Here is a 115,343-nt window from a genome sequence, read left to right as displayed (position 1 = left end):
GGTGTCCGGGTCGAGCTCGGCCACACCGGCTACCGGTTGCGGCCGGGCCACCGGTTGCGGCTGGTGCTCTCCTGCAGCGACTACCCGCTGTTCGCCCCGCACCCCGGTACCGCCGAGGACCCGTGGTCGGCGACCGCGACGCGCCCCTCCGTCCAGACCCTGCGCCCGGCGGGCACCTTTCTCTCTCTCACCGTCACCCCGTGAGCCCCTGACCGACATCCCGTGCCTGTGGCCGGGCGGTGGAGACGACACCGGAGGCGCCGTCGACGACGATCTCCTGGCCGGTGACGATGTGCTCGGTCGCCCCGCTCACGCCCACCACGGCCGGGATGCCGTACTCGCGGGCCACCACGGCGCCGTGCGAGTTGGCGCCGCCCATCTCCATCACCAGGCCGCCCGCCGTCAGGAACAGCGGGGTCCAGCCGGGGTCGGTGGAGGGACAGACCAGGATCTCCCCGGGTTCCAGGCGCGCGCCGACCGGGTCGAGGACGACCCTGGCGACACCGGTGACGGTGCCCGCCGAGGCCGGGGTGCCGGTCAGCGCGCCGTCCACCGGTGACCGTGCCGCGGTGGCCTCCGGCTCGGTGCCGTCGGACAGCAGGACGCGGGGGACGTGCCTGCGGCGCGACTCGCGGGCGGCCTCCTCGCGCCGCCATGTCACGAGCTCTGCCGGCGCGGGTCGTACGGCCACCTCGGACGGGTGCGCGGCGGCCTCCGGCGGGGCGAGGGAGGGCGCCGGTCCGTCACCGCCGGCCGTGGGCGCGACGGCCTCCCGCGCCTCGCGGAAGGTCAGGAAGAAGACGTCGTCGGCGCGGGAGAGCAGGCCCCGGGAGACCAGCTCGGCACCGACGGCCAGCAGCTCGGCCCGCATCGCGGCCAGGGCGGTCACCACGACGTACTTGGGCATCTCCCGCAGGCCCGCCAGCGCGCGGGTCCGGCCGAGCGCGAAGCGGACGAGACGCCCGCGCAGTCCTCCGGCCCGCCCGCCCAAGGTCTCGATCATGACGGTGGCCTCGGCGGCGCCCCTGGCGAACTGCGCGTCGGGGGCCAGGGCCGGGTCCTCCAGCCGCAGGTAGTTGGCGAGGACGCCGAGGATGTGGGCCGGCTCCTCCGACCAGCGCGGCAGCCCGAGGTCGATCTCGGCGACCGCCCTGACGCCGTAGCCGGAGAGGAAGTCCGCCAGGCCGTCTCCCAGCACGCCGGGCAGCGTCCCGGCGTGAAAGCGTTCGGCCAGTTCGGCGGCGGGGGTGCCGAGCAGCAGGGAGACGGCCTCGCCGTCCTCGCGGACGCGGGCGGCCAGCCGCCACAGCGCCAGGTCCATCTCGGTGGTCACGTTGTGCGGAAGCCCGCGCAGCACCGTCTCCAGCTCACCGGGCCGGGCCCGGTCGCCCAGCACCAGGGCGGCCAGGCCGAGCATCGCGAACCCGGCGGCCGCGGCCGGGGCGATGGCCGGCAGCAGCGGGAAGATCTGGCCGCCCAGCATCCGCTCGACATGGTCGAGACGCTCGGCCGGAGTGGCGCCCCGGGGTGCCGGGAGCCGCCCCCGCATCCGCTCGCGGAGCAGCGCCACGTCCCGGTGCGCCGAGGCGGGGTCGCGCAGAGCCCGTACGAAGCGGCGCGGGATGCGGAAGCGGGCCGCGAGCCGCACCGCCCGGCGCAGCGGCGGCCGGAGCGAGGGCTGGGCGACGCCGAACCGGGGGTCGTCGAGCAGGCCGCGCAGCACCTTCGCGGACCTGGCCTCCATCACGTCGAGCACCTTCGGGAAGGCCACCCGGCCCACCCGGCTGCGGATGAGGCCGGTGACGTCGAAGAACAGCCGCCCGCCCGCCTCGGCGACGGGCGGGGCCCCGGCCGCCCTGTCGGCCACCGGCATCCCCAGCGTCTCGAACACCGATGACGAGAGCAGCCTGAAGGCCGAGATGCCCATCGGGGTGATCGGCCGGTGGAGACCCTGGGCCAGACTGAAGCAGAAGTAGATCCGGATGTCGCCGGGCCGGGGACCTCCGGACGCGGGAGCGTCGCCCGCCGGGCTCGCGGCCGGCTCCGCGTGGTGGGGGATCGGGTAGAGGGTGGTGATCGGGCGCGCCTGGGTCAGCCAGAGCACACCGGCGGCGTCGACGGCCCACTCGATGTCCTGGGGTGTCCCGTAGTGCCGCTCGACCCGGTCGCCGAGCTCGGCCAGCGCCCCCAGCTGCGCGTCGGTGACGCAGGCCCTCGCCACGGGGTCCGCGGGGGTCTCGACGTGCTCGACGCCGCCGCCCGCCAGCGACCGTACGGCCACCTGCTTGTCTCCCAGGCGGCGTTCGGTGATCCGGCCGGTGGCGGTGTCGAGCACGAAGTGGTCGGGGTTGACCGCGCCGGAGACCACGGCCTCGCCGAGACCGGGACTGGCGTCGATCACCGCCTCGTGCCGCCGCCCGGTGACCGGGTTGGCGGTGAACATCACCCCGGCCACCTCGGAGGAGACCATCTCCTGGATGACGACCGCCAGGCGCACCGCGCCGTGGTCGATGCCGTTCGCGGCCCGGTAGGCGACGGCCCGGTCGGTCCAGAGCGAGGCCCAGCACCGCCGGACCGCGTCCAGCACGGCGTCGGCGCCGATCACGTTGAGGTAGGTGTCCTGCTGCCCGGCGAAGCTGGCGTGCGGCAGGTCCTCGGCGGTCGCGGAGGAGCGGACCGCGACCGGGCCGTTCGCGCCGCTTCTCGCGGCGTCCGCGATGTCGTCGGGGACCGGGGCGGCGAGCACGGCCTCGCGGGCCTTGGCGGCCAGCGCGCTCAGGGTGGCGACGTCCTCGGCGGGCGTGGTGGCGAGCGCGGTGAGCAGGTCCTTCAGCGCGGTCCGCTCGGTGACCCTGCGGTAGGCCTCGGTGGTGACGCACCGGCCCGGTGGAACGGGGAACCCGGCGGTGGTGAGCACGCCGAGATTGGCGGCCTTGCCGCCGACCAGGGGCAGCATCTCCGCCCCGATGTCCTCGAACCTCAGGACGAGAGGCGGTGGCGCGTCCTGTCGAGCCCCCGCCGGAAGCGTCGTGGCCGGGATGTCGTCGTCCATCGGGCCGCTCCCTGTGTCGCCGCGTCTGATGCGTGCTGCAACGTTAGGCCGGGAGGGGCAATAAATAAACAAGTGATGAATTATCTGTCGTGTCCGGCCAAGGCGCGTCCTGCCGGTCCGGCCGCCGCCCGGGGCCGGGAAACGAAACGGCGGCGACACCGGCCTGGTGAGGCCGGCGCCGCCGCCGTGAGCCGGTGCCTAGTTGCCCCAGCCGAGGAGCCAGACCTGGCCTCCTGCCCCGTAGCGGTTCTTCTGCCACGGGTAGGCCCGGGAGGAGCACACGCCCGTGTAGGGGTTGTAGGAGGTGCAGAAACGCCATCCGTCCGTGACGTCCCAGACGTTCCAGCCGACGCCGTACGCCTGGATGTTCTGGCAGCCCTCGTACATGTAGGTGGGCAGGTTGGTACTTCCCGTGCAGCTCGCCGAGGTGTACGTGATCTGGGAGCCGTTGCCGCACCAGGTGTGGTAACCGACCCCGTTGAGGCCGGGAGCCCCGTACGTGGTCGTCAGATACCAGCAGCCCGACGCGAAGTTACCGGAGGTGTTGGAGAACTGCCTGGCGGGCGACAGGATGCCGCTGGCGAACTTGCCCTGGTTGGTGTCGATGATCCTGGGAGGGGTCTCCTGCTGGCGGGACATGTCGATGTACTTGTCCAGCCCCCTCCGGCGGATCTCGTCGGCGGTCAGGGCGCGCGCCGTGGGCCTGGGGGGCGGATCGACCCGCCGGACCGGGGAAGCCGGGGAGACCGGAGAGGCCGGAGAGCCGCCCGGGTAGCCCGGGGAGGCCGGGGAGGCCGGGGAGACCGGAGAGGCCGGAGAGCCGCCCGGGTAGCCCGGGTAGCCCGGGTAGCCCGGGGAGGCCGGGGAGGCCGGCGGGGCCGGCGGGGCGGGTGAGAAGGCTCCGAGGCTCAGGACGGCGATCGCCGCGAACGCGCAGCTGACCGTGACTCGGGCGAATCGTCGATTCAATGGCATGCGGCATGCTCCTTATCAAAACGGCGCGCCGCGGGCAGGGGTGTAGGAATTCCCGTCCACGGGGCGAGCTTGATGGCGTAGGAAATATATAAGCCCGCCTTTCCTGGAGTGCGGAATCTGGTTTCCGGCCGGGTAAACGAAAATTTCCCAGGGTAATCGGCGGACGGCCTTGCGTGCCCTCGCCGCCTGTGGTTTCGCGGGCCTGAACAGGCCATGGGGAACCCTGCGCGACGTGTAAGAAGGGAATTAAGAAGGACCGCCTTGTTTTTCCGGAAGGCGACCCGGGTGCCTTTCCGGGGAATTCCCGAGAGTAGGCGGATCCTGCCCCGCCCAGACTTCTTTCGCGGATTTACCGCCCGTTCGGGGGACGTGTCCCGACAAGCGTGCTCGGTCCGGTACCGGGGCCGGGCGCGGAAACCGGTCGTTCGCCTCCCGGGAGGCCCGTCACTCTGGCGCCCCGTCCGCCGGCCCGGCGCACCGGATCCGGGCCTCTCGTGATCGTTGGAACCGGCGTGGGAATCGGATAGGAAGGAGAGCATGACTACCGAGCAGACGTTCGTCATCGTCGGAGCGGGCCTGGCCGGAGCCAAGGCGGCGGAGGCCCTGCGCGAGGAGGGCTTCTCGGGCCGGATCACGCTGATCGGCGCCGAGACCGAGCTCCCGTACGAGCGGCCCCCGCTCTCGAAGGGCTACCTGCTCGGCAAGGAGGAGAAGGCCAAGGTCTACGTCCACGACGAGGGCTGGTACGCGGACAACTCCGTGGAACCGCTGCTCGGGCGCCAGGTGACGGACCTCGACCGGGCCGCGCACCAGGTGGAGCTGCACGACGGGCGGCGCATCCGCTACGACAGGCTGCTCCTCACTCCCGGCGCCTCACCGCGCCGCCTCGACGTGCCCGGCGCCGACCTGGACGGCGTGCACTACCTCCGCGCTCTCGACGACTCGGAGCGGTTGCGCGAGGCGATCCGCGGCGGGGGCAGGGTGGTCGTCGTGGGCGCGGGCTGGATCGGGCTGGAGACCGCCGCGGCCGCCAGGGAGTACGGCTGCGAGGTGACGGTCATCGAGCCGAGGGCGGTGCCGCTGCACGCCGCGCTCGGTCCCGAACTGGGCGCCTTCTTCGCCGACCTGCACCGGCGGCACGGCGTCGACCTGCGGCTCGGCCGCGAGGTGACCGGACTGCTGGGCTCCGGACGCGTCCACGCGGTCGCCACCGACGACGGGCGGGAGGTCGCGGCCGACGTGGTGATCGTCGGTGTCGGCGTGAACCCCAACACCGAGCTCGCCGAGCGGGCCGGCCTGGCGGTGGAGAACGGGATCGTCGTCGACGAGTCGCTCCGCACCGAGGACCCCGACGTCTACGCCGCCGGTGACGCGGCGAACGCGTTCAACCCGCTGTACGGCACCCGCATCCGGGTCGAGCACTGGGCCAACGCGCTGAACGGGGGACTGACCGCGGGCAGGGCCATGCTCGGCCGGCCGGTCGTCCATGACCGGCCGCCCTACTTCTTTACCGACCAGTACGACGTCGGCATGGAGTTCTCCGGCTGGTTCGCGCCCGGCGGGTACGACTCCGTGGTCGTCCGCGGAGATCTGCAGTCGGGCGCCTTCCACGCCTTCTGGCTCGCCGGCGGGCGCGTCGTGGCGGGGATGCATGTCAACCAGTGGGACGAGGGCATCGCACCGGCCCAGGACCTGATCCGCAGCGGTGTGACCGTCCGCCCGGAGCGGCTCGCCGACCTCTCCGTACCGCTGAGCGACGTCACGAAGGGCTGACGCACGGCCTCGCCCCCGGCACGGGAACCGGAACGCCCGCCCGCCCGTCCACGGATAAGGAACCGCCCCATGGGAAGAGGATCCGCAGGAGGCGAGTATGACCCCCACCGAAAACGTGACCGTAGAGACACACGGCCGGCAGGAGTCGCTCGCGCTGGCCAGGACGGTCTGCGACCTCTACCAGGCGGTGTTCTCACTGCCTCCCTTCAACGGGAACCGCGCGGAGTTCGCCAACCAGCGCTCCTACTTTCCCAACCTGGCCGACCGGCCTGGATTCCGGTTGACCACCGCGCGCTCCGGCCCCGAGTTCGTCGGATTCGGGTACGGGTACCTGCTGCCCGCCGACGCCCGCTGGTGGACCGGGCTGGCCGAACCGGTCGATGAGGAGTTCGCGACCGAGACCGGGACCAGGACGTTCGCCATCATCGACTACGGGGTGCTGCCCGGCTGGCGTGGCCTCGGGGTCGGGCATCGGATCCATGACGAGCTGATCGCCGGATCCGGTGCCGAGCGGGCGACACTGTCGGTGCAGCCCAGGGCCGCGCGGACCCAGGCGATCTACCGGCGGTGGGGATGGCGGAAGGTGTCCCACAAGCTGGTGGACCCGCCGATCCCCGCCCCGGTCTTCGACATCCTGGTGCTGGAGAAAATGCCCACGGCACGCCGCCGGTGAATCGACTCGTCAGGCGATTCGTCAGGCGATGAGCTGGAGGGCGTGCAGCTTCTCGTCCAGGGCGGCCACCTGGCGGGTCCTCGCCCACGGGTTCAGCGCCTCGCGGACCTCCACCACCGAGCGGGCCAGCCGCGGCGAGGTGTTCCGGCAGGTGAGGCGGGCGGCCTCGCCGATATGCTCGCACGCCTCGTCGATGGCACGCAGCCGTAGATGCCCGCGCGCCAGATCCAGGCGGCTGAACGCCAGGTTGCGGACGAACGTCGGGTCGATCCGGGCCAGGGAGCGGGCGGCCATCTCGACGGCGGCCTGGGCGTCGCCCATGTCCAGCAGACACTTGGTCTTGGTCGACAGATACTGCCCGTCGCCGTAGAAGTAGAGCAGCTTACCGCCCACGTCCTCGGTACCCGCGTGGCCGAGCTCGCGGAGGGCCCGGTCCAGGCTCCTCATGCACCGGGCGTGGTCCTTGTGGCGATCGGTCTTGGCCGAGCGGCGCAACACCGCCGAGTAGGCGCGGGCGCCGACGTCGCAGGCGTACGACACCAGCAGCTTGCTACCGGCCCGCTGCCCCCAGGCCAGCGCCCCCAGCGCGTGCTCGACACCCTGGCGGGGATCACCCTGCCAGGTCGCCAGCTGCGACCAGTTGGCCAGGACGAAGCTGTTCATCGCGTCGTTGTCGGCCCGGTGCGCGGCCGACTTGGCCTGCTCGTAGTAGTAGTTCGCCCCGTTGAAGTCGTTGAGGTTGAACAGCACCCAGGCGGTGAACCTGCAGATGTTGGCCAGCAGGTACAGCAACCTCTCGCGCACCTCGTCCGTCGACGCGGCCGGGATCAGCGACCGCACCAGGTGCTGCTGGGCCAGCACGGTCCCCAGCACCGACTGGGGGCCGAGACTGTCCTCCTGCCGCATGCAGTGGTGCAGCACCGCGTCGATGTGGTCGACCGTCGCCTGGTCCACCCGGGACGGCTCGGCGGCGATCAGCGCGAGCCGGTCGAGCTCGTCGTCGTTCAGCCGGTCCAGCAGCGGAGAGGCCGCCGCCGCGGCCGCCGCGGCCCTGACCAGGGCCAGTACGTCACGCCGGTTCATGGACGCCGCCCACTGGGCGAGAGCCCGTACGAGGGCGTCGTACTCCTCCTCGCGGGTGGCCCCGACCGGCGCGGGTCCGGCGGGCAGGGCCGGCAGGGTCGCCAGCACCCCCTGGATGTCCTCGCGGCAGAGGCTGCCCGCGGCTCCCGCGGCCACCAGTTCCCGTCCTCGGAGCCGGACGGCCGGGGCGTTGTGCTCGTCGGCATCGCGGTGGTCTTCACCGTCGACCAGATCGGCGGTGCGGCACTGATAGATACGGGCCAGCCGGTTCAGACCGGCGATCGGCGGCTCGTTGCCGGTGGGGCCGGGCCAAGCCTCCCATGACCCGAGCTTGCGGGTCGTCAGTGGCTCGTTCGGCCAGTACTCGTTCCATAGATGGCAGACCTTGGCTTGTGTGAGTCGATGCGCCTCCCGGAAGCCCTGACGGGAGTTCAGGTGCCAACGTCGCTGGAACTCCGCTGCGACCTCCGCCCACGTGCAACCACGCTCGCGGAGTTCAGCGCTGAAGATGTCCATCTGCTGCTTGACGCTGCGCGGTGCACGTGGCATCGGCTCGGCCTCTCCCGGCGGTTCCTCCGGTGGTGATTCTTCGGGCCGAACGTTACTGGCCGATCACGTTCGGTGACGGCAGAGTGCAGAAATCAGCGACCAGATCGCCGATCCCTGCCGCGGCACCGTCGTGCGGGGCGAATCGACATCCGACAGCGACGAACAGACGTGGTCTCGTCGCCTGTTTCCGGCACGCTCCGCACAGGAGGGTGGAGACAACGCCGGAGCCGTCGGATTCGCGTGATCTCATGGCTCGGGCGGGGCGTCCCTATCTGCGCCGGGGACGTGTGACCGAATCTCCGTTGAACCTCCCTGGAGCCATCACATGACCGTGCTCCCCGTCGAACGGCCGGGACCGATGCACTCACCGTTTCACCCTGATCTGGGCGCCCCCGACGAGCTGTCCCTGGACGCGGCCGAGCTGCGGCTGGCGGCGCAACCGGCCGCCGCGTCCCAGGCCCGCGACTTCACCCGTACGCAGCTGCGTAGGTGGGGTCTGCCGGAGCTTTCCGATGTCTGCGTGCTGGTCGTCTCGGAGATGACCACCAACGCCATCAAGGCCACCGCCGTCCCGCACACCCCCGACGGCTACGCCTGCCCGCACCCCTCGGCCCCCTGCGCCTGCTCGCAGGCCGCCGGCCCGTACCCGATCGTGCTGCGGCTGCGCCTCACCACCGTGGGCCTGTTCGCGGAGGTCTGGGACAGCAGCGACGGCGAGCCCCAGATCACCGAGGCGGGGGAGGACGACGAGAGCGGCCGGGGCCTGCAGCTCGTCGGCGTCTGCACCGACGAGTGGGGCCACTACCGGTCACCGGCCAGCGGGAAGGTCGTCTTCGGCCGCTGGGCTCTGCCGTTCGCTCGGCACGGCCTGGACGTGGTGCCCCGGCAGCCGTCCGCGTACTCCCGGATCCGTACGGCACGTACGTGATCCCCCGCTCCGCGACGAGCCGGGACTTCGCGGCTCGTCCTGCTTCCCCGGCAGCCGGCTGGACGCCGTTGCTCCCAGCCTGTTCTGCCGGCTCGTCTTACCAAGGTCTGCTCGGTAGGCGGTGAATCAACCGAGCCGGTGTCGACAGGCAAGGGCCGTGACGGGTGCCGGCCCATGCCTGCGAAAGAGAGCCGAACGGCTTTCGCGACACCGCCGGATTCGACCGTCGACGATCCGGCGTCGAGACTGCGGGGAGCACGACGACCGGCCGCTTACCGCCCCCCACCTGAGTGGTGCAGAACCTGGAGGCCGGGCAGCGCTGTGTCCAGGCGACGCGCCCGATGCCGAGCGGGTCCTCCGTGTACTCGGTGCTGGGGCTCATGGTCACCAGGGCACCGGCCGCTTCGGCTGCTGGATCCTGCCGCCCTCCTGGCGCCGCGGCCGTACGCGTACCCCTGCCTCCGCGTGACGCGTGGGTGATCCCGGAGCGGCCGACACGCCATGTTCGGCGACGGGGCCGGCACACCGTTGTGCCGGCCCAGGGGGAGGCCGGACGGATCCCCGCGAGACACCGGGCCGCACGTCCCAGAGAACGCTTGCTCTGGATCTTGTCACGCTTCGGTAGCGATTTCCTTTTCTGTTGGATTATTTCCGGCTATGTCGCCATATTGGCGAAGGAATTTTTGACAAGCGGAGGTATGAGTGAAACGCGTCGTCTTTATCGCTACTGTGGCCGCTCTGGCCGCGGCCACAGTGACGACTCCGGCGCAGGCACGGCAGCCAAGTGCTGAAACCGGCCCGAACACCGAGTACGTGGTCCTCTACCGGCAGGGCGTGAGCGCCGTCGACGCCCGGCGGGCCATCCAGGCCGCGGGGGGAAGCCTTCTCAAGGAGAACGGCGCCGTCGGCGTCGCCACCGTCACCTCGACCAACCCCGGCTTCACGGCCGCGCTCCAGGGCAGCGACCCGATCGAGGGCGTCGCCCGCAACCGGTCCGTCGGCAGCGTCCCCAAAGCCGTCCCCGCGACCGGCGCGGCGCGCGGGGCCGTCGAGGCCAGGGCGGCGGAGAAGGAGGGGCGCGACGCGCCCGGCGGCACCAAGGCCGTCAAGCCGGGCAAGGCGGCCCCCGCCGCCGAGCCGCTGTCGGAGCTGCAGTGGGACATGAAGCAGATCCACGCCACCGTCGACGGCTCCCACAGTCGCGAGCAGGGCGACCCCGGCGTGCTGGTCGCCATCCTCGACACCGGCGTCGACGGGTCCCACCCCGACATCGCGCCGAACTTCAACCACGAGCTGAGCCGCAACTTCACCGTGGACATCCCCTACGACGCCGACGGCAACGAGGTCGACGGGCCGTGCGAGGAGGACCCCGACGGTTCCTGCGAGGACCCCGCGGACGTCGACGAGGACGGCCACGGCACCCACGTGGCCTCGGCGCTGGCCTCCCCGATCAACGGGCTCGGCATCGCGGGCGTGGCGCCCAAGGTCTCGATCGTCAACCTGAGGGTCGGCTCGGACATCGGCTACTTCTTCTTGCAGCCGGCCGTCGACGCGCTGACCTACGCGGGTGACGTCGGCATCGACGTGGCCAACATGAGCTTCTACATCGACCCGTGGCTGTCCAACTGCGCCGACAACCCGGCCGACTCCCCGGCCGAGCGCCTGGAGCAGGCCACGGTCAAGAAGGCCATGCAGCGGGCGCTCGACTACGCCCACGCGAGGGGGGTGACCCTGGTGGCCGGCGCCGGAAACGAGGGCGCCGACATCACCAAGGACTACGTCGACACCTCCAGCCCCAACTACGTCCGGGTGCCCGGCGAGCGGCCCCACCCGCGCACGATCTCGTCGAACTGCTCCATCATGCCTGCCCAGGGCAACCACGTGATCACGGTCTCCGGGACCGGCGTCAGCGGCCGCAAGGCGTACGGCTCCAACTACGGCGACGGCTTCATCGACCTGGCCGCCCCCGGTGGCGACAGCTTCGACACCCCCGACAACAGGAGTGACATCACCAAGGCGACGCTGGCGGCCTACCCCCAGGCGCTCGCCGAGGCGCGGGGCGAGCTCAACCCCGACGGCACGCCCAACGTCAAGTACCTGGTCCGCGACTGCCAGGGCGGCGTCTGCGCCTACTACGAGTACCTTCAGGGCACCTCGATGGCGGCCCCGCGCGCCGCGGGCGTGGCCGCGCTGATCGTAGGCAAGTACGGTGTGCGCGACCGGGTGCACGGTGGCAAGACGCTCAACCCCACCGTCGTGGAGACGATCCTCAAGGCGTCGGCCACCAGGCCGGGCTGCCCCACCCCGCCCGCGTACACCTACACGCGACACCTGTCGAACGGCAACACGGTCGTCACGACCCACCTGTGCGAGGGAAACAAGCTCCGCAACGGCTTCTACGGCTACGGCGTCGTGGACGCCCTCAGGGCCGTCCGCTGACCTGACGGCGCCCCCGGCTCCCTCCGATCGGCCGGACTCGCCACGAGACCCCGCTCTCCGTACAGGGCGGGGTCTCGCGCTTCGCGGAGACCGGACCTCGAGGTCAAGGTCGGCGAGCACGAACGGTTCGTGATCTGCCATAACCCCGAGACGGCCGTCCCTACCGAGGACGAGAAGATCGAGGTCAGTTGCAGAGACTGATGTACCACACCGGCTTGAAATCTATTATTTCGAAATAGCCCGGAGGGGTCGACTGAATCTCAGCGTGTCGCTGGTTAAGGTACTTCACGGTGACGTTCTGATTGTTGTACACCAAACTGTTGCGGTCGCCATTGACGCCCCAATTGGTCAGGGCGTACTCGGTGCACCTGTAGAACTGGAATCCAATGTTCTGATTACCGCTCCCCACCTGAGTGGTGCAGAATCTGGACGCCGGGCAGCGCTGTGTCCAGGCGACGCGCCCGATGCCGAGCGGGTCCTCTGTGTACTCGGCGCTGGGACTCACGGTCACCAAGGCGCCGGCCGCTTCGGCCTCTGTGCTCTCGTTCGATGCCTGCGGCGTAACAGTCGGCGTGCCGTCGGTCCCCGCTGCGACCTGGATGACGTCGGTGCGGAGTGGAGCGTCGTCCAGTACCGCGGCGTTGGTGGTGGTCCCCGTCGACAGCAGTCCCACCGCGACGAGTGCGGCCACGGCGGTTACCCGCCTGATGAGCGTCGCCTTCATGGACCTTCCCTTTCCACGGTCGTACCAGTGGCGGATCTCGCCACGAAACGACCCTCGCAAGGCACGTTTCAGCGAACAAGATCCCGGAGCGGGAAGGTCTGGAATATTGGGAACCTTGTCCTTCCTTGGCTGCCCGGATCCGGTCAGCGAAGGAAGGCATCGGGGAGGGACGGCCATGAACTCGGCGGCGCTTCCGAACGCCCGCCCCGTCACCCCACACCCGGTCACTTATGACGAGCCGGGAAACGGTGGAGTCGGGGCGCCGCTGTATGCAAGGTCCGGCTTCGAGGTTCCGCGAGCCGGGCGGTTCTCGCGACAGGGCTTGGTTCGACGCCGGTTCAGTGGCCGCCGGTGAGTTCTCCGCTGAGGGTGTCGTGCATCCTGGCGCTGTGCGGGTTGAGGCCGATGATCTCGACCGTCTTGCCGCGGGTCTCGTACTTGGTGGTGACGGCGTCCAGGGCCGCGACGGAGGAGGCGTCCCAGATGTGCGCGCCGGTCAGGTCGATGACCACCCTGTCGGGGTCGCCCGAGTAGTCGAACTGATGGATCAAGTCGTTGGTGGAGGCGAAGAACAACTCCCCGGTGACGGAGTAGACGACCTGGTGGCCCGCTGGGTCGGTGACGGCGGTGACATTGACCAGGTGGGCGACGCGCCTGGCGAAGATGACCATAGCGGTGAGGGAGCCGAGGACCACGCCGATGGCCAGGTTGTGGGTGGCGATCACGGCCGCGACGGTGACGACCATGACGGTGATCTCACCGGCGGGCATCCGCCTGAGGGTGGCGGGGGCGATGGAGCGCCAGTCGAAGGTGCCGAAGGCGACCAGGACCATCACCGCGACCAGTGCGGCCATCGGGATCCGGGAGACGAGCGGCCCGAAGGCGATGCACAGCACCATCAGGAAAACCCCGGCCAGGAACGTCGACAGCCGAGTGCGGGCCCCGTTCTTCACATTGATCATGGTCTGGCCGATCATGGCGCAGCCGCCCATGCCGCCGAACAGGCCGGTGACGATGTTGGCGACGCCCTGCCCGATCGATTCGCGGGTCTTGCTTGAGCGGGTGTCGGTGAGGTCGTCGACGAGCTTGGCGGTCATCAACGACTCCATCAGCCCGACCAGCGCCATCGCCAGCGCGTACGGGGCGATCAGCTTCAGGGTGTCCAGGGTGAACGGCACGTCGGGCAGGCCCGGGACCGGCAGCGAGGAGGGCAGCACGCCCCGGTCGCCCACGGTCGGCACCGCGATCCCGGCGGCCACCGTGATGACGGTCAGGATGACGATCGACACCAACGGCGCCGGAACCGCCTTGGTGATTCTCGGGAAGAACACCATCAGGGCCAGGCCACCGGCGACCAGGGGGTAGACGGCCCAGGGGACGTCCCGCATCTCCGGGATCTGCGCGGCGAAGATGAGGATGGCCAGCGCGTTGACGAACCCGACCATCACTGAGCGCGGCACGAACCGCATCAGCTTGGCCACTCCCAGGGAGCCCAGGACCACCTGGATGACGCCGGCGAGGATGACCGCGGCGACCAGGTGACCCAGGCCGTGTTCCCGGTTGAGCGGAGCGATGACCAGGGCGACGGCACCGGTCGCCGCGGAGATCATCGCCGGGCGACCGCCGACGACGGCGATCGTGACGGCCATGGTGAAGCAGGCGAACAGCCCGACCGAGGGGTCGACCCCGGCGATGACGGAGAACGAGATCGCCTCGGGGATCAGCGCCAGGGCCACCACCAGGCCGGCCAGCACCTCGGTGCGCGCGACCTTCGGAGACAGCCAGGACGGCCGGAAACCGCGCAGTCGCGCGACCGGGGACAGCGGGGAAGTCTGCAAGGGGAGATGAACCTGTCGTGCTCGGGCGCGTCCCCGTCGATACGGGAACGCGCGGGGGAAAACGCGCGGGAGACCGGGGCGGCCACCTGCGGATCGCCCACGACAGCGGCGGGCGGAAGTCGTCACGGAGCCGAGGGCCGACTCAGCCTGGGCGAAGGATCACGGGCGAGGTGTCACGGCGGGCAGGCGGCGCGGCCTGGCATCATGGCTGTGCGCACGCTCTCTCCCACTGGGTATCGGTGGTCTTCGCCTGGGACGTCATCTGGAATGTGACCGTCCGCGGGCACGGCCGGGTTCACACCCGCATCGGTGAGCAGACGGCGCTACGGGGCCGTTCTCCACGCACGCTGACTCTACCCGGTGGGGCCGGGCGGAGAACCGGCCGGGCATCCGCAGGTGAGATGGCGTGCAGGCCACCCCCGTCGCTGTCGCACGAGTCCGTACGGCAGCGCGACCCACATCGCGTCCGCCGAACACCTCCAGCGGCGGTTCGGGGAGGTCCAGCCGGGTCCGGCATGCCGTCGACGAGCGTGCGCGGACCGGGCGTAGGACGTGGTCGTGCGGGGTCACCAGCCGGACTGTCGAATGGCGCATGAAGCTTTTCGGCCTGGCGCGGTAAGTACAGGTGACCGCATACGCCAGGAAAGGCCAATATGCATGACAATCACCCGCGAAGTCGTCGAGAGCGATGACGCGACCCTCATCGAGAGGTCGCTGAACGAGCCGGAGAGCTTCGCCGTCCTGTTCGACCGGCATGCGCCGCTGCTGCACCGTTACGTGACCAGGCGACTGGGCCCCGGCGAGGCGGAGGACGTCGTGGCCGACACCTTTCTGGCCGCCTTCCAGCGCCGGGGCGATTATGACCGGGGCCGCCCCGACGCCCGCCCGTGGCTGTACGGCATCGCCTCCAACGTGATCGGCAAACGGCGGCGCACCGAGAGGAGCCTCTACCAGGCGTACATCCGCAGCGGCGTGCATCCGGCGGAGACACCGAGCTCGCAGGTCGAGGACGGGGTCAACACCCTGGCCGTCAACCGGCCGCTGGCGCGGGCCCTGCTGGGGCTCAAACGGGCCGATCGCGACGTGCTGCTGCTCGTCGCCTGGGCCGAACTGAGCTACCAGGAGGTCGCCGACGCGCTGGCCGTCCCCCTGGGCACCGTCGCCTCGCGGCTCAACCGGGCCCGTACCCAGATCCGCCAAGCCCTGGAACAAGGAGAATGACGATGGACGAACTGAAGACCATGTGGGCGACCGTTCCACCGGCCACCCCGGAGGATCTCGCGGGAGCGAGGCGGCGGCTACTGAACGGGACGCACACCCGGCGGCGCGTCGTCACCGCTCCCCGGCTGCTGGTGGCGGCCGGTGTCGCGGCGGTGACCGCCGGCACACCGCTGATCGCCGGAACCGGGACCCCCGCGTACGCGGTGACCAGGAGCCCCGACGGCACGATCACGATGACCGTCAACGAACTGCGCGACCCCACGGGACTACAGGCCAAGCTGGGCGAGGCCGGGATCAAGGCCGACGTGGCGTTTCTGGCCCCGAACACGCGGTGCGCGGACGGCCGGTTCAGCAGCGTGGACGCGGCCTACAACGGGCAGCCCGTCACCGATCCGGACGAGTTGCGTTCGCTCATGAACGAGTGGCGCTCGCCCAAGGTCACCCGGCCGATCTCCGTACGTGAGATCCAGATCTTCCCGGAGTACATCGATCCCGGCGAGACGCTCGTGCTGGAGTTCCGCGAGGAGAACGAGGGCGCGGAGGCGTCCTGGCGACTCGGCGCCTGGCTGGCCCAGGCGGGCACATCCGTGAGGCCGTGCACACCCATCGAGGACGCCGGCTAGTCACGCGACCGGCCGGACAAGTCCGCCGTCCCGCACCCACGGGCGCAGCTTTTCCGGATTGCGGACCGCCCAGATCCGGGTGACGCGGCCGTCGGCGACATCGAACGAGGCCACGGTCATGACGACGCCGGCACGCTGGGCCACCAGGCCCGGCACACCGTTGACCGACCGCTCCAGGAGTTCGAACCCCGGAGCCCTGTCGGCGATGGCGACCATGTACCGGGCGATACGCGCACCGCCTTCGATCGGACGCAGGACGGTATCGACCATGCCGCCGCCGTCGGCGGTCATCACGGCGGCCGGGGCGAGGAGGTCGACAAGGGCCGCGATGTCCCTGGTCTCCCATGCCTTCTTGACATGCCGCACCGCGTCGGCCTGCCCGGCCGCCGTCACCGGAGCTCGCGCGACGCGCACCCGCCGCCGGGCGGAGGCCGCGAGCTGCTTGCAGGCCGCAGGGGTCCGGCCGAGGATGCCGGCGATCTCGGCGAAGGGGTACCGGAAGACGTCGTGCAGGACGAACGCCACCCGCTCGGCGGGTGTCATCGACTCCAGGACGACGAGGAAGGCCATGTTCACCGATTCGTCCAGGACCATTTGGTCGGCGGGATCGGTGCCATGGCCGCGGTCCCACTCGGCGCGGTCGGGCAGCGGATCGGGCAACCACGCGCCGACATAGCGTTCACGCCGGGCCCGCGCCGAGCCGAGCACGTCCAGGCAGATGCGGCCGGTCACCGTCGTCAGCCAGGCGCCGGGGGAGACGATCTCGTCCTGCCGACTTCGTGGCAGCGCGTACCAGCGCGCGTAGGCCTCCTGTACGGCGTCCTCGGACTCGGCCAGTGAACCGAGCAACCGGTAGGCGACATTGATCAGTTGGCGTCGCTCACCGGCCATCTCGTCGGCGCTCGTCCCAGCCGTCCCCATGCTCCCGGCCGCCTCCTCGCCTTACCTTTCGCAGGCCCGCGTCGTCGGACCGGTGAGACCTTATCGACCTACTGCCCCCGGGCGGAAAAGGGGACCGTGGCATGGCGACCCAGGCGACGGCACAGCGCCGCTTCTCGTTTCTGCAGATCGCGATCACCCTGCAGACCCTGACCATCTTCCTGCAGGCGGTCTCCGCCGGACTGCTGCTGACCTCGCCCTACGGAGAGACGCTGCACAGTGTCGGAGCCCGCGTGATGTACGGGGCGTCGATGCTGTACGTGCTCGCGGCGGTGCTGGCGTGGAAGCCGGGCGGCGGCTCCCTCCGGCCCGTCTGGCACGCGTCCGGCTTCCTTGTCCTCGCCTCGGTCCAGGTCGTGCTCGGCATCGCGCACATACCGTTGGTCCATCTCCCCCTGGGCGTCCTGATGTTCGGACTGAGCGTGCTGGCGCTGGCGCGACGCTGAAGTCCGATACGGGGGCATACAGGGATCAGCTGGGGCCTGTCCGGAATCTGCTGGGCACCTCAGTTGCCCCCGCAATGAGACCGGTCCTGGGACCGGAGTAGAGCCCCGGACGGTCGGATCACCATAGCCGTCGCGCACCATAATGGCCGCAATGAGACCGGTCTTGAGACCGGAGTGGAGCGACCACCCGAAGAAGGGTGGGGCGAAGTACCTGGAGCCGCAATGAGACCGGTCTTGAGACCGGAGTGGAGCTCGTCCTGGGCGGCCGCGGCCTTGTCGCGCAGGCCGGTGCCGCAATGAGACCGGTCTTGAGACCGGAGTGGAGCGGTTCGTGAGCGGGTCTTATCGCCCAGAGTGACTGAGTCAAGCTGAAGATATGTCCGTTTTATGGCCTGGAATGTTTGTTTGGACTTCGGAACCCCCGGGGAAAGTGGGCATGCTTGGGGTTCCTAACCGCGGCCGGGAGCGGAAGGACGGAGGTAAGACACCCCGGCGGGGAGAGGGGGGCGCTGTTGTGTTTTTCAAGTGGCGGGTCGTACGGATGGTAGAGGCTAGAGGATCTTCAGGGGGAGAGGGGCCAGGGCGCCGTCGAAGGTGTGGCCGGGGATGCGTTGTCAGACGTTGATGGCCCTAAGGCCGACCAGTAGGTGAAGCTTCATGATGTCTCTCCTACGGGAGTGGGGCCGGGCATCGCGGGTGAGGTGGCGCGCAGACCACCTCCGTCGCTATCGCACGAGTCCGTGCAACAGCGCGATCCACATCGCGTCCGCCTCGGGGGCCTGCCACCGATCACTCTCGTCGATGGCGGGTTCGCCTGGCACGCGTTCGGTACGGCGAATGAGCCTCAGCTCGCCCACCTGGCACAGCTCGTAGAGGGTCGGGCCGCAGTCGCAGGTCCATTTGAGCACCCGTGCCTTTTCATCCCCGTTTGGGAGGTGCCAGGTGAGTGTCTCGTAGTGAGATCGGGTGGGGAGGACGTGCGGGCTCAGGCAGCGGGGCGGGCAGTCCCAGCGGACCATGGGGTCACCGTCCGCCGAGCTGGCACCATACGACCCGTCCGGCCGAGGTCTCGTACCAGCCCCAGTCCGAGGACAGCTGCTGGACCAGCCAGAGGCCGCGTCCACCGCTGCTGTCGGGGTCGGTGTCCGGGCAGACCCGGGGTCGCTGTCCGGTGCTGGATCCGGCGTCGATGACGTCGATATGGAGCGTTCCATTGTGATGAGCTATGGCGACGGTGATCCGGCCGTCGGGGGTACGGCCCGAGTCGGAGTGACGCACCGAGTTGGTGACCAGCTCGGTGAGCAGGAGCAGCGCGTCGTCGGCGCGCGGGTGACCCACACCGTCGAGCAGGTCACGGACGTAGCTGCGAGCCTGAGGGACGGAGGCGACCTGCGCGGGCAGCTCGACCTGCCCGAGCAGCCCGAGCGTGCTCATCGCGCCTCCCGTACGATCCGTCCGAGCCGCTCCCGAGCCTGTGCCCTGCTCCGAACGTTCCGACTCCCGTTCCGCTTCTGGCCTTGACCCCGGCTCCGGCACCTGCTCTGGCCCCGTTTCCGGTCTCGATCCCGACCCCGGCTCCAGGCGAAGACCGGAGCGCGGCCCCTCCGCCCGGCCGTGGACCCGTGCCGCCCCGGCGCCAGAAGGATCTCCATGCTCGGCGGCCGGCCGGTCGGGAACCGGACCACGGAGTCGACCCCCAGCTCACTCAACTCCCAGGCCAGCTCCACGAGCCACCCAGCCCACTCTTGAGGTTCACGCACCCTCATCTGATCGTCCGCCCTTCGTGGATGAGCGCTTGCCGTAGCCGTCGTCGTGTGCGGAGGGTTATGGCTCGCGCACATAGAGCATGCATCGATGACGATGAGCGCGCTGCCAAATGAGCAAATTCGCTTTCTTGGAAGCGCCGGAACTCTGTGTCAGTGAGTCGCTACTGTGGGCTCAACTCAAGGGAGGCTGAACATGCGGCAAACAGGGAGTCCCACCGTGCGCAGGCGTCGCTTGGCCGCAGAACTGCGTCGTCTGCGCGAACGCGCTCAACTGACCATGGAGGAGGTCGGCGAGCAAATTGGCTGGTCTGCCACCAAGATCTCGCGGATCGAGACCTCCCGAGTAGGCGTCGTGCCCAAGGACGTCGTGAGCCTCCTTGATCTCTATCGGGTAGATGGCTCCAGGCGTGAAGAGCTGCTCAAGCTCGCCCGCGACGCGCGTAAGCGGGGGTGGTGGCAGGCATACAGCGATCTATCCAGCGACTACACCTCCTATATCAGCCTCGAAGCCGAGACAACTTCGATGCGCAGCTTTGGCACAGTGTTGCTTCCCGGCCTTGTCCAGACCGAGGACTATGCCCGGGCCGTCATCCGTGCCGGTTTGATCCTCGCGCCCCCTGGCGAAGTCGAACGGCGCATTGAAGTCCGTATGGCCAGGCAATCGCTTCTCACCCAGGCCGAACCTCTTCGACTCTGGGCGATCCTCGACGAAGCCGCCGTCCACCGCAGCATCGGCGGACCTGGGGTGATGCGAGCACAGCTCAAACGGCTTCTTGAACTGGCAGATCTGCCCAACGTCACGATCCAGGTCCTGCCGTTCGCGGCCGGAGCGCACTCAGGTACCAGTGGCGCGTTTCAGATCATGGAGTTTCCCGAAGCCAGCGATCCGGATGTGGTGTTCTTGGAAAATCTAACGGACAGTCTCTATGTAGAACGGGAGGCGGAGGTTTACCGTTATACAGTGGCATTTGATCATCTTCGCGCCAAAGCGATAGATCCGGATGATTCCCGGTGTCTCATCGCGAAGATGGTCGCTGGGTTTGAATGATCGATAGAGGAGGAGGTTCGCAGATGTCCACTCTGGATTCATTCCGCATCACGTGGCGCAAGAGTTCGCTCAGCGGCGCCGGTCAGGATTGTGTCGAGGTCGGTGTCTGGAGTAAGAGCACCCTAAGTGGAGGAAACGGCGGTAGCTGTGTGGAAGTCATGCTCGTCGGCAACCCCCAATCCAAGGTCGAACGTATGGCAGGTACCGAGCGTGTTTTCCTAGTCCGCGACTCCAAGGACCCCAACGGCCCAGTGCTAACTCTTACCCCTTCCGTATGGGACGCTTTCGTCACGAACATCAAGGACGGAGTCTTCACGGATCTGTCCTGACAGCTTGGAGCTGTTCGCACAGAATCGGACCAGTCTGGAAAGCAGCGTGAAGCTTGCCGATCAAGGCGCGGTGTTCCATCCCGGTCTCAGGACCCGCGATGAGACCGGGATGGAACATTAGTCAACTTCAGGGATTGATGTCTTCCGCTGGGATTTTTGTGCGTTTAGCATTAGCGGGAAACTGCCTATTTTTAGGATCCATGAGAAGTGAGCGTATAGATCCTATTTGTCGATCATCTGTGTGCCAGGCCCTCAGATCAGATTAGGGTCGTAGCTTGACCGCGCAGGCTATACGGGAAATGCAAGTGGATGGAGAAGTATGTCCATGATCGATCTATCCCAAGTGGTCTGGCGTAAGTCCGGCCAGAGTAACGCCAACGGCGGCCAATGCGTCGAAGTCGGGGTTTGGCGGAAGAGTTCCCTCGGTGGCAATGGCCAGAACTGCGTCGAAGCCGCGCTTGCTAACAACACCCAGGGCCCTCCCAGTCGTAGAGTCGATGCCGAAAACATCATTCTGGTCCGCGACTCTAAGGACCCAGGCGGCTCGGTGTTGACCTTCACCCTCACCGAGTGGAACGCTTTTCTGGCAAGAATCAAGGGCGACCACGTCACGGACCTGCCTTGACAACTTGAGTGGTCACTTCTCTTGCGCAATGAGGCCAGCCCTGGCGCCGGGGTGGAACTCAGGTTGAACTCGTCGCTCTTGAGTCCGAAGATCCTGTAATGAGACCGGTCCTGAGGCCGGAGTGAAGCGCACCTTCTGCCACAGCTCGGGCGCGTTGGGCTCCCCGCAATGAGACCGGCCTTGGGGCCGGAGTGAAGCGTGGCCGGTGTCTGTGGAGACGACAACATCGCCAGGTTCCCCGCAATGAGACCGGCCCTGAGGCCGGAGTGAAGCGGTTCCCCGCCCGGCTTCCCGTTTGCCTGATGTGGACCCACAATGAGACCGGAGTGGAACGAGCTGGACGCCTCGCTGGACCGCCAGGTCAACCTCGGCCCGCAATGAGACCGGTCCTGAGACCGGAGTGGAACTGCGGCATCAGCCACACCACGCGCGACGTGCAACACCCCGCAATGAGACCAGTCCTGAGACCGGAGTGGAACCGCCCACGTCACCTCACGCATGCCGACCCCGCAAGAGCGCCCGCAATGAGACCGGTCTTGAGACCGGAGTGGAACTTGGCGTCCATGTATGCGTAGCGGGCGACCGTGGACCCGCAATGAGACCGGTCCTGAGACCGGAGTGGAACTGGACACGATGGTGTCGGTCCAGTCGGGCCTCTCCAGCCCGCAATGAGACCGGTCCTGAGACCGGAGTGGAACCCGGTGAGCAGGACCGGGCCGCGTAGATGCAACCACCCGCAATGAGACCGGTCCTGAGACCGGAGTGGAACGAGCAGCGGGTGCTGTCCGCCGAGTCGCCCAAGGCCAACCCGCAATGAGACCGGTCCTGAGACCGGAGTGGAACCCAGAGACTGGCCCCGGGAGTGGGCGAGCGTGCTGTGCCCGCAATGAGACCGGTCCTGAGACCGGAGTGGAACTGGCCTCGACGCCGAAGCACACATACATGATCCTCACCCCGCAATGAGACCGGTCCTGAGACCGGAGTGGAACCCCTTCAGCGCCTGCGCTCCCAGGTGACCCTGTGCCAGCCCGCAATGAGACCGGTCCTGAGACCGGAGTGGAACGGGCCTCGCGGAGGTTGATCTCGTTCCTCATGCCCACCCGCAATGAGACCGGTCCTGAGACCGGAGTGGAACGCCGGGCCCAGGCCGGGGTGCCGCCGCCGCTGCTGGCCCCGCAATGAGACCGGTCCTGAGACCGGAGTGGAACGACCGCCCAGGCCCCGGCCGAAGTCGCGGAGCGTCTCCCGCAATGAGACCGGTCCTGAGACCGGAGTGGAACCGCCGGTTGAGCTTGATCCGCCGCAGGTTGCGGTACCCGCAATGAGACCGGTCCTGAGACCGGAGTGGAACGGTTCGCGAGCTGGTCGTATCACACAGGGTGACTGGGTTGAGTTGGAGAAAAGTCTGTTTTGGGGTCTGGAGTGTTTGTTTGGACTTCGGAACCCCCCGGGAAAAGTGGGCATGCTTGGGGTTCCTAACCGCGTCCCGGGGCGGACGGATGGGGGCAAGGCACCCCGGCGGGGAGAGGGCGGGCGCTGTTGTGTTTTTCAAGTGGCGGGCCGTACGGATGGTAGGGGCTAGGTGACCTTCACGGGGAGAGGGGCCAGGACGCCGTCGAAGGTGCGGCCGGGGATGCGTTGTCTTTCCGCGCCGTAGACATTGATGACCCCGAGGGCCGGCCAGTGGGTGGAGCTTACGGTGGGGACGTGGTCAACCGGGGCGAAGACGGGATGCTCTAGGAGACACCTCACTGCGGGGACGTCGAGGGCGGGGCGCCAGAGGGGCCACAGCATGACGGGGCCGGAGCGTCTCCGGTGCCAGAGGGTGGTGCGGACGCGCTGGCCGTCGCCGGTGATGCGGAGGAGGGGCAGCGCCATGGTGGCCAGCCAGGTGGCCCCGGGGACGCCGCTCTCCCGGCTACGGCCTTCGGTGTCGTCGCTGCTGCTGCGCAGCACCCGGTGATCGAGGTATTCGCCGGTGAACCCTTCGACACGTCGCCAGCCGACCAGAGCCTCCAGGAGCCGCTCCGGCCTGCCCCGGACCATCGCCAATGATTTCTCGAAAAAGGTCCGTAGCTTCTGCTGACCGCTGGGGGCGGTGAACGGCGTGATGGCGCAGCGTCCCTGCTGGTCCAAGGCGAGGTCGGTGACCAGGGAGGGCAACCAGGTCTCCGCTGCCTCGGTGTAGTTCGCCACCAGTTGGTGGAACTCCTCTCGGGATCGGCGTAGCGGGTCCTTCCCCGAGCCCGACGGCGGGGGAAAACCGGCTCCGCCATCGGGGAGGACGGCGGACTCGGGAATCGACTCGATGACATCGCGCAGGGCGTCCGCTATCTCCTCGGCCGTCTCGTACGGGCTGTGCAGGATCGCGCAGGCGGTGGAGTCAGAGAAGGAGAGCGCCGTCGGCACACGGCAGACGTCGGCGCAGACGCGGAGCAGGCCGAGGGCGGCGAGGAACCCGAGGGGGGTCCGGCCGTCGAGGGCAGGTAGCTCGGTGCTGAAGGTGGTCATGGCCGTTCCTCGTTCCAGGCTGACCGCCAGGTGTCGGTGAGCCGGGCCGGTGGCTCGCTGCTGCAGGTGGTCATGCGCGCTCCTCGCTCCGGGCCGAGCACCAGATGTCGGCGAGCCGGACAACGGCCTCCAGGCGGGCGAGTCCCCAGCGGCCGTAGCGTCGGTTGAGTCGTTCGAACCGGGCGGGTGACGTCCAGTCGACCGACTGGGCGGTGTCGACCTCGATCTGCACGCCGTCCCGCTCGATTTTGGTGGTCGGGTCGGGGTCGATGACCGGGGGGAGTAGCGGGCGGCTCCGTCCGTGGTGGCTGGCGATGAGGTGCAGGACCAGGTCGTGGTCGACGTCGGGCACCTCGACGAGGAGGACCGTCGCGATCTGGGTAGAGAGCGCCTCGTGCCGCATTTCCGCCGGGTAGGACGCTCGACGCCGGGCCTGCCGGAAGGCGGCGCGGTCACCGGGGTTCATGCCCGACTTGGCGAGCGGTTCGTCGTTGGCCGCAGCCGCCCAGCGGTCGCCGCCGCACAACATGACCTGGAAGCGCGGGTCGCGTTTGCCCTCGTCGTGCCAGAGGGCGGCCAGTCCGATGGCCCGGACGACATCCGGCTCCATGCCCAGGTTGCGGGCGAACTCCTCGGCCTTCTCCGCCACCTCCCGCTGGTGGACGGCCAGGGAGAGTTTCGCGGTGGAGATGGAGGAGCCCGCGGCGGTGCTGTCCTCGCGGAAGGCGGCGGTGCCGGACGAGAGCAGCAGGGTTCCGGTATCGAGGTGCTCGATCAGCCGGGCCCGGGAGCTGTCGGTGAGCCGTCTGAGCACCGCCAGATGCGGCAGCTCGTCGCGGCCCGGTGCGGGGTCGCCCAGCGCGGAGCGGAGCGACCTGATCTGTCCCGGGGAGGGATCGTCCCGGTAGTCGGTGTTCAGGCGCTCGACCCAGGCCGCGACCTCGGGGGCAAGGCTGGGGGCGTAGGTCTCCACGGCACGGGCCAGGGTCGGGCCGACGCGGATCGTCGCCCCTCTCCGGACGGCGGACTGCGCGAGGTCGGCGATGTCGATGGTGGGCTCGCGGCTGCCGGGATGCCAGCCGTACCGGTCGCAGCCTCCGTGGGAGGCGGGAACGACGATGGTGTCGGAAGGGTGGATCCGGTCGGCCGTGATCACCTCGGAGTTGTCCCGTGAGCGGTAGCGGAGCACGGTCCTGCCGCCGGGTGGTACGGGGATGTCCGGGAGGTGCTCGGCCTCCAGGTCGCTGATGTCGTCGCCGCCCGTCTCGCCGTTGAGCCAGCGTTGGACGGCGCGGAGGGGGAGTTCGATGCTCTCGGCGGAGGTCGGTGGCATCAGGCCGAGGAGGTCGGGCCACAGCGTGTCGTCGTCGGGGAGGTCGCGCCAGAGGACCGTCACCTGTGGCGTTCCCCGGTTGAGGCCGTGCAGGTAGGGCGGGATGGGGATGTCGTTCAGCGGGATCGGTGAGGTGCGCGCCCATACGTCCAGGTGGGCTCGGCCCAGAGAGGGGATGTAGGGGCGGGGTTCGCGGAGCGTGGCCCACTGGCCGGGGGGCAGGGCGCGGACCAGTGCGCGTAGTGCCGAGGGGGAGGCGTCCATGCCTGGCTCCGCCGGGAGCCGAACCTTCGGCGTGTGGGGGAGTGGGGTGATGCGTTCGCACAGCCAGGCCCAGGTCGCCGGGCGTGCCGTGTCGTAGACGCCGTCCGAGTCCGCCGAGCCGTGCAGCACGACCGCCGGGGCCGTGGTCCGCTGGTCGCCGAGGCGGTTCAGCCGGCCGAGGCGCTGGATGAGCGCGGGCAGCGAGGAGGACTCGGTCACCAGCGCGTCCAGGTCGATGTTCGCGCCGACCTCGATTGTCTGGGTCGCCACCACGAACATCGGCTCGGCGGACGTGCGATCCCGGCCCGCCCTGATCCGCTCGTAGTGTTCGGCCAGCAGATAGTCGCGGTCTGTCGGGCGAATCTTGCCGGTCAGCAGCACGCAGCGGCTCGCGGAGTCGGCGCGGAGGAGCTCGAACACGGCCCGTGCCCGCGCCACGGTGTTGACGACGACCCCGACGACCGGATGTTCTCGCTGGAGCTCCCACGCCCAGTGGGCGAGGGCGCCGGACATCGTCTTCGCCGTGTTGGCCTTGGTGGTCGGCACGTCCACCAGATGGAGTTCTTTGGCCGCTTTCAGCCTCCTGGACGCCTCGGGGTGCTTCTCGTCCGCGTTGGTGATGCGGTGCACGTCGGCGGTGCCGGACTCGGGGCTGGCGGACATGCTCACCACGGTCGGCCGGATCGGAGCCGGTGTCTCGTCGCAGGTGGCAGCCCCACGCACACTGGCCAGGAACGCCTCGGAGAGGTGGGCCTCGTCCACCACGATCAGGCTGTCGGTACCCGCCAGGGCCGCGTCGATCGGGCGCAGGTGCTTTCCGACGCCGTAGCCGCGGAAGAAGAACCGGCTGCCCACCTGGTCGACGGTTCCGACGACGATGGCGTGCCGGTCGGGCCGCTCGATCCACCGCCATGACCAGTTGACCCCGCCGCGCATCCGGGTGACCTCCACCGGTCTGCCGGCGGTGTCGCCGTCCACCCGGAGAGCGGCGGCGACCCTGGCCGCGCGGCTGTCGTCTCCGGGGGTGCGCAGGGCTTCGGCGATCTTCTCGGCGTGCCGGTACGCCTCGTCGACGATCAGCCGGCGGTCGACCACGAAGAAGATCCGCCTGGGGACTCCGGCTCGTGCCTCAGCCCTGCCGAGGGCCGCCGCGAAGACGGCGACGTCGATCACGGAGGTCTTCCCCAGGCCGGTGGGAACGTCGATCAGCTCCGGCCACCCCTCCTGGATCACCCGGTCGAGCAGCGCGATCTGCCAGGGGAAGGGCTCGTACCCGTGGATCTCCCGGTAGAAGGCGGGAAAGTCTGTGACGGCGAGGTCACTCATGCTGAGCTCCCTTGGGATGAGGCCGGTCGGTGAGGTCGTTCATCCGGGGACTCCCTCGGGGACGAAGAGGCCGAGGCCGAGGTAGCGCATGGAGCCCGCGATCACCGGTCCCACGACCGGCCGGTCGAAGGTGACCCGGGCGTGCACGATGGGTTTCTTCGGCCGGTTGGGCGGGAGGGAGCCGGGGCGAGGCCGCCAGATCGCGCCGCCGGTCAGCGGGGCCGTCGAGACCTCGACCTCGGTGACGTCCGGGAAACCGGCCCTACGCAGCGACTTGGCGACCATCTGCTCGTACGAGCGGCCGGGACGGGCGAAGCTGTCGGTCATCATCGGGGTGGCGGTGACCCAGGTGCGGGTCCCCGCCCGGTGGCCGGTCCATCGGCCGCGCCGCAGGGTACGCAGGTTCTGGCCCTGGCCGAGCCGCACCGGCTCGCCGGACCAGGGGGTGAGCCTGGTCAGCGGATCGGCCATGACGGCCTTGGCCAGCAAGGTCCAGTCCTCGGCGGGCATGTGGCGAGGCAGCGCCAGTGCCACCCCCAGCAGGTGGCCGTCGGAGTGCGGCTGGTCGACGTCGGGAAGCGCGAGGAAGGCGACGTGCGTCCTGTCGTCTGCCCCGTGCCCGCTCACCTGGGCGGGAACCGGGTCGGTGACCCGGGAGATGACGGCTTTGCGCAGGGCGAGCGTGAGCCGGGCCATCTGGTCGCCGTTGATGCGGGCGCTGGGTCGCTCGAATCCCCAGATGATGAGGTCGTCCCACGGGGACAGGTGGGTTGGGACGGGTTCCGGCGTCGCCACGACCGGTGAGTACGGCAGCGCCCGCGCGGCCTCCCACGCCCTCCCGCCACGGTCGTAGGCGTCCTGGAGCGCGTCCGTGTATCCGGCGTAGGGCACGCGCAACTCGATCGCGCCGGGGGTGCCGAGCGGGACCGGAGCCAGCTCCGACCAGGCCGGTTCGTCCTCGGGCAGGGAGCCGGTCACGCTCACCTCGGCCTGGCTGGTCGAGCGGCCGACGTACGGCACCCGCCGGGCCAGCGCGCCGAGCCTGGCCAGCACTTCGGGGTCGGGGTCGGCGCCCGGCCACACCACGGCGAACCGGTCGCAGGCCGGGGTGACGAAGGCGCGGCTGCGCGCCCCGTTCGTGCGGCCCGGCCAGGACTGGCTGCCGGGTTTCTGCTCCGTCTGGTTCGTCACCACGTAGGAGTCGGTCCGGCCCGGCCGTACGTCGTCCATGGCCGCGCGCACCGTCGGGGTTCCGGCACGTTCCAACCAGCGCAGGGCGTCCCAGTCGTCCGTCTCCACCGCCGAGGCGGCCAGGGCGCAGAACAGCCGGGCGGGGTGAGGAGGCCATTCGGCCTGGCTGGGCCGCATGTCCCCCGCGTCGTAGCGGCCATGGCGCAGCCGCACCGTGAGAGTGAGCGCCACCGCTGCCTACTCCTCGTCGACGGAGTGGGCGAAGGCGAACTCGATCGCCTGCTGGAGCGAGGGGATCGGGGTGACCTCGATGACGTCGTCGGCCATCGGCACACCCAGCCGGGCCGCCTCGTCGCGCAGCTCGTGGTAGGCGTCCAGCGCCTCCCGTACCGACACGTCGATCTCGTCCACGCTCCCGCCGGGAAGCTCCAGGCCGACCGTCTCGGACGCCTTCGCCAGGTCGCAGCCCGAGCGCAGCCAGACGGAGGGGCGCCCGAACGCCAGCCGGTCGCCGACCAGGGCGAGGGCGGCGAGCGTGGCGCGGCCGGCCGTGACGGCTTCGACCGGGGCGTCTCCGAAGCGCAGGCGCTCAAGGCCCGCGAAGGAGATGCTCGCCATCCGGCGGATCTCCCTGACGGTGGCGCCGCCGGGGACGGGGTTGGGGGCGATGTTGCCGTGTCCGATCTCGCTGAGCTTGCCGCCCTTCTTCTTCTCGCCCTCGGCGACGAAGTTCCACTGGGTCTCCGCCTTGGTCTTGTCGTCGACCGAGCCGGTGAGGTTTTGCGGGTCGAGCCGTCCGCCACGTCGCGCGCCGAAGTGGGGGGCCACGCCGTACATGGTCGCGGTGTAAAGCCGGGCGAACTTGGGCCAGCGGCCCTTGCGGTGCGAGTCCCAGGCGCCGAGCACCAGGGAGAGGGGCTCCCGCTCGTACAGCGGCCGGATGTCGGTCACGCTGACGGCGCGGAGCCGCTCGCCGATCGGGCTCTGGTCGAAGCGGACGCCTGCGATCGTGCTGTCGCGTAGGTAGGCGTCGGCGTAGCGGTGCGGGAAGTCGAGCGAGGTCAGCCGTATCTCGCCCCGGGACGTCTTCGTCCGTAGCTCGAACATCGGCAGGGTGAGACGGCCCGCGTCGCGGGCGTCGCGTAGGGCCTCTTCCAGCCGGTTCGACTGGGACTGCTCCTGGTCGATCGTCACGGTCTGCACTCGCTCGCCGTCGACCAGGCGATCGGCGACGATGTACTTCTTGGTCAGGTTCTTCTCGTTCTTGTCGACGGGGAAGGTAGGGGGCATCACGATGTTGCCCTCACCGCCGACCGGCTGATACCTGGCCTGCACCACCAGCGCCGTGTGCTTCCTGTCATCGCCGAGCGCGCCCAAAAGCCGCGCCGAAAGACTCGTGCCCACCGCGAACACCTCCTTGTGTTGCCTAACAGCGAGAAATTGATTGGAGAGAGAGTGGCAGGCGGGACCGACAGAATCAGGCCCGCCTGCGATACCGCCGGCTATGAAAGCCGCGGAAGCATCCTGCGGACGACTACGGACAACGCATACAGAACCGCAATGAGACCGCGAGACTAGAAGAATCTAGTTATCACGGAGATATCGCCCATAAGTGGAGCGATGTTGGTGCAGGAGGCGGAGACGGTCAGCCTCTAGACGTGGACCGAGACCTGTATCGGCTTGCTGGGGCGGCGGTGCCGCCAGATCGCAACTGAAGCAACCAGTACGACGACTGCCGGCAGTGCAAGAATTTTGATCTTGCTCTTCTGGGATTCAATGGCATGTTCGCCCATGGCGACACTCCATCCTCGGAAATGGTTGGGCACCTCTGCGGATGGAGGGTATCGGGCAGATAAGAGTTAAGTGCGAAAATCAAGAGAATCATACGGAGGTCCATGTCGCCTGCGAACCATACAGACAGAGAAGCCATGGCCCGGGAGTTGATTAAGAAGAGAAGTGGTTTCTTTCAAGATCGCTGGGTCGATGAGCGGCTGATCAGGTGCCAGGCGATGTCGGTGTCCCGGTCGGAGGAGGAGAGGTGCGGGTGCCCTGGTCGCGGAGGGGCTAGTCGGTAGTTCGTTGGATCAAGGTGGGAGATAGAGGTGCAGGCCATGACCTGCACCGACCGCGTCGAGCAGTTGCTGTAGTTCAGCGGGCGGGACCGCTCGTGACCAGGACCGCCACCAGCGCGCGAGCGCGATCGCGGGAGTCAGCCAGGACCGGACGGCCCGCAGTGCATGGGGCCACCCCAGGCCGGCTCCCGGGCGGCCTCGACGGGGGTGTGCACCGCCTGGACCGGGGCCCACGAGCCCTGGCTTGGTTTGAGCGCCGGCACGAACGGCAGCCCGGCGGCCCACAGCTCGCCGGTGAAGGCCGCGTGGTCGCCGTAGAAGCAGTCGGCGACCACGGCCCGAAACGACACGCCGGCCGCCCGCGCTTGCTCAATCAGCGGTGTCGCCGGCTGCGGCTTGGTCCGAAACGTCGGGTTGCTGTGCCCGTCGGGCAGGCCGACGACTCGCCGATGTCCTGCCGCTGATGGCGCTTCACTTCCATGATGGGGGTCGTCAGTTGACCATGTCCTTAGGGCACGGATGAGACTCGCTGCCATGAACACTGTGGATGAAGTTCCCATGAACCAGAGCCGCCGCACGCCCGTCCGGCCCGGCTGGCCCGAGCTCGGCGTCGCTGTGCTCGCGGCCGTGATCCTGTACGCAGTCGGGTCGACGATCGCCTACCTGCTGCCGGCCGGCTCCCCGGTCTCGCCTGGCCAGGCGAACTTCCTCGTCTCGGGCCTCGCGCCGCTCGGAGCGTTCGTCGTCGCCGTGCTCATCCGCATCCGCGACGTCCGCCCCTTCGGGATGCGGCGCGTGCATCCCGGTTGGCTGCTCGCGGCCATCGCGATCGCCCTCGCGTGCTTCGCGCTCAGCTGGCCGATCTCGGCGCTCTTCGACCCGTTCTTCCCCGGGTCGGAGAGCGTCCAGCAGGGCTATCGCGACGCTGCGCGCTCGGGCGTGCTCTCCCTCGTGGTGACGATCGTGCTCGGCGGCCTGCTGACGCCCATCGGTGAGGAGGTCCTGTTCCGCGGTGTGTTCGCGAGCTTCCTGTTCCGCTGGGGCACCTGGATCGGCGTGATCGTGAGCGCGGCGGTCTTCGCCGTCGCGCACGGCATCAACAGTGTCATGCCGATCGCGTTCGTTGTCGGGCTCAGCACCGGGCTGCTGCTCCGATTCTCCGGCTCGATCTGGCCGGCCGTGGTCGTCCACGTCGTCTACAACAGTGTGGGCTTGCTGTACCACGGCATCGGCTACTGAGCTACTCGACGAGCTTCCCCGCGATCGAGACTCACGCATGATTGCCGCGAGGGCGGGGGCGATCGCCTCTTACCGCTGCGTGGTTGTACGTGGACCTGGTGCGCGTGGATGCTCTGGGACCAAACAGGAGGCGCTGGCCTTTCCGCTCCGCGAGAGGTACGCCGTGGTTGGCGATCTGCAACATCGGAGGACAAACGTGCCCGCGATCGTGAGAAAGAGCGCGGGCTTGCCAGCCGAGAAGCGCAATGCCTCCGGCCGGCTCGTCGAAGCGCCGTCACCACCAGCTGGATACGAGCCCTCGATCAACTCGCCTCGCCTGCCAGCGCCTGGGCGCGAGCGAGCACCTTCAGTTGGGCGGCGTTGAACAGCTCGGCGAAAGCGGCCGCGATCGCGGCCTCGGCGAACCCCGGGCCGCGCGTCGCTGCGGAGCCGGGATCCGCCATCCAGGGGAACCGGGCCTGGCTCCGCTGGATCGACTCGGCCAGATGGCGCGCGATGGTCTCGATCGTCGCCTCGTCGGCGTCTTCTGGGAGGTAGTAGAACTCTTCGTCGGCCTCGCCCTCGGTGGCCTCTGTCATGAGCTGACGGAGGTCGTCGAGAGCGCTGTCCTTGAGCACCCCCGAGAACACGGTCAGCAAGGCCCGGTCCCGCTCCGACAATCCTTCGGCGACCGGACCGAACGGCAGTGGGGTGTCCAAGGGGGCCCGGTACTTGAGGATGACAGCCAGCTCCACGCGAATCCGTTGCAGGCGCTCGATCGTGCATGCCAGCTCGGCATCGAGCACGCGGATGGCTTCGTCGGGCTCCTCGTCCGCACTCCCCATCGCCCGGATCTGGGCGAGCGACAGGCCGAGCTCGGTCAGCCGCTTGATCTGAAGCAGCCGGACGAGGTGCGTCGTCCGGTATTGCTTGTACCCGTTGGGCGCTCGGCCGGGCAACTCGAGCAGCCCCATTTGGTGGTAGTGCCGCACCGTCTTGATGGTGGTGCCGGCGAGGTCGGCGAGCTGTCGCGTGCTCCAGGCCATGCCCGGGTCCTCCTCTAATGTCGCGCCGGATCGTCCTGGATCGAGCACAGCCCATGCCCAGGGACACGCTCGACCGCCGGGCCCTCGATCCTCGTTGTGAGAGCAGACGACCATCATCATGCTCGTCGAAGACACGGATGCCCACGCTCGGCCGGATCCATTCGGCTGGGGCCGCCTTCCATGCGGGAACTGTGGCGGCGATCCGCTCGGCTTCGGCTGGTGTGTGACCCGCGTCGATTGTGTCGGCGGGCAATTATGTAAGATCTTTCACTTTTAATTATGGGAAGTATGACCGGCGGAGATTCTGAGAACAATATTCGGGTTCGGTAATCTTTATGATCTGATTTGTCCGATAGGTCGGAGAGGGGTCGTCAAAGATCTCGAACGGTTCGTCGATATTCGGGGCCGGATGCTGATTCGACGGTTGCTCTGAATGGCAGCTGCATCAACGGAATCTGCTGTTTATCGGCGCATCCCTGGCTGATATGGCAAAGTGTCCAACCGGTATCGATGAGCAGGGGTGGACCGTCCGAGGGATATCGGCGCTGAGGCTGCCCTTCGCCTGTCCGTACGAAGAGCTAGCGTTTGATGGCCGAGGTCAAGTGAATCCTTCCCCCTCTCGGAGTATGGTCGCGGAGAGCGACAGGTCTCCCGGCCTGGTTTCAGGGGTCGGGCGGAACCGTGTCCCGAATCGCGACCGGCTCTACGAAATCGACGCACTCCGGATCGCCGCGGCCGTCTCCGTGGCGATATACCACTACGTCTTCTCCGGGTACGCGGGCGGTGCGATCCGGATCGGTTTTCCGGCGGGGAGTGAGCTCGCCAGGTTCGGTTACCTGGGCGTTGACATGTTCTTCTTGATCAGTGGTTTCGTCGTGCTGCTCAGTGCCTGGAACCGTCGTCCGGGGGCCTTTCTGGTGTCCCGGATCGTCCGTCTCTATCCGGCCTTCTGGGTCGCGGTGACGATTACCGCGCTGGTCTCCGTCACGCTGAGCATGGGCAGGTACCCCGTCACGCTCGTGCAGTATCTGGCCAATCTGACGATGTTCAATTCGTTGCCCGACATTCCCAACATCGACGTCGTCTACTGGACGCTGTGGGCCGAGATCAGGTTCTACGCGCTCGTCTTCGTGCTCGCCTGGATCGGCATCACCCGAAGCCGGGTCGTCGGGATGCTGTGGGGCTGGTTGGCGCTGACCTTCCTGCTGCAGAGCGGGGTGCTTCCCGCCCCGGCCCATTCGGTGGCCGACCTGGTGGTGCAGTCGCAGTTCTCGCACTACTTCATCGCGGGCATGGCCCTGTGCCTGGTCTACCGGTTCGGCCTGTCGGCGCAGCTCGCCGCGATCGTACTGATCTCTTTCGGCAACGCCGTCTACCGGGGTATCGAGTTCGCCGGCAAGGTGGGCACCCGCTACCGCACCGAGATCGAGAGCTCCGTCGTCGTCGCCGTCATCGTCGCGATCTTCATTGTGCTGTTCCTCGTCTCGCTCCGCGTCACCCGGCGGCTCGGCCGCCCCTGGTTCGCCGTCGCCGGAGCCCTGACCTACCCGCTGTACCTGATCCACGCGCACGTCGGCTTCATCGTCTTCGACCGGCTCGGCGGGATCGTGCAGCGGTACGTGCTGCTGGTCGGCATGGTGGCGCTGATGTGCCTGGCGGCCTACGTCATCCACATCCTGGTCGAACGCCCGCTGGCGCCCCTGCTGAAACGGCTTCTCACCCTGGCGGTTCGGCCGGATCTCAGGGCCGCCGGGTGGAGGCGCGGCTGATCAGGTGCCAGGAGACGTCAGTGCCGGCGGGGTGGCCAAGGGCGGTGCGGGCGCAGTGGGCGCCCTGGTCGCGGAGGGACTGGGCGATCGTGGTGAGCCCGGCGGGGGTGGCCGCGTCGGAGTCGTCCCAGCCGCTGAGGGTGAGGTCGCCGGGGACGCTCAGGCCCAGCCGGGCGGCGGTGCGCAGCGCGCCGAGGGCCAGCTCGTCGCTCATCGCGGCGATCGCGTCGCAGGCGTACGGGCCGGTGAGCAGTTCGGCCGCGAGGGCTTCGGCCTCGTGCGCGCTGTTGGTGGAGCAGACGGCGACCAGGACCTGTGACCAGTCGCCGCCGGTGGAGGCCCAGGCGTCGCGGTAGCCGCGCAGCCGCTGCCGGGTGACCCGGAAGGTCGAGGCGTCGGGGTCGACTCCAGGGGACGCGCCGTCCGGGGCGGCTTCTGGGGAGCCCTGGGTGCCGAAGGCGATCTGGGAGATCCGGCCGCGGTCGAGGGGGAAGCTCAGCACTCCCGGACGTCGTGCCCCCGCGAAGACCTCGCGGCCCACCGCCGTGGCGGCGGCGCGGTCGTCGGCGGCCACGAAGGACAGGCCCTCGCGGAGCGGGCCGCCGTGGATCACGGCGGGCAGGCCGGTGGCGACGATGGCGTCGATGACGGGGTCGTCGTCGGCGGTCGTCCAGACCACGAAGGCGTCGACGGCCGCCTCGGTGACCCGGTCGACGTCGGAGGGGGCTCCGGTGACCGGGACGAGCGTCAGGGCCATGCCGTGGTCGGCGCAGACCTGGGCGACGCCGGACAGGAAGCGGGTCGCCTGCGGGTCGTCGAAGGCGTAGGTGAGGTGCTCGCCGAGGACGACGCCCAGGTTGCCGGTGCGGCCTCGGCGCAGTGACCGCGCGCCGGGGTGCGGGCCCGGATAACCGAGGCGTTCGGCGGCCTCGCGGACCCTGGCCCGCGCCTCGTCGGAGACCCGTCCTGGCCGGCCGTAGGCGTACGAGACGGTCATCACGGACACTCCTGCCGCGCGGGCGACCTCCGCCATGGTCACCCGGCGTCGTGCCGTCCGTCCGCTCATGGGCCGAGGATATCTGTGTATCGATACACAAGAGGTTTGTGTATCGTTACACACGTGTCAGTGGAGAGGGGCGGCGCCCGGCCGCGTACGGCCTATGCGGGCTTTGCCGCTTTCGGTGCTTTCTGGGGAGTGTGGGGTGCCTCGGTGCCCGCTATCCGTGCCCAGGCGGAGCTCGGGGACGGGGAACTCGGTACGGCGCTGCTGTTCATCGGGGCGGGGGCGCTGCCCGCGATGCTCGTCACCGGCAGGGCGGTCGACCGCTGGGGGCTCCGGGTCGCCGCGCTGCTGCTGGTGACGCTCGGCGCGGCGGGGACGCTGGTGGCCGTGGCCGGACGCGACTTCTGGAGCCTGTCGGCGGGGCTGGCCCTGCTCGGCGCCTCCTCGGGCGCGGCGGACGTCGCGATCAACTCCGCGGCGGGCTCGGCGGAACGGGCCTCCGGCAGGCCGGTCATCACCCGCGCGCACGGCACCTTCTCCGCCCTGGTGGTGGTCGGCAGCCTCTCCGCCGGGCTGCTCGGCGCCCTGGGAGCGCCGGTCGTCGTACCGTTCCTGCTGGTCGCGGTCGCCGCGACCGGCGCGGCGCTCGGTGTCGTCGCCGACGCGCGGGTCGCCCCGGTCGCGGCGGGGGCCGTCCGGGGCGGCGAGCGGCCGGAGTACGCGGTGAGCCGGGCAGGTGAGAGAAAGGGCAGTGGCCGGGCGGAGGTGCAGGACGGCGAGCGGCACGGGGACGCGGTGAGCCGATCAGGTGGGAGAGGGGTGCGGCTGTTCCCGCTGCTCGTGGTCGGCGCCCTGGGCGCGCTGGCCTTCGCGGTGGAGAACGCCCACCAGAGCTGGGGCGCGGTCTACCTGGCGGATGTGGCCGACGCCGGTCCCGCGCTCGCCTCGGCCGGTCCGGCGGTCTTCGCCGCCGTCGTCGCCCTCACCCGCTTCGCCGCCGGCGCGCTCGGTTCCCGGCACGCCACGACCGTGCTCGTCTCCGGCGCCGCGACGGCCGCGGCCGGGACCCTGCTGGTGTCCGGCGCGAGGTCAGTCCCGGTGGTCCTGCTCGGGCTGGCCCTGGCCGCCGCCGGTACGGCGGTGCTCTTCCCCATGCTGATGGGCGTCGTCGCCGCCCAGGTCGGCGAGGCCGCCAGAGGGAGGGCGACATCCGTGGTGTCCACCGTGGCCTACCTCGGCTTCCTCGCCGGCCCCGGCTACGTCGGGCGCTGGGCCGAGGCCACCGGCCTGTCAGGTGCGATGGTGGCCGTCGCCGCCCTGGCCGCCGCCCTCGCGGCCCTGTCCTGGCCCGCCCTGCGAGCGGCCGCCCGCACCGGCTCCTGGTGGGACCCCGGAGACCTCTCCCCTGCGAAGCAGGCCTCCGGCCGCACCTCATGACAACCCGGCCATCAGGCCGACCTTCCCGGATGGCTCGCAGTGCCGGTCGTCTCGCCTGGTCGAAGGAGATCGTTCGCTTCCCGGCGTTCACCGGGCGGACTACTGAAGGCGTGCGCGAAAGTACTTAAGCGTGTCAGATTCCCTGTCGTTCCCGTCCTCCTAACTTGGTGGTCACAAGAGAGCACGAGCACTGAGGAGAGAGACATGAGCGACATGAACGAGCTGGTCCAGCGCTACCTCGCCGCGTGGAACGAGACCGACGCCGCCGCGCGGCAGGCCGTTCTGGCGGAGGTCTTCGCCGAGGACGCGGTGTACACCGACCCGCTGGTCTCCGTTCGGGGCAGGGACGGGCTCGACGCCACCATCGCGGCGGTCCAGGGTCAGTTCGGCGGGCTGGTCTTCAGCCTCGGCGGCGCCGTGGACGCCCACCACGACATCGCGCGGTTCACCTGGCACCTGGGACCCGAGGGCGCCGAGCCGATCGTCATCGGCTTCGACGTCGCGGTGATCGGTGACGACGGGCGGATCAGCCAGGTGCTCGGCTTTCTCGACAAGGTGCCGGCCGGAGCCTGAACACCTCGGGGCGGGCCGCCGGGCCGGTCCGCCCCGGCCGTCCACGGAACAGAGGGGAAACCATGACCGCCTATGTGATCGCGCATCTTCGTGACCCGGAGGAGCTCCATCCGGAGGTGCTGGAGTACATGGAAAGGATCCAGCCGACGATGGAACCGTTCTCCGGCCGCTTCGTCGTCCACGGAGGAGCGGTGGACGTCCGTGAGGGCCGGTGGCCCGGAAGCGTCATCATGCTTGAGTTCCCGTCGGGGCAGAACGCCCGGGACTGGTACGAGTCGGCCGCCTACCAGGCGATCCTGCCGCTGCGAGCAGACCATCTGGAGGGCGAGGTGATCATCGTCGAAGGCGTCGGGCCCGGCCATGACGCGTCCGCGAAGGCCGCCGAGCTCAGGCGGTGACGTCGTAGTTGAAGCCGAAGGCCCGCACGCCGGTCTCCGTACGGGGACGGTGGCTCGTCTCCGGGCCGAAGGCGACGTAGGTGCCCGGGCCGTGGATGTGGTCCCCCTCGATGACCTCGCCGCTCACGACGAAGTACACCTCGCCGTAGGTCTCGTGGACATCCGGACTCGGCCATTCCATACCCGGGGCGATGTCGATCACCCATGTCCTGATCCCCGGCAGGCCCGGGAGCGCCCGTACGTGGACACCGGGACCCAGCTCGATCGGCGGGACCTCGTCGACGTCCACGGTGAGCATCTGCCCGGGTAGCACCTGTTCCGGAGTACTCATCGAGGCAGGATCTCACAGCCCCAGCCGATCGGCGAAATCCTTGAGCTCGCTCCGGGATGCGACGCCGAGCTTGGGATAGGTCTTGTAGAGGTGGTAGCCGACCGTCCGGTGGCTGAGGAAGAGCTGCGCCGCGATGTCGCGGTTGGACAGGCCCTGCGCGGCGAGCCGGGCGATCTGCAGTTCCTGTGGGGTGAGGCCGGCCGCCACGCCTTCGGCGGGCCGGGGGCCCTGGGCGCCGGCCGCGGTGAGCTCGCCGCGGGTGCGTTCGGCCCACGGCCGCATGCCGAGCCGGTCGAAGACCTCCAGGGCCTCGTTCAACGGCCCGCGCGCCTCGGCCTTCCGCCGAGCCCTGCGCAGCCACTCGCCGTAGAGCAGCGCGGTCCTGGCGTACTCCAGCGCGCGGCCGTCCTGGTCGTGCAGTTCGAGGGCCGCCGTGTAGAAGGCCTCGGCCTGGTCGTCGGCGGCGAGCAGCCCACGGCAGCGCAGCACGAGCGCGTCGGCCCACGGCTGCCGGACCGACTCGGCCCACCGTTCGAAGCGCGCCAGGGGCTCGGCGGCGCGTTCCGGCGCCCCCACCCGTACGGCCGACTCCACCAGGTCGGGCGTGGAACGGGTGGCGCAGATGTGATGGCGCATCGGCTCGTGGGTCAGGCGCTCGAAGCGGGCGAGCGCGGCCTCGGCGCGGCCGAGGCCGAGGTCCAGCAGCCCGAGTGACCAGTGCGCCCACGGCGCGCCGGGGGAGATGCCCCCGGTGGTGGCCCCCGCCAGCCCCTCCTCGACGTTGCGCCGGCAGGCTGCCTCCTCCCCTCTGGCCGCGTCAAGGTAGGCGAGCACGCTGCTGAACTGGCTGACCCACTGCCGCTGACCGGTGTCGCGGGCGAGCCCCAGCGCCTCGGTCGCCGTGGCGAGCGCGTCCAGGTGCCGTCCGGTGAAGACCTCGCCCTCGACCATGAAGAACAGCGCCGTCGGCAGCCGCCCGGCGCCGCCCCGGGCGCGGTGTTCGGCGGCGAGCGCGACCGCCAGCTCGTAGGCGTCGGCGTCCTGGCCCAACGCGAGCGCCGCTCCGCAGAGGATCATCAACGCCTGGTCGGGGGCCCCGCCCCGCCGCCGCATCGCCGCGAGGGTGTCGCCCAGCGGCGGCGGCCGCTCGGAACGGCCCCGGTCGAGATGGGCGAGGTAGGACCCCGCCGGCGCGAGTGGATCCGCGTCGTCCAACGGCAGCGCGGCCAGCCGGTCCAGCGTCGCCGCGAGCTGCCGCTCCCCCAGGTACCAGGAGGTGTGAACGGCCTGGATCAGCAACCCGGCGGCCTGGCCCGGATCGGTGTCGTGGACGAGCCCGGCGCCGTCGAGCAGCAACCGGTGGGCGGAGGGGTAGGAGCCCTGCCAGAAGTCGGCGAGCGCCCGCACCTGGGCGATCCGCGCGTTCACCGTCGGGGCCTCGTCCAGCCGCCGGGCCGCGCGGCCCCCGAGGGCTCTGGCACGCTCCAGATCCCCCGCCTCCAGCGCCGCCTCCGCCGCCAGGGCCTCGCGGTGGGCCCTGGCGGCGGGCTCGGCGCTCAGGCGGGCCGCCCGTTCGTACGCCGCCGCGGCCGCCTCGTGGCCGCTGCGTTCGCGGGCACGGGCGGCGGTGCGTTCCAGCGCGGCGGCGGCCTCCTCGTCGGCTCCGGTGGCGGCGGACGCCAGATGCCAGGCCCGGCGGTCGGCGTGTTCGGGCGAGCCGAGGGCCGCGGCGAGCGCGCGATGGGCGGCGAGGCGTTGCCCGAGCGGCGCCCGCTGGTAGACGGCGGCGCGGATCAGAGGATGGCGGAAGCGGATCGTGGTGTCGTCGGCGTCACCGCGGAGCACCAGGCCGGCCCGCTCGGCGGGGGACAGGTCCTCGACGGCCGCCCCCAGGGCGGCGGCGGCACGCAGGATCACGGCGAGTTCTCCGGTCTCGTCGGCCGCCGCCACCAGGAGCAGGCTCTGGCAGGCTTCCGGCATCCGGCTGACCTGACCGTGGAAGGCCAGTCGCAGGCGGCCGGTGAGGGGGAGCGCCCCCGGCGAGAACGCGCTGCCGCCCTCGGCGGCCAGGGCGACCGGCAACTCCAGCAGAGCCAGCGGGTTGCCGCCGGCCTCGGCGAGCAGGCGGTAGCGCACGGCGGGTGTGAGCGGATGCCGGTCGAGCAGGGCCGCGGCCGCCTCCGGGGCCAGCCCGGAGAGGCGCGACTCCGGAAGGCCGGGGGCAGGGAAGGATCCCTCGCCGTCCCGGGCGGCGAAGATCATGACCACGCCCTCGGCGCGCAGGCGCCGGGCGGCGAACAGAAGCGCGTTCCGCGACGCCCGGTCGAGCCACTGCGCGTCGTCGACCAGGCACAGCAGTCCCGTCTCGCCCGCGTGCTCCGCCAGCAGGGAGAGCACCGCCAGCCCCACCAGCATCGGCTCGGAGCCGGCCGCGGGCCCGAGCCCGAACGCCGCCTCCAGGGCCTCGCGCTGCGGGCCGGGCAGTGCGGCGAGGGATCCGAGCGCCGGGCGCAGCAACAACTGCAGCCCAGAGAACGGCAGCTCCGCCTCGGACTCGACTCCCGTACCGCGGACCAGCCGCATGTCCCCGGCCGTCGCGGCGGCGTGGTCGAGCAACGCCGTCTTGCCGATGCCCGGCTCGCCGCGCAGCACCAGCGACGAACTGGTGCCGGCCCGGGCTCCCGCCAGCAGTTCGGCGATCGCGTCCTCTTCGGACTTCCTCCCGTGCAGCTTCCCCGCGTCCATCACCTCATCCTGGCATTAGCCCGGTAATGGCCTATATCTGCAGATAAGAATCCGTAGACCGACCTCGGCGGCATACAAGGGAGCCGCTTGACCGCTCTCCCGGTGGGACCACGGGGCTGACGGCCTGCGGCATCCGGCACGACGCTGTCACTGGGCGCCGGCGGCCGGGCGTATCACGATCTCGTTGACGTCGACCTCGGCGGGCCGGCTGATCGCGAAGGCGACGGCGTCCGCGATCGCCTCGGCCGGGATGGTCACCGACCGGTAGGTCTTCATGGCCTCGCGGGCCACCGGGTCCGAGATGGAGTCGGCCAGCTCGGACTCGGTGACGCCGGGGGAGACGACGCTCACCCGGATGTCGCCCGCGGACTCCTGGCGCAGCCCTTCGGAGATCGCGCGGACCGCGAACTTGGTGGCGCAGTACACCGCGGCGGTCGGCGACACCTCGTAGGCGCCGACCGAGGCGATGTTCACGAAGTGCCCGCCGCCCTGCTCTCGCATGACCGGCAGGGCGGCGGCGATGCCGTGGAGTACCCCGCGGACGTTCACGTCGATCATCCGGTCCCACTCGTCGACCTTCAGTTCCGCGAGCGGTGACAGCGGCATCACGCCGGCGTTGTCGACCACCACGTCCAGTCGCCCGTACCGCTCCCGCGCGGTGGCCACGAAGGCCCGCACGTCAGCGGCATCGGTGACGTCCAGCCGCCGGAACGAGGCGCTGCCACCGTCGGCGATGATCCTTGCCGTCAACTGTTCCAGCCGGTCCGTACGCCGCGCGCCGAGGAGGACGTGATGGCCGTCGGCGGCCAGGCGGAGCGCCGTCGCCTCGCCGATCCCGCTGCTCGCCCCGGTGACCGCGACGACCTTGGCCGATGCCCTCATACCTGCTCCTTCTCCCGGTACAGCACGAGGTGCTCGTGGTAGAGCACACCGTCGCGGATGTCGCCCGTGGCGGTGAATCCGGTGTCGTCGACGTAGTCCAGATGACCGCCGGTCACCGTGTACCGGCCCGTGTACGCGCTGCGCCGGTCGCCGCGTGCCTCGTCGTACCGGCCGTCCGCTCGCAGTTCCTGGCGGATGTGGCCGTCCGCGGTCACCCACATGCCGACCACGTCCACCTTCCCGTCATCGGTGCTCCTCGTCATGGTTCTCTCCCTCGCGTCGCGATCTGCCCTTCGCCACCGAGTCTGGGCGGGTCGCGGGCCGCCAACCAGGACGCTCACTGCCTGGGGGTGACACACCCGGGCAGGCCGCCGTCCGCCTGTCTAACCTGGGAGTATGGCTGACAACGAGCTGGGAGACTTTCTGCGGGCACGCCGTTCGGGCCTGCGGCCTGAGGACGTCGGCATGGCGACCTACGGGGTCCGCAGGGTCGCCGGACTGCGGCGCGAGGAGGTCGCCGTTCTGGCCGGTATGAACGCCGACTACTACACCCGCCTGGAACAGGGGCGCGAACGCCATCCCTCACCCCAGGTGCTCGACGCCCTCAGCCGTGCCCTGCATCTGGACGCCGACGCCCGCGCGCACCTGTACCGGCTGGCGGGCGCCGCGCCGAACGAGCGGCCAGACCAGATCCGGGACACGGTCGGTCCCGCACTGCGCCAGCTGATGGACGGCTACCCGAACACTCCCGCGTTCGTCGTCAACCGCACCCTGGACATCCTCGCCGCCAACGCGCTGGCCGAGGCCCTGTTCTCGCCCTTCGAGCCCGCCGACAACCTGGCCCGGATGACCTTCCTCGACCCCGCCGGGCGGCACTTCTACACTCGCTGGAACTGGGCCGCCCAGGCCACCGTGGCCAACCTGCGGCAGGCGGCCGGCTTCGACCCCGGGCATCCCCGGCTCCGCGAGCTCGTACGGATCCTGACCGAGCAGAGCGGCGAGTTCGCGGCCCTGTGGAGCGCCCACGACGTGCGGGGCAAGACCCGGGACGCGAAACACCTCATGCACCCGGACGTCGGCCCCCTGGTCCTTACCTATCAGGCCTTCGACGTACGCGACGCGCCCGGCCAGCAACTGATCATCTACCATGCCGAACCCGGCAGCCCCAGTGCCCAGGCACTCACCCTGCTCGGCAGCATAGGCGCCACCCGACGACAGCCCCTGGACCGTTCGGCCGATTGAGTGCCCGTGACCTCCTCTGAAGCGACGGCCTGGAGGGGGCGGCGAGGGCTCGTGGTGCTCGGCCGAGCGGGAGAAGGGCGGTTCGTGGCATAAGGTAGATGGCTGTTGCGTTCCACAGGGGCGCATGCAATGACCGCTCGGCGGCCGCGACAGCGGTATCACCCCGGTCGAAGCCCACCACCCCCGGTGGGCTCCCGAGCCGGGCGGAGTCTCCGTCTGGATGTTGGACGGAGATCTGTTGAAGTCGTACTTCGCCGTGCTCAGTACGCCCGGAGCCTGGCGGTTCCTCGTCCCCGCGTTCGCCGCGCGCCTGCCGTACGCGATGCTCCAGCTCGGCGTCCTGCTGCTCGTGCAGTGGTCCACCGGCTCGTACGGTGTGGCGGGTGTCGCCGCTGCCGCCGCCGCGGTGGCGGCGGCGCTGGCCGGTCCGCAGTCCGGGCGGCTGGCCGACAGGCACGGTCAGGCGAAGGTGCTGTTCCCGCAGGTCGGTCTGCACGCCGCCGCGCTGGGCACGCTGCTCGTGCTGGCCTCCGCCCATGCCCCGGCCCCGGCGCTGGTGGTCGTCGCGGCACTGGCCGGTGCCACGGTGCCGCAGATCGGCTCGATGGTCCGGGCCCGCTGGGCGCACCTGCTCGGCGGCTCGGGCAGGCTCGATGTGGCCTTCGCCCTGGAGTCCATCACCGACGAGCTGACCTTCACCCTCGCCCCGGTGCTACTGGTGGCCATCTCGACCGGGTTTTCACCGGTCTGGGCACTTCTACTGGCACTGATCATGATCGTGATCGGGACGCTGCTGTTCGCCCTGGTCGGCAAGGGGGCTCCCGAGCCGATGCCGGTCCGGGTCCGTGCCCAGCGCGGGGTGTTCCGGCTGCGGGGGGTGGCCGTGCTCGCGGGTGCCTTCGTCGCCATCGGCACCGTCTTCGGCAGCCTCCAGGTCGGCATCACCTCCTACACCGCCGCACTCGGCCAGGCAGGGACGGCGGGGTCGATCTACGCGACCTTCTCGGGGGCCAGCTTCGTCGGCGGCATCCTCTACGGCGTCGTCCGCTGGCGGGCGGGTGCCCCGATCCGTCTCGTGGCGGGCGTCGGACTGCTCTCCGCCGCCACCGCCGTCCTGATGTTCGCCACGTCCATCCCCATGCTGTACGGCGGGGCGGCCCTGGCCGGGTTCGTCATCGCCCCCGCGGTGATCACCGGCTACACGCTGGTCGAGACCCTGGTGCCCAGCGAGGTCAGGACCGAGGCGTTCACCTGGCTCACCGGCGCGATCGGCCTGGGCATCGCGACCGGCGCCGCCGTGGCCGGTCAGCTCGTGGACCGCTTCGGCGAGGCCCTGGCCTTCCTGGTCCCGCCGATCACAACCGGCCTGGCGGCCGCGCTGGTTCTGATCTTCCTCCGGACCCTGAGGCCCGCCGTCCAACACTCCCAGCCCCGCGAACTGGCCCCGGCCGCCTGAGACACCCCCGGTTCTCCGCCTGCTGCGAGAACTCGGGACGGACGGTGATCCCACCTGTCCTCGCGCCAGGAAGAACACGTCCAGAGGGACACGGATCATGCGGCTGATCGGACACGTGATGATCGTTCGATCAGCCGTGGGCGGCACGTTCGAGCTGTTCACCTCACTCCGAGGCGGAGCGTGGCAAGGAAGAGGGACCGCGTTCCGCGGTCCTTCGGGTGCGGGGGGCTTCAGGCGTTCGCGGCCTGGCGGGCGCGGCGGGCCTCGCGGCGCTCGACGAAGCGGGAGGCGGTGGTCTCCAGACGGTCGAGGAACTCGGCGAGCTCCTCGCGGGCCTTCTCGCCCTCGGGGCCGAGGTCCTTCAGGTTGAACACGTCCCACTGGCGCAGGACCGGCTGCAGCACGTCGTCCATGTGCAGGCGCAGGTCGTAGATCCCGGCGTTGGCGATGGTCATGGCCTTGCGGGTGAAGCCCTCGATGCCGGTACCGGGCATCTGGAAGGTGGTGACGACGTCGGTCACCGCGCGCATGGTCTGGTCGGGGGCGAGCTGGAAGGCCGCGTTGAGCAGGTTCCGGTAGAAGAGCATGTGCAGGTTCTCGTCGGCGGCGATCCTGGCGAGCAGGCGCTCGCAGTTCGGGTCCAGGGAGGCCTTGCCGGTGTTGCGGTGCGAGATGCGGGTGGCCAGCTCCTGGAAGGAGACGTAGGCGACCGAGGCGAGCACGCCCTCGTAGGAGTTGGTGAAGCCCTCGCCCATGTGCACCATCCGGGCACGCTCCAGCGCGACCGGGTCGACCGCGCGGGTGACCGTCAGGTAGTCGCGGATGGCGGTGCCGTGGCGGCCCTCCTCGGCGGTCCAGCGGTGCACCCAGGTGCCCCACGCCGCGTCGCGGCCCAGGGTCGTGGCGATCTCGTGGTGGTAGCTGGGGAGGTTGTCCTCGGTCAGCAGGTTGACGATGAGGGAGATCCGGGCCTCTTCGGGGATCTTGGTGTCGGACTCGTCCCAGGCGTCCCCCTCGAAGAGACCGTCGTAGTTCCGGCCTTCCGACCAGGGCACATACTCGTGCGGGAACCACTCCTTGGCCATCTTGTGGTGCCGGTCCAGCTCTCCCGCGACGACGGGCTCAAGTTCGAGCAGCAGCTCGGTCTCACTGAACTTTCGCATCAGGCCTCTCCCTCAAAGACTACGCAACCGTAACCTACGTTAGCGTAGGTAATACCCTGTCGGGTACGTGCGACACGCCTCATTCACTCGCCGGTAAGCGAGCGGAGGGGGCGGCCTCGTCGTCAGAGGCGACCTATCGGCTGGTGAGGGCGCCGGGCGTCGTTCGGGCCGGGCTGGATGGGGACCGTCACACCCCGGTCGCTCCCGGGCCGCCGGTGGCCGAGGCGGTCGGTCGCGTCGTCGCCGTCCAGGTGGCCTGATCGCAGGGCGGCGAGGAGGACCAGCGTCATCTCGGAGAGCAGCAGCAGACGCTGCGCCAGGCCGTAGTGGTCGGGGCCGCCGATCAGATCCGAGACCAGCGAGCCCGGGTGGGCGGCCAGGAACCAGGCCAGCAGCACCACGGAGGCGACAGCGGCCCCCGCCAGTGCCCGGCTCCCGGACCGGCGGCCGAGCATCCACCCCGCGCAGGGCAGCGCGGTGAAGACGACGGCCGCCGACCAGCGGTGGATCTCCCCGCCGATCGAGGTGACACCGGGCGCCGCGTCGGTGGGGAACGTGGCGGTGAGCAGGAGTCCCAGTGCCGAGGCGACGAACAGCGCGCGCGCCGCGGCGCCGCGCACCGGGTCCACCCTGGCCAGCAGGTACGCGACCCAGAGGCAGCCCATGGCCAGGGCGATCGTGCCGCCGGTCATCGCCCAGGCACTGTCAACGCGCAGCGCGTACTCGCTGACCAGGCCGTTCAACGGGCTCACCGCGTCCGCCGAGGCCAGGTGCGCGTAGCCCATCGCGGCCAGGGCGAGCAGCGGCCCGGCCACACCCGGCAGCCGGGACGGCAGGTCCTTGTTCATCGTGCGGCCTTTCGGTAAAACGCTGTGGAGTCCATCGCCCCGCCTCCCGGTGAATCGTCTCGGGGTTCATTGCATCGCCTCCGGTGTTTCGCCCCGGAGTTCACCGCGCCATGTCCTGGTAGATCACCGCGCCACCTCCCGGTAGATCGCCTCGAACCTGGCCAGGGAGGCCTGGTGGTCGTGGGTCAGCGCGATGGCGCGGCTCGCGGTGCCCATCGAGGCACGCAGTCCCGGTGAGGCGAGCAGGGTACTCAGGTGCCGCGCCAGTTCCCGGACATCGCCCGGTGAGAACAGGCCACCGTTCTCGCCGGGCCGTACCAGGTGCGGCAGGGCCATCGCGTCGGCGGCGACGACCGGCAGGCCGGTGGCCATGGCCTCCAGCGTGGCGATGCTCTGCAGCTCCGCGACGCCCGGCATGGCGAAGACGTCGGCGGCGGCGTATGCCTGGGGCAGCGCCTCGTCCGGCACGAAACCGAGGAAGGTCACCCGGTCGCCGACTCCGATCCGGTCGGCCAGCCGGGCCAGTGCGGCCCGTTGCCCGCCGGTGCCGACCAGCGCGATCTGCGCGTCGGCGTTGTTGAGCACGTGCGGCAGGGCACGGATGAGCTCGTCCAGCCGCTTCTCCTCGTCCAGCCGGCCGACGAACAGGATGGTGTCCCGGTCGGGCAGGCCGAAGGCCCCGCGCGCCCACGCCTTCGGCTCGGCACGCGGCTGGAACCTCGCCAGGTCGATGCCGCAGGAGACGGGCTCCACCGGCGGGCCGAAGCCCTTCGCGGTGAGCAGTCCCGCCGCGATTCTGGTGGGTGTGGTGACCCGGTCCGCCCGGGAGAAGACCCGGTTGAAGTCCTTCCAGGCCAGCGCGCCCGCCCTGGTGCGGAGCCGTTCGGGGATGTGCGCGAACTGGAAGAGGTTGTCCGGCATGAAGTGGTTGGTCGCCACGACGGGGATGCCGGCACGCCGGGAGGCGGAGATCGCCGCGCGGCCGACGACGAAGTGCCCCTGGGTGTGGACCACGTCGGGGGAGATCTCGTCGATGAGCCGGTCCAGCCGGGTCGGCACCGAGACGCGCATGGTCGGGTGGACCAGCACCGGTGCCGAGCGCAGCCGGTGCACGGTCACCCCCTCCACCCGCTCGGTCCCGGCCGGGCCCAAGGCCGAGGCGCACACCACGTGGACCTCGTTGTCCCGCTCGGCCAGGCCCCGGGCCAGCCGGTGCGTGAAGTAGGCGGCGCCGTTCACGTCCGGCGGGTAGGTGTCGGTGGCGATCAGCACCCGGCGAGGCCGGGTGGGAAGGACGGCGGGGACCCGCGCGGGGATCGGCAGGGCGGTGGCGGACGGCATGGCCATCAGGACTCCGTTCATCGTGCTGTTCATCGCGCTGTCACGTCGTGCGATGGGGACATCGGGGTGGTGCGGGCCAGTGAGACGGTTCCGGCGGCGGTGAGCGCCGCCGCCGCCAGTGCGGTGAGCACCGCCGCCACGCCGGTCGGCAGTGGTTCACCGAGCAGGAGGGCGCCGAAGACGACGGCGGTGAGGGGGTCGGACACCTGGAGGGCGGCGAAGGCGACGCCGAAGTGGCCGACGGCGTAGGCGCGCTGGAGCAGGGCCAGTGCGATCAGAGCGGGCATCGGGACGGCGAGCAGGAACCAGAACTCCCCGCCCCCGTCGACCAGGACCCGGGTGAGCGTGGCGGTCGCGCCGTACAGCACGCCCGCGCCCATGGCGAGCAGGCAGGCTCTCGCGGCGGGGGAGGCCTGCCTGGCGGCGGCCCACAGCGCCAGGGAGGCGGCGGCCGCCCCCGCGAGCAGGGCCACCGCCTCCCCGGTGCCGAGGTGCGGGTCGCCGCCCTGGTCGGGCACGACCAGCACCAGGCCGATCAACCCGATCGAGATCACCGCGGCGGCGGCCAGTTCGCCCGGCCGCGGCCTGCGACGTCGCAGCGCGGCGGCGCAGGGCAGGGCGAACAGCAGGCTGGCCACGCCCATCGGCTGTACCACGGTGAGCGGGCCGTACTTCAGCGCGACGACGTGCAGGGCCGTGCCCGCCGCGATGGCCAGGCCACCGAGCAGCCACCTGGGGCGGCGGACAAGGTGTCTCAGGACGGCGTGGGAGGTGCTCGACGCCTCGAACTGCTGCAGCGCGGCGCCGAGTGCGAAGAACAGGGAGCCCAGCAACGCCAGGCCTGCCGCCAGCACGGTCATGCGCACTCCTCCCAACCAGATGAAGCCATGGCGAGATGACCGGATCGCCTCGGGAAGGCGTCCGGTGGGGGTCTCGCGATGAACAGTGGAAGCGTCCCGTGGCCGGAGGTGCCGGAGCCATCGGGATTAACCCTGACTTCTCGGGGAATTCCCCGGGATTCGCATCGGGGCTGTTGACTAGCTGGCTTCTCTTGTCATAGTTTCGCGGGCATGGATCTCGTGGGCGCCTGGCGCCTGGTCGAGTGGCGGATCGTCAGTGCCGGAGGAAGGGTTTCGCACCCCTTCGGCGCCGACGCGGTAGGGCTGCTCTGCTACACCCCCGACGGCCACATGAGTGCGACCATCGCGCGCGCCGGGCGATCCCCGCTACCCGGTGTCAGCCCGCGGAAGGCGCCCCCGGAGGTGCTGGCCGAGGCGTTCACCTCGTTCTTCGCCTACGCGGGCCGCTACGAGATCCGCGACGGGTACGTCGCCCACGACGTCGAGCTGTCGCTCAACCCGGCCTTCGTCGGCACCGTCCAGATCCGCGAGCTGAACGCCGACGGCGACCGTCTGGTGCTGGCGGCGGAGGAGGACGGCCGGTGGCACACTCTGATCTGGAAGCGATCATGAATGCCGACGGCGTCGGTCGCCGGAGGTGACCAGGCTCGCCTGCGGCTCCGCCGGGACCCGAGGCCGGCGCAGGTAGCGGACGACCTCGACCGCGGCGGTGATCGTCACGGCGATCCCGAGACCGAGCAGCAGGCCCTTGACCGGGTCGTTCTCGAAGGCCGCGCCGCCCACGTAGCCGATCAGTCCCGAGTAGAGCGCCCAGGAGAGCGCGGCCACCGCGTCGAAGAGGGCGAACGAGCGCCGGGGGTAGGCGACCGCGCCCATGGTGAGGGTGCAGGCGGTACGGCCGCCCGGGATGTAGCGGGCCACCACGAGGATCAGCCCGCCCCGTTCCGCCAGTGCCCGCTCCGCCCAGGCGAACGTCCTGCGGCTGCGCCTGCCGTTACGCAGCCGGTTGTTGGCGCCGCGCCCGATGGCGTACGAGACGTGGTCACCCGCGAACGCGCCCAGCGCGGCCGCCGCGACGATCAGCGGCAGGTCGGGCGCGCCGATGGCGGCGGCGAACACCCCGGCGGTGATGACGGACGTCTCGGCCGGCACCACGGGGAAGAACCCGTCGAGTAACGCCAGCGCGAACAGCGCCGGATAGATCCAGGGAGACGCCATCACGTCGTGCAGGGTGTCAAGGATTGCCTGTGTCACACCGGGCTCCAGTCAGGGGGCGGGGATGTCTCGTACGGAACGCTGACACCCCCGGTGATCTCCGGACATCCGGGAGAACCCCCGAGGTCTCCGGTCATGCCCCTGAGATCACCATGAGATCCGTCCCGCCGACCCTAGGAACCGGGCACGGCCCGCCACATCCCCCGAACGGCCCCGACCACCTCCGACTTTCGTCGGGGAGCGACACGGAGGCCCGCGCACGGAGCGGGAACGCTCAGTTGAGCTGCCAGATGGCGAGATTCAGCGAGGACGCGTAGGTCACCCAGAGCAGGTAGGGGACCAGGAGCCAGGCGGCGGGGCGGCTGATCCGCCAGAACAGCACGATGTTGAGCACGATGGCCAGCCAGAGGACGACGATCTCCGCGAACGCCAGGCCGTACTGCCCGGCGCCGAAGAACAGCGGTGTCCAGGCCGCGTTGAGGATCAGCTGGACCGCGTAGACACCGAGCGCCGGGGTCAGGCCGCGCGCCGACCAGGCGAGCCAGCCGGACAGGGCGATCATGATGTACAGCACCGTCCAGGCCGGGCCGAACAGCCACTGCGGCGGCGCCCACGGCGGGCGCTCCAGTGACAGGTACTCGCCGCCGGCGTTGACGGCCGCCAGTGACCCCACCACCGCCACCAGCACGAGCGCGACGACGAACACCGGAAGCCCGGCCCAACGTTTTGGTATCCGATCCATGGCCATGCGAACCTCCCTGCCCTCTTTTCGCGCGTTCATCGCGCGGAGGCCGCCCCGTCAGGCGGGCGGGGCGGTGAGGGGGTCGTAGTGCAGGCGGCGTAGCACCCGGCGGAAGGCGTACAGCGAGAAGGCCACGGCCAGGCCGCTGATCACGGCCACGGTCGAGGTACGGACCAGCAGGTAGGTGCCGATCGACTCGTGCAGCAGCAGCCAGATGCTCACCGCGGAGTTGGCCAGCAGCACGAAGGCCCACAGCAGGGTGATGCGGGCGAAGAACCGGCGGACCCGCTCGTGTCTCAGCACCGCCGACGGCAGGTGGATGTAGTCGAGGGTCAGCCGCTGCACCAGCGGGCGGTTGAGCCGGACCGAGGCGAGGAAGACCATGCTGATGCAGATCGTCCCCAGCTCGGGCTGGAGGAAGTAGAGCACCGCGCTCCCGGTCCAGAACCCCAGCAGCGCCCGGACGGTGATCGCGATGACGGCGAGGATCATCGTCCCGGGCACCGGAATCCGCCGGACCAGCCGCCACCCCACCCCCGCGTACACCCAGGTGACCGCGGCGACCAGCGCGCCCCGCAGGCCGAGGACGGCCAGCGCGGCGTAGAAGACGGCGAGGGGGGCGACGACGCCCTCAAGCAGTCTCGGCGCCGCCTGTCTGGCCAGAGCGGCGAGGCGGGGGAGGACGATGGGCTGATGGCTCATGACGCTCCACGGGCTGGTGCGATGGTGGGCGCTTGGACGTTCGCGCCTACCCCGGCACGACGTACACATGCCGACCATGTCGAGGGCGATCGCGGAGATCGCCGTCTCCGGCTGTTCACCGGCCACTCACCGTATCTGACCGAGGTCCACCTTCTCGTGAAAACCGCTCATTACCATCTCAATCGGGTGCGAGGGAAGTGTGAATTATTACGATTAATGAAGACGATCACTTGCCCGGTAACGGTTGAGAAACGGAAGCTTTCCCGATTGGGTCCGGTCCGCGACCATGGGAGACATGGCAGTGCTGAGCACGCGCGCGTCCCGCCGTTCCACCGAGGGCGTCGCGAATGTGGCGGCCCAGCTCATCGGCTGGCCCGACCTGGCGCTGAAACGCACCCGCCGGGGGCTGGGATTTCGCTCCGGCGGCCGGGAGATCGTCAGAATGTCCGGCGATCACACCGCGGAACTGCTCCTCACCACCGACGTGATCGATCGGTGGGCCCGGGTGCTCACCGACTGCCGGCGGGTCACTCCGGGCGCGGACGCCGGGTGGGTGGCCATGACCATCGAGGGACGGGCCGACGCCGAGTTGTTCCTCTCGCTGGTCAGCGTCGCGATCAAGGTCAACCAAGGGTCGCGGTAGCCAGCCGCACGCCGAAGCCGATGAAGAGCGCGCCCACGCCCGTCCGCAGCGCCGTCGACATGCCGCGGCGAGCCCGGAACCGGCCGACCAGGAACGTGCCACCGAAGATCAGCGCCGACAGGTAGAGCACGCTGAACACCTGGCAGATCGCGCCCAGGATCAGGAACGACAGCGCGGGGGTGCCGTAGGCGGGGTCCACGAACTGGATGAAGAACGAGATGAAGAACAGGATCGCCTTCGGGTTCATCAGGCTGATCACCAGGGCCTTGCGGAAGGGGCTCTCCGCGGTCCGCTCCGGTTCGGGGGCCGCCGCCCGCGCGGCCTCGGGGGAGCGCCGTGAGCGCCAGGCCCCCCGCAGCATCTGGAACCCGATCCAGGCCAGGTAGGCCGCCCCGGCGTACTTGACGACGTTGAACAGGATCGGCGTCGACTTCAGCAGTGACGCGACCCCCGCCGCGGCGAGCACCATCAGGACGGTGTCGCCGAGGAAGACCCCCATCACCCCTCGATACCCCTGGCGTACCCCGCGCTGGGCGGCGGTGCTCAGCACGTACAGCGAGTTCGGGCCGGGCAGCAGGATGATGAAGAAGGCGCCGACCACGTAGGTCCAGATGTCGGTGATGCCAAAGAACATGGTGGTGCTCCAGGGGGCGGTATGGGATGCCTCGCTACCGTACCGCCGGAGATGTGCCTGCCGGCCGGTGGGTCCGATGGTCGGCAAGTTAGGTCGCCCGGTTTACCTTTAATTCCTATCGAATTAACATGAAATAGCTCGGGGGGTGTACCGCGAAACAACGAGTGAGGTCGTGAGATGAGCGAGACAGATCCCCCAACCGCGGACGACGGCCGGACGGCGATCAACGAGGACTGGGCGGCGACGGTCGTCGGGCTGGTGCTCCTGGCGCTGGTGCTCCTCGGCGTCATCCCCGTCGGGCTGGTGCCCTGATGAGCGCCGGGAGGCGAGAGAAGGTGGAGATCGGCGCGGCCGTCTCCGGGAGTGGCGGGGGGTGGGCGCTGCTCGGCGTCCTGGTCGTCCTGCTGCTGGCCGCGGCCACCCGCTACCTGGACAAGAACGTGCCGGACCTGCTTGAGGGCACCGCGCTCGGGGACATCGGCGCCGCCGTCGAGTATCCGGTGTACGCGATCATCCTGGGACTGGCGGGAAACGCGGTCCTGACCGCGACCGGGCTGCGCGACCGCCTCGCCGGAGGTTTCCGCACCGAGTTCTTCATCAAGACCGGTCTCGTCCTGTTGGGCGCCTCGATCAACCTCAAGGTGATCGTCACGGCCGCCGGTCCCGCGATCATCCAGGCGATCGTGCTGATCACCGCGGTTTTCCTGTTCACCTGGTGGCTCGGCGGCAGGCTCGGCCTGGACGACAGGCTCCGCGCGCTGCTGTCGGCCGCGGTGTCGATCTGCGGGGTGAGCGCGGCCATCGCGGCGGCGGGCGCCGTCCAGGCCAGGCGCGAACAGCTCGCCTACAGCGCCAGCCTGGTGATCGCCTTCGCCCTGCCGTCCATCTTCGTCCTGCCCTGGCTGGCCGGGGTCTTCGGGCTCAGCCCGGAGGTGGCGGGGGCGTGGATCGGCGGCAACATCGACACCACCGCCGCGGTGACCGCCGCCGGCGCGATCGTCGGAGATGACGCGCTCGCGGTGGCGAGCATCGTGAAGGTCACCCAGAACGCGCTGATCGGTGTGGTGACCATCGCGCTGACCGCCTACTTCGCCTTCCGGATCGAGCGCCGTGCCGACGCGGAGCGCCCGGGGCCGGGAGAGTTCTGGCGGCGTTTCCCGAAGTTCGTGCTCGGCTTCGTCGCGGCCTCGGTGATCGCCACCTGGTGGCTGTCCACGGTGACCGCCGCGGCGGGCAAGGCGACCATCGGGGTGGTCAACGACCTGCGGGTCTGGTTCCTGATCCTGGCCTTCGTCAGCATCGGCCTGGAGTTCCGGGTGGCCTCGCTCAGGGAGGCCGGCTGGCGCCCGGTGGGGCTCTTCGCCGCCGCGACCGCGGTCAACGTGGTCGTCGCCCTAGGGCTGGCCCTGCTGCTCTTCAGCGGTTTCGACGTCACCTGAGGTTCGGGTGAGGCGCGCGTCCGGTGCGGTTCGCCGTGCCGGACGCCGAAGCCGTGCCGGGGAACCGGGCTTTGGAACGTTCCTGTCCGGCGGTGCGGCGATTGACGTTTTTGGGCCTTGTGGCAGGACTCTGTCAAGGCTACGATCACGACAACTCTTAGGAAACTTTCCTAAAAGAAGTGCCGAATGGGGGTGCCCTTGGCTCGTGCGCCCCCTGTGACCAGATCATGAGCTGCGAAAACCCGGCGGCGTGAGCCGCCGCAACCGAAGGTCCGACCGTCCGGACGCCTCACCCCCCAGGTTCCACGTCCATGGGAGCGATCATGCGGCGCACCTTTCCCCTCCTCGTCCTGACAGCGGTTGCAAACCCTCGCCGCGCCCTGTCCGCGCCCGGCGCCCTCGCCCCGGCCATGCCCGGCGCCCCCGTCCCGGCCGCTTCCGGCGCCGCCGTCGCCGCACTCTCACCCGCCGATCGGCGACGCCCGGAGCGTGCGACGGTGGCGGCGCCCGTGACTCGATGAGCCCGGCGGTCCCCGGCGTCCCGCGCTGATCAACGGAACGGTCTCGCCACGGCGGGACCGCGCCCACCTCGCCGTACGGCTCGCGTCCACGTTCGCGCCCGCGCACCTCCCCGCGTGGCGCGGGCCGTACGGTCACACCCCCCACAGAACGCATGAGGTTAACGTGAAATTACGCGCCATCGCTCGTTCTCTCGTCGCCCTGGCGGCCCTCGTCCTGGCGATGACGGTCGCACTACCCGCCCAGGCCGCATCCCCCACCGCCGTCTTCACCAAGGTCTCCGACTGGGGCACCGGCTTCGAGGGCAAGTACACGATCACCAACGGCGGTACCACCACGATCAACGGCTGGTCGGTCGCCTTCGACCTGCCCTCCGGTGCCAACATCGGTGCCTTCTGGGACGCGTCGCTGAGCCGGAGCGGGCAGCGTTTCACCTTCACCAACGTCGGTTGGAACGGCACCCTGGCGCCCGGTGCGACCGCGAGCTTCGGCTTCAACGGCAGCCCCGGCGGCATCACTCCGTCCAACTGCACGCTCAACGGCGCGGCCTGCGGCGGCGACACCGGTACCACCGTCCCCGGTAAGCCGGGTGCGGTGTCGGCGACGGGCGGGGCGAACAGTGTGGCGTTGTCGTGGGGTGCGTCGTCGGGTTCGGTGACCGGTTACCGGGTGTACGAGGGGGCGTCGGTCAGGGCGACGGTGACCGGGACGAGTGCGACGGTGTCGGGGTTGGGGGTGTGCGAGGCGCACACCTACACGGTGGCGGCGTACAACTCGGCGGGTGAGGGGCCGAAGAGCGACCCGGCCAGTGCCACCACCACCGGCTGCACCACGGGTGTCCCCGGTAAGCCGGGTGCGGTGTCGGCGACGGGCGGGGCGAACAGTGTGGCGTTGTCGTGGGGTGCGTCGTCGGGTTCGGTGACCGGTTACCGGGTGTACGAGGGGGCGTCGGTCAGGGCGACGGTGACCGGGACGAGTGCGACGGTGTCGGGGTTGGGGGTGTGCGAGGCGCACACCTACACGGTGGCGGCGTACAACTCGGCGGGTGAGGGGCCGAAGAGCGACCCGGCCAGTGCCACCACCACCGGCTGCACCACGGGTGTCCCCGGTAAGCCGGGTGCGGTGTCGGCGACGGGCGGGGCGAACAGTGTGGCGTTGTCGTGGGGTGCGTCGTCGGGTTCGGTGACCGGTTACCGGGTGTACGAGGGGGCGTCGGTCAGGGCGACGGTGACCGGGACGAGTGCGACGGTGTCGGGGTTGGGGGTGTGCGAGGCGCACACCTACACGGTGGCGGCGTACAACTCGGCGGGTGAGGGGCCGAAGAGCGACCCGGCCAGTGCCACCACCACCGGCTGCACCACGGGCCCGCTGCCCAAGCACTTCCTCACCGGGTACTGGCACAACTTCGACAACGCGGCGGTCGAGCTGCGGCTGTCGGCGGTGCCCAACGAGTACGACCTGGTCGCGGTCTCCTTCGGCGAGGCCACCGCCACCCCGGGCGAGGTCGTCTTCGGTGTGGACCCGGGCCTGTCGGCCTCCCTCGGCGGCTACACCGACGCCCAGTTCAAGACCGACGTGCAGACCCTCCACTCCCGCGGCAAGAAGGTCATCCTCTCGGTCGGCGGCGAGGCCGGTCGGGTACAGGTGGCGAGCGCCGCCGCCGCGACCAAGTTCGCCGACACCGTCTACGCCCTGATGCAGAACTACGGCTTCGACGGCGTCGACATCGACCTGGAGAACGGCCTCAACGCCACCTACATGGGCCAGGCGCTCCGTGCGCTGCGGGCCAAGGCCGGCGCGAACCTGATCATCACGATGGCGCCGCAGACCATCGACATGCAGTCCACCGGCGCCGAGTACTTCAAGCTGGCGCTGGACATCAAGGACATCCTCACCGTCGTCCACACCCAGTACTACAACTCCGGCTCCATGCTCGGCTGCGACCAGATGGCCGCCTACTCGCAGGGCACCGTCAACTTCATGACCGCGCTGGCCTGCATCCAGTTGGAGAACGGCCTCCGCCCCGACCAGGTGGCGCTCGGCCTGCCCGCGGGACCGGGCGCGGCGGGCGGCGGGATCGTCGCCCCCGCACTGGTCAACCAGGCCCTGACCTGCCTGGCCACCAGGACCGGCTGCGGCGGCTTCGTGCCGCCGCGCGCCTACCCCGGGATCCGTGGCGCGATGACCTGGTCCATCAACTGGGACGCCAGTAACGGCTGGAACTTCTCCAGGACCGTCAAGCCGCACCTCGCGACCCTGCCCTAAGCCCCCGAACATCCCCCCAACCGAGGAAGAAGCATGAGAATTCGACGAACGCTGACCGCGGTTCTGGCCGCGCTCGGCATGTCACTCGGCCTGTCAACGGTCGCGACCCCGGCCTTCGCGGCATCCCCCACCGCCGTCTTCACCAAGGTCTCCGACTGGGGCACCGGCTTCGAGGGCAAGTACACGATCACCAACGGCGGTACCACCACGATCAACGGCTGGTCGGTCGCCTTCGACCTGCCCTCCGGTGCCAACATCGGTGCCTTCTGGGACGCGTCGCTGAGCCGGAGCGGGCAGCGTTTCACCTTCACCAACGTCGGCTGGAACGGCACCCTGGCGCCCGGCGCGACCGCGAGCTTCGGCTTCAACGGCAGCCCCGGCGGCATCACTCCGTCCAACTGCACGCTCAACGGCGCGGCCTGCGGCGGCGGCAGCACCCCCGGCACCCCGGGCACGCCCGGCACGCCGTCGGTCACCGGCACCACCAACTCCTCGATCTCGCTGTCCTGGGGCGCCTCCAGCGGCACCGTCACCGGCTACCGCGTCTACGAGGGCGGCACCCAGCGCGCCCAGGTCACCGGGACCAGCGCCACCATCGGCTCGCTCGGCACCTGCACCTCGCACACCTACACCGTCAAGGCCTACAACGCCCAGGGCGAGTCGGCCGCCAGCGGCGCGGTGAGCGCCACCACCACCGGCTGCACCAACCCCGACCCGGTCGGCAAGATGCCCGGAGCCCCGTACCTCTACATGGGCTGGGGCAACCCGCCGAACCCCGCGACGGTCATGAGCGCCACCGGCGTGAAGTCCTTCACCATGGCGTTCATCCTGTCCAGCGGCGGCTGCACCCCCGCCTGGGACGGTAACCGGCCGCTGACCGGCGGCGCCGACCAGACCGCGATCAACCAGATCAAGGCCGCGGGCGGCAGCGTCCAGATCTCCTTCGGCGGCTGGCAGGGCAACAAGCTCGGCCCGAACTGCTCCACCCCGGCCGCCTTCGCCGGAGCGGTGCAGCAGGTCATCAACGCCGTCGGCCCGGCGGTCGTCGACTTCGACATCGAGAACACCGACGAGTTCGAGAACTACACGGTCCAGGACCGCATCCTCAACGGCCTGAAGATCGTCAAGCAGAACAACCCCAACGTCAAGGTCGTCGTCACCTTCGGCACCACCGTCACCGGCCCGAACTCCCACGGCATCCGCCTGATCAACCAGGCCAAGGCGCTGGCCGTGCCGATCGACAACTACACGATCATGCCGTTCGACTTCGGCGCCTCCAACATCTACACCGACACCGTCAACGCCTCCGAGGGCCTGAAGAACGCGCTGAAGGCGGCCAACGGCTGGACCGACGCGCAGGCGTACGCCCGGATGGGCATCTCCGGCATGAACGGCCTGTCCGACCAGCAGGAGCTGACCACGGTGGCGGCCTGGACCCAGATCCGCGACTGGGCCAAGTCCAAGGGTCTGACCCGCTTCGCCTACTGGGCGGTCAACCGCGACCGTCCCTGCCCCGGCGGCGGTGTGGTCTCCAACTGCAGCGGCATCGCCCAGAGCGACTGGGACTTCACCCGCGTCACCGCCGGCTTCTGAACCGAGCGATCCGTACGGCCCGCACCCCGCCCGGGGCGCGGGCCGTACCCCCACGACACCCTCCTAGAAATCCTTGCGGGGTAATCGGATGCACCTCAGGAAACTCGCCGCGGCCGCCGTGCTGGCGCTCGGCGGGACGATGCTCGCCACGACACCGGCCCACGCGGCCAACATCGCCACGAACCCGGGCTTCGAGAACGGGCTGACCGGCTGGACCTGCACGGCCTCCTCGGGCGCGACGGCCGTCTCCTCTCCCGTGCACGGCGGGACCAAGGCCCTGCAGGCCACCCCCCAGGGCTCGGATCAGGCCCGCTGCCAGCAGACCGTCAGCGTCAAACCGTCCTCGTCCTACTCGCTGTCGGCCTGGGTGCGCGGCGGCTACGTCTTCCTGGGGGTGAGCGGCACCGGAACGACCGACACCAGCACCTGGGCCTCCTCCCCGTCGGCATACACCCAGCTCACGCGCACCTTCACCACGGGCGCCTCGACCACCTCGGTGACGATCTACGTCAGCGGCTGGTACGGCCAGGGCGTCTACCAGGCCGACGACATCGTCCTCGACGGCCCGCCGGGAACCGGCACGCCCAACGACACCACCCCGCCGACCGTGCCGGGGAACCTCACCGTGGGCGGCCCGACCGCGAACTCACTGACCCTGGGCTGGTCGGCCTCCACCGACGACTCCGGCACCGTGGCCCGCTACGAGGTCTCCCGCGACGGCGGCGCACCCGCCGACGCGGGTTCCGGCACCGGCTACACCGCGACCGGGCTGAGCCCCGACACCGTCTACGGCTTCCGCGTGCGGGCCTGCGACGGCGCGGGCAACTGCTCGGCCTACACCTCCTCGGTGAGCGGCCAGACCGGCCGCGACACCGGCCCACCGGCCGGCGAGATCCGCTACGCCCCCTACATCGACATCACCATGCCCACGCCCTCCCTGGTGAACGCGGCGGCGGCGACCGGGGTGAAGAACTACACCCTCGCCTTCGCCCTCGGCGACAGCAGCGGATGCAACCCGGCCTGGGGCGGCACCATCCCGATCAACGACTCCCGGATCGTCAACGACGTCAGGGCGCTCCAGGCCCAGGGCGGCCAGGTCATCGTGGCGACCGGCGGCGCGATGGGACCGTACCTGGAGCACGTCTGCGGCACCTCCGCCGCGCTGGTCGCCGCCTACAAGAAGGTGCTCGACACGGTCGGCACCAACCACCTCGACGTCGACGTCGAGGCCTCGATCGACGCGGCCAAGGTCAACACCGCGCTCAAGCAGCTCCAGGCCGAACGCGGCACCGTGATCAGCTACACGCTGCGCATCCAGGGCCAGGACTACGGCGTCGACCCGTTCTCACTGTCGATCCTTCAAGACGCCGCGGCCAAGGGCCTCAACGTGATCGTGAACCCCATGCTGATGAACTTCGGCTACACCGGCAACTGGGGCGACGCGATGGTCACCGCCGCACAGGCGACCCTCGCCCAGATGAGAACCGTCTGGCCCGCCAAGACCGACGCCCAGCTCAAGAAGCTGCTGGGCCTCACCCCGATGATCGGCAAGAACGACACCGGGATGACCACCACCCAGGCCGACGCCCGCAAGCTGCTCACCTGGGCCAACGCCAACCACGTCGGCTTCGTCGGCTTCTGGTCCAGCGCCCGCGACAACGGCGGTTGCCCGAGCGGCCAGGTCTCACCGACCTGCAGCGGCATCTCCCAGTCGGCCTGGGAGTTCACCAACATCTTCAAGGGGTTCACCGGATGAGGTTCAGGAAACTCGCGGCGATCGCCGTACTGGCACTGGGCGGGACGATGCTCGCCGCGTCGCCCGCCCACGCCGCGAACATCGCGGCCAACCCCGGATTCGAGAACGGGCTGACCGGCTGGACCTGCACGGCCTCCTCGGGGGCCGCGGCGGTGTCCTCACCGGTGCACGGTGGCACGAAGGCGCTGCAGGCCACGCCGGCCGGCAACGACACCGCCCGCTGCCAGCAGACGGTCAGCGTCAGGCCGTCCTCGGCCTACACCCTGTCGGCCTGGGTCAGGGGCGGCTACGTCTTCCTCGGCGCGACCGGCACCGGCGGGACCGACCCCAGCACCTGGGTGTCCTCGCCGTCCTCCTACGCCCAGCTGTCCACCTCGTTCACCACCGGCGCCGCCACCACCTCGGTGACGATCTACGTCAACGGCTGGTACGGCCAGGGCACCTACCAGGCCGACGACTTCGTCCTGGACGGTCAGCCGGGCCAGGGGCAGCCCCCCGCCACGCCCACCGGGCTCACCGGCACCGGCAACGTCACCACCGCGTCGCTGAGCTGGAGTGCCTCTTCGGGGGCGACCGGTTACAACGTCTATCGCAACGGCACCAAGGTCGGCACCGCCACCGGGACCGCCTTCTCCGAGGCTCCCGGGGCGGGTACCCACAGCTACCAGGTGAGCGCGACCAACGCCTCGGGGGAGTCGGCGAAGTCCGGCGCGGTCTCCGTGACGGTCGGCAACGACCAGCCGCCGCCCCCGCCCGTACCGTCGGGGCTGGCCGCCACCGTCAGCGGCGCCGGCGTCTCGCTGAGCTGGAGTGCCTCTTCGGGGGCGACCGGTTACAACGTCTATCGCAACGGCACCAAGGTCGGCACCGCCACCGGGACCGCCTTCTCCGAGGCTCCCGGGGCGGGTACCCACAGCTACCAGGTGAGCGCGACCAACGCCTCGGGGGAGTCGGCGAAGTCCGGCGCGGTCTCCGCGACCGTCACCAACACGCCACCCCCCGGCGGCCTGCCCAAGCGGGTGCTGGTCGGCTACCTGCACGCCTCCTTCGCCAACGGCTCCGGCTACATCCGGATGGCCGACGTCCCCAATGAGTGGAACGTCATCAACCTGTCCTTCGGCGAGCCCACCTCGGTGACCTCGGGGGACATCCGCTTCACCCAGTGCCCGGTCGCCGAGTGCCCCAACGTCGAGTCCGAGGCGGAGTTCATCGCCGGAATCCGGGCCAAGCAGGCACTCGGCAAGAAGGTGCTGATCTCGATCGGCGGCCAGAACGGCCAGGTCCAGCTGAGCACCACGGCCGCGCGGGACAAGTTCGTCCAGTCGGTGAGCGCCATCATCGACAAGTACGGCCTGGACGGGCTGGACATCGACTTCGAAGGCCACTCCCTCTACCTCGACAGCGGCGACACCAACCTGTCCGCACCCACCACCCCGGTCATCGTCAACCTGATCTCCGCGCTGAAGACCCTCAAGGCCAGGTACGGAGCCCGGTTCGTACTGACCATGGCCCCCGAGACGTTCTTCGTCCAGCTGGGCTACCAGTTCTACGGCCCGGGACCGAACGGCTCCGCCGACCGGCGGGCCGCCTCCTACCTCCCGGTCATCCACGCGATGCGCGACGACCTGACCCTGCTGCACGTCCAGGACTACAACTCCGGGCCGATCACCGGGCTGGACAACCAGTACCACACCATGGGCACCCACGACTTCCACGTCGCCATGACCGACATGTTGCTCGCGGGCTTCCCGATCGCCGGCAACCCGGCCAACGTCTTCCCCGCGCTACGCCAGGAGCAGGTCGCCATCGGCCTGCCCGCCGCCGCGTACGCGGGCAACGGCTTCACCACGGTGGCGGAGGTCCAGAAGGCCTTCGACTGCCTGGCGAAGGGGACCAACTGCGGTCCGTACCGGCCCAGGGGGGTCTACCCGAACCTCCGCGGCCTGATGACCTGGTCCATCAACTGGGACAAATACAACGCCTTCGAGTTCTCCCGGAGCCACCGGGCCTATCTCGACGCGCTGGGCTGAGAACTCCTCGCCGCCGGGAGAGACGGACTTCCGGCGGCGAGGTTCCCTCGTCGCGGTTCGCCGCCGTCACTCATCGTGACCGCGCGCACTCCACGGGTGGCGAAGACTGGCAGAGTGGTCTCGTTTTAGAGACCGGGTGGCCGGTCGGCGGTGGGGTCCGGCAGGCTAGAGGCCGTCATGGACTACGCAATTCTCACGGGGTTCGTCCTCGTCACAGGTGTCGTGCTCGCCGTGGTCGCACAGTGGAAGGGCTGGCGGCCTTCGCTGGCGGCCGTGCTGGCGGTCGGAATCGTCTTCAGGGTGCTCATCATGACCACCTCGGCGATGGACACCTGGCAGCCGGTCGACTTCGTCAACAGCTTCAAACCCGCGGGCGAGGCGGTCCTGAACCGTGAGGATCCCGTCCTGGGGAGCAACGGCGGCTGGCACTTCCTGCCGACCATCCCCTACGTCTACGGCTTCCTGCTATGGCTGGGCATCCCCTGGGAGATCGGCGGGCGTCTGGTCACCGTGGTCGCCGACATCGCGCTGATCCCGCTGGTCGGCAAGCTCGCCGGGGGCTCCAAGGCGTCGTTGCGCGCCTTCCAGTACGCGTGCAACCCGCTGGCCATCCTGGTCGCCTCCGTACACGGCCAGGTCGAGCCGGTCGCCCTGGTCTTCGGCGTCGCCGCCTTCGTCGTCGCCCGGGGGCCCGGCGACCCCGACCGGCCAGGTATGACGACCGACGTGGTCGCGCTGGTTCGGGACAACGTCGCCTCCCGAGGCCTCTTCGGTGCCGTGCGGCACGCCGCGGGCTCCTCGGGCACGGTCCTGCGCACAGCGCTCACCCCTCGCCCCGGTGACCGGCAGTCCCTGCGCCGCGCCCTGTTCGCGGGGCTGCTGATGGGCCTGGCGCTCTGCGCCAAGAGCTGGCCGATCTGGCTCATCCCCGGCATGCTCCTGCTGCTGCCCACCGTCCGCGCCCGCGTCGTGGCGTTCGTGGCCACCGGCATCGCGCCGGTCTTCTTCCTGGTCACCCTGCCGATCTTCGCCGGCACCTCGCTGAGCCAGATCCCCGAGGTCATCCGAGTGATCCAGGACGTCCGCCCGATCGTCGGCCAGTGGGGTTACAGCGCCATCCTCATGAACGGCGTCAACGATCTGAACCAGGCGATCGCCACCTTCGGCACCCGTCTGGTCTACGTCACCCTGCTGGTGACCGCCTTCCTGTGGCGCCGCGCAGACCCGGTCGATCTCACCACGGCGCTGCTGATCGCCTTCATGGTCGCCACTCCCCGGCTCGGCGCGCAGTACCTCCTGTGGTTCATGCCGTTCCTGGTCGCCCGCCCGGCCCGTTTCGCCTGGCCGGCCATCATCGGCGTGTCCTTCTGGGCCGCGTACGGCTACCTCTACATGACCCAGTTCGACTCCGCCACCTGGCGGAGCCTCCATGTCTTCTGGTCCCAGGGCTCCATCGTGCTCCTGCCGATCCTGGCGCTCGCGATGCCATGGGCGCGCCGCGTCTTCAAAGCGCCTGACGCTCCCGAGGAACCGCCGCCCCTGCGGTCCGTCCCGGCCTCCGCCTGACCTGCCACCGCCGTGACGGGCGTCGCCACCTGCTTTCGGCCCGTCACGGAGGAGGCACTGGTGCTCCCGATCGCCTCGGCCGGCGGCCGGAGCCGGGTGGGCGGCGGAGCGGTGGCGCCGGAGATCGTCCGAGTCCCGGGCGCGACTTGACTTTGACCAAGCACTTGCTCAAGATCCGGGTGTGGTGACATTCGCGGACCTGATCCGGGCGCGGGCCGGTGACGAACATCCCGGCCTGCGCTTCGAGGACGAGAGCTACAGCTGGGCGCGGATCGTCCACGAGGCGGAGCTGCGGGCGGCACTGGCCCTGGACACGCGGGAGCCGGGCCGCCCGTTCCACCTCGGTGTCCTGCTGGAGAACGTCCCCGAGTACGTCTTCTGGATCTTCGCCGCGGCCCTCTCGGGCGCGACCCTGGTCGGCATCAACCCCACCCGGCGCGGCGCGGAACTCGCCGCGGACATCCGGCACACCGATTGCCGCCTCGTCGTCACCGACACCCCGCGCTCCGCCCTGCTCGACGGTCTCGACCTCGGGCTGCCACCCGGCCGGGTCCTGCTCGCCGACACCGACGGCTACCACGCGCTGCTGGCCCGCCGCACCGGCACCGAGGCGCGGGCGGCCCTCGACGCCGAGAAGCCGCCGCGGCCCGAGGAGGCGTTGCTGCTGCTCTTCACCTCGGGATCGACCGGCTCGCCGAAGGCGGTGATCTGCGGCCAGGGGCGGCTGGCGGCCATAGCGGGCAGGGGAGGCCAGTTCGGGATCGACCGGGAGTCGGTGACCTACCTCGCGATGCCGCTCTTCCACGGCAACGCCGTCATGGCCAACCTGGCGATGGCCACCGGCGTGGGCGCGACGGTGGCGATGCGCCGCCGCTTCAGCGCCTCGGAGTTCCTCACCGACATCCGCAGGTACGGTGTCACCTACTTCAACTACGTCGGCCGCGCCCTCGCGTACATCCTGGCCACTCCCGAACGCGACGACGACTCCCGCAACCCGCTGCGGGCCGCCTTCGGGACCGAGGCCTCCTCCCGCGACCTGACCGAGTTCGCCCGGCGGTTCGGCGCCCGGATCATCGAGGGGTACGGCTCCTCCGAGGGGGCGATCGCGATCAGCAAGGTTCCCGGAACCCCGGCCGACGCGCTCGGCCTGCCGCAGCGGGGGATGGACGTCGCCGTCCACGACCCCGCCACCGGCCGTGAGTGCCCGCGGGCCCGCTTCGACGACAGCGGCGGGCTGGTCAACGGACACGAGGCGATCGGCGAGATCGTCCGGCGCGACGCCTCCTTCGAGGGCTACTACAACAACGCCGAGGCGGACGCCCAGCGGCTCCGCGACGGCTGGTACTGGAGCGGCGACCTCGCCTACCGCGACAGCGCCGGATACTTCTACTTCGCGGGCAGGGACGCCGACCGGCTCCGGGTGGACAGCGAGAACTTCGCCGCCGCCCCCGTCGAACGCATCCTCGCCCGCTACCCGGGCACGGTCATGTGCGCCGTCTACGCGGTGCCCGACCCGCGCACCGGCGACCAGGTCATGGCCGCGCTGGAACTCGACGACGACTTCGAACCCGCCGGATTCGCCGCGTTCCTCAACGCCCAGCCCGACCTCGGCACCAAATGGGCTCCCCGCTTCGTACGGCTGACACCGGAGATGCCGCTCACCGCCACCAACAAGGTGGACAAGAGCGCTCTGCGGCGCCAGCTGTGGGAGTGCGCCGACCCGGTGTGGTGGCGGCCGGGACGCGACCTCGCCTACGTCCCGCTGACCGAGGAGGCGTGCTGGGCACTGCGTGCCAGGTTCGTCGACTTCGGCCGCGCCCGGCTGCTTCCCTAGCGCCCGTCAGTACCCGTCGGCGGACCGTCCGATCAGCCGGCCCAGGGGGACTCCCGCCAGCCGCCGTACCTCGTTCGCCATGTGAGCCTGGTCGGCGTATCCGCTGGCCGCGGCGACCTCGGCCGCCGCGATGCCGCGCCTGGCCAGCCGCAGCGCCCGCTGGAACCTGACCACCCGCTGCAACGTCTTCGGGCCGTACCCGAAGGCCCGCAGGCACCGGCGCAGGAGCTGCCGCTCGCCGAGCCCCAGATCCCAGGCCACCTCCCTGACGCTCCGCCCCGCCAGCAGTGCCTCGGCGATCGCCGACGCGGCGGGATCGGGCCCGGGCGTCGTGCGCATTCGTACGGCCAGAACCCGTTGTACGGCGTCGGTGACTCCCGTGAAAGGGGTCAGCTCGGACAGTTCCCTGAGCGATTCCAGCTCGGACAGCGGCACCCGCAGGTCGCGCAGGCTGTCGAGCGGCACGCCGAACACCCCGCCCGCCGTGCCGGGACCGAACCTGATCCCGACGTAGCGGTCGCCCGGCGACATCCACACGGTTTTCGGGCCGGTGTCGGGACCCGCGACCCGCGCTCCTCCCGGACCCCAGATCAGATCCACACAGCCGTCGGGCACGACCAGCTGGGGCGTGCCTGTGCCCATGGTCGTGACGGTGGTCGCCTCGTTGCTCCACACGCAGGCCACCCGCCCGGCGACGAGGGAGTCCGGAGCCCACTCGCGATACATGGTCTCAGGTTACGGGCGGCTTGCCTCCTCCTCCGTTCTTCTCCGAGCCCTCCGCCGCCGGTCGCCCCTCGCCGGGCACATTCCCCGAGACGAGGGCGGCGGCCCACTCGCCGTCCGGATCGCTGTCGATCAGCAACGTGCGGGTCAGCAGGCTGAGCGGGATGGCCAGCAGCGCGCCCAGCGGGCCGAGCAGGAACGTCCACAGGATGAGCGAGATGAAGGTCAGGGTCGTGGACAGCCCGACGGCGTCACCGAGGTACTTGGGCTGGATCAGCGACTGCACCACGAAATTGATCAACAGGTAGGCGACGATCACGAAGACCATGGTTTTGAAACCGCCCGACAGGAGACCGAGCAGGGCGGGCGGTATCAGGCCCAGGACGAAGCCGATGTTGGGGATGTAGTTGGTGATCAGTGCCAGCACGCCCCAGAGGAGGGGGAGCGGCACGCCGAGAAACCAGAGCGCGGCCACGTCCAAAGCGGAGCAGACCAACCCGAACCCCGTCGACACCACAAGATAACGACGGGTCCGGTGGGCGAAGTCGTGGAGCGCGCCGATGAGCAGGGGCCTGCGCGCCGCCCCCAGGGCGAGAATCCGGGAGAAGGCCTGCGCGTCCAGGCACATGGCCAGGAGCAGGACGATGACGAGAACGATGCCGGAGAACGCGCCCACCAGCCCGCCGAGGAATTCCTGCGCGATCGTGAAGACCTTGCCGGGATAGAAGGAGTTGATCGCCTCGTTTATCTGCTGCGTGCCGATGCCGATCCTCGCCGCCAGTTCCTGCGCCTGCAGAACGAGCTGCTGGAACTGCTTGTCATAGGTGGGGATGAGAGCGGCCAGTTGTGCGATGGCGAGCGTCAGGGTCGCCACCATGCCCAGGAGCACCAGCAGCACGATCGCCAGGGGGATGGCCACCAGTACCCACCCGGGAGCGCCGTGCCGGTGGAGCCAGGTTCTGACCGGGGAGACCGCCAGGATCAGGATCAGTGCCAGCAGCGCCGGCCCAACGATCGAGCCGACCGCCCTGATCCCCCCCAGAACGATCACCGCACTCGCGGCGCAGAGGAGCATGACGAGCGTCCTGGGCAACACTCTCTGGTCCGTCATGTCTGATCTCTACCCAGCGAGCGGGAAACACGTCTCCACGGGGCACGCGCTTCGATTTGACGGGACCCGGCGGCGTACATAGAGTTCACAGGCCCGAGGGGGTCGGCGGAGATCGCCAGAGCCTCGGGACCACCCTTCTGATCATCTCCCTCGTCGGGGCGCATGCGTCACGCCGGGATCCGATTGGACATCGACCGGATGTTGGAGTAAGTTAGAGGGGTTGCCCTGGAGACAGGGTGGTCGCAATCCTAGCGGATTCGGCGGGTTCAAGTCGATGGTCGGAAAACCGGCAAGTTGACACAAACCCGGCAAATCTGATAAGATGGCGACACGGAATGGAACGCCCCGAAGTCTGGGACACCGCGAAAGCGGGCCCGCGGACAACGGAGTACGCGCCCGTTTCTTGAGAACTCAACAGTGTGTTAAAAGCCAGTGCATGAAGCACAACCCTGTCCAACCTGCCTCCTTTGCGGGGTGGGGGACGGATTCCTTTGGTTGAACATCCATCATGTGTGATGGGTGCTTTCAGCCGGGAGCAACTGTTCAGACATTGTTTGGAGAGTTTGATCCTGGCTCAGGACGAACGCTGGCGGCGTGCTTAACACATGCAAGTCGAGCGGAAAGGCCCTTCGGGGTACTCGAGCGGCGAACGGGTGAGTAACACGTGAGTAACCTGCCCCTGACTCTGGGATAAGCCCGGGAAACTGGGTCTAATACCGGATACGACACCTCCCGGCATCGGGTGGGTGTGGAAAGTTTTTTCGGTTGGGGATGGACTCGCGGCCTATCAGCTTGTTGGTGGGGTAACGGCCTACCAAGGCGACGACGGGTAGCCGGCCTGAGAGGGCGACCGGCCACACTGGGACTGAGACACGGCCCAGACTCCTACGGGAGGCAGCAGTGGGGAATATTGCGCAATGGGCGAAAGCCTGACGCAGCGACGCCGCGTGGGGGATGACGGCCTTCGGGTTGTAAACCTCTTTCAGCAGGGACGAAGTTGACGTGTACCTGCAGAAGAAGCGCCGGCTAACTACGTGCCAGCAGCCGCGGTAATACGTAGGGCGCAAGCGTTGTCCGGAATTATTGGGCGTAAAGAGCTCGTAGGTGGCTTGTCACGTCGGGTGTGAAAGCTTGGGGCTTAACTCCAGGTCTGCATTCGATACGGGCTGGCTAGAGGTAGGTAGGGGAGAACGGAATTCCTGGTGTAGCGGTGAAATGCGCAGATATCAGGAGGAACACCGGTGGCGAAGGCGGTTCTCTGGGCCTTACCTGACGCTGAGGAGCGAAAGCGTGGGGAGCGAACAGGATTAGATACCCTGGTAGTCCACGCTGTAAACGTTGGGCGCTAGGTGTGGGGACCTTCCACGGTTTCCGCGCCGTAGCTAACGCATTAAGCGCCCCGCCTGGGGAGTACGGCCGCAAGGCTAAAACTCAAAGGAATTGACGGGGGCCCGCACAAGCGGCGGAGCATGTTGCTTAATTCGACGCAACGCGAAGAACCTTACCAAGGCTTGACATCGCCCGGAAAGCTTCAGAGATGGAGCCCTCTTCGGACTGGGTGACAGGTGGTGCATGGCTGTCGTCAGCTCGTGTCGTGAGATGTTGGGTTAAGTCCCGCAACGAGCGCAACCCTTGTTCAATGTTGCCAGCACGCTCCTTTTAGGGGTGGTGGGGACTCATTGGAGACTGCCGGGGTCAACTCGGAGGAAGGTGGGGATGACGTCAAGTCATCATGCCCCTTATGTCTTGGGCTGCAAACATGCTACAATGGCCGGTACAGAGGGTTGCGATACCGTGAGGTGGAGCGAATCCCTAAAAGCCGGTCTCAGTTCGGATTGGGGTCTGCAACTCGACCCCATGAAGTCGGAGTCGCTAGTAATCGCAGATCAGCAACGCTGCGGTGAATACGTTCCCGGGCCTTGTACACACCGCCCGTCACGTCACGAAAGTCGGCAACACCCGAAGCCCGTGGCCCAACCAGCTTGTCTGGGGGGAGCGGTCGAAGGTGGGGCTGGCGATTGGGACGAAGTCGTAACAAGGTAGCCGTACCGGAAGGTGCGGCTGGATCACCTCCTTTCTAAGGAGCATCGGTCGCGGTCATCTTCGGGTGGTCGTGGTCCATGCCGTGTTCGTGGGCGAACGTTCCACGCTCGGCGCGCTCATTAGTGGAGCACTGGCTACTCGATCGGGCCTTGCCGGCCGGACTGTCTAGTACCGCCCTCGTGAGAGGGAGTGGGAACGGGGTTTCGGGGGTGGGGGCTGGTCGAACACACTGTTGGGTCCTGAGGAAACGGACATTGTGGCGGGCCCGCTTGTGGCGGGCTTGCTGTCTGTTGGAGCCTCATGCGGGACCGATCATCTGTCACATCGGCTTGGGATGTTTGTCCTGGGTGCTGGTGGCGGGTCTGGTCTGGTCGCTGTTTGTTGTTTGAGATTTGCATAGTGGACGCGAGCATCTTTGTGGCCAAGTTTTTTAGGGCACACGGTGGATGCCTTGGCATCAGGAGCCGATGAAGGACGTGGGAGGCTGCGTTAAGCCCCGGGGAGTCGCCAACCAGACTTTGATCCGGGGATGTCCGAATGGGGAAACCTAGCACCAGTCATGTGGTGTTGCCTCCGCCTGAATGTATAGGGCGGTTGGTGGTAACGCGGGGAAGTGAAACATCTCAGTACCCGTAGGAAGAGAAAACAAATAGTGATTCCGTGAGTAGTGGTGAGCGAAAGCGGATCAGGCTAAACCGTAGGCGTGTGATAGCCGGCAGGCGTTGCGTTTACGGGGTTGTGGGACCCTCTGGGAGGAGCTGCCGTTCCTCCAGACAGTAAGAAATCCTTCCGATAGCTGAAGCTTCTGGGAAGTGGCGCCGTAGACCGTGAGAGTCGGGTAGGCGAAATTGGTTGGACTGTTGGAGGGGATCCCAAGTAGCACGGGGCCCGAGAAATCCTGTGTGAATCTGCCAGGACCACCTGGTAAGCCTAAATACTCCCTGATGACCGATAGTGAACAAGTACCGTGAGGGAAAGGTGAAAAGCGCCCCGGTGAGGGGTCGTGAAATAGTACCTGAAACCGTGTGCCTACAAGCCGTAGGAGCGTAAACACTTTTCGGAGTGTTTGTGATGTGACTGCGTGCCTTTTGAAGAATGAGCCTGCGAGTTATGGTGTGTGGCGAGGTTAACCCGTGTGGGGGAGCCGTAGCGAAAGCGAGTCTGAATAGGGCGTTTGAGTCGCATGCTGTAGACCCGAAGCGGAGTGATCTAGGCATGGGCAGGTTGAAGCGCGGGTAAGACCGCGTGGAGGACCGAACCCACCAGGGTTGAAAACCTGGGGGATGACCTGTGTTTAGGGGTGAAAGGCCAATCAAACTCCGTGATAGCTGGTTCTCCCCGAAATGCATTTAGGTGCAGCGTTGCGTGTTTCTTGCCGGAGGTAGAGCACTGGATGGCTAATGGGCCCGACAAGGTTACTGACGTCAGCCAAACTCCGAATGCCGGTAAGTGAGAGCGCAGCAGTGAGACTGCGGGGGATAAGCTCCGTAGTCGAGAGGGAAACAGCCCAGACCACCGACTAAGGCCCCTAAGCGTGTGCTAAGTGGGAAAGGATGTGGAGTCGCAGTGACAACCAGGAGGTTGGCTTAGAAGCAGCCATCCTTGAAAGAGTGCGTAATAGCTCACTGGTCAAGTGATTCCGCGCCGACAATGTAGCGGGGCTCAAGTACACCGCCGAAGTCGTGGCATTCACACGTATAACTGAGCCTTTGTGGTTTAGGTGTGTGGATGGGTAGGGGAGCGTCGTGCGGCCGGCGAAGCAGCGGAGTGATCCAGCTGTGGAGGCTGTGCGAGTGAGAATGCAGGCATGAGTAGCGAATCAGAAGTGAGAAACTTCTGCGCCGGATGACCAAGGGTTCCTGGGGCAGGCTAATCCGCCCAGGGTAAGTCGGGACCTAAGGCGAGGCCGACAGGCGTAGTCGATGGACAACGGGTTGATATTCCCGTACCCGCTACGATGCGCCAATACTGAATCCAGTGATACTAAGGGTCCTTAACCCCTCCGAGCCTTCGGGCTTGGGGTGAGGGTGAACGCCTGGCCTGAACTGGTAGTAGGTAAGCGATGGGGTGACGCAGGAAGGTAGCCCAGCCCAGGCGATGGTAGTCCTGGGGTAAGCATGTAGGGAGAACCGTAGGCAAATCCGCGGTTCATGTATCCTGAGATGTGATGCCGAGCCGATTGTGGCGAAGTGGGTGATCCTATGCTGCCGAGAAAAGCCTCTAGTGAGTGTCGTGGCGGCCCGTACCCTAAACCGACTCAGGTGGTCAGGTAGAGAATACTAAGGCGATCGGGTGAACTGTGGTTAAGGAACTCGGCAAATTGCCCCCGTAACTTCGGGAGAAGGGGGGCCTTCGCTGGTGACGAACCTTTGCGTTCTGAGCTGGTGGGGGTCGCAGAGGCCAGGGGGAAGCGACTGTTTACTAAAAACACAGGTCCGTGCGAAGTCGTAAGACGATGTATACGGACTGACGCCTGCCCGGTGCTGGAACGTTAAGGGGACCGGTTAGTGGAGTTTCGACTTCGCGAAGCTGAGAACTTAAGCGCCAGTAAACGGCGGTGGTAACTATAACCATCCTAAGGTAGCGAAATTCCTTGTCGGGTAAGTTCCGACCTGCACGAATGGCGTAACGACTTCCCCGCTGTCTCAACCGCAGACCCGGCGAAATTGCACTACGAGTAAAGATGCTCGTTACGCGCAGCAGGACGGAAAGACCCCGGGACCTTCACTATAGCTTGACATTGGCGTTTGGAGCGTCTTGTGTAGGATAGGTGGGAGACGGTGAAGCTATCACGCTAGTGGTGGTGGAGTCATTGGTGAAATACCACTCTGGTCGTTTTGAACGTCTAACTTCGGTCCGTGATCCGGATCAGGGACAGTGTCTGGTGGGTAGTTTAACTGGGGCGGTTGCCTCCTAAAGAGTAACGGAGGCGCCCAAAGGTTCCCTCAGCCTGGTTGGCAATCAGGTGTCGAGTGTAAGTGCACAAGGGAGCTTGACTGTGAGACCGACGGGTCGAGCAGGAGCGAAAGCTGGGACTAGTGATCCGGCGGTGGCATGTGGAAGCGCCGTCGCTCAACGGCTAAAAGGTACCCCGGGGATAACAGGCTGATCTTCCCCAAGAGTCCATATCGACGGGATGGTTTGGCACCTCGATGTCGGCTCGTCGCATCCTGGGGCTGGAGTAGGTCCCAAGGGTTGGGCTGTTCGCCCATTAAAGCGGCACGCGAGCTGGGTTTAGAACGTCGCGAGACAGTTCGGTCCCTATCCGCTGCGCGCGCAGGAGACTTGAAAGGAGCTGTCCCTAGTACGAGAGGACCGGGACGGACGAACCTCTGGTGTGCCAGTTGTTCCGCCAGGAGCACGGCTGGTTGGCTACGTTCGGAAGGGATAACCGCTGAAAGCATCTAAGCGGGAAGCTCGCCTTGAGATGAGGTCTCCCACCCTGTGAGGGGGTAAGGCTCCCGGTAGACGACCGGGTTGATAGGCTGGAGGTGGAAGCGCAGTAATGTGTGGAGCTGACCAGTACTAATAGGCCGAGGACTTGACCACAAAGCAATTCTTGCTCGCGTCCACTAGGCAATTCTGAGACAGCAAACGGTGGTTTGTGTGTTTCATAGTGTTACGGCGGTTATGGCGAAGGGGAAACACCCGGTTACATTCCGAACCCGGAAGTTAAGCTCTTCAGCGCCGATGGTACTGCACCGGGGACGGTGTGGGAGAGTAGGTCGCCGCCGGACAATCTTTCATATGAAGGCCCTCACCTTTCGGTGGGGGCCTTCGTGTTTTCCGAGGGGGTTCCGGAAGGGGCCTGCCGGGAAAGCCGCGGTACGCCTACGGAGAACCAGAAGCCCCGGCCGATGGGCGGTTTCAAGGGGTCGTCGCAACACCGTTGGTGTTCTAGGTGGTTAGTAGATCACGCAAGCGCTCGGCTGGGGTGTCCCAGTCGAGCGTTTTGCGTGGGCGGCCGTTGAGTTCTTGGGCGACGTGTTCGAGGTCTTCGGGCCCGTAGACGCTCAGATCGGTACTTTTAGGGAAGTACTGCCGCAGGAGTCCGTTGGTGTTCTCGTTGCTGCCACGCTGCCAGGGCGAGTGCGGATCGCAGAAGTAGACGGCCATGTCGGTGGCGAGGCTGAACTGCTGGTGGCGGGCCATCTCACAGCCCTGGTCCCAGGTTAGCGACCCGCGCAGATGGGCGGGCAAGGTCGATATCGTGGCGATCAGCCCGTCGCGGACCTGCTCGGCGTCATGGCCGCCGGGCAGATGCACCAGCATCGTGTAGCGGGTGGTCCTTTCGGCCAGCGTGCCGATCGCGGACTGGTTGTTCGCGCCGACGATGAGATCGCCTTCCCAATGCCCGGGGACGGCACGGTCGTCGACCTCGGCGGGCCGGTCGGCGATCATCACCATCTCCTGCACGAACCGAGGCTGCCGCTGGCCGGGCCGGCGCTGCGGTTTACGGCGGGTTCTGCCGGTCCGCAACGCCTTCTGCACCTCGCGTTTGAGGCCGCCACGGGCCTGGAAATACAGGGCCTGGTAGATCGTCTCGTGGCTCACACGCATGCTCTCATCGTCGGGAAAGTCCTTGACGAGCCTGCGGGAGATCTGCTCGGGAGACAACTTCCGTTCCAGACCTTGTTCGACCTGCTCGCGCAACTCCCCGTTGTCTACCAGCTTGGAGGTCTTGGGCCGGGCCCGCCCGGCCACGGCCGTCCGGTGCGCCTGATAGGGCAAGTAGAAGCCCTCGACCAGCCCTGCTCGACCAGCTCGAGAAACCGCAGCCTGGCCGCTTCTTTACCCCAAGGCACTTTCTCAGCAGCCATCACCCCGGCCTGGACCAGGATCCGCCGAGCCGCCGAATGACTCAGCCCCGCGGCCTTCGCAGCGCCATTGACGCTCCCCGAGTCGGCGAACACCGCCAGCACCCGCCCCCGATGCTCATCGGTGACCACGGTCTTCGCCCGCCCCGACCCCCGACCGCGGGCCTGCAAGATTGCATAAGCCCTCGAACACGAGATACCTAGCGACACCGCCGCCGACCGCACCGAAGCCCCAGCATCGACGAGCCTCAACAGCTCATCCCACTCCGCGCCAATCCCCTCCGACAACGACATGGTCGTCGCAACTCCTCAGATCGAGATGTTGCGACGACCACGTGAACCCAAGTGAGGACCGGGGCTTCTCGCGTTGGAGCGCGGTTCGTCAGGGCGTGATGAAGAGGGCGTCGCCCACGGTCCGCTCCGCGCCGTCCGAGGGCCGGTTGACGGGCTTGTGGCCGACGACCATCACGCTGGAGCCACCACCGTCGAAGTTGATGGCCTGCTTGGCGCCCAGCCACCGCATCAGCTGGGCAGCCTCCACCATCGAGGCGCCCACGGAGACACCCGGGTTGCGTCCGTCGACCGTGGCCAGGATCAGCCCGCCCGACTTGTTGACACCGACCATCGTGCGCGGGTGGCGCCGGAGCATCATGTTGATCGAGGCATGTCCGTCGGCCGCCGCGGTGATGCGCACCCGTCCGTTCCTGACCAGCCCGACCCCGCCGCCCATGATGTAGGTATCCGGGGTGAGCGGTATCGCCCGCTGCGTCCGCAGATCGATGACCTTGGTGTCCAGCTTCATCCAGGTGCCCTGGGTGTGTTCCTGAAGCCAGACGGCCGCCAGTCCGGTGCCGTGGAGCACATAGGTGCCCCGGGAGACGATGCCGCCGGCCTGGCGGACCTTGACGACCTGGCCCTGGGTGTCGACGACGACCTCGATGCCGCCGTCGGTGGCCGTCCTGCTGCCGAACTCCTCGGTGTAGAGGACGAGCTCGTCGCTTCCGGCGGCCCGATTGATGCCGTTGACCTCGGCCTTCGTGCCGTCCGAGGAGATCGCGGTGACCTGGGTCCGCAGCTCGGTGATCCGGGCCTTGCGACCCTGGGTGATGACGAGGCCGCTGCGGCCGGGCACGGCCTCGCTGAGCAGCCTGCCGCCCACCACGGAGACACCGACCGGGTCGCCCTGGAGGGCCTTGGCGGTGTGGATGTTGAAGAAGCCGCCGTTGACCCCGGCGATGGCGCCGGTAAGTTTCGACATCGAGCTGGTGGTCTCGCGCTTGGCCACGCTCTTGCCGACGCTCGTCTTGAAGGATCCCTTGAACACCTTCGGGTCGACCATCAGTACGCGCATGTTCCAGGGGCCGGTGGTCTCGGTGCCGTCGTCGCCGAGATAGTCGGTCTTGGCCCGGATGCCCTGCTTCTTGAGTTCCTTCACGACCTTGTCGGCCTCGGCCCGCTTGCCGAACGACCACAGGCCGATCCTGACCATGTATCGCTCCACAGCCGGGGCGTCCGCTGCGGCGGGCTGCACGATCCGCAGGATGCTGGGAGTGAACCCCGCCGCCTCCACGGCCTCGGCGACCGTCTGAGCGGTGTCCAGGCGACCGTCGTCGTGACCGTTGGGCATGAGGGCGGAGACTGTCCAGCCCTGCGTGGACTTACCGTGCTTCACATTGAAAAGATCAATGCCCGGTGCCACACTCTGCTGGTCTTTCACCGTGGCCATGCTCACGCCCAGTGGGAACGCGGAGGAGGGAAACCCCGAACCCGCCTGCTCGGCCTCAGCGGGAATCGCTGTGGCGGTGAGTGCTAGGGCCGTGAATCCGGCGACAAGGCGTCGCGACATGTATATCTCTCCCCGTTGGTCTCAGAGTTCGTGCACCATCGTGCCGAGATCTACGGGGCGAGGGGAGCGAAACACGTGAAACATCCCAAGAAAGTGTTGTTGCGCACGCAAGATCATGTCGTCCGAGGGAGAATTCACCCGCCTGTGACGGCCCCGACCGGGTCAACGGTCCTGGTCAATAAGGATTAGTCCCTGGCCGTTTCGTTGCGACGGCGAGAATGCGACGCTACGGTGCAGTAGGCCGCATTTCCTCAGATCAAGCGGCACATCTTTCCGAGAGGCAGCCGTCATGGGGCTGAGCATTCTCATCGTGATCATCGCAAGCGTGATCCTAGGTGTCATCCTCGGGGCGATCCTGACGCGTCCGCGCCGCTGGGATCTCCACATCTGCGCGGATGACCCTGTTCAGATGGACATCGCATCCGACAGACACGGTTAGTGCAGACGCAGTTGGTTCAAGTACGAAGTCGGTTCGACAAGCCCGGAAAAGACAGATCACCGCACACGGTCGCCGCGGGAAGCGGTGGCCGCGGTGAACGGGCGGACAGTCGCGGATCGTACGGAACCCCGGTTCCGTACGATCCGCGACCTTGATCCGGTCAGCCCATGCAGTGGTACACCTTGCGCAGGGTCTCGTGGACGATCCAGACGGTCTTGGCCCCTTCGGCGAGCAGGCAGACCGAGCCGGGGACGAGTTCGAGGGTGGTGCCCCCGTCGACCTCCAGTGTGGCGCGGCCGGACAGGACCACGAACATCTCGTCACGTTCCACATCGGCCACGGTGCCCGGCGTGATCTCCCAGATGCCCCGGCTCTGCCTGCCGTCCGGAGAGGACCACAGCTCGATGGACGAGACGCGCGGGGAACCGGCCAGGATCTGGTCGGCTTCCAGCTCGTCCGGTGAGAGCTGCACGTCACCGGTGGGGACGGAGAACGCGCCGGCAGCGGTGGTCATCCGGGCCAGGTCGGCGGGCTCTGGGATGAGAATGTCGGGCATGGGGACCTTTCAGGGGCGGGGATTGTCTCTCCGGAAGGACTCCAGCGCCAGGAGGGCGACATGGAGGGAAAGACAGGACTCGACATCGTCCAGATCGGTGTCGAGGACGCGTTCCAACCTGTGGAGACGGTCGTAGAAGGCGGGGCGTGACAGATGCGCCCGCTGAGCGGCGAGGGCCTTGTTGCGGCCCGCGTTGAGGTAGACCCGGAGGATGCTGGTGAGATCGCCGCCGCGTTGGGCGTCGTGGGCGAGCAGCGGGCCGAGCTCGCGTTCGGCGAAGGTCTGCAGCCGTGCGTCGTCGCGGAGGAGGTGGAGCAGGCCCCGCAGGCGGAGGTCGGGGAGCCGGTAGAAAGCGCGGCCGTCGGGCTGTCTGACGGCCACGTCGGCGACCTGCTCGGCCTCCAGGAAGCTCCGCCGCACGTCGCGGACCGACTCGACCATGGAACCCGCGGCGAGGATGAAGGGGTTCGTGAAGGCCGCGCGCAGGTGGTCGGCGAGCGTGGTCAGTGCGGATTCGGGGAGGACACGCGGCGGCAGGGGGAGCAGGACGCCGACCCGGTTCTGGTCCAGGGCGCCGATCAGGGCGGGAAGGCGGGCCTCTCGGCAGGCGGCGGCGGCCGCGTCGCCCAGTTCGGCGAGCTGGGCGAGTTGCTCCTGGCCGTCCATCGGCTTCTCCGCCGGCTCGGCCAGGCGCAGCACCACGCTCATGAGCCTGCGACCGGTGAGCGGCACGCCGACCGCGCGGGCGCGGGCCGCGGCCTCCTCGGGGTCCGCGTACGCGTGGGTCAGGATTCCAGTGATGATCGTGCCGTGTGCCTGGCGCTCCAGTGACTCCTGGTGGCGTTCCAGCAGGCGGCCCAGGGCGAGGGTGGTCGCGGCGCGTTCGGCGAGCACGATGTCGTGCGGTCCAGGCTCTGTGTCACAGAGCAGGATCAGACGGCCCCAGTCCTGGCCCCGGGCGCCGACCATGGTGACCAGCCAGCCTGAGGCCGCGTCGTAGGCGGTCCGCGGGTGGGGTGCCACTGAGCGGGAGCGCGTCTCCCAGCCCGCCAGTAACGTGCCCGTGTCACGTCCGGCGGTGTCGCATGCCAGGACCTGGTGGGCGAGGTTCTCCAGCAGCGCGGGGCGTCCGGACAGCCGGGTGACCTGGCCGAGCACCCTCGCGGGGGAGGCGCCCTCGACCGACAGCTCGGTGAAGACCTCGTGCAACTGCTTGGAGGCGCGGAGTTCCTCCAGCTGGATGTCGATGATCCGGGCGTGCACCGACTCGGTGATCTGCACGAACGGTGTCTCCATCGCCAGGGTCACCAGGGGAAGGCCGTGCGCCTCGGCGGCGTTGATCACGGCACGGGGCAACTCTTTGATGAACTTGCGGCCCAGCTCCACGATCAGCCCCGACGCACCCACGGTGGCCAGTTCGGCGACATAGTCGGCGAGCTTGTCGGGGTCGTCGGGCAGGGCTATGCCGGTGGTGAGCACGAGCTCACCCCCGCGTAGCAGGTGGGCGATATCGGTGACCTCGCCCACGTGCACCCAGCGCACCCGGCTGCCCAGCCGGTCAGCCCCCGCCACGACCTGTGGATTGCCCCGGCGAACGGTGTCCAGGGCGAGGACGTCGGCGACTGTAGGGAGCACACACAGAGAGTATCTGATCAGAATGTAAGTACGGGTGGCCCTCCTTTTACATGCTGTTTACCCGCCATCCGCGTTCCTGCGGTAATGGGCCCGCGGCACCGTCCGCCCGGGGTCGCTACTGAAGGCCCGGCCACGGGGGCGGTGTCGCGCCGGGGTCCGCCGAGGCCGGTGCCGGCGCCGAGGCCGCGCGGTTCAGGCGGGCTTCCAGACCGTCGAGGAGGCAGGTCAGGCCGAACTCGAAGTTGAGCGCCCTGGTGGTCTCGACGTCGATCTCCCGGAACTCGGCGTATCGGGCGGCCAGTTCGGGGTGGCCTGCCGCGGCCTTCTCCACCAGCGGGTGGAGGGCCGCGTTCAGCTCGTTGGACCCGAGGCCGGTCCGCCCCATCATGGTCCGCCAGGAGATTTCGGGCATGGTGATCCCGGCCACGTAGGCCATGAGCGTCGAGGCGGCGTAGTCCTGGTCGAGGCCACGGAACCCGGCGTGGCCGAAGGTGGCGACGAGCCGGGTCATCAGCAGTATCGCGTTGGGGCCGATGCCGGGGACGGTCCCGACGAGGTTGATCACCCAGGGATGGCTGAAGAGCATCTGGCGCATGCTGTACGCGAAGGAGGAGGCGGAGTCGCGCCAGGTGGTCTCCCGGGCGTCCAGGACCGTCAGCTCGCCGTAGACCTCGTCGAGGACCAGTTCCAGCAGCTCGTCCTTGTTCGCCACGTGCCAGTAGATGCTGGTGGCCCCCGAGCCGAGCCTGGCGCCCAGGCGGCGCATGCTCAGTGCGTCCAGCCCCTCCGCGTCGAGCAGTGCCATCGCCTCGCGTACGATCTGCGCGCGATCGAGCCCCGGGCTCTTGGCGGTGCGCGGCTCGCGTGTCCAGACGGAGCTGAAGTGCTGTTTCACGCTCCAAGCATAAATCCGATAGTACGTCGTGCGAGCTTGTCGTACATTGTGCGAGTGGAATCGAACACTGTACGAGTCGAACGCGATCCGAGGCGCTGGTGGATCCTCGGAGTGCTCTGTCTGAGCCTGCTGGTCCTGGTGGTGGACAACACGGTCCTCAACCTGGCCATCCCGGCGTTGATGGTCGACCTGGGAGCCACCCCGGCGGACATTCAGTGGATCATCGACGCCTATGTCCTGGTCTTCGCCGGGTTGCTGCTCACCTCGGGCAGCCTGTCGGACCGCTACGGCCGTAAGCGCTTCCTGATCATCGGCCTGTTGCTGTTCGGCGGTGCCTCGCTGGTCGCCGTGCTGGTCACCGAGCCCTGGCAGCTGATCGGTGCCCGCGCGCTGATGGGTGTCGGCGGCTCCATCCTGATGCCGAGCACCCTGTCGATCCTGATCACCGTCTTCGACGAGGAGGAGCGCCGCAAGGCGATCGCCGCGTGGAGCGCGGTGGCCATGGTCGGTGTGATCGCCGGTCCCACGCTGGGCGGTTTCCTGCTGGAACACTACTGGTGGGGATCGATCTTCCTGCTCAACGTGCCCGTCGCGATCGTCGCCGTCATCGCGGCGGTGCTGCTGATGCCCGAGTCGCGCGGTCCGGCGAGAAGGCTCGACCCGCTCGGCGTGGTGCTGTCCACGGCCGGCATGGGCGCCCTGGTCTACGTGGTCGTCTCCGCCCCGACGACGGGCTGGACCTCGGTGGAGTCGCTGACCGCCGCCGGCGTGGCGGTGGTCGCGCTGGGGGCGTTCGTGATCTGGGAACTCAGGTCGGAGCACCCGATGCTCCCGCTGGAGCTGTTTCGCGACCGGAACTTCAGCGGCGCCTCGTTCTCGATCGTGCTGATGTCGTTCGGCACGGGCGCGCTGCTGCTGATGCTCACCCAGTACCTGCAGTTCGTGCTGGGCTACGGTCCCATGCGGGCCGGTCTCGCGCTGCTGCCGTACGCGGTGGCCGCCGCGCTGTTCAACGCGGTCGGCGCCGGGCTGGGGCAGCGGGTCAGCAACCGGGTGCTGGTCGCCGTCGGCCTCGCCGTGATGGCGGGCGGCTTCGGGGTGCTCGCCTTCATGACCGCCGACACCGGGTACGGCATGTTGATCACTGGTCTCATGCTCATGGGGATCGGCGGCGGCCTGGCGGGTCCCGCGGCCTACGCGACGCTGATGGGCGCGGTGCCGCCCGCGCACGCCGGTGTCGGGTCGGCGCTCAACGACACGGTCCAGCAGGTCGGCATGGCGCTGAGCATCGCCGTGCTGGGCAGCGTGCTGGCCGGGGTCTACACCTCGTCGATGCCCGCGGACGCCCCGGCCGCCGCCAGGGAGTCGATCGGAGAGGCGCTGCGGCTGGGGGATCCGGGGGTGATCGGGACCGCGCGTGAGGCGTTCGTCTCCGCCATGTCGTTCGGCTCCTGGGTGGGGGTCGTCTTCACCCTGGCCGCCGCCACGCTGGCGTTCCTGGTGCTGCGGCCCGCGCCCGTGGTCACGGCCGCCTCGGAGGCCGACCTGGTGAAGACCGAGGGCTGAGGGGTTCTCCGGCCGATCCGTCCGGACGGATCGGCCGGTGACCCGGGCGTACCGACCTGACAGTGTGATGGGTTTGGTGGCTATGTGCCGACATGTTGCCGGTATGAGGTGGTGGCCCCGAGCGGTGATACTCGATGTATGTCGGACCTCCTTGCGCGCCATCGCGCGGTAATGCCCAACTGGCTGGCCCTCTACTACGACGAGCCCATCGAGATCGTCTCGGGCAAGGGCAACCGGGTAGTCGACGCGTCGGGCAAGAGCTACCTCGACTTCTTCGCGGGCATTCTGACCAACATGATCGGGTACGACGTGCCCGAGGTGCGGGAGGCCGTGGAGCGGCAGCTCGCCACCGGGGTCGTGCACACCTCCACGGTCTACCTGCTGCGCGGTCAGGTCGAGCTGGCCGAGAAGATCGCCAGGCTCTCCGGCATCCAGGACGCGAAGGTCTTCTTCACCAACTCCGGTACCGAGGCCAACGAGGCCGCGCTGTTGCTGGCGACCTACGCGCGCAAGTCCGACCAGGTGCTCGCCATGCGGCAGAGCTACCACGGCCGCTCCTTCGGCACGATCGGCGTCACGAGCAACCGCTCCTGGAAGAACAACTCGTTGTCGCCGCTGAACGTGCACTTCCTGCACGGAGCCGACCGGCACCTCGCCCAGTTCCGCGGCCTGTCCGACGCCGGCTACATCGAGGCCTGCGTCGACGACCTGCGCCACGTGCTCTCCACGGCCGTCGGAGGCGACGTGGCGGCGCTGATCGCCGAGCCGATCCAGGGCGTGGGCGGCTTCACCATGGCCCCCGACGGGCTGTTCGCCGCCTACAAGGAGGTCCTCGACTCCGAGGGGATCCTGTTCATCTCCGACGAGGTGCAGACCGGTTGGGGCCGTACCGGCTCGGCCTTCTTCGGCATCCAGAACCACGGTGTCACGCCCGACATGATGACCTTCGCCAAGGGGCTGGGCAACGGCTTCGCGGTGGGTGGCGTCGTCGCCCGGGGTGACCTGATGGACAACCTGCACGCCGTCGGACTGGCCACCTTCGGCGGTAACCCGATCTCCATGGCCGCGGCCAACGCCACCCTGGACTACGTCCTTGACCACGACCTGCAGGCCCGTGCCGCCAGGACCGGCGCCCTGATCATCGACGGGCTCCGCGAGGCCGCGCCGCGCCTGCCGATCGTCGGCGACGTCCGCGGCAGGGGCCTGATGTTCGCCGTCGAGCTGGTCGACCCGGCGACGGGCGAGCCCTCCCCGGCGCTCGCCAACCGGTTCATGGAGGAGAGCAGGAAGGCCGGCCTGCTGGCGGGCAAGGGCGGGCTGCGGGGCAACGTGCTCCGGATGGCTCCGCCGCTCACCCTCACCATGGAGGAGGCCGCCGAGGGCCTCGGAATCATCGTCACCGTGCTCGAAACCGTCAACGCCGAGGTCGCCTCGTGAAGAACGTCACCCACTGGATCGGTGGGAGCCCCGTCGAGGGCTCCGGCCGTACCTCCGAGATCTTCAACCCCGCGACCGGGGAGGTCGCGGGACAGGTCCATCTCGCGTCCGTGGCCGAGGTCGACGCGGCCGTGGCCGCCGCCGTCGCGGCCTGGCCCGCCTGGCGGGACACCTCGCTGGTCAAGCGCTCGCAGGTGCTGTTCCGCTTCCGCGAGCTGATGTACGCCCACCGCGACGAGCTCGCGGCGCTGATCAGCGCGGAGCACGGCAAGGTCCACTCCGACGCGCTGGGCGAGGTCGCCCGCGGCCTGGAGGTCGTGGAGTTCGCCTGCGGCATCCCGCACCTGCTCAAGGGCGGCTTCTCCGAGGGCGTCTCCACCCGGGTCGACTCCTACTCGATCCGGCAGCCGCTGGGCGTGGTCGCCGGGATCACCCCGTTCAACTTCCCGGCCATGGTGCCGATGTGGATGTTCCCGATCGCGATCGCCTGCGGCAACGCCTTCGTCCTCAAGCCGTCGGAGAAGGACCCCTCGGCGTCGCTGCTGATGGCCCGGCTCTGGAAGGAGGCCGGGCTGCCGGACGGCGTCTTCGGCGTCGTCCAGGGTGACAAGGAGGCGGTGGACCGGCTACTGGAGCACCCGGACGTGCGCGCGGTCTCGTTCGTCGGATCCACGCCCATCGCCCGCCACGTCTACGAGACCGGCACCCGTCACGGCAAGCGGGTCCAGGCGCTCGGCGGCGCCAAGAACCACATGCTGGTGCTGCCCGACGCCGACCTGGACCTGGTCGCCGACGCCGCGGTCTCGGCGGGCTTCGGCTCGGCCGGCGAGCGCTGCATGGCGATCTCCGTCGTGCTGGCGGTGGACCCGGTCGGCGACGAACTGGTCGACAGGATCGTCTCCCGGGTCTCGGAGCTGACCGTCGGCCCCGGCGACGACCCCCGCTCCGAGATGGGCCCGCTGGTCACCGAGGCGCACCGCGACAAGGTCGTCTCCTACCTGGACCTGGGCGTCGCCGAGGGCGCGAAGCTGGTGGTGGACGGCCGCCGGACCCCGGTCCTGGGCGGCGCGGCGGCGGCCGAGACCTCCGGTTTCTGGCTGGGGCCCACGGTCCTGGACCACGTGCCCGCCGGTTCGCGGGTGCACACCGAGGAGATCTTCGGCCCGGTCCTGGCGATCGTCCGGGTCTCCTGCTACGAGGAGGGCCTGGAGCTGATCAACAGCGGCGAGTACGGCAACGGCACCGCGGTCTTCACCAACGACGGCGGCGCGGCCCGGCGCTTCCAGAACGAGGTCGAGGTCGGCATGATCGGCATCAACGTGCCGATCCCGGTGCCGATGGCCTTCTACAGCTTCGGCGGCTGGAAGTCCTCGCTGTTCGGCGACACCCATGTGCACGGGACCGAGGGCGTGCACTTCTACACCCGGGGCAAGGTCGTCACCTCCCGCTGGCTCGACCCCGGCCACGGCGGCGTCAACCTCGGCTTCCCCACCAACGGCTAGTGGTCCCGTATCGAACATCGAGCGGGAGGAGCAGGTGCCCCGCCACTGGCCCCTGAACCGTGAGGCCCGCGTCCCTCCTGCCGGGACGCGGGCCTCACGCGTGCTCTGAACCCTCTGTCACGGGGCGGGTCTCGCCCATGCCTGGCCTGTGCGAACCGGGCACGCAGTCCCCGACGGACCGCGGGAGGCCGGGGACGGCCGGTAGGCTCCCGGGCAGATCGGTGGCGACGTCGGGAGGAAACCTCGTGGGCCTCATGGGCAGGGACAGGCTCCGCCGCGCGCGTCTTGGGGCAGCGCTGGGGGCGGGCGGCCTGGCGCTCGCCGCCCTGGCCCAGGTGGGAGCCGCGAGCGCGACCTCGTCGGTGCGAAGCCCCACCCCCTCCGGCACGCCCGTCGCGACGCCCGGCTCCGAGTCCGGAGCCATCCCCTCCGCCACCTCCAGCCCGGCACCGTCGGCGTCCATCGGCAAGGGCGAGGGCACGCTCCAGGTGCTCACGTTCCAGGGGTACGTCGAGTACGGCGGGGCCAGCTCGCGGGTCAACTGGCTGACGCCCTTCGAGCGGGAGAGCGGCTGTGTCGTCAAGCTCGACCGGGTCAGGACGAGCGAGGAGATGGCCGCCAGGTTCACCGAGGGCGGCTACGACGTGCTCTCGGCCACCCCCGACCTGGCCGGTCTGCTGGTGCAGCAGGGGAAGGTCGCGCCGCTCGACACCGCGCTGGTCACTGACTACCGGCGGATCCCCAAGCGCCTGCGCGAGCTGCCCGGTCTGCGCGAGGACGACAAGGTCTACGGCATCCCCTACCTGTGGGGGGTGAACCGGGTGGTCCGCGAAGGGGACGGGCCGCGGGGACCCCTCGCCCTCTACGGGACGGCTCCGGCGGCGATCAGGAACAGCCCGCTGAGCATCGCCGACGCCGCGCTCGCCCTCAGGGGGACGCGCCCCCAGCTGAAGATCAAAGATCCGTTCCAGCTCACCCCGGCCCAGCTCGACGCCGCGATGAAGCTCCTCGCCGAGGGCGAAGGCCCCGGCCGGGTTTACTGGGACGGCTCGCTCGACCTGGTCAGGGCACTGTCGGCGGAGCAGGTGCGAATCGCCCAGGTCCTGCCCTACCACCTTGACCTCTTCCAGCGCGCGGACCGGCCGATGAAGGTGCTGAAGGGGGTCCTGGCGACCGGGTGGGTCGACTCGTGGATGCTCGCGGCCAAGCCGGCCAGCCCGAACTGCGCCTACCGGTGGCTGAACTGGATGAGCTCGGTGCGGGCGCAGCGTCCCGCCGCGGCCTGGACCGGCCTCGCCCCGGCCAATCCGGAGGCGTGCGGCGGGCGCGCCCGCCGGATCTGCGAGGCGTACCAGGTGCGTGACAACCGCCGGCTGCGCGACGTCCTCTTCGCCGCCCGTCCGACGAGGGACTGTGGTGGCCAGGGCGGGGAGTGCACCGACTACGCCGGGTGGGCGGAGCGGTGGAAGAGCCTCAGGGCATCCTCCGAGCCTGGAAAGCAGCGGATCTCCGACTGAGGCCGGGGGCGGACGCCTCCTCGCCCCAAAGAAGGCTCCCGCTACCCCACCGTGTCGGTGATCTCGGTAGCAAGCAACGTTTTTCGTTGCTCTGATCGTTTTTGACGATGGATTCAGTAGGAAAATCATGTCCTTAATATCGACTGGTCGACCAGTCAGTGGGTAAGGTAGTCGCCATGAGAATCCTTCTTGTTGGAGCGGGCGGCGTTGGCTCCGCCGTCGTCCCGATCGCCGCACGCCGAGATTTCTTCGAACACATCGTGGTCGCCGACTCTCAACAGGACCGGGCCGCCGCCGTGGTGGCCAGGATCGCGGACCCGCGTTTCAGCGCCATCGGGCTGGACGCCTCCGACCGGGTGGCGGTCGAGGCCGCTCTCACCGAGCACCGCTGCGACGTGCTCTTCAACGCGGTGGATCCCCGCTTCACCATGTCCCTGTTCGAGGCGGCGCTCAACGCCGGAGCCCACTATCTCGACATGGCGATGTCGCTGTCGCGCCCCCACCCCCGCAGACCGTACGAGCTGACCGGGGTGAAACTCGGCGACGAGCAGTTCGCCCTCGGCGAGGCATGGCGGGAGCGGGGCGGGCTGGCGCTGGTCGGCATGGGCGTGGAGCCCGGGCTGGCCGACGTCTTCGCGCGTTACGCCGCCGAGCACCTCTTCGAGAGCATCGAGGAGATCGGTATCCGCGACGGCTCCAACCTGGTGGTCGAGGGCTATGAGTTCGCACCGACGTTCTCCATCTGGACGACCATCGAGGAGTGCCTCAACCCGCCGGTGGTCTGGGAGGACGGCGACTGGCACACCACCGAGCCGTTCAGCGAGCCCGAGGTCTTCGACTTCCCCGAGGGGATCGGGCCCGTCGAGTGCGTCAACGTCGAGCACGAGGAGGTGCTCCTGGTGCCGCGCTACATCGACGCCAGGCGGGTGACGTTCAAGTACGGTCTCGGCGAGGAGTTCATCGGAGTCCTGAAGACCCTGCACAAGCTGGGCCTGGACAGGGCGGGCAAGATCAAGGTGGGCGGTGTCGAGACCTCGCCGCGCGACGTGGTCGCGGCCAGCCTCCCCGATCCGGCCACGCTCGGTGATCGGATGCGGGGCAAGACCTGCGCCGGAACCTGGGTGAAGGGCGTGGGCAAGGACGGGCGGCCGCGCGAGGTCTACCTCTACCACGTGGTCGACAACGAGTGGTCGATGCGGGAGTACGGCTGCCAGGCCGTGGTCTGGCAGACGGCGGTGCACCCGGTGGTCGCCCTGGAGTTGCTGGCCACCGGCGCCTGGTCGGGCACCGGGGTGCTCGGTCCCGAGGCGTTCGACGCGGTGCCCTTCCTGGAACTGCTCACCGCCTACGGCTCACCGTGGGGGATGCGGGAGCAGACGGCCCCGGCTCTGCTGTCCGCCTGACGCACCTTGTCAACGGCAGGGCGCGGGAGCCTCGCGCTCGTCCGCGCGTGCGGCGTCGGCGGCGGGCGCCAGGAAGAGGTCCGCCGGCGCCCGCGCCGCGACCAGGGCCTTTCCACGGGTACGGGGATGTGCGCCGGTCGTACAGCGGTTCGGTGCTGGTCGTTGGGAACCGAGGTGCCCCTGATCTTCCGGATCCGGGGGACCAGAGGGGGCGACGGCAGGACCGCCCTTTCCGCGGCCGCGTTCAGGGCGCCTGACAGCGCCTCGCGGCGTGTTCCCGCCGCGACGCGAGTGCCCGGTTTACCTGCCACGGTGGGTGAATCGCAGCATATTGCCGGAGGGGTCGAGGAAGGCGCAGTCGCGGACGCCATCGGGCTGGTTGATCGGCTCTTGCATCACTTCAGCGCCCGCTGCCTCGATGTGCTCGAAGGCGGCGTCGCAGTCGTCGGTCAGGAAGACAAGACGGCCCAGCAGGCCCTTGGCCATCAGGTTTTCGATCGTCTGCCGGTCGGCCGGCGAGGCACCCGGGTCCGCGCCGGGCGATTCGAGAAAGATCTGCACGTCCGGCTGTGACGGCGGGCCGACGCTCGCCCGCCGCGTCCCCTCGGCTTCGACGTCATCGTGTACCTCGAAACCGAGCACGTCACGGTAGAAGCCGAGCGCCTCGTCGACGTCGCAGACGGCGAGAGTGCAGGACGAGAGCCTGAGATTCATGCCGGTCACACCGCGGACCGGTCGGGGAGTATGGCTCATTGCCGCTCCTTGTCGTTGGCGCTGAGAAAGACGATGTCGAGGTCGCGGAGCCGGTCCAGGTCGGTGTCGATGGCGATGCGGGTGATCTTCTCGCCGCTGATGGTGAACGTGAAGACGGCCTTCGGCCGGCCGCGGTGCGACCAGACGGCCGCCGGAACGCCGTCGACCAGAGCGAGCCGGGCGGCCTGAGCCCGCCCGGCGAAGAAAGCCGCCACCGCCTGGGCGCCGCGGGCCTCGACGGCCACGGCGTCCGGATCGAGCAGCTCGAGCAGGGCGGCGAAATCCCCGCTCCGGGAGGCGGCAAGGAAGGCGGCGACGATTTCCCGCTTCGCCGATCGCGCGGCATCGGATGCGTCCGCCGCTCCTTGCACCCGGCGCCGGGCCCGGCTGGCGAGTTGCCGGGCCGCCACCGGGGAGCGGTCCATGATGGCGCCGATCTCGCCGAACGACACAGCGAAGACGTCGTGCAAGACGAACGCGAGCCGTTCGGCGGGAGTCAGCGTGTCCAGCACCACCATCAGCGCGACACCGACCGAATCGGCCAGTAGCGCCTCGTCCTCGGGGTCGGCCCGGCCGGTCGGGTGGGTGCTCGCGTGCGGCGCGGCCGGCTCGGGAGGCAGCGCCCCGGCCGACTCCTCACGCCGGGCCCGGCGCGCCTCGAGCATGTTCAGGCAGACCCGGGCGACGACCGTGGTCAGCCACCCGGCCGGATTCTCCACCTGGCCGGTGTCGGCGCGGCTGACCCGCAGCCACGCCTCCTGCACCGCGTCCTCGGCCTCGGCCGGTGAGCCGAGCATCCGGTGGGCCACCGCGTGCAAGCGGCCCTGGTGCTCGGCGAACCGCTCGCTCAGCCAGTCCTGCTCGACCATCTGTCACATTCCTCCGTCGCCGCCTGTCATACCAATTGACCGGCGAACCCGCGCCGATGTGACATCCGGGCCCGGCCCGGATGTCCGGCCTGCCGGTTCAGGCGGCGCATACACCTCAAGCAGCAGGAGACAAGGCATGAAAGCGCACGTGAGCTCGATCCTCCTCGGCGTCCGGGACCTGGAGCAGTCCAAGCGGTTCTACACGGAGGGTCTGGGCTGGAAGATCAAGAACGACTACGGCATCTCGGCGTTCTTCGAACCGGACGGCGGCTCGCCCGTGGGCTTCTACGGCCGCGAAGGCCTGGCCGGCCAGGTGGGCACGAGTCCGGAGGGCAGCGGTTTCAGCGGGCTGGTCCTCACCTACGTCGTCCGCAGCGAGGCGCGGGTCGACGAGATCATCGCGGAGGCCGAGAAGGCCGGCGCCACGGTCCTCAAGCCCGCCGGCGCCCTGCCGTGGGGCGGGTACGGCGGCTCCTTCGCCGACCCGGACGGCTACATCTGGAGTCTCGGCTACAGCGCCCAGGGAACGGACCAGCCCTACGCGGAGTAGCCGCCGAAAGCCTCTGGCGAGTGTGGGTGACGTGGCCATCGCCGGGCACGCCGGGCGTGCCGTGTCCGCGCTTACCGGATACGACTCGCCGACCGGCGAAAGACCGGCTCAGCGGTGCTTTGGCGGTTCGTCGCACGTTTCTCAACGCTCGGTCCGCCACGCCGATGTGACATCCGGGCCCGGCCCGGATGTCCGGCCTGCCGGTTCAGGCAGCGAAATACCCCGAAAACACCAGGAGAGAACCGTGTCACTGCAGGTGAGCGCCATCATGCTCGGCGTCAAGGACCTGGCTCGCGCCAAGAGGTTCTATGCCGAAGGCCTGGGCTGCGAGATCGACGAGGACACCCGCCATTTCGTTTCGTTCAGCCTGGGCGAGGGATCTCCGCGGCTGGCTCTCTACGAATGGGAGGCAGCGGCACAGGACGCCGGCGTCTCCGCGGAGGGATCCGGATTCCGCGGCGCCTCATTCCACTTCAACCCCGACTCCAGGGAAGTGGTGGATGAGACGATGCGCAACGCGGTGGCCGCCGGCGGCAGCGTGGTCAAGGAGGCGGCCCCCGCCCAGTGGGGCGGGTACTTCGGCTACTTCAGCGACCCGGACGGCTACCTGTGGAAAGTCACCACCTACGCCTCCTGACCCGTAGACCTCGCGCGGGGTCCCCGGACACGCCACACCCGGGCGAGGCCGGGGACCGGTCCGGGCCCTCGCTCAAGGAGGCGATGGCCCGGGACGGGCGGGCGCGTGCCGCGCTCGTCTATGACCAGGCGAGGTGCTTGATCACCGTTGCCGCGGACATCCCGGGCACGGGTGAGGAAGGTGGGATCGGTGTTCGCAGGCTCGGCCTCTCCGGCCGCGCGTTCGTGCCCTCGATCGAGGAACGGCGCATCAGGAGAAGGCCACGCGCCACGGGAGGGAGTGGGTGTCGTCCTGCTGAGGTAGCAGCGCGTCGGCGCACTCCGGGCAGGCGAAGAGGGTTGTGTCGTCGGGAAGGCGGCCGATCCTGATTCGCGGGCGGGGCCACTTCTTGTGGCAGGCCACGCAGGCGTCGCCCTCACGCTGGGTGGGGGTCAGCCCCTCGGGATCAAAGGTCATTGTGACGTGTGCCGTTCTGGCCTGCCTCCAACTCATTTCTCTATCCCTTCGGCGTGGAGACCCCTGGTTTCTCCCACGGCGCGGCCGCAGGGAGGCTGTCGACACGTTTCCTGCCTTGATCGCGCACTTTCGTATCGGAACTGTTATAACGCGGTCACGGCCCGTGATCGTTGTGGCAGGTGTCAAGTGGTGGTTAAATCACGGCCTGCATGCAGGCCATATAACGGCAAATGGGGCACTCAGCATCAAGCCGGGTGCCCCATTTGGTGGGTTCTAAACCGTCACGTCTCGTTCACGGCTTTCTCTAGAATGGTGAGCCCCTCCTCCAGGAGGTGGTCGGGGATGACCAGCGGCGGCAGGAAGCGCAGCACATTGCCGTAGGTGCCCGCGGTCAGCACGAGCAGGCCCTCGGCGTGGCACCTCCTGGCGATCTCGCCCGCCGCCGTGGGGTGCGGGTCCTTGGTGCCGGGGACCACCAGCTCGATGGCGATCATGGCCCCCCGGCCGCGTACGTCGCCGATCACCGGGTTCCGCTCCGCCATGGCGCGCAGCCGGGGGAGCATGGTCTCGCCGATGCGGCGGGCCTTTCCGGTCAGGTCGTCGGCCTCGATGGTCTCCAGCACGCCCAGTGCCGCCTCGCAGGCGAGCGGGTTACCGCCGTAGGTGCCGCCCAGGCCGCCCACGTGGACCCTGTCGAGGAGATCGGCCCGGCCGGTGACCGCGGACAGCGGGAGGCCGCCCGCGATGCCCTTGGCGGTGACGATGATGTCGGGCACGATGCCCTCGTCCTCGCAGGCGAACAGGTCGCCGGTACGGGAGAAGCCGGTCTGCACCTCGTCGGCGATGAAGACGATGCCGTTCTCCCGGCAGAACTCCGCGATCCTCGGCAGGAAGCCCTTGGCAGGCTCGATGAAGCCGCCCTCGCCGGCGATCGGCTCGATCACCACGGCGGCGACGTTCTCCGCGCCGACCTGCTTGGTGATCTGGTCGATCGCCTGGGCGGCGGCCTCCTCGGCGCAGTTCTCCGGGCCGGTGGGCCAGCGGAACGGGTAGGCCAGCGGCACCCGGTAGACCTCGGGGGCGAACGGGCCGAAGCCGTGCTTGTACGGCATGTTCTTGGCGGTCAGCGTCATCGTCAGCAGGGTCCGGCCGTGGTAGCCGTGGTCGAAGACGACGACCGCCTGGCGGCCGGTGGCCTGGCGGGCGACCTTGACCGCGTTCTCCACGGCCTCGGCGCCGCTGTTGAGCAGGAAGGTGCGCTTCTCGTGGTCGCCGGGGGTGATCTCGTTGAGCTTCTCGGCGACCTGCACGTACGACTCGTACGGCGTGATCATGAAGCAGGTGTGCGTGAAGTCGGCGACCTGCTTGCGCACCCGCTCGACGACGCGTGGAGCGGCGTTGCCGACGTTGGTCACCGCGATGCCCGAACCGAAGTCGATCAGGGAGTTGCCGTCGGCGTCGACGACCACACCGCCTCCGGCATGCGTCACGAAGACGGGCAGTGTGGTACCGATGCCCGGGGGTACAGAGGCCTGTTTGCGCGCGAACAGCTCACGGGACTTCGGGCCGGGGATCTCGGTGACGACGCGGCGTTCCTGCGGAAGCGAGGGGCCGCCCTCGGTGAGGGTGCTCATGATGTGAAGGTATGTGGTGGATGTCGGTGTGCCGATGATGCACTATGTCAAAATTGACGGGTAATAGTGGACGTAACGTACAAAACGGGGGTGGCTGTGGCGCCGACGCTGCGCACCGTCGTACGGCGGTCACCGCTCGGGCTCGGCGTGCTCGCCGGCGGGGACGCGCTCGACCGGCCGGTGCGCTGGGTGGCGGTCAGCGAACTGGAGGATCCCACCCCGTTCCTTGAGGGCGGGGAACTGGTCCTCACCACGGGCATGCGCCTGGACGCCGGCAACGCCGCCTCCTACGTCGAGCGCCTGGTCGGCAGGGAGGTCGCCGGCCTCGGATTCGGCGTCGGGCTCGGGCACGAGACGATTCCCGGGGAACTGGTCGAGGCCGCCACCCGGGCGGGGCTGCCGCTGCTCGAGGTGCCGCGCGACATCCCGTTCGTCGCCATCGGCAAGGCGGTCAGCGAACTGCTCGCCGCGGAGCAGTACGACGAGCTCAGCCGTGCCTTCGCCGCCCAGGGCCGGCTCACCCGTGCCGCCCTGCGCCCGGAGGGGCCTCGCGCGGTGATCGACCGCCTGGCCCGCGAGCTGGGCGGCTGGGCGATCCTGCTGGACGAGGCGGGGGCCGTGCGGCACGCGGCGGGCCGGGGGGCGGCCGGCGCCGCCGACGACCTCGGCCCCGAGCTGGAACGGCTGAGAAAGATCACCGGCCGTGGCGCGCCCGCGAGCGCGGCCTTCTCCTCGCCCAGGGAGCACGTCATCGTGCAACCGTTCGGGGCCCGCCGGGTCAGGGGATTCCTCGCCGTCGGCCTCGGCAGGCCCTTCACCCCGGTCGCGCATACCGTGGTCAACGCCGCCGGATCCCTGCTGACGCTCGCCGTCGAGCACGGCAGGGAGCACCTGGCCGCCGAGCGCCGGGTCCGCTCGGCGGTGCTGCGGCTGTTGCTGGCCGGGCAGGTGGACGCCGGATGCGAGACGCTGGAGCGGCTGGGGGAGCGGCTCCCCGCCGGGCCGCTGGTGGCCATCGTCTGCGCCGGCGAGCGTGAGGCGGTGCTGGAGACGGCGGGTGACGAGTTCGCGGCGGCCGACGGTGACGCCGACAGCGGCGCCGACGGTGGCGCCGACGGTGGCGCCGACGGTGACGGGGTGGTCCTGCTCGTCCCGGCCTCGCGGGCCGATGCCGTGGCCGCGGCGCTCGGCGAGCACGGCCCCGTCGGGGTCGGCGATCCCGCCGATCTCGACGATCTGCGCACCGGGCTCGACCAGGCGTACCAGGCACTCGCCGGGGCCAGGCGCGGCGCCGTGCCGGTGATGCGCTTCGCGGACCTGGCGGGCCGGGGACTGCTCTGCCTGCTCGACTCCGACGCGGCGGCGGCCTTCTCCTCGGCGCTGCTCGCCCCGCTCAGGAGGTACGGCTCGCGCGCGGACCTGCTGGAGTCCCTCCGGGCCTACCTGGACTGCAACGGCCACTGGGACGCGGCGGCGCAGCGGCTCGGAGTGCACCGTCACACCCTGCGCTACCGCATGCGCCGGGTCGCCGAACTCGTCGGCCGTGACCTCGACGACCCGGCGGCCCGCGCCGAACTCTGGATCGCCCTGGCGGTCGCCCCGGGTGACGGGTCCGCCAGGTGAGCCGGGGCGAGGACTCCGCCCACGGAGAGGCCGGCAGGCCGGTCACGCCCGGGAGACGCCGGCGACCAGGTAGCGGGAGATGACGGCCTGGATGACCGTGTCGTAGGTGCCGCTGTCGCGCAGGTGCCCGGCACGTTCCAGGCTGATCGCGCCCTGGGCGGCGGCCCACACGGCATCGGCGATCTTCCTGGGCTGGGTGGGGACGATGTACCCGGCCGAGATGCAGTCGGCGATCACTCGGTCGACGATGTTCAGCGCCGCGCGGGCCAGGGTCCTGGCCCGCTCACTCGGTACGAAGCCGGGGATCGCGCGCTCGAACATCAGGGCGTAGTAGCCGGGCTCGTCCAGTGCGGCCTCCCGGTAGGCGGGGCCGAGCGCCGTGAGGTGCTCCAGGGCGTCCCTGCGCGGGGGCACGGCCTCCAGGCGCCGCCGGAAGCGCTCGAAGCCTTCCAGGTACAGGGCTTCGGCGAGGCCCTCCTTGCTGCCGAACATGGTGTAGATGACGGTCGTCGAGCATTCCGCCTCGGTGGCGATGCGGCGCATCGACAGGCTCTCGGGACCGATGGTGACCAGCAACTGGCTGGCGACGTCGAGCAACCTGGCGCGCAGTTCGTCGTGTGAGGCCCGTTCACCGAGGAGATACGCGCCCTGAAGGCCGCGCGGCGCCGAGGAGGTCATGCGCCCACGCCCTTCCGCTCTGAGTGTTCATTCGGTGACTTAGCCATGATGAAGATCATTTAAACCGGCGCCATGTAAGGAATATCCCCGAATGCCCCTCTTTTCGTTACAGGGCCGGGGTGAATGGACTATTGGCCGGAAAGGTGTACCGGTACCGGGATCTTGTGCGGAGTGGAGTAAGACCGTGCCGTCGCAGGTGACATAGCGTCGAGGTATGGACGTGCGCCCCTTCTGGCTCGCCGGCCGCCCCGCCACAGGCGACACCGAGCTCACCGTGACCAATCCGCATGACGGCCGAGCCGTCGCCGTCTGCTCCGTGCCGACGGCCGACCAGGTCGAGGAGGCCGTGGCCGCCGCGGCGGCCGTGCGGAAGGAGGCGGCCGCGCTCCCGATCCACGTGCGCGCCGACGCCCTCGCGCACGTCTCGCGCCGCCTGGCCGAGCGTGCCGACGAGATCGCCCGCCTCATCAGCGAGGAGAACGGCAAGCCGATCTTCTGGGCCCGCGGCGAGGTCGGCCGTGCGATCTCCACCTTCAGGTTCGCGGCCGAGGAGACCCGTCGCCTCGGCGGCGAGACCATGCGCCTGGACACCGAGGCCGCCTCCGCGGGCCGCCTCGCCTACATCTCGCGTGTCCCGCACGGCCCGGTCCTGGGCATCACCCCGTTCAACTTCCCGCTCAACCTGGTGGCGCACAAGGTGGCCCCGGCGATCGCGGTCGGCGCCCCGATCATCGTCAAGCCCGCCCCGGCGACGCCGGTCTCCGCACTGGTCCTGGGCGAGATCCTGGCCGAGACCGACCTGCCGGAGGGGATGTTCTCGGTGCTCCCGGTGCCCAACGACCGCGCCGCGGGGCTGGTCGAGGACCCGCGCCTGCCTGTCGTCTCCTTCACCGGATCGGCTCCGGTGGGGTACGCGATCCTGGAGGCGGTCCCGCGCAAGCACGTGACCCTGGAACTCGGCGGCAACGCCGCCGCGGTGGTCCTCGCCGACGCCGACCTCGACTGGGCCGCCTCGCGGATCGCCCTGTTCTCCAACTACCAGGCCGGTCAGAGCTGCATCGCCGTGCAGCGGGTGATCGTCGAGGCGTCGGTGCACGACGACTTCGTGGCCAGGCTCGTCCCTGCGGTCGAGGCCCTGGTCGTCGGCGACCCCGCCGACGAGAAGACACAGGTGGGCCCGCTCGTGTCCGTCGAGGCCGCGGAGCGCGTGGAACAGTGGGTCGGCGAGGCCGTCGCGGCCGGTGCCCGCCTGCTGGCCGGCGGCACCCGCGACGGCGCGACCGTCGCGCCGACGGTCCTCGCCGACGTGCCGGCCGACGCCAAGGTCTCCTGCGAGGAGGTCTTCGGCCCCGTGATGATCGTTCAGACGGTGTCCGGAGTGGACGAGGCGTTCGCCACGGTCAACGATTCCAAGTACGGCCTGCAGGCCGGGGTGTTCACCCGCAGTCTCGACAACGCCTTCCGGGCCAACCGGGAGCTTGAGGTCGGCGGAGTGATCATCGGTGACGTGCCGTCCTACCGTGCCGACCAGATGCCCTACGGCGGGGTCAAGGACTCGGGCGTCGGCCGCGAGGGCATCCGCTCGGCCATCGCCGACCTCACCTACGAGAAGGTCATGGTCCTCACCGGCCTGACCCTCTGAGCCCGCCCCGGTGCCCCGGTCGCGGTGTCCCGCGGCCGGTTCGCCGGTGACGGCCCTCCGAACCGGTCTCGGCTTCCGTCGTCGACGGGGCCCGCGCCGCTCCCACCGGAGACGCGGGCGCCTCGATCATCTCGCCCCCGCTTCTTCCGCCGGTGTCACGACGTCGCGGCCATGGCGTAGAGCTCCCTGGCCGAGTCGCCGAAGTAGGGGCCGTACATGGTGCGGTGGTCGTCGCTGTATTTGAAACTGCTGACCGAGACGATCGTGCCGCGGCCGGTGGAGGCGTCGAAACCGCTCAGCCACGGGCCCCCGCTGGATCCGGCGGTCATGTCGCAACGCATCCCCTGGTCACCGGTCTGCCCGTTCGGGTCGTCGCGAAGCGTGCCCGCGCAGTAGACCAGGTGCTCACCGTCGTAGGGCGAGTCGGCGGGGAAGCCGAAACCGCTGGTGGGGCGCCCTCTGGGGGTGCCGAAAGCGATCTGTTGACCGCCGACGGCGTCGCCGAGGTGCTTGCCGTCACTGGTGTTGACCGCCACCATGCCGATGTCGTGGCTGTCGTCGCCGCCGCGCGACCAGGGACCCGCGACGAACATGCGGCGCGCGGTGTACTGCCCGTACGGGCGGCGGCCCTGGGAGTAGCCGGGGACGAAGGTCCAGTTGTCGGCCCAGGCGCCGGTGCCGTCCTTGACGCAGTGACCCACGACCAGATCCCTGTTCGCACTCCTGACCGAACTCGCCGAGCACACGAAGTCACTGCCCTTGATGGTCAGGAACACCCGCCCCGTGGTGCGTTCGACCATTCCGCCGGAGGTCCAGCGGGCGCCGGAGGTGCGTGTGGCGGCGCCGTTCGGGCTCCGATGGGGGGCGGCCCCCCGGCCGGCTCGGTCGAAGAGCCGGCCGAGCAACCCGGTGGCCTTCGAGAGCCGGTCGACGGGGAGCGCCGAGGCCATCCGGCGGGGAGTCCAGTAGTCGAGCACGCGCTTTCGCTCCGACGCGGTAGGAGCGACCGTGTGCTCGACGACGTCCGGTGTGCCGGGTGTCGCGACTTCCGCGGTGAGAGGGAGGGCGGGGATGTTCACGGCCCGCTGCCCGGGCTCGGCGGCCGTCTGCCGGATGGCCGGCACGCCGGTCGTCGGGACGCCCAGCAGCCCGGCGACGAGCGGGGCGGCCGCAAGCAGGGGGAGGCTTGAGGTCATGAAACCCGAGTTTGCACTACGGAGAGTGTTTCTGTGCTTACTTTAGGGTATTCGTGGCCGCCGATGGCCTGGTGAGGCTCAGGGAGCGCCGGTCGTCTGGGCGGCCTCGTAGACGGCCTGCGCGTCGGTGCCGAAGTACGGGCCGAACATCCAGCCGGAGGCGAAGTCGTACTTGAAGCTGTTCACCGAGTTCAGCGTGCCCAGGCCGGTGCTCTCGTTGAAGCGGAGGAACCACGGGCCGCCGCTCGACCCGCCGGTCATGTTGCAGTTCAACCCGATGTCGCGGGACATCAGGAAGTCGTCGAAGGCGCGTCCGGCGCAGTAGACCAGCCTGGAACCGTCATAGGGACTGGCCGCCGGGTAGCCGAAGGAGTGCATCTGCGCCCGGCGGGACTGGTTGAAGGAGACGCCCTGGCCGCCGACCACGTCGGTCAGCGATCTGCCGTTCAGCGGGGCCACCACGGCCGAGGCCACGTCGTAGTTGATGTCCTCGGTGTTGTTCCACTGGGGGGTGGTGTAGAGCGTGGTCGCCACCCACGTGCCGTAGGGCCGGTCGCCGTTCTCGTATCCAGGTACGAACACCCAGTTGCTGTGGAAGGCCCCGCCCATTCGCACGCAGTGTCCCGCGGTGATCACAGTGCTTCTGTTCTCGCTCGTCACCGCGTTCGCCGAGCACGAGGCGTTGCGGCCCTGGTAGGTGAAGAAGACGCGGCCGGTGGTCCTGGCGATCGCCCCGCCGCGGGTCCACGGCGCGCCGGTGGAGGCGCGGACGGCCGCCGTGCCCTTGGCGGCCGTGCCGGCGGCCGGTGCGGTCTCGCCGTCCGGCGTGGTCGCGGGGATGGAGACGGGGTCGGCCGCGGCCTGTGCCGCGATCGCCGCCGAGGTGAGGCGGGCACCGTCCTTCTCCGGGATGAGGGCGGCGAGCGGTTTCGCCGCCTCCATCCTGGCCTCCGTCCAGTAGCGCTGGACGGTCCGCTGCTCCGCCTTGGTGTCGGCCGCCTCCTTCTCGACCGGCTGGGGTACGGCCCGCGCCGCGGTGACGCCCCCGCCCGTACCCGGGCCGCCCGCACCCGCACCCGCACCCGCGCCCGTGGCGCCGTGCGCGATCGTCGCGGTGAGCAGAGTGCTTCCCGCGACCGCGGTGAGAAGAGGGATGAGTCGTGCTGTGCGTCGCATATGTACCTCCCGAGGCCCGTTGCTGTTCCGGGAAGCTAGTGCGCCGTACGTACGTATTTCTCAAGATTTACAGCTATTGATATGACGAAATTCGGACTTAAATATCGCCTTTTATCGCGTGTTTCACGTCTAACAGATTTCCGAGGGGATGGGGGCGATTCGACAGCGCGGCCCGAGCCGGGAGAATGGGACGGTGCAGCCAGACACCGTCCGCTCCGTCGTCCTGCTCGGTTCGACCGGGTCCATCGGGACCCAGTCCCTCGACGTCATCGCCCGCAACCCCGACCGCTTCCGGGTGGTGGCGCTGGCCGCCTACGGCGGCCGGATCGACCTGCTGGCCGGGCAGGCGGCCGAGTTCAGGCCCGACGTGGTCGCCGTCGCCGATCCCGCCGCGGTGCCGGAACTGCGTGCGGCCCTGGCCGCGCGCGGGGTGGCCGCGCGGGTGCTGGCCGGTCAGGAAGGGGTGGCGGAGGCCGCCTCCTGGCCCGCCGACGTCGTGCTCAACGGCATCACCGGCGCGCTGGGGCTGACCTCCACGCTGGCCGCCCTGGAGGCCGGCCGGGCGCTCGCGCTCGCCAACAAGGAGTCACTGATCGTCGGAGGGCCGCTGGTCAAGCGCCTGGCCAAGCCGGGCCAGCTGATCCCGGTCGACTCCGAGCACGCCGCACTGGCCCAGTGTCTGTGGGCGGCGGGTCCCACCGGCCCCGACGCCTCAGCCGTGCGGCGCCTGGTCGTCACCGCGAGCGGCGGGCCCTTCCGCGGCAGGTCGCGCGCGGATCTCGCGGAGGTGACCCCCGAGCAGGCACTCGCCCACCCGACCTGGTCGATGGGACCGGTGATCACGGTGAACTCCGCCACGCTCGTCAACAAGGGCCTGGAGGTCATCGAGGCGCACCTGCTCTTCGACATCGGCTTCGAGCGCATCGACGTCGTGGTCCACCCGCAGTCGGTCGTCCACTCGATGGTCGAGTTCGTCGACGGCTCGACCATCGCCCAGGCCAGCCCGCCCGACATGCGCCTGCCCATCGCGCTGGCCCTCGGCTGGCCCGAGCGGGTCGCCGACGCCGCGCCCGGCGTCGACTGGACCGCCGCCCACACCTGGACGTTCGAGCCGCTCGACGACGGAGCCTTCCCCGCCGTCGCGCTGGCCCGCCACGTCGGCGCGGCCGGCGGCACGGCACCGGCCGTCTACAACGCCGCCAACGAGGTCTGCGTCGAGGCGTTCCTGGCCGGTCGGCTGCCCTTCCTCGGCATCGTCGACACCGTGGCCTCGGTGGTCTCCGAGCACGCCGTCACCGAGGCCGGCTCGGTGGCCGAGGTGCTCGATGCCGACTCCTGGGCACGGATAAGGGCACGGGAGCTCACCGGGACTGCCTAGACTGGTGAGCGTCGTCGACTCTTCAAGGGCTGAAAATGACTTCTGTTGCTCTCGGAATCCCGTCCGTAAGGACCAGGCCGATCGCCGAGCGACGCATATCTCGTCAGATCATGGTCGGTTCCGTCCCCGTGGGCGGGGACGCGCCGGTCTCCGTCCAGTCGATGACCACCACGGTCACCGCCGACGTCAACGCGACGCTCCAGCAGATCGCCGAGCTGACCGCCTCGGGCTGCCAGATCGTCCGGGTCGCGGTCCCCTCGCAGGACGACGCCGACGCGCTGCCGACCATCGCCAGGAAGTCGCAGATCCCGGTGATCGCGGACATCCACTTCCAGCCGAAGTACGTCTTCGCCGCGATCGAGGCGGGCTGCGCGGCGGTCCGGGTCAACCCCGGCAACATCAAGAAGTTCGACGACAAGGTCGGTGAGATCGCGCGGGCCGCCGCCGACCGAGGCGTGCCGATCAGGATCGGCGTCAACGCCGGCTCGCTCGACCCCCGCCTGCTCCAGAAGTACGGCAAGGCCACCCCCGAGGCGCTGGTGGAGTCGGCGCTCTGGGAGTGCTCGCTCTTCGAGGAGCACGGCTTCCGCGACATCAAGATCTCCGTCAAGCACAACGACCCGGTCGTGATGGTCCAGGCGTACCGCCTGCTCGCCGCCCGGTGTGACTACCCGCTCCACCTCGGCGTCACCGAGGCGGGCCCGGCCTTCCAGGGCACGATCAAGTCCGCCGTCGCCTTCGGGGCCCTGCTCGCCGAGGGGATCGGCGACACCATCCGCGTGTCGCTGTCCGCCCCGCCGGTCGAGGAGGTCAAGGTCGGCAACCAGATCCTGGAGTCGCTCAACCTGCGCGAGCGTGGCCTGGAGATCGTCTCCTGCCCCTCCTGCGGGCGCGCCCAGGTCGACGTCTACACCCTGGCCGAGCAGGTCCAGGCGGGGCTGGAGGGGCTGAAGGTCCCGCTGCGTGTCGCGGTGATGGGATGCGTCGTCAACGGCCCGGGAGAGGCCCGCGAGGCCGACCTCGGTGTCGCCTCCGGCAACGGCAAGGGCCAGATCTTCGTCAAGGGCGAGGTCATCAAGACCGTTCCCGAGTCGCAGATCGTGGAGACCCTGATCGAGGAGGCGTTGCGTCTCGCCGAGCAGATGGGCGTGGAGGTCGACCTCGACGACGACGTCATGGGCGCCCAGGTCGTCGTCGGCTAGGCACCGCTCCGCTTCCCGCGCGTGTCCGCCCCCGGCCGTTCTCTCGCCGCCGGGGGCGCGCCTTTTGCGGGGGCTCTCTGCCGGGGATCTCCGGTCTCCGTAGCCTCCGTGGCCGTTTGCGGTGTTCTGGTGGCCTGCTCGGCGGTGCCGTCCGACCTGGAACCATTACACTTAGCAATCATCTGACTACACTTTGCTAGATATCCGGTTGTGTCCCGGGTGAATCGCACCCCCTCCGGGAGACCATCGCCTCTGCCGTACGAGTAGGGGGACGCAGTGAAGAAGAGGGTCGTCGGGATTGCCGCGAGCATCGCGATGCTGGCGGTCGCGGTGGGAGTGCCGCGGGGGGCGGTGGCCCAGGAGAGGGAGGGGCTGGTCTGGGGGCCCTGCGAGAGCGGCGGGATCTCGCTGCCCGGGGTGGCGCCGTCCGTTCCCGCGCAGCGGGCGGACAGCCGGATGGAGTGCGCCACGCTGAGTGTGCCGCTCGACTACGGCAACCCGTACCAGACCATCGACATCGCCCTGAACCGGATCAGGGGGAGGGCCGTCCACGACCGTCTCGGCGCGCTGCTGGTCAATCCGGGCGGGCCCGGTGCGTCCGGTCGCGATCTGGTCAAGGGCGTCGTGGCGGGGCTTCCCGGCGGCCTGGCCGACCGGTTCGACGTGGTCGGTTTCGACCCGCGCGGGGTGGGGGCCAGCGAGCCCGCGCTGAGCTGTGTCGACCCCGCGGAGTACTACCGGCCGCCCCGCCCCGACCAGGTGCCGGTCACCAGGCGTGACGAGGGCACGCTCATCGATCGGGCCCGCGAGTACGCCCAGGCGTGCGGTGACCGGTGGGGCTGGATGCTGCCCCACATGACCACGGAGAACTCCGCCAGGGACATGGACCTGATCAGGGAGGCGCTCGGCGAGTCGAAGATCAGCTTCCTGGGCTACTCGTACGGGACCTACCTGGGCGCGGTCTACGCGACGCTCTTTCCCGGCCGGCTCAGGCGGCTCGTCCTGGACAGCGTGGTGGACCCGCGCGGTATCTGGTACCGCTCGAACCTGAGCCAGAGCATCGCCTTCCAGAGCAGGCACCGGGAATTCCTCAAATGGATCGCCCGTCACAATCCGGTCTACCGGCTGGGCACCACCGAGAGGGCCGTCTCCTTCGCCTGGGACGCCATGCGTACCCGGTTGGGCGGCCATCCCGCGGCGGAAGTGATCGGTCCGAGCGAGCTCGACGATCTCTACACCGTCGGCGGCTACTCCGACGCCGTCTGGCCGCAGCTGGCCAAGGCCTTCTCCGCCTACGTCAAGAAGGGGGAGACGGCACTCCTGCTCAACGCCTACCGCAAGCACGTGGAGAACGACGCCAAGGATGAGAACAGCTACGCCGTCTACCTGGCGGTGCAGTGCCGCGACGCCGCCTGGCCGCGCGACTGGACACGCTGGCGCACGGACATGACCAGGGCGAACGCCAGGGCGCCCTTCCTCACCTGGCCCAACGCCTGGTACAACGCGCCGTGCGCGTTCTGGCCCGTGCAGGGGGGCACCCCCGTGCGGGTGCACGACAGCACCAGGCTGCCCCCGGTCATGCTGATCCAGGGTGAGCGCGACGCCGCCACCCCGTACGCGGGGGCGCTGCGGATGCGCACCCTGCTCCGCGGCTCCCGGCTGCTGGTCGTACCCGGCGGCAACCACGGGATCTCGCTCAACGGCAACGCCTGCGTCGACCGTCGCCTGGCCGCCTACCTGCGGGACGGCACCCTTCCCGGTGGAGCACGGCAGGACTCCGGCGGCCCGGACGCCCGTTGCCCCGGCCTGCCGCCGCCGGTGCCCGTGCCGGTGATCGGACCCTCGCCCGTCCGGGTGCCCGCCGGGCACTCGGGGGGAGGGGCGATCTAGCAGGTAGATGAGATGCTCTGTGTTGGTTCCTGCCAAAATCGAGGGGGTCGCGTAGGCTGAGCATGTGATGCTGCGTACAACGGCGTCGCGCGTGCTCGACGACAACGATCGAGACGAGGTCCTGGCGCTTCTCGACATCGACCCCGTCGGTAACGTTTTCGTCGCCTCCAGGGTCCGTTCGGTCGGGCTCAATCCGGCCAGACTCGGTGGCCAGATGTGGGGGTTCGGGCCGCGCGGTGGCCTGACCTCCCTCTGTTACGCCGGGGCGAACCTGGTTCCGGTCAACGCCGGTACCGACGCCGTCTACGCCTTCGCCGAACGCGCGCGCAGGCAGGGCCGCCGCTGTTCCTCGATCGTCGGCCCGGCCGACGCGGTCGAGGTGCTCTGGGAGCGGCTGGAGCCGCACTGGGGAGCCGCCCGGGCGATCCGCTGGGCGCAGCCGCTCATGGTGGCCACCGAGCCGTCGCCGCTCCCGGCCGACCCGCTGGTGCGGCGGGTCCGGCCCGACGAGTTCGACATCCTGCTGCCGGCCTGCGTGGCGATGTTCACCGAGGAGGTGGGTGTCTCCCCTGAGCTGGGGGACGGCGGAGCCCTCTACCGGTCCCGGGTCGCCGAGCTGATCAGGATCGGCAGGTCGTACGCCCGCATCGAGGGGGGCAGGGTCGTCTTCAAGGCCGAGATCGGCGCGGTGACGCCGCATGCCTGCCAGATCCAGGGCGTCTGGGTCCACCCCGACCTGCGTGGCCGCGGCCACGCGGTGTCCGGGATGGCCGCGGTGGTCAAGCACGCGCTCGACTACTTCGCGCCGGTGGTCTCGCTGTACGTCAACGACTACAACGCCCCGGCCAGGGCCGCCTACCGCAGGGCCGGTTTCGTCGAGGTCGGCACCTTCATGTCCGTACTCTTCTGACCGGCGTCCCGCCGCCCAGGTATCTCCCACCACCTCGCCGGGCCCTTCCGGCGGCCCAGGCGTGCGGCCGGCGGCTCCGGCGCCCGCCCCGACACCCAGGAGTGACGATCCCCATGTCCGTGCCCGCGATGTCCGTGCCCACACCGACGGTGCGACGCGCCGTCCCGCAGGACGCGAACCGGCTGTACGAGCTGAGCCTGCGGGCGATCTCGGAATCCGCCGCCGCCCACTACACCGCCGAACAGCTGGCGGCCTGGTCTCGGCGGCGCAGCCTCGACGGTCATGCCCGGATGATCGACCAGACGGAGACCTTCGTGGCCCTGGTGGCAGGACAGGTGGCCGGTTTCGCCAACGTCGCTCTGCGGCCGGTGGGACAGCTCCATCGCGGCGAGGTCGACCAGCTGTTCGTCGGCCCCGGCCACGGTGGCCGGGGCGTCGCCCGGCTGCTGCTCACGGCCGTCGAGAACGCGGCCCGGGCCGACGAGGTCGAAGAACTCCGCACGCACGCCTCCTGGCGCGCGGTGCCGGTCTTCGAGCGGCTCGGCTATCGGCGGGTCGAGGTCGAGACAGTGCACCTGGAGGACCAGACGCTCAGCCGCGTCCGCATGCACAAGTCGCTTTCCGGTCTCGGGTCAGGGGCTGCGGACTAGGCGGCTCATCAGGTGTTCCAGCTCCGCCTCCGGGTCGGCGGTGAGACCGGCGTGGACCGGGCCCGTCTGCACGATCGTGCTGCGCGGGGCGGTCAGCCAGCGGAACCGGCCGCCCAGCGGCTCCGCGGTCAGCGGTCCCTCGCCGCCGCAGGAGCGCCGGTAGACGTCGAGCGCGTGCCGTACGCCGTCGAGGTCCACCCGGGGGTCGAGGGCGCGCAGGCGTGTCTCGTCCAGCTCCACGCGGGCGCACAGATAGCCGCGCGGCTGGCAGTAGAGCAGCACGCCGGCGTTGATCAGCTCGCCGCGCTCCACCCGGGGGATGACCCGGATGATCGCGTACTCGTAGACGTCCTTCACCGGTTGTCCTTCCAGAACGCGCCCACCGAGCCGGGCCTTCCCTGCTGGGCCGCCGGGTCCCGGCCGGAGCCGGACGAGGGGGCCGGCAGCCAGGTGCGCGGGCCCTGGGCGCGGGTCAGCAGGTGCTCGACGTACGCCTGTCGCACGGCCTGCGCCCCGTCGAACCCCGGCTCGTCCTCCAGCCACTCGTCGGGAACCTCGTCCACCACCCCGTCGAGCAGGTCCCGGGTGATCTTCTCGCTGAACTCGGCGTCGGCCTCGGGCATCCGGGTGGCGAAGGGGGCCATCACGTGGTCGCGCGCGTCGAAGCCGCGCAGCGGGTCGGCCGAGGGCCAGTTGTGGTGGAACCAGAGCGCGGCGCCGTGGTCGATCAGCCAGGTGTCGCCGTGCCACAGGAGCAGGTTCGGGTTGCGCCAGCTCCGGTCGACGTTGTGGATCAGCGCGTCGAACCAGAGCAGGCGGGAGGCGAAACCGGGATCCGGAGGCCAGGCCAGCGGCTCGAAGCCGAGCGCGCCCGGCAGGAAGTCGACGGCCAGGTTGTTGCCCTCGCTGGCCTTGAGCAGGTCCTGGATCTCCTCGTCCGGCTCGCGGGCGCCGAGCTGTGGATCGACGTCGATCACCTTCAGCTCGGGCGTGCGGAAGCCGAGACGCCGGGCCAGCCCGGCGGACACGATCTCCGCCACCAGGACCCGGCGGCCCTGGCCGGCGCCGCGGAACTTCACGACGTACGTGCCGAGGTCGTCCGCCTCCATGACCCCGGGGAGCGAGCCGCCCTCCCGCAGGGGCGTCACATAACGGGTGGCTTTGATCTTTTCGAGCACCCGGCCAGGCTATCGGCTCGGGCCGCCGGGCGACCGGTCACCCGGCACGCGGGCCCGGCCGACGCACGCCGTGCCGGTTCGGTGCGGTGATCACCACCGCGGTCCACCGCGGCCTGATCCGGGGCCCGGCCGGGCCGGGCGGGCCTGTCGGGCGCGGCGTCACATCTTCGAGATGACCTCCTCGGCGAAGCGCTCCATGGTGGCGACCTTGAGCTCGACGCCATCGCCGTACCTGGCCTTCTCCTCGGGGGTGGCCAGCCACCAGGGCGCGGCCATCGTTCCGGTCACCCCCTTGTCGGCGAAGCGGCGGTAGGTGGCGGCGTCGGGCATGACCGCGAGTGGTGCGATGATCTGCAGGGCGTCTTCCGCCCTGCCGTACTCCTTGAGGTAGCGCCGCAGGTCGGCGAGGACCGGGTCGAGCCGCTCCTCGGTGTAGATCCGGTTGCCCATCCAGCCGTCGCCCGTCCTGGCCGCGCGGCGCAGCGCCGCCTCGCTGTCGCCGCCGACGAAGAACGGCACGGGCGCGGAGGGTACCGGGGAGATCGAGAGCGGGCCGTAGTCGTAGTGGGCGCCGTGGTGGGTGACGGTGCCGCCGGCCCAGAGTTCGCGCAGGGCCGGGATCATCTCGTCCAGCCTGCGTCCCCGGGTGTGGAAGTCCTGGCCTGTCTGGACGAACTCCTCCTTGCACCAGCCGACGCCGACGCCGAAGGTCACCCGGTTCCCGGACAGGACCGCGGCCGTGGAGACCTGCTTGGCGACGGTGAACAGATCACGGGCCGGGGCGATGTAGACGTTGGGCGCGAAACGCAGGGTGGTGGTGACGGCGGCCATCGCGCCGATCGTCACCCACGCGTCCGGCCAGTGCGTGTCGGCGTTCCAGCGGGGGGCGCCGGTGCTGGAATAGGGGTAGGGCGACTCGAAGTCGGCGTAGAAGATGTGGTCCGACAGGGTGAGCGTGTGAATGCCGCACCGCTCCGCCGCCCCGGCCAGTTCGAGGAACTGGCCGGTCTCGACGAACGACGCGCCAAGCCAGAACTGCACGGATCCTCCCAGGCTCCGAAATGCTGAAATTTCGATAGATGTACCGGGGTGGCCGGGTGTCGTCCCTGTCCTTCCTCCCCGGGGACGTCCGAGGGGAGGGGACCTCCGGAGGGCCGATTCAGCGAAAGGTCAGTCGGAGAACTCGGGGATGACCTTGGTGGCGAACAGTTCCAGGTTGCGCTTGACGGTGTCGAGGGGCAGGACGCCCTGCTGACCCTGCATGAACAGGCCGAACCACTCCAGGTCCGGCATCCGGTCGAGCATCCGCTGGATGCCGCGCTTGACGTCGTCGGGGCCGCCGAGCAGGGCCATCTCGACCTCGTTCATGCGTTTGAAGTCGCCCTTCTCGGGGCTGATCGGCTGGTGCCTGTCGTCCTCCTTCTTGCGCAGGACCTCCAGGTAGCCGAACGGCCCGAAGAAGGCGGCGAAGTCCTTCTGCATGCTCTTGCCGTAGGTGGCGATGGCCTCCTCCTTGGTGTCGGCCATCCCGACGATCTTGAGGATGCCGGTGTGCTCACCCAGCTTGTAGTCACGGCCGCACTTGGCCGCCTCCTCCTGGTAGAGCCTGGCCTTGGCGGCGTGGTCGTCGGGGTTCGGGGTGAACATCCACGGCAGGATGTCCTCCTGTGCGGCCCTGATCACCGAGCGGTCGGAGATGGTGAACGGCTGCCACAGTTCCGGGTAGGGGTTCTGGTACGGCCGGGGGCAGACCGAGACCGCCTGGATCTTCCCGTTCTCGTCGAGTTCCCCGGGGGCGCCGAACGTCCTCGTCCACTCCTGCGCCGCCCAGCCCTCGATCCCGTCGAAGGGCGAGGGGATCTCGTAGTCGAGCACGTCGGACTTGTAGCGGAGCGTCTCCTGGGTCCAGGCCATCTTCATGATGTTCAGCACCTCGCCGAACACGTCGAAGTTGCGGTTGTCGGAGTTCGACCCGTCGGACCTGGCGGCCGAGGCGTGCCAGCGCTGTCCCAGCACGTTCATCCAGCGGTTCTGGTAACCGCGGGCCACGCCGAGCCGCAGCCGCCCCTTGCCGAACTGGTCGAGCAGGGCCACGTCCTCGGCCGCCCTGATCGGGTCCCAGGCGGGCAGTACCAGGCCGAGCGGGGCGAGCAGGATGCGCTCGGTCCTGGCGGCCAGGTCGGTGAGGAACATCAGCGGGTTGACCGAGAACTCGAAACCCTCGGAGTGGAAGTGGTGCTCGGTCATCATCAGCGCGTCGAAGCCGATCCGGTCGGCGTGGACGGCGATCTCGCGCACCTCGTCCAGCAGCTTCTGGTACGACTCGGTGTCGCGCCCGATCGGCCTTCTGGCCTTCGCGTTCTCCTCCTGGCTGTAGCCCGAGCCGGGGATCTGCGGGTTGAGCATCAACGAGAACTTCACGGCAGGCTCCTTAGCCAGTTGGTGACGACGATGAGGAACTCGCCCGGACGCTCCTCGTGCAGCCGGTGACCGCTGCCCTCCCAGACGACCGCCTTGGAGTGCGGGTCCTTGAACAGCCCGGCCTCCCACGCCGCCTGGGCGGGGTCGAACCAGAAGGTGAGCACCGGGCAGGCCCGCCGCGCGAGGTAGTCGTCGGAGTTGGGACGCAGGCCGAGCGCGTCCGGGCCGCCGAACATCGCCTCGAAGGCCTGCAGGAGTACGTGCGGAGGCGTGGCGAGGATCCGGCGCCGATGCCACTCGCGCAGCCACTCGGGCGTGGCGGCGGTCCAGGTCCACTCGTCGTTGCGCAGCGAGACCCCCACGACGTCCTCGCGCATCTGCTCGATCAGGGTGGGGAGGTATTCGCGCACCGCGCCCGTGAAGCCGTAGCCGGGGTCGACCGTGACCAGCGCCCTGACCAGCGAGGGATACTCCACGGCGAGGTGGGAGACGATCTGGCCGCCCATCGAGTGGCCCACGGCGACGCACGACTCCACCCCCAGGGCGGCGCAGAGCCGGGCGAGGTCGTCGGCCATCCGCCGGGGGGTGTTGCCGCTCTCGGGGGCGGAGGAGTAGCCGTGCCCGCGCACGTCCACCGCGATCACCCGGTGGTGCCTGGCGAGGGTGGGGATGTGGTGGACCCACTCGTGGGAGTCGGCGCCCAGGCCGTGGACGAGCAGCAGCGTCGTGTCGCCGGAGCCGTCGTCCGTGTGGAACAGCCGGACGTCGCCCAGATCCGTGAACGCCATCAGCGTCCTCCCGTGAGGATTGCCGTGTCCGCCGGCCGCGGTGCTCAGCCGTGCTCGGTGAACGCCTCGTCTTTGGTGACGTGAGCAAGCTACCCTAGGGATGATAAACGAGCAATCGCTTGGTTAACCAAGCGGGTCCGCTTGGCTGGGACGTCCCCCCGGCGACCTGGGCGGACGGCTGGAAGATGGGAAAGAATGCCCGTCGAAGGTCCGGGCGTGAAGACGGAGGCGCTGATGCGGCTGGGTGTCACGATGTTCGCCACCGACCGGTCCATGCCGGTCGCGGAACTGGCCGGGGCGGCCGAGGCGCGCGGGTTCGCCTCCCTCTACCTGCCGGAGCACACGCACATCCCGGTCTCCCGCCGTACGCCCCCGGCGGCGGGGCAGGCGGTGCTCCCCGAGGAGTACCGGCGCACGCTCGACCCGCTCGTCGCGCTCTCCCACGCCGCCGCCGTGACGAGCGAGATCGCCCTCGGCACCGGCATCATGCTCGTCGCCCAGCGCGAACCCCTGGTCACCGCCAAGGCCGTCGCCACCCTCGACCACCTCTCCGGCGGCCGGGTGGTGCTCGGCATCGGGTTCGGCTGGAACGTCGAGGAGGTCGAGGATCACCTCGGCCCGCAGGGCTTCCGTTCCCGCCGCGACGTGGCCCGCGAGCACATGCTGGCGATGAAGGCCCTGTGGAGCCGGGAGGAGGCCGGTTTCGACGGCCGCCACGTCGGCTTCGAGCCCTCCTGGTCCTGGCCCAAGCCGGTCTCCGGTCCCCCCGTCTACGTGGGCGGGGCCGCGGGCCCCAAGCTCTTCGCCCATGTCGCCGAGTACGCCGACGGCTGGATGCCGATCGGCGGCCGGGGCGTCAGGGCGGCCCTCCCCGCCCTGCGCGAAGCCTGCGACAAGGCGGAACGCGAGATGGTCAAGGTCATCCCCTTCGGCACGCTCCCCAACGCGGAGAAACTCGACTACTACTCCGAACTGGGCATCGAGGAGGTCGTACTCAGCCTCCCCAGCGCCGAGGCCGACCAGATCCTCCCCGTCCTCGACGAGTACGCGGCCTTCCTGCGCTGACCGGCCGCGGCCCGGGTGTTCCCGGTGGGCCCGAGGTCGTGTGCCTCCAAGCCGACTCCGGGGCAATGTCGCGCCGGGGCCCGGTCCCGCGGGCCGTACCGGATGACCGGCCCGGCATCGGCTCTGTGCTGGGCATCGGCGATTCGAGGGGTCTGTTGGTACTTGCCCTGACCTGAGCATCACATGAATATCACGGTGAGGAGGAGAAGACCTGTCTGCCCGTTGACTGTCGGCGATGCTTCTTCTTGAGTGAGAAGGGTGGCGGCGAGGGGAGGCTCGCGTGCCGTATGCGCAGCCGCTCAGAACGGGGGATCCGGCGGCGCTCGGTGAGTACGAGATCATCGGGCGGCTCGGAGAGGGAGGCCAGGGAGTGGTCTATGTCGGGGTGCGCCCCGACACCGGATCAGAGCCCTACGCGGTCAAGCTTCTGCACGGCTCGGTGGGGGATAACCCTGAGATCTTCCTGCGCGAGGTCGAGCTGGCGAAGCAGGTGGCCCGGTTCTGCACGGCCCAGGTGATCGACGCCGGGCTGGAGGGCGACCGGCCCTACATCGTCAGCGAGTACGTCGACGGCCCGTCGCTCCACCGTGAGGTCGCGGTCAGCGGGCCCCGCGAGGGAGGCAGGCTGGAGCGTCTGGCCATCGGCACGGCCACCGCGCTCGCGGCCATCCACCGGGCCGGGATCGTGCACCGCGACTTCAAGCCGCAGAACGTGCTGCTCGGTCCGGACGGGCCGAGGGTCATCGACTTCGGGCTGGCCAGGGCGCTGGACGCGGCGGCCACCCAGAGCGGGCGCGGTGCGGGCACTCCGGCCTACATGGCGCCCGAGCAGGTGGAGGGCGCCGAGATCAACCCGGCGGCCGACGTCTTCGCCTGGGGCGCCACGATATGTTTCGCGGCCAACGCCCAGGCGCCCTTCGGCCAGGACTCGATCGCGGCGGTGCTGAACCGGATCCTCACCGCCGCCCCGCAACTGGGGCGCCTCGACGGGCTGCTCGGCGCGCTGGTGGTCGACTGCCTGGACAAGAACCCCGGTAACCGTCCCAGCAGCCGTGAGTTGCTGCTCGCGCTGCTCGGCGACGGCGGGCGCGGGTCGGTGTTCGACTCCCGGACCCCTCCGGTGCCCGGCGGTCTCGCCCTGCGGGTCGGCTCCGGCGGGCCTGACGTCTCGGACCCGTCCGGAGTGTCCGGCCCCGCCGGCTCCTTCGGGGGGTCGGGCCTCGCGGGAAGGTCGCGCGCGTCCGGGGCCGCCTGGCGGGCGATGTCCGGTGGGCGCGGGCACCTCACCGAAGGCGAGGACTTCGACGAGCCTCGCACTCACCCGGGGCGGGCGGCCACCAGGGCGTCGATGGCGGTCTCCGGGGCGCTGCTGGTGAGCGCCGCGGTGCTGGCGGGGGTGCTGGTCCCGGCACTGAGCGGAGTCACCCCGAAAGGTACGGCGGCACCGCCGGCGGTTCGGGTGGTGGAGGCCGGTCCCCAGGCCGAGACGCCGCAGGCGAGCAGGACGAGCCCGCCGGTCAGGCCCCTCCCGGCGAACCCGGCCAAGCCTCCGCGCGCGGAGGGTGTCAGATCCTCCCCGCTGCCGCCGTCCGAGGTCACCACGGTCGTGCCGGCTCTCGTCGGGCTGGACCGTTCCGGGGCGGCGCGTCTGATCGAACAGGCCGGGCTGGTCGCCGGGACCGTCCGAGCGGTCAGCTCCGACCGGCCGGTCGGAGAGGTGCTCGCGAGCAACCCGGTGGCGGGGACCACGCTGCCGAGGAAGGGCAAGGTCAACCTGGAGGTCTCCGCGGGGATCCAGGTGCCCACGCTGGTCGGCCTCGCCAGGAGCGCCGCCCAGGCGGCGCTCGCCCAGGCCGGGCTGGCCGCTGGAGGGGTGAGTACGCGCTGCTCGGACCAGCCGGCCGGGCGGGTGCTGGCGAGCACCCCCGGTGCGGGCAAGCACGTCTCGCCGGGCAGCGCGGTGGCGCTCGTCGTCTCCAGGCACGGCGCTCCGGTGCCGTCGATCACCGGCCAGAGCGCGGCCGACGCCTCGAACACGCTCGGCGGGGCGGGTTTCGCGGTACGGACCCGGGCGCGGCTGGTCACCGACGACGCCCAGGACGGTGTGGTACTGGCGCAGAGCGTGGCGCCGGGCACCTGCGCCCGGCCGGGTGCGACGGTCGTGATCACGGTCGGGGTGGCGAGCCAGAGCGGGCCTGGCCCGGATCCGGGCCCGGGGCCTGGGCCGAGCCACGGCCCGGGCGAGACCACCGCGCCTCCCGACCCGCCCGACTCGCCGGATCCCGTACCCGGGGAGGCGGCTCCCTCGGGATGACGGCGGGCCGGGGCGACGGGCGCCCCCGGGGCGGCGAGGCAGTGGTCAGATGGTGGCCAGGATGGTGGTCAGCAGGATCTTCCTGACATCCTCCTGGGGAAGGTCGATCGTCTTGACCACCCCGTACTGCAGCGACCCCAGCAGGGCCCAGGCCCAGACCCGGCGGTCGGGATCGGGGTCGGGTCCGGCCAGCCGGTGGTAGATCTCGTCACGGAAGGCACGGATGATCTCGCCGGGGGAGCCGGGTGGCGCGTCGTCGGCGCCGCCGAGGTCCTCCATGATCAGCCGGATGATCGCCCGGTACCTGACCACGAAGGTCACCAGGGCCTCGACGAAGGCGCGGTCGTCGTCGAAGTCGCTCTCGATCAGGACCATGATGTCCTCGGCGGCGGGGGCGAGCAGTTCGGCGGCCAGCCGGTCCTTGGGGTGGAAGTGGTAGGCGACGGCGGTCTTCGTCAGGCCGACGGCCGCGGCGATGTCGGCCAGCGAGGTCGCCGCATAGCCGCGCTCGGCGAACAGTCGGCGAGCGGCGTCGAGGATCCGGCCGCGCGTGTCGTGTCCATGCTCAAGTGTGGTCATCGTCTCAATCCCACGCTATTGGGGGCGTTTCCCAATTTGCGCGCCTACTCTCGTATCGTAGGTTCTGTACGGCCGTACAGTACGGCGTTTCAGGCACATTTCAGACTTTAATAGGGCGGTCACCGAATGTCTGGTTTGCTGGGGCGGCTGGGGAGTTGGTGCGCGCGGCATGGCAAGGCGGTGCTGGCGCTGTGGGTCGTCGCCGCGGCAGTGCTGATGGCGGGCTCGGTGCTGTTCCCCGGACCGGCCACCAACGACACCAGCCTCCCCGGCACCGACGCCCAGCGGGCGATGGACCTGCTGAAGGACGGTTTCGGCCCCGGTTACGAGATGGGCGGTTCGGTCCAGCTCGTCCTCTACTCTCCCGACGGCTCCCTGCTCGCCGAGCCGAGGAAGAGCGCGGTGGAACGTGCCGCGGCGCAGATCCGCAAGGTCCCGCACGTGGTGGAGGTGACCCCTCCCTCCCGGACGGGCGGGATCGCGCCCAGCCTGGAGATCGGTTTCATCGCGGTCAAGCTTGAGGGGCACGACACCACCAAGACGGCCGAGACCGCCAAGCTCCTCGTCGAGGCGGCCGAGCCCGCGCGGGCGGCGGGCCTGGAGGTCGTGCCCGCCGGCTCGTCGAGCCCGGCGAACAAGGAGATCAAGACCGGGACGAGCGAGATCATCGGAGTGGTCTGCGCGCTGCTGGTCCTGCTGTTCGCGTTCGGCACCCTGGTCGCCGCGATGATTCCGATCTTCGTCGCACTGGTCAGCATCGCGACCGGGCTCGGCACGATCGGCCTGCTCGGCCATCTGGTGGACGTGCCCAAGCAGGCGCCGATCCTGGCGACGATGATCGGCCTCGGCGTCGGTATCGACTACGCGCTCTTCCTGCTGAGCAGGCACCGCAAGCTGCTGGCGGACGGCGTCCCGACCCAGGAGGCGATCCGCCGGGTGGTCGCCGGCTCCGGCGGTGCGGTGGTGTTCGCCGGCGGCACGGTGATCATCGCGCTCAGCGCGCTCCTGCTCGCCGACTTCCCCATGCTGCAGACGCTCGGCTGGATCACCGGCATCTCGGTGGTCTGCGCGGTGCTCACCGCCGTCACGCTGGTGCCCGCGCTGCTCGGGATGCTCGGGCACCGGGTCAACGCGTTCCGCCTGCCGTTCATGGGGCGCCGGGGCAGCCACGGCTCCTCCGGCTGGGGCTCGCTGGGCAACTGGGTGGCCAGGCGTCCCTGGAGCGTGCTCGCGCTCAGCCTCGTGCTCCTGGGAGCGCTCGCCGCCCCCGCCCTGGGACTCAAGCTGGGCACGCTCGACAACGGCTACGGCGACCGCGGCACCGACGCGCGGCGCTCCTACGAACTGCTGCAGGCCGGTTTCGGGCCCGGCATGAACGGCCCGCTCGTCGTGGTGGCGGATCTGGAGACCCCGGTCGTCGACGACAAGCCCGTCCCGGCCGTATTGCAGAACCTGAAGGACAGCGTCGCGGACGTCGAAGGGATGGCCCACGTCGGTGACCCGGTTCTCAACGAGCGCGGCACGGCGGCCCTGGTCCAGGCGATCCCCGACTACGCCCCCAGCGACCCCCGGGCGCTGGAGGTGGTCAAGGCGGTCCGCGCGATCGAGCTCGACGGAGCGAAGGTGCACGTGGGCGGTGAGGTCGCGGGCATGGCCGACGCCAATTCCAAGATCGCCGCACGCACCCCGCTGGTCGTCGGCGTCGTGGTCCTGCTGAGCGCACTGCTGCTGCTCCTGGCGTTCCGTTCGCCGGTCGTCGCGATCAAGGCCGCGGTGATGAACCTGATCTCGCTCGGGGCCGCGTTCGGCGCGCTCTCGCTGGTCTTCTCCCTGGGCCTGGGCAGCGGACTGGTCGGCATGGACCCGCCGGTCAATGTGGACGCCTCCTATCTGAGCACGCTCTTCTTCACGGTGCCGATCGACAGCTACATCCCGCTGATGCTGTTCGCGATCCTGTTCGGCCTGTCGATGGACTACGAGGTCTTCCTGCTCACCGCCGTGCGGCAGGCGTACCTGAGGCACGGCGACAACCGCAGGGCGGTGGCCGAGGGGCTGGGGTCGACCGGCCGGGTGATCACTTCCGCCGCTCTGATCATGGTCTCGGTCTTCGTCGCGTTCGTCGCCTACCCCGACCCGATGGTAAAGATCTTCGGTGTCGGCCTGGCGGTGGCCATCGCGGTGGACGCCACGGTCATCAGGGGCCTGCTGGTCCCGGCGACCATGGTCCTGCTCGGCAGGTTCAACTGGTGGTGCCCCGCCTGGCTGGACCGTCTGCTGCCGAACCTCTCCATCGAGGGTCAGGAGGAGGACGAGGAGGACGAGGAGCCGAGCAGGGAACTCGTCGGCGCCGGTCGCGGCTGAGCCGCGGCGGCGGCCGGGGGGATCGTGCACGAGGGCGGCGCGGTCAGTCGAAGACGATGACGCTGCGGGCCACCGCCCCCTCGCGGACGTGCCGGATCGCCTCGTTGATCTCCTCCAGCGGGAGGCGCTCGCTGACCAGGCGGTCGAGGTCGAGACGGCCGCGCAGGTACTGCTCGGCGAGCATGGGCAGGTCCCTGATCGGGGCGGCGTCGCCGCCCTGGGTGCCCATCAGGCGTCTGGAGGCGAACAGCAGGCTCGGCTCGACGCTGAGCGGTTCGCCCTGCGGCGGGCTGCCGACCATCACCGTCGTGCCACCGGGCTGGGTGGAGGCGAGGGCGGCGCCGAGCACGCCGGCCACGCCGGTCACGTCGAAGGCGTAGTCCACGCCGCCCCTGACGATCTCGCCCACCTGCTTGGGCAGGTCGGTGACGAGGATCGTGTGGGTGGCGCCGAACTCCTCGGCCAGCTTCAGCTTCTGTTCGGCCACGTCCGCGGCGACGACGGTGGTGGCCCCGGCCAGCACGGCGCCCTGGACGACGTTCAGCCCGACCCCGCCGCAGCCGACCACCAGCACGCTGGAGCCGGGGGTGACCCGCGCGACGTTCAGCACCGCGCCGACGCCGGTGATCACCCCGCAGGCCAGCAGGCACATGGTGTCGAACGGCGCGTCCTCTGCGATCCTCACGCACATCGCCTCGTTGACCACGGCGTACTCGGCGAACGAGCCGATGCCGATCATCGTCCTGGCGCCGTCGCCGTCCACGGTGATCCGGGTGCCGCCGTCGCGCATCGTGCCCATGATGGCCGCCATCCTGGCGGGGCCGCCGCACAGGTGGAACCGGCCGGCGCCGCAGTTGCGGCAGCGCCCGCAGGCGCCGTTCATCGCGATGATCACATGGTCACCGGGTCTGACGCCGGTCACCCC

The 115,343-nt window shown here is 69.4% G+C and carries 92 protein-coding genes, 3 rRNA genes, 2 pseudogenes and 1 CRISPR repeat array (2 of these 98 only partly in view); of the genes and pseudogenes, 49 read left to right on the top strand and 48 right to left on the bottom strand.

The features are described 5' to 3' along the window. On the top strand, positions 1-204 hold the end of the coding sequence (locus ACFQVD_RS21680) for a CocE/NonD family hydrolase (protein ID WP_343965472.1). It extends 1,398 nt beyond the left edge of the window; the window shows 204 of its 1,602 coding nt (coding positions 1,399-1,602); its start codon lies beyond the left edge, outside the window; the stop codon is at positions 202-204. Here the strand turns inward: ACFQVD_RS21680 and ACFQVD_RS21675 are convergent. Together ACFQVD_RS21675 and ACFQVD_RS21670 are read right to left on the bottom strand one after the other, a co-directional pair. Next, complete coding sequence (locus ACFQVD_RS21675) at positions 194-3,052, bottom strand: PEP/pyruvate-binding domain-containing protein (protein ID WP_343965474.1); 2,859 nt, start codon at positions 3,050-3,052, stop codon at positions 194-196. The genes ACFQVD_RS21680 and ACFQVD_RS21675 overlap by 11 nt on opposite strands. Before the next feature lie 198 nt (positions 3,053-3,250). After that, the gene (locus ACFQVD_RS21670) at positions 3,251-4,027 is read right to left on the bottom strand and encodes a hypothetical protein (protein WP_343965476.1); all 777 of its coding nucleotides are present in this window, start codon (positions 4,025-4,027) and stop codon (positions 3,251-3,253) included. Positions 4,028-4,564: 537 nt separating this feature from the next. Between ACFQVD_RS21670 and ACFQVD_RS21665 the strand changes: the two genes are divergently transcribed. Continuing rightward, entirely contained in the window at positions 4,565-5,800 is a 1,236-nt protein-coding gene (locus ACFQVD_RS21665) for an NAD(P)/FAD-dependent oxidoreductase (protein WP_343965478.1), read from the top strand. A 97-nt stretch (positions 5,801-5,897) separates the two neighbouring features. Next, positions 5,898-6,473, top strand: a complete 576-nt coding sequence (locus tag ACFQVD_RS21660) for a GNAT family N-acetyltransferase (RefSeq protein WP_343965480.1) — start codon at positions 5,898-5,900, stop codon at positions 6,471-6,473. A 21-nt stretch (positions 6,474-6,494) separates the two neighbouring features. On the opposite strand, the gene ACFQVD_RS21655 is transcribed toward ACFQVD_RS21660, so the two are convergent. After that, positions 6,495-8,105: a hypothetical protein gene (locus ACFQVD_RS21655; RefSeq protein ID WP_343965482.1), complete on the bottom strand. Its 1,611-nt coding sequence runs from the start codon at positions 8,103-8,105 to the stop codon at positions 6,495-6,497. A 325-nt stretch (positions 8,106-8,430) separates the two neighbouring features. On the opposite strand from ACFQVD_RS21655, the gene ACFQVD_RS21650 reads away from it, so the two are divergent. Next, complete coding sequence (locus ACFQVD_RS21650) at positions 8,431-9,033, top strand: ATP-binding protein (protein ID WP_343965484.1); 603 nt, start codon at positions 8,431-8,433, stop codon at positions 9,031-9,033. Positions 9,034-9,735: 702 nt separating this feature from the next. Further along, positions 9,736-11,472: a S8 family peptidase gene (locus tag ACFQVD_RS21645; protein ID WP_386368624.1), complete on the top strand. Its 1,737-nt coding sequence runs from the start codon at positions 9,736-9,738 to the stop codon at positions 11,470-11,472. 184 nt (positions 11,473-11,656) lie between these two features. Here ACFQVD_RS21645 and ACFQVD_RS21640 read toward each other — a convergent pair whose 3' ends face one another. Next, positions 11,657-12,196: a hypothetical protein gene (locus ACFQVD_RS21640; protein WP_343965489.1), complete on the bottom strand. Its 540-nt coding sequence runs from the start codon at positions 12,194-12,196 to the stop codon at positions 11,657-11,659. Positions 12,197-12,534: 338 nt separating this feature from the next. Then, positions 12,535-14,019, bottom strand: coding sequence for a SulP family inorganic anion transporter (locus ACFQVD_RS21635; RefSeq protein ID WP_386274361.1), 1,485 nt, complete (start codon positions 14,017-14,019; stop codon positions 12,535-12,537). Between the two features lie 672 nt (positions 14,020-14,691). Here ACFQVD_RS21635 and ACFQVD_RS21630 point away from each other — a divergent pair. Together ACFQVD_RS21630 and ACFQVD_RS21625 are read left to right on the top strand one after the other, a co-directional pair. Continuing rightward, positions 14,692-15,255 carry an RNA polymerase sigma factor gene (locus ACFQVD_RS21630; RefSeq protein WP_343965491.1) on the top strand — a complete coding sequence of 188 codons (564 nt, stop codon included), beginning with the start codon at positions 14,692-14,694 and terminating at the stop codon, positions 15,253-15,255. A 2-nt stretch (positions 15,256-15,257) separates the two neighbouring features. Further along, complete coding sequence (locus tag ACFQVD_RS21625; RefSeq protein ID WP_343965493.1) at positions 15,258-15,878, top strand: hypothetical protein; 621 nt, start codon at positions 15,258-15,260, stop codon at positions 15,876-15,878. Here the strand turns inward: ACFQVD_RS21625 and sigJ are convergent, their stop codons facing one another. Continuing rightward, positions 15,879-16,799 (bottom strand): RNA polymerase sigma factor SigJ, encoded by a 921-nt coding sequence (gene sigJ / locus ACFQVD_RS21620; protein ID WP_343965495.1) that lies wholly within the window; start codon positions 16,797-16,799, stop codon positions 15,879-15,881. Between the two features lie 101 nt (positions 16,800-16,900). Here sigJ and ACFQVD_RS21615 point away from each other — a divergent pair, with 101 nt between their 5' ends. Further along, positions 16,901-17,263, top strand: coding sequence for a hypothetical protein (locus ACFQVD_RS21615; RefSeq protein ID WP_343965497.1), 363 nt, complete (start codon positions 16,901-16,903; stop codon positions 17,261-17,263). 725 nt (positions 17,264-17,988) lie between these two features. Here the strand turns inward: ACFQVD_RS21615 and ACFQVD_RS21605 are convergent. Together ACFQVD_RS21605 and ACFQVD_RS21600 are read right to left on the bottom strand one after the other, a co-directional pair. Continuing rightward, positions 17,989-18,282 carry a hypothetical protein gene (locus ACFQVD_RS21605; RefSeq protein WP_386271883.1) on the bottom strand — a complete coding sequence of 98 codons (294 nt, stop codon included), beginning with the start codon at positions 18,280-18,282 and terminating at the stop codon, positions 17,989-17,991. Positions 18,283-18,286: 4 nt separating this feature from the next. Next, positions 18,287-18,697: an ATP-binding protein gene (locus tag ACFQVD_RS21600; protein ID WP_343965501.1), complete on the bottom strand. Its 411-nt coding sequence runs from the start codon at positions 18,695-18,697 to the stop codon at positions 18,287-18,289. 549 nt (positions 18,698-19,246) lie between these two features. Between ACFQVD_RS21600 and ACFQVD_RS21595 the strand changes: the two genes are divergently transcribed. The 3 genes from ACFQVD_RS21595 (at position 19,247) to ACFQVD_RS21585 (ending at position 21,031) form a co-directional block, all read left to right on the top strand. After that, on the top strand, positions 19,247-20,077 hold the full coding sequence (locus tag ACFQVD_RS21595) for a helix-turn-helix domain-containing protein (RefSeq protein WP_343965503.1): 831 nt from the start codon (positions 19,247-19,249) through the stop codon (positions 20,075-20,077). Positions 20,078-20,100: 23 nt separating this feature from the next. Then, complete coding sequence (locus ACFQVD_RS21590) at positions 20,101-20,406, top strand: DUF397 domain-containing protein (RefSeq protein ID WP_343965505.1); 306 nt, start codon at positions 20,101-20,103, stop codon at positions 20,404-20,406. A 319-nt stretch (positions 20,407-20,725) separates the two neighbouring features. Next, positions 20,726-21,031 carry a DUF397 domain-containing protein gene (locus tag ACFQVD_RS21585; protein WP_343965507.1) on the top strand — a complete coding sequence of 102 codons (306 nt, stop codon included), beginning with the start codon at positions 20,726-20,728 and terminating at the stop codon, positions 21,029-21,031. Positions 21,032-21,402: 371 nt separating this feature from the next. Next, positions 21,403-22,382: a CRISPR direct-repeat array (repeat unit 36 nt; unit sequence CCCGCAATGAGACCGGTCCTGAGACCGGAGTGGAAC). Positions 22,383-22,609: 227 nt separating this feature from the next. Here the strand turns inward: ACFQVD_RS21585 and ACFQVD_RS21580 are convergent. The 5 genes from ACFQVD_RS21580 to ACFQVD_RS21560 form a co-directional block, all read right to left on the bottom strand. Further along, on the bottom strand, positions 22,610-23,542 hold the full coding sequence (locus tag ACFQVD_RS21580; protein WP_343965509.1) for a type I-G CRISPR-associated protein, Cas3-extension family: 933 nt from the start codon (positions 23,540-23,542) through the stop codon (positions 22,610-22,612). 70 nt (positions 23,543-23,612) lie between these two features. After that, positions 23,613-26,465, bottom strand: a complete 2,853-nt coding sequence (gene cas3g / locus ACFQVD_RS21575) for a type I-G CRISPR-associated helicase/endonuclease Cas3g (RefSeq protein WP_343965511.1) — start codon at positions 26,463-26,465, stop codon at positions 23,613-23,615. Between the two features lie 39 nt (positions 26,466-26,504). Continuing rightward, a complete protein-coding gene (gene csb2, locus ACFQVD_RS21570; protein ID WP_343965513.1) occupies positions 26,505-27,887 on the bottom strand; it encodes a type I-G CRISPR-associated protein Csb2 in 1,383 nt (460 codons plus the stop codon). A gap of 6 nt (positions 27,888-27,893) precedes the next feature. After that, positions 27,894-29,060 carry a type I-G CRISPR-associated RAMP protein Csb1/Cas7g gene (gene cas7g / locus ACFQVD_RS21565; protein ID WP_343965515.1) on the bottom strand — a complete coding sequence of 389 codons (1,167 nt, stop codon included), beginning with the start codon at positions 29,058-29,060 and terminating at the stop codon, positions 27,894-27,896. Positions 29,061-29,865: 805 nt separating this feature from the next. Continuing rightward, a complete protein-coding gene (locus ACFQVD_RS21560) occupies positions 29,866-30,264 on the bottom strand; it encodes a transposase (RefSeq protein ID WP_386271878.1) in 399 nt (132 codons plus the stop codon). Between ACFQVD_RS21560 and ACFQVD_RS21555 the strand changes: the two genes are divergently transcribed. Both ACFQVD_RS21555 and ACFQVD_RS21550 read left to right on the top strand, forming a co-directional pair. Then, on the top strand, positions 30,263-30,967 hold the full coding sequence (locus tag ACFQVD_RS21555; protein ID WP_343965520.1) for a CPBP family intramembrane glutamic endopeptidase: 705 nt from the start codon (positions 30,263-30,265) through the stop codon (positions 30,965-30,967). The genes ACFQVD_RS21560 and ACFQVD_RS21555 overlap by 2 nt on opposite strands. Positions 30,968-31,131: 164 nt before the next feature. After that, positions 31,132-31,279, top strand: a pseudogene (locus ACFQVD_RS21550) (IS256 family transposase); the annotation flags it as partial. Here the strand turns inward: ACFQVD_RS21550 and ACFQVD_RS21545 are convergent. Further along, the gene (locus ACFQVD_RS21545) at positions 31,270-31,992 is read right to left on the bottom strand and encodes a MerR family transcriptional regulator (protein ID WP_343965522.1); all 723 of its coding nucleotides are present in this window, start codon (positions 31,990-31,992) and stop codon (positions 31,270-31,272) included. The pseudogene ACFQVD_RS21550 and the gene ACFQVD_RS21545 overlap by 10 nt on opposite strands. A 626-nt stretch (positions 31,993-32,618) precedes the next feature. On the opposite strand from ACFQVD_RS21545, the gene ACFQVD_RS21540 reads away from it, so the two are divergent. Next, a complete protein-coding gene (locus tag ACFQVD_RS21540; RefSeq protein ID WP_343965525.1) occupies positions 32,619-33,761 on the top strand; it encodes an acyltransferase family protein in 1,143 nt (380 codons plus the stop codon). Here the strand turns inward: ACFQVD_RS21540 and ACFQVD_RS21535 are convergent. Next, entirely contained in the window at positions 33,733-34,827 is a 1,095-nt protein-coding gene (locus ACFQVD_RS21535) for a LacI family DNA-binding transcriptional regulator (protein WP_343965527.1), read from the bottom strand. The two genes, ACFQVD_RS21540 and ACFQVD_RS21535, sit on opposite strands and share 29 nt — an antisense overlap. Before the next feature lie 15 nt (positions 34,828-34,842). On the opposite strand from ACFQVD_RS21535, the gene ACFQVD_RS21530 reads away from it, so the two are divergent. The 3 genes from ACFQVD_RS21530 (at position 34,843) to ACFQVD_RS21520 (ending at position 37,172) form a co-directional block, all read left to right on the top strand. Then, positions 34,843-36,201 carry an MFS transporter gene (locus ACFQVD_RS21530; RefSeq protein WP_386271875.1) on the top strand — a complete coding sequence of 453 codons (1,359 nt, stop codon included), beginning with the start codon at positions 34,843-34,845 and terminating at the stop codon, positions 36,199-36,201. A gap of 204 nt (positions 36,202-36,405) precedes the next feature. Further along, a complete protein-coding gene (locus ACFQVD_RS21525) occupies positions 36,406-36,774 on the top strand; it encodes a nuclear transport factor 2 family protein (RefSeq protein ID WP_343965530.1) in 369 nt (122 codons plus the stop codon). A 62-nt stretch (positions 36,775-36,836) separates the two neighbouring features. Then, positions 36,837-37,172, top strand: coding sequence for a DUF1330 domain-containing protein (locus ACFQVD_RS21520; protein ID WP_343965533.1), 336 nt, complete (start codon positions 36,837-36,839; stop codon positions 37,170-37,172). Here the strand turns inward: ACFQVD_RS21520 and ACFQVD_RS21515 are convergent. The 4 genes from ACFQVD_RS21515 to ACFQVD_RS21500 all read right to left on the bottom strand — a co-directional run bounded on the left by ACFQVD_RS21515 (position 37,162) and on the right by ACFQVD_RS21500 (position 41,393). Further along, positions 37,162-37,503 (bottom strand): cupin domain-containing protein, encoded by a 342-nt coding sequence (locus ACFQVD_RS21515; RefSeq protein WP_343965535.1) that lies wholly within the window; start codon positions 37,501-37,503, stop codon positions 37,162-37,164. The genes ACFQVD_RS21520 and ACFQVD_RS21515 overlap by 11 nt on opposite strands. 12 nt (positions 37,504-37,515) lie before the next feature. Further along, positions 37,516-40,248: a helix-turn-helix transcriptional regulator gene (locus ACFQVD_RS21510; protein ID WP_386271873.1), complete on the bottom strand. Its 2,733-nt coding sequence runs from the start codon at positions 40,246-40,248 to the stop codon at positions 37,516-37,518. A gap of 147 nt (positions 40,249-40,395) precedes the next feature. After that, positions 40,396-41,130: an SDR family oxidoreductase gene (locus ACFQVD_RS21505; RefSeq protein ID WP_343982471.1), complete on the bottom strand. Its 735-nt coding sequence runs from the start codon at positions 41,128-41,130 to the stop codon at positions 40,396-40,398. Continuing rightward, positions 41,127-41,393, bottom strand: a complete 267-nt coding sequence (locus ACFQVD_RS21500) for an Atu4866 domain-containing protein (RefSeq protein WP_343982468.1) — start codon at positions 41,391-41,393, stop codon at positions 41,127-41,129. The genes ACFQVD_RS21505 and ACFQVD_RS21500 overlap by 4 nt, the downstream gene beginning before the upstream one ends. Before the next feature lie 133 nt (positions 41,394-41,526). On the opposite strand from ACFQVD_RS21500, the gene ACFQVD_RS21495 reads away from it, so the two are divergent. Together ACFQVD_RS21495 and ACFQVD_RS21490 are read left to right on the top strand one after the other, a co-directional pair. Next, positions 41,527-42,372 carry a helix-turn-helix transcriptional regulator gene (locus tag ACFQVD_RS21495; RefSeq protein ID WP_343982465.1) on the top strand — a complete coding sequence of 282 codons (846 nt, stop codon included), beginning with the start codon at positions 41,527-41,529 and terminating at the stop codon, positions 42,370-42,372. 220 nt (positions 42,373-42,592) lie between these two features. Further along, the gene (locus ACFQVD_RS21490) at positions 42,593-43,828 is read left to right on the top strand and encodes an MFS transporter (protein WP_386271870.1); all 1,236 of its coding nucleotides are present in this window, start codon (positions 42,593-42,595) and stop codon (positions 43,826-43,828) included. Between the two features lie 230 nt (positions 43,829-44,058). Here the strand turns inward: ACFQVD_RS21490 and ACFQVD_RS21485 are convergent, their stop codons facing one another. The 4 genes from ACFQVD_RS21485 to ACFQVD_RS21470 all read right to left on the bottom strand — a co-directional run bounded on the left by ACFQVD_RS21485 (position 44,059) and on the right by ACFQVD_RS21470 (position 48,040). Further along, positions 44,059-44,991, bottom strand: coding sequence for an acyl-ACP desaturase (locus ACFQVD_RS21485; RefSeq protein ID WP_343982460.1), 933 nt, complete (start codon positions 44,989-44,991; stop codon positions 44,059-44,061). 122 nt (positions 44,992-45,113) lie between these two features. Then, entirely contained in the window at positions 45,114-45,839 is a 726-nt protein-coding gene (locus ACFQVD_RS21480; RefSeq protein ID WP_343982457.1) for a DUF998 domain-containing protein, read from the bottom strand. Between the two features lie 123 nt (positions 45,840-45,962). Continuing rightward, positions 45,963-47,213: a glycosyltransferase gene (locus ACFQVD_RS21475; protein WP_343982455.1), complete on the bottom strand. Its 1,251-nt coding sequence runs from the start codon at positions 47,211-47,213 to the stop codon at positions 45,963-45,965. Further along, positions 47,210-48,040 carry a DMT family transporter gene (locus ACFQVD_RS21470; RefSeq protein WP_343982451.1) on the bottom strand — a complete coding sequence of 277 codons (831 nt, stop codon included), beginning with the start codon at positions 48,038-48,040 and terminating at the stop codon, positions 47,210-47,212. Before ACFQVD_RS21470 ends, ACFQVD_RS21475 begins: the two co-directional genes overlap by 4 nt. Positions 48,041-48,250: 210 nt before the next feature. Here ACFQVD_RS21470 and ACFQVD_RS21465 point away from each other — a divergent pair, with 210 nt between their 5' ends. Next, complete coding sequence (locus ACFQVD_RS21465; RefSeq protein WP_343982448.1) at positions 48,251-48,652, top strand: lipocalin-like domain-containing protein; 402 nt, start codon at positions 48,251-48,253, stop codon at positions 48,650-48,652. Here ACFQVD_RS21465 and ACFQVD_RS21460 read toward each other — a convergent pair. The 3 genes from ACFQVD_RS21460 to ACFQVD_RS21450 form a co-directional block, all read right to left on the bottom strand. Next, a complete protein-coding gene (locus ACFQVD_RS21460; RefSeq protein WP_343982445.1) occupies positions 48,647-49,294 on the bottom strand; it encodes a DedA family protein in 648 nt (215 codons plus the stop codon). The two genes, ACFQVD_RS21465 and ACFQVD_RS21460, sit on opposite strands and share 6 nt — an antisense overlap. Positions 49,295-49,529: 235 nt before the next feature. Beyond that, on the bottom strand, positions 49,530-50,003 hold the full coding sequence (locus ACFQVD_RS21455; RefSeq protein WP_343982442.1) for a TspO/MBR family protein: 474 nt from the start codon (positions 50,001-50,003) through the stop codon (positions 49,530-49,532). A gap of 51 nt (positions 50,004-50,054) precedes the next feature. After that, positions 50,055-50,699, bottom strand: coding sequence for a VC0807 family protein (locus ACFQVD_RS21450; RefSeq protein WP_343982439.1), 645 nt, complete (start codon positions 50,697-50,699; stop codon positions 50,055-50,057). Between the two features lie 295 nt (positions 50,700-50,994). Here ACFQVD_RS21450 and ACFQVD_RS21445 point away from each other — a divergent pair, with 295 nt between their 5' ends. Further along, complete coding sequence (locus tag ACFQVD_RS21445; protein WP_343982436.1) at positions 50,995-51,342, top strand: luciferase domain-containing protein; 348 nt, start codon at positions 50,995-50,997, stop codon at positions 51,340-51,342. Here ACFQVD_RS21445 and leuE read toward each other — a convergent pair. Next, on the bottom strand, positions 51,323-51,976 hold the full coding sequence (gene leuE / locus ACFQVD_RS21440; protein ID WP_343982433.1) for a leucine efflux protein LeuE: 654 nt from the start codon (positions 51,974-51,976) through the stop codon (positions 51,323-51,325). The two genes, ACFQVD_RS21445 and leuE, sit on opposite strands and share 20 nt — an antisense overlap. A 177-nt stretch (positions 51,977-52,153) precedes the next feature. Between leuE and ACFQVD_RS21435 the strand changes: the two genes are divergently transcribed. The 8 genes from ACFQVD_RS21435 to ACFQVD_RS21400 all read left to right on the top strand — a co-directional run bounded on the left by ACFQVD_RS21435 (position 52,154) and on the right by ACFQVD_RS21400 (position 64,978). After that, a complete protein-coding gene (locus tag ACFQVD_RS21435) occupies positions 52,154-52,288 on the top strand; it encodes a hypothetical protein (protein WP_343982430.1) in 135 nt (44 codons plus the stop codon). After that, positions 52,288-53,415 carry a YeiH family protein gene (locus ACFQVD_RS21430; RefSeq protein WP_343982427.1) on the top strand — a complete coding sequence of 376 codons (1,128 nt, stop codon included), beginning with the start codon at positions 52,288-52,290 and terminating at the stop codon, positions 53,413-53,415. The genes ACFQVD_RS21435 and ACFQVD_RS21430 overlap by 1 nt, the downstream gene beginning before the upstream one ends. A 684-nt stretch (positions 53,416-54,099) precedes the next feature. Beyond that, entirely contained in the window at positions 54,100-56,199 is a 2,100-nt protein-coding gene (locus ACFQVD_RS21425) for a cellulose binding domain-containing protein (protein ID WP_386271863.1), read from the top strand. Between the two features lie 33 nt (positions 56,200-56,232). Then, positions 56,233-57,792, top strand: coding sequence for a cellulose binding domain-containing protein (locus ACFQVD_RS21420; RefSeq protein WP_343981431.1), 1,560 nt, complete (start codon positions 56,233-56,235; stop codon positions 57,790-57,792). 88 nt (positions 57,793-57,880) lie between these two features. Then, a complete protein-coding gene (locus ACFQVD_RS21415) occupies positions 57,881-59,548 on the top strand; it encodes a carbohydrate binding domain-containing protein (protein WP_343981428.1) in 1,668 nt (555 codons plus the stop codon). Beyond that, the gene (locus tag ACFQVD_RS21410) at positions 59,545-61,578 is read left to right on the top strand and encodes a carbohydrate binding domain-containing protein (RefSeq protein ID WP_386368621.1); all 2,034 of its coding nucleotides are present in this window, start codon (positions 59,545-59,547) and stop codon (positions 61,576-61,578) included. The genes ACFQVD_RS21415 and ACFQVD_RS21410 overlap by 4 nt, the downstream gene beginning before the upstream one ends. Before the next feature lie 177 nt (positions 61,579-61,755). Continuing rightward, on the top strand, positions 61,756-63,144 hold the full coding sequence (locus tag ACFQVD_RS21405) for a hypothetical protein (RefSeq protein WP_343983052.1): 1,389 nt from the start codon (positions 61,756-61,758) through the stop codon (positions 63,142-63,144). A gap of 181 nt (positions 63,145-63,325) precedes the next feature. Beyond that, positions 63,326-64,978, top strand: coding sequence for an AMP-binding protein (locus ACFQVD_RS21400; protein ID WP_343983049.1), 1,653 nt, complete (start codon positions 63,326-63,328; stop codon positions 64,976-64,978). 6 nt (positions 64,979-64,984) lie between these two features. Here ACFQVD_RS21400 and ACFQVD_RS21395 read toward each other — a convergent pair whose 3' ends face one another. Both ACFQVD_RS21395 and ACFQVD_RS21390 read right to left on the bottom strand, forming a co-directional pair. Continuing rightward, positions 64,985-65,704 carry an AraC family transcriptional regulator gene (locus tag ACFQVD_RS21395; RefSeq protein WP_343983046.1) on the bottom strand — a complete coding sequence of 240 codons (720 nt, stop codon included), beginning with the start codon at positions 65,702-65,704 and terminating at the stop codon, positions 64,985-64,987. A 4-nt stretch (positions 65,705-65,708) separates the two neighbouring features. After that, positions 65,709-66,812, bottom strand: coding sequence for an AI-2E family transporter (locus tag ACFQVD_RS21390; protein WP_343983043.1), 1,104 nt, complete (start codon positions 66,810-66,812; stop codon positions 65,709-65,711). Positions 66,813-67,363: 551 nt separating this feature from the next. On the opposite strand from ACFQVD_RS21390, the gene ACFQVD_RS21385 reads away from it, so the two are divergent. From ACFQVD_RS21385 to rrf, 3 genes are all read left to right on the top strand, one after another. Continuing rightward, positions 67,364-68,889: ribosomal RNA gene (locus ACFQVD_RS21385) — 16S ribosomal RNA — on the top strand. A gap of 385 nt (positions 68,890-69,274) precedes the next feature. After that, positions 69,275-72,404 (top strand): 23S ribosomal RNA (locus ACFQVD_RS21380). 71 nt (positions 72,405-72,475) lie between these two features. Beyond that, positions 72,476-72,592, top strand: a 5S ribosomal RNA gene (gene rrf / locus ACFQVD_RS21375). Together the 16S, 23S and 5S rRNA genes form the textbook arrangement of a ribosomal RNA operon. A gap of 160 nt (positions 72,593-72,752) precedes the next feature. Here rrf and ACFQVD_RS21370 read toward each other — a convergent pair. The 5 genes and pseudogenes from ACFQVD_RS21370 to ACFQVD_RS21350 all read right to left on the bottom strand — a co-directional run. After that, positions 72,753-73,598: pseudogene (locus tag ACFQVD_RS21370) on the bottom strand (IS30 family transposase); the annotation flags it as partial. Positions 73,599-74,054: 456 nt separating this feature from the next. Further along, positions 74,055-75,344, bottom strand: a complete 1,290-nt coding sequence (locus tag ACFQVD_RS21365; protein WP_343982762.1) for a phosphodiester glycosidase family protein — start codon at positions 75,342-75,344, stop codon at positions 74,055-74,057. 773 nt (positions 75,345-76,117) lie between these two features. Beyond that, positions 76,118-76,513 carry a cupin domain-containing protein gene (locus ACFQVD_RS21360; protein ID WP_343982759.1) on the bottom strand — a complete coding sequence of 132 codons (396 nt, stop codon included), beginning with the start codon at positions 76,511-76,513 and terminating at the stop codon, positions 76,118-76,120. A 9-nt stretch (positions 76,514-76,522) separates the two neighbouring features. Next, positions 76,523-78,148 (bottom strand): PucR family transcriptional regulator, encoded by a 1,626-nt coding sequence (locus tag ACFQVD_RS21355; protein WP_343982756.1) that lies wholly within the window; start codon positions 78,146-78,148, stop codon positions 76,523-76,525. A 115-nt stretch (positions 78,149-78,263) separates the two neighbouring features. Further along, positions 78,264-79,043: a TetR/AcrR family transcriptional regulator gene (locus tag ACFQVD_RS21350; protein ID WP_343982753.1), complete on the bottom strand. Its 780-nt coding sequence runs from the start codon at positions 79,041-79,043 to the stop codon at positions 78,264-78,266. Positions 79,044-79,097: 54 nt separating this feature from the next. Between ACFQVD_RS21350 and ACFQVD_RS21345 the strand changes: the two genes are divergently transcribed. The 5 genes from ACFQVD_RS21345 to ACFQVD_RS21325 all read left to right on the top strand — a co-directional run bounded on the left by ACFQVD_RS21345 (position 79,098) and on the right by ACFQVD_RS21325 (position 86,468). After that, complete coding sequence (locus ACFQVD_RS21345; RefSeq protein ID WP_343982750.1) at positions 79,098-80,609, top strand: MFS transporter; 1,512 nt, start codon at positions 79,098-79,100, stop codon at positions 80,607-80,609. 138 nt (positions 80,610-80,747) lie between these two features. Continuing rightward, on the top strand, positions 80,748-82,046 hold the full coding sequence (locus ACFQVD_RS21340; RefSeq protein WP_343982747.1) for an aspartate aminotransferase family protein: 1,299 nt from the start codon (positions 80,748-80,750) through the stop codon (positions 82,044-82,046). Beyond that, complete coding sequence (locus ACFQVD_RS21335) at positions 82,043-83,548, top strand: CoA-acylating methylmalonate-semialdehyde dehydrogenase (protein ID WP_386271852.1); 1,506 nt, start codon at positions 82,043-82,045, stop codon at positions 83,546-83,548. Before ACFQVD_RS21340 ends, ACFQVD_RS21335 begins: the two co-directional genes overlap by 4 nt. A gap of 245 nt (positions 83,549-83,793) precedes the next feature. Next, on the top strand, positions 83,794-85,065 hold the full coding sequence (locus ACFQVD_RS21330) for a hypothetical protein (protein ID WP_343966548.1): 1,272 nt from the start codon (positions 83,794-83,796) through the stop codon (positions 85,063-85,065). Between the two features lie 176 nt (positions 85,066-85,241). Further along, entirely contained in the window at positions 85,242-86,468 is a 1,227-nt protein-coding gene (locus ACFQVD_RS21325; RefSeq protein ID WP_343966546.1) for a saccharopine dehydrogenase family protein, read from the top strand. A 300-nt stretch (positions 86,469-86,768) separates the two neighbouring features. Here the strand turns inward: ACFQVD_RS21325 and ACFQVD_RS21320 are convergent, their stop codons facing one another. Together ACFQVD_RS21320 and ACFQVD_RS21315 are read right to left on the bottom strand one after the other, a co-directional pair. Continuing rightward, entirely contained in the window at positions 86,769-87,221 is a 453-nt protein-coding gene (locus tag ACFQVD_RS21320) for a VOC family protein (protein WP_343966543.1), read from the bottom strand. Then, positions 87,218-88,090, bottom strand: coding sequence for a sigma-70 family RNA polymerase sigma factor (locus tag ACFQVD_RS21315; protein ID WP_343966541.1), 873 nt, complete (start codon positions 88,088-88,090; stop codon positions 87,218-87,220). Before ACFQVD_RS21315 ends, ACFQVD_RS21320 begins: the two co-directional genes overlap by 4 nt. Before the next feature lie 136 nt (positions 88,091-88,226). Between ACFQVD_RS21315 and ACFQVD_RS21310 the strand changes: the two genes are divergently transcribed. Continuing rightward, positions 88,227-88,640: a VOC family protein gene (locus tag ACFQVD_RS21310; RefSeq protein ID WP_343966539.1), complete on the top strand. Its 414-nt coding sequence runs from the start codon at positions 88,227-88,229 to the stop codon at positions 88,638-88,640. Between the two features lie 244 nt (positions 88,641-88,884). Further along, positions 88,885-89,277, top strand: coding sequence for a VOC family protein (locus ACFQVD_RS21305; protein ID WP_343966537.1), 393 nt, complete (start codon positions 88,885-88,887; stop codon positions 89,275-89,277). A 249-nt stretch (positions 89,278-89,526) separates the two neighbouring features. Here ACFQVD_RS21305 and ACFQVD_RS21300 read toward each other — a convergent pair whose 3' ends face one another. Both ACFQVD_RS21300 and gabT read right to left on the bottom strand, forming a co-directional pair. Then, positions 89,527-89,769: a hypothetical protein gene (locus ACFQVD_RS21300; RefSeq protein WP_343966535.1), complete on the bottom strand. Its 243-nt coding sequence runs from the start codon at positions 89,767-89,769 to the stop codon at positions 89,527-89,529. Positions 89,770-90,014: 245 nt separating this feature from the next. Continuing rightward, entirely contained in the window at positions 90,015-91,367 is a 1,353-nt protein-coding gene (gene gabT, locus ACFQVD_RS21295; RefSeq protein ID WP_343966533.1) for a 4-aminobutyrate--2-oxoglutarate transaminase, read from the bottom strand. 90 nt (positions 91,368-91,457) lie between these two features. On the opposite strand from gabT, the gene ACFQVD_RS21290 reads away from it, so the two are divergent. Then, the gene (locus tag ACFQVD_RS21290) at positions 91,458-92,990 is read left to right on the top strand and encodes a PucR family transcriptional regulator (RefSeq protein ID WP_343966531.1); all 1,533 of its coding nucleotides are present in this window, start codon (positions 91,458-91,460) and stop codon (positions 92,988-92,990) included. A 42-nt stretch (positions 92,991-93,032) separates the two neighbouring features. Here ACFQVD_RS21290 and ACFQVD_RS21285 read toward each other — a convergent pair whose 3' ends face one another. Continuing rightward, the gene (locus ACFQVD_RS21285) at positions 93,033-93,668 is read right to left on the bottom strand and encodes a TetR/AcrR family transcriptional regulator (RefSeq protein WP_343966529.1); all 636 of its coding nucleotides are present in this window, start codon (positions 93,666-93,668) and stop codon (positions 93,033-93,035) included. A 214-nt stretch (positions 93,669-93,882) separates the two neighbouring features. On the opposite strand from ACFQVD_RS21285, the gene ACFQVD_RS21280 reads away from it, so the two are divergent. Then, positions 93,883-95,310: an aldehyde dehydrogenase family protein gene (locus tag ACFQVD_RS21280; RefSeq protein WP_343966527.1), complete on the top strand. Its 1,428-nt coding sequence runs from the start codon at positions 93,883-93,885 to the stop codon at positions 95,308-95,310. A 155-nt stretch (positions 95,311-95,465) separates the two neighbouring features. On the opposite strand, the gene ACFQVD_RS21275 is transcribed toward ACFQVD_RS21280, so the two are convergent. Both ACFQVD_RS21275 and ACFQVD_RS21270 read right to left on the bottom strand, forming a co-directional pair. After that, a complete protein-coding gene (locus ACFQVD_RS21275; RefSeq protein WP_386368618.1) occupies positions 95,466-96,506 on the bottom strand; it encodes a trypsin-like serine peptidase in 1,041 nt (346 codons plus the stop codon). A gap of 78 nt (positions 96,507-96,584) precedes the next feature. Then, positions 96,585-97,682 (bottom strand): trypsin-like serine peptidase, encoded by a 1,098-nt coding sequence (locus ACFQVD_RS21270; protein ID WP_343966522.1) that lies wholly within the window; start codon positions 97,680-97,682, stop codon positions 96,585-96,587. A 193-nt stretch (positions 97,683-97,875) separates the two neighbouring features. Between ACFQVD_RS21270 and dxr the strand changes: the two genes are divergently transcribed. The 5 genes from dxr to ACFQVD_RS21245 all read left to right on the top strand — a co-directional run bounded on the left by dxr (position 97,876) and on the right by ACFQVD_RS21245 (position 103,712). After that, positions 97,876-99,060 carry a 1-deoxy-D-xylulose-5-phosphate reductoisomerase gene (gene dxr, locus ACFQVD_RS21265; protein WP_343966519.1) on the top strand — a complete coding sequence of 395 codons (1,185 nt, stop codon included), beginning with the start codon at positions 97,876-97,878 and terminating at the stop codon, positions 99,058-99,060. 35 nt (positions 99,061-99,095) lie between these two features. Further along, on the top strand, positions 99,096-100,262 hold the full coding sequence (gene ispG, locus ACFQVD_RS21260) for a flavodoxin-dependent (E)-4-hydroxy-3-methylbut-2-enyl-diphosphate synthase (RefSeq protein WP_343966517.1): 1,167 nt from the start codon (positions 99,096-99,098) through the stop codon (positions 100,260-100,262). Positions 100,263-100,538: 276 nt separating this feature from the next. Continuing rightward, positions 100,539-102,152 carry an alpha/beta hydrolase gene (locus ACFQVD_RS21255; protein WP_343966515.1) on the top strand — a complete coding sequence of 538 codons (1,614 nt, stop codon included), beginning with the start codon at positions 100,539-100,541 and terminating at the stop codon, positions 102,150-102,152. 67 nt (positions 102,153-102,219) lie between these two features. Then, positions 102,220-103,062, top strand: coding sequence for a GNAT family N-acetyltransferase (locus ACFQVD_RS21250; RefSeq protein WP_030904382.1), 843 nt, complete (start codon positions 102,220-102,222; stop codon positions 103,060-103,062). Positions 103,063-103,175: 113 nt separating this feature from the next. Next, entirely contained in the window at positions 103,176-103,712 is a 537-nt protein-coding gene (locus ACFQVD_RS21245; RefSeq protein ID WP_343966513.1) for a GNAT family N-acetyltransferase, read from the top strand. Here ACFQVD_RS21245 and ACFQVD_RS21240 read toward each other — a convergent pair. From ACFQVD_RS21240 to ACFQVD_RS21220, 5 genes are all read right to left on the bottom strand, one after another. Continuing rightward, a complete protein-coding gene (locus ACFQVD_RS21240) occupies positions 103,695-104,069 on the bottom strand; it encodes a DUF3037 domain-containing protein (RefSeq protein ID WP_343966511.1) in 375 nt (124 codons plus the stop codon). The two genes, ACFQVD_RS21245 and ACFQVD_RS21240, sit on opposite strands and share 18 nt — an antisense overlap. Further along, the gene (locus ACFQVD_RS21235) at positions 104,066-104,890 is read right to left on the bottom strand and encodes a HipA family kinase (protein ID WP_343966509.1); all 825 of its coding nucleotides are present in this window, start codon (positions 104,888-104,890) and stop codon (positions 104,066-104,068) included. Before ACFQVD_RS21235 ends, ACFQVD_RS21240 begins: the two co-directional genes overlap by 4 nt. Before the next feature lie 159 nt (positions 104,891-105,049). Next, positions 105,050-105,931, bottom strand: coding sequence for a TIGR03619 family F420-dependent LLM class oxidoreductase (locus tag ACFQVD_RS21230; protein ID WP_343966507.1), 882 nt, complete (start codon positions 105,929-105,931; stop codon positions 105,050-105,052). Positions 105,932-106,060: 129 nt separating this feature from the next. Next, entirely contained in the window at positions 106,061-107,311 is a 1,251-nt protein-coding gene (locus ACFQVD_RS21225; RefSeq protein WP_386368615.1) for an LLM class flavin-dependent oxidoreductase, read from the bottom strand. Further along, entirely contained in the window at positions 107,308-108,099 is a 792-nt protein-coding gene (locus tag ACFQVD_RS21220) for an alpha/beta fold hydrolase (RefSeq protein WP_343966503.1), read from the bottom strand. Before ACFQVD_RS21220 ends, ACFQVD_RS21225 begins: the two co-directional genes overlap by 4 nt. 216 nt (positions 108,100-108,315) lie before the next feature. Between ACFQVD_RS21220 and ACFQVD_RS21215 the strand changes: the two genes are divergently transcribed. Together ACFQVD_RS21215 and ACFQVD_RS21210 are read left to right on the top strand one after the other, a co-directional pair. Continuing rightward, positions 108,316-109,164, top strand: a complete 849-nt coding sequence (locus ACFQVD_RS21215; protein ID WP_343966500.1) for a TIGR03619 family F420-dependent LLM class oxidoreductase — start codon at positions 108,316-108,318, stop codon at positions 109,162-109,164. A gap of 280 nt (positions 109,165-109,444) precedes the next feature. After that, positions 109,445-111,478, top strand: coding sequence for a protein kinase domain-containing protein (locus tag ACFQVD_RS21210; protein ID WP_343966498.1), 2,034 nt, complete (start codon positions 109,445-109,447; stop codon positions 111,476-111,478). A 45-nt stretch (positions 111,479-111,523) separates the two neighbouring features. Here ACFQVD_RS21210 and ACFQVD_RS21205 read toward each other — a convergent pair whose 3' ends face one another. Next, the gene (locus ACFQVD_RS21205; protein WP_343966496.1) at positions 111,524-112,057 is read right to left on the bottom strand and encodes a TetR/AcrR family transcriptional regulator; all 534 of its coding nucleotides are present in this window, start codon (positions 112,055-112,057) and stop codon (positions 111,524-111,526) included. 126 nt (positions 112,058-112,183) lie between these two features. On the opposite strand from ACFQVD_RS21205, the gene ACFQVD_RS21200 reads away from it, so the two are divergent. Next, complete coding sequence (locus ACFQVD_RS21200; protein ID WP_343966494.1) at positions 112,184-114,418, top strand: MMPL family transporter; 2,235 nt, start codon at positions 112,184-112,186, stop codon at positions 114,416-114,418. Positions 114,419-114,461: 43 nt separating this feature from the next. Here ACFQVD_RS21200 and ACFQVD_RS21195 read toward each other — a convergent pair whose 3' ends face one another. Further along, positions 114,462-115,343 carry the 3' portion of an alcohol dehydrogenase catalytic domain-containing protein gene (locus ACFQVD_RS21195; RefSeq protein ID WP_343966492.1) on the bottom strand. The gene runs 222 nt beyond the window's last position, so only the last 882 of its 1,104 coding nucleotides appear in the window; its start codon lies off the right edge, out of view; the stop codon is at positions 114,462-114,464.

Source organism: Streptosporangium amethystogenes subsp. fukuiense, assembly GCF_042665875.1.
GTDB classification, from domain to species: Bacteria; Actinomycetota; Actinomycetes; order Streptosporangiales; family Streptosporangiaceae; genus Streptosporangium; species Streptosporangium fukuiense.
The sequence above is the reverse complement of the archived record's forward strand: the minus strand, read 5'-3'. Positions and strand labels throughout refer to the sequence as shown.

Bases quoted from the DNA above. Each gene is read 5' to 3' on its own strand.
- ACFQVD_RS21505 (WP_343982471.1), bottom strand. From the start codon at position 41,130: ATGAGGGCATCGGCCAAGGTCGTCGCGGTCACCGGGGCGAGCAGCGGG.
- ACFQVD_RS21485 (WP_343982460.1), bottom strand. From the start codon at position 44,991: ATGCGAAAGTTCAGTGAGACCGAGCTGCTGCTCGAACTTGAGCCCGTC.
- cas3g (WP_343965511.1), bottom strand. From the start codon at position 26,465: ATGAGTGACCTCGCCGTCACAGACTTTCCCGCCTTCTACCGGGAGATC.
- ACFQVD_RS21205 (WP_343966496.1), bottom strand. From the start codon at position 112,057: ATGACCACACTTGAGCATGGACACGACACGCGCGGCCGGATCCTCGAC.
- ACFQVD_RS21395 (WP_343983046.1), bottom strand. From the start codon at position 65,704: ATGTATCGCGAGTGGGCTCCGGACTCCCTCGTCGCCGGGCGGGTGGCC.
- ACFQVD_RS21500 (WP_343982468.1), bottom strand. From the start codon at position 41,393: ATGACGAGGAGCACCGATGACGGGAAGGTGGACGTGGTCGGCATGTGG.
- gabT (WP_343966533.1), bottom strand. From the start codon at position 91,367: ATGAGCACCCTCACCGAGGGCGGCCCCTCGCTTCCGCAGGAACGCCGC.
- ACFQVD_RS21415 (WP_343981428.1), top strand. From the start codon at position 57,881: ATGCACCTCAGGAAACTCGCCGCGGCCGCCGTGCTGGCGCTCGGCGGG.
- ACFQVD_RS21630 (WP_343965491.1), top strand. From the start codon at position 14,692: ATGACAATCACCCGCGAAGTCGTCGAGAGCGATGACGCGACCCTCATC.
- ACFQVD_RS21510 (WP_386271873.1), bottom strand. From the start codon at position 40,248: ATGGACGCGGGGAAGCTGCACGGGAGGAAGTCCGAAGAGGACGCGATC.
- ACFQVD_RS21665 (WP_343965478.1), top strand. From the start codon at position 4,565: ATGACTACCGAGCAGACGTTCGTCATCGTCGGAGCGGGCCTGGCCGGA.
- ACFQVD_RS21465 (WP_343982448.1), top strand. From the start codon at position 48,251: ATGGATCTCGTGGGCGCCTGGCGCCTGGTCGAGTGGCGGATCGTCAGT.
- ACFQVD_RS21670 (WP_343965476.1), bottom strand. From the start codon at position 4,027: ATGCCATTGAATCGACGATTCGCCCGAGTCACGGTCAGCTGCGCGTTC.
- ACFQVD_RS21360 (WP_343982759.1), bottom strand. From the start codon at position 76,513: ATGCCCGACATTCTCATCCCAGAGCCCGCCGACCTGGCCCGGATGACC.
- ACFQVD_RS21200 (WP_343966494.1), top strand. From the start codon at position 112,184: ATGTCTGGTTTGCTGGGGCGGCTGGGGAGTTGGTGCGCGCGGCATGGC.
- ACFQVD_RS21220 (WP_343966503.1), bottom strand. From the start codon at position 108,099: ATGGCGTTCACGGATCTGGGCGACGTCCGGCTGTTCCACACGGACGAC.
- ACFQVD_RS21480 (WP_343982457.1), bottom strand. From the start codon at position 45,839: ATGAACAAGGACCTGCCGTCCCGGCTGCCGGGTGTGGCCGGGCCGCTG.
- ACFQVD_RS21435 (WP_343982430.1), top strand. From the start codon at position 52,154: ATGAGCGAGACAGATCCCCCAACCGCGGACGACGGCCGGACGGCGATC.
- ACFQVD_RS21405 (WP_343983052.1), top strand. From the start codon at position 61,756: ATGGACTACGCAATTCTCACGGGGTTCGTCCTCGTCACAGGTGTCGTG.
- ACFQVD_RS21540 (WP_343965525.1), top strand. From the start codon at position 32,619: ATGGTCGCGGAGAGCGACAGGTCTCCCGGCCTGGTTTCAGGGGTCGGG.
- ACFQVD_RS21245 (WP_343966513.1), top strand. From the start codon at position 103,176: ATGTCCGTGCCCGCGATGTCCGTGCCCACACCGACGGTGCGACGCGCC.
- ispG (WP_343966517.1), top strand. From the start codon at position 99,096: ATGACTTCTGTTGCTCTCGGAATCCCGTCCGTAAGGACCAGGCCGATC.
- ACFQVD_RS21410 (WP_386368621.1), top strand. From the start codon at position 59,545: ATGAGGTTCAGGAAACTCGCGGCGATCGCCGTACTGGCACTGGGCGGG.
- ACFQVD_RS21640 (WP_343965489.1), bottom strand. From the start codon at position 12,196: ATGAAGGCGACGCTCATCAGGCGGGTAACCGCCGTGGCCGCACTCGTC.
- ACFQVD_RS21455 (WP_343982442.1), bottom strand. From the start codon at position 50,003: ATGGCCATGGATCGGATACCAAAACGTTGGGCCGGGCTTCCGGTGTTC.
- ACFQVD_RS21585 (WP_343965507.1), top strand. From the start codon at position 20,726: ATGTCCATGATCGATCTATCCCAAGTGGTCTGGCGTAAGTCCGGCCAG.
- ACFQVD_RS21560 (WP_386271878.1), bottom strand. From the start codon at position 30,264: ATGGCAGCGAGTCTCATCCGTGCCCTAAGGACATGGTCAACTGACGAC.
- ACFQVD_RS21445 (WP_343982436.1), top strand. From the start codon at position 50,995: ATGGCAGTGCTGAGCACGCGCGCGTCCCGCCGTTCCACCGAGGGCGTC.
- ACFQVD_RS21625 (WP_343965493.1), top strand. From the start codon at position 15,258: ATGGACGAACTGAAGACCATGTGGGCGACCGTTCCACCGGCCACCCCG.
- ACFQVD_RS21475 (WP_343982455.1), bottom strand. From the start codon at position 47,213: ATGAACAGCACGATGAACGGAGTCCTGATGGCCATGCCGTCCGCCACC.
- ACFQVD_RS21555 (WP_343965520.1), top strand. From the start codon at position 30,263: ATGAACACTGTGGATGAAGTTCCCATGAACCAGAGCCGCCGCACGCCC.
- ACFQVD_RS21320 (WP_343966543.1), bottom strand. From the start codon at position 87,221: ATGAGCCATACTCCCCGACCGGTCCGCGGTGTGACCGGCATGAATCTC.
- ACFQVD_RS21315 (WP_343966541.1), bottom strand. From the start codon at position 88,090: ATGGTCGAGCAGGACTGGCTGAGCGAGCGGTTCGCCGAGCACCAGGGC.
- ACFQVD_RS21655 (WP_343965482.1), bottom strand. From the start codon at position 8,105: ATGCCACGTGCACCGCGCAGCGTCAAGCAGCAGATGGACATCTTCAGC.
- ACFQVD_RS21470 (WP_343982451.1), bottom strand. From the start codon at position 48,040: ATGACCGTGCTGGCGGCAGGCCTGGCGTTGCTGGGCTCCCTGTTCTTC.
- ACFQVD_RS21275 (WP_386368618.1), bottom strand. From the start codon at position 96,506: ATGACCTCAAGCCTCCCCCTGCTTGCGGCCGCCCCGCTCGTCGCCGGG.
- ACFQVD_RS21590 (WP_343965505.1), top strand. From the start codon at position 20,101: ATGTCCACTCTGGATTCATTCCGCATCACGTGGCGCAAGAGTTCGCTC.
- ACFQVD_RS21325 (WP_343966546.1), top strand. From the start codon at position 85,242: ATGAGAATCCTTCTTGTTGGAGCGGGCGGCGTTGGCTCCGCCGTCGTC.
- sigJ (WP_343965495.1), bottom strand. From the start codon at position 16,799: ATGGGGACGGCTGGGACGAGCGCCGACGAGATGGCCGGTGAGCGACGC.
- ACFQVD_RS21430 (WP_343982427.1), top strand. From the start codon at position 52,288: ATGAGCGCCGGGAGGCGAGAGAAGGTGGAGATCGGCGCGGCCGTCTCC.
- ACFQVD_RS21535 (WP_343965527.1), bottom strand. From the start codon at position 34,827: ATGAGCGGACGGACGGCACGACGCCGGGTGACCATGGCGGAGGTCGCC.
- ACFQVD_RS21490 (WP_386271870.1), top strand. From the start codon at position 42,593: ATGTTGGACGGAGATCTGTTGAAGTCGTACTTCGCCGTGCTCAGTACG.
- ACFQVD_RS21615 (WP_343965497.1), top strand. From the start codon at position 16,901: ATGGCGACCCAGGCGACGGCACAGCGCCGCTTCTCGTTTCTGCAGATC.
- ACFQVD_RS21600 (WP_343965501.1), bottom strand. From the start codon at position 18,697: ATGAGCACGCTCGGGCTGCTCGGGCAGGTCGAGCTGCCCGCGCAGGTC.
- ACFQVD_RS21300 (WP_343966535.1), bottom strand. From the start codon at position 89,769: ATGAGTTGGAGGCAGGCCAGAACGGCACACGTCACAATGACCTTTGAT.
- ACFQVD_RS21250 (WP_030904382.1), top strand. From the start codon at position 102,220: ATGCTGCGTACAACGGCGTCGCGCGTGCTCGACGACAACGATCGAGAC.
- ACFQVD_RS21525 (WP_343965530.1), top strand. From the start codon at position 36,406: ATGAGCGACATGAACGAGCTGGTCCAGCGCTACCTCGCCGCGTGGAAC.
- ACFQVD_RS21280 (WP_343966527.1), top strand. From the start codon at position 93,883: ATGGACGTGCGCCCCTTCTGGCTCGCCGGCCGCCCCGCCACAGGCGAC.
- ACFQVD_RS21660 (WP_343965480.1), top strand. From the start codon at position 5,898: ATGACCCCCACCGAAAACGTGACCGTAGAGACACACGGCCGGCAGGAG.
- ACFQVD_RS21650 (WP_343965484.1), top strand. From the start codon at position 8,431: ATGACCGTGCTCCCCGTCGAACGGCCGGGACCGATGCACTCACCGTTT.
- ACFQVD_RS21515 (WP_343965535.1), bottom strand. From the start codon at position 37,503: ATGAGTACTCCGGAACAGGTGCTACCCGGGCAGATGCTCACCGTGGAC.
- ACFQVD_RS21420 (WP_343981431.1), top strand. From the start codon at position 56,233: ATGAGAATTCGACGAACGCTGACCGCGGTTCTGGCCGCGCTCGGCATG.
- leuE (WP_343982433.1), bottom strand. From the start codon at position 51,976: ATGTTCTTTGGCATCACCGACATCTGGACCTACGTGGTCGGCGCCTTC.
- ACFQVD_RS21310 (WP_343966539.1), top strand. From the start codon at position 88,227: ATGAAAGCGCACGTGAGCTCGATCCTCCTCGGCGTCCGGGACCTGGAG.
- ACFQVD_RS21520 (WP_343965533.1), top strand. From the start codon at position 36,837: ATGACCGCCTATGTGATCGCGCATCTTCGTGACCCGGAGGAGCTCCAT.
- ACFQVD_RS21545 (WP_343965522.1), bottom strand. From the start codon at position 31,992: ATGGCCTGGAGCACGCGACAGCTCGCCGACCTCGCCGGCACCACCATC.
- ACFQVD_RS21340 (WP_343982747.1), top strand. From the start codon at position 80,748: ATGTCGGACCTCCTTGCGCGCCATCGCGCGGTAATGCCCAACTGGCTG.
- ACFQVD_RS21580 (WP_343965509.1), bottom strand. From the start codon at position 23,542: ATGACCACCTTCAGCACCGAGCTACCTGCCCTCGACGGCCGGACCCCC.
- ACFQVD_RS21605 (WP_386271883.1), bottom strand. From the start codon at position 18,282: ATGGTCCGCTGGGACTGCCCGCCCCGCTGCCTGAGCCCGCACGTCCTC.
- ACFQVD_RS21285 (WP_343966529.1), bottom strand. From the start codon at position 93,668: ATGACCTCCTCGGCGCCGCGCGGCCTTCAGGGCGCGTATCTCCTCGGT.
- ACFQVD_RS21270 (WP_343966522.1), bottom strand. From the start codon at position 97,682: ATGCGACGCACAGCACGACTCATCCCTCTTCTCACCGCGGTCGCGGGA.
- ACFQVD_RS21390 (WP_343983043.1), bottom strand. From the start codon at position 66,812: ATGACGGACCAGAGAGTGTTGCCCAGGACGCTCGTCATGCTCCTCTGC.
- ACFQVD_RS21495 (WP_343982465.1), top strand. From the start codon at position 41,527: ATGGCTGACAACGAGCTGGGAGACTTTCTGCGGGCACGCCGTTCGGGC.
- ACFQVD_RS21675 (WP_343965474.1), bottom strand. From the start codon at position 3,052: ATGGACGACGACATCCCGGCCACGACGCTTCCGGCGGGGGCTCGACAG.
- ACFQVD_RS21450 (WP_343982439.1), bottom strand. From the start codon at position 50,699: ATGAGCCATCAGCCCATCGTCCTCCCCCGCCTCGCCGCTCTGGCCAGA.